We start from the raw sequence: 115,343 nt of genomic DNA, 5'->3' as shown, positions 1-115,343 counted from the left end.
CGTGCGCACCAGGGCGTCGACGGCGTGCGCGGTCAGCGCCTCCTGCGGCCGGTGCATGGGCACCAGCGCGCTCATCCGCGGATCGGCCTCGAAGCGGTGGAAGAACTCGAAGCGGGCCGGCGAGCAGACGTCGGCCAGCTGCAGGTCGGTGACGTGCGCCAGGCAGGCCACCACCTGCGTCCCCCGCCGCGGCGGCTCCCAGGTGGGCCCGACCAGCTCGCGGCGCACCCGGTGCGGCTCCCCGCCCGCCCAGGCCAGCGCCCGGTAGTCGCCGTCCCGGCCGGCCTGCAGCACCGGGCCGGCCGCGAGCACGCGGTCGAGGGTCGTGCGGCTCACGCGGGTCAGGCGGCGACGGCGTCGAGCGCGGCGGTGAGGTCGGCGACGACGTCGCCGGTGTCCTCGATGCCGCACGAGAAGCGCAGGAACCCGGCCGGGACCGCGTCCCCGCCCCACTGCGCCCGCCGGTCCACGGTGCTGTGCACGCCGCCGAAGCTCGTGGCCGCGGTCCACAGCCGGCTCGCGGCCAGGAACCGTGACACCGCCGTCTCGTCGGCGAGCTCGGCGGAGACGATGCCGAGCGGCCGCAGCATCTGCCGGGCGGCCAGGGCGTGCGAGGGGTCCGAGGGCAGCCACGGCCAGCGCACGCCGGTCACCGCGGGGTGCCCGGCCAGCGCCGCCGCCACCGCCGCGGCCGTCTCGCCCTGGCGGGCCAGCCGCAGGTCCAGCGTGCTCATCGAGCGGTGCCCGAGCCACGCGTCGAAGGCGCCGGGCGTGCTGCCGGTGTGGTCCCGCCAGCCCTTCACCCGGTCGAAGACCTCGTCGGAGGAGGTGCTGACGTGGCCGAGCAGGAGGTCGCTGTGGCCGGTCAGCGCCTTGGTGTCGGCGCCCACGGTGAGGTCCGCACCGAGCGCCAGCGGCCGCTGGCCCAGCGGGGTGGCGGTGGTGTTGTCCACGGCCAGCAGCGCACCGGCCGCGCGCGCGGCGCGGGCCACCTCCGCGACGTCGCAGACGTCGAGCAGCGGGTTGCTCGGCGTCTCGAGGAAGACCATCCGGGCACCCTCGAGGTCCCCGCGGGCGGCGACGTCGGCGATCTCGACGGTCGGCACGTACTCGACCCGCACGCCCAGGCGCTCGAGCTCGTCACGGGCGAGCAGCCGGGTCGTGTAGTAGCCGTCGGCCGGCAGCACCAGGCGGTCGCCGGCCGACACCAGCGCCATCACCGCCGCGGTGATCGCGGCCATGCCGGTGGCGAAGGACAGGCACCGGCCGCCGTCGAGCTCACCGACCGCCGTCTCGAAGGCGCGGGAGGTGGGGTGCTCGGTGCGGGCGTAGGCGTCGGCGCCGCCGGCGCGCGGCGGCAGGTCGCCGAGGTGGAAGGGCGCGGCGAAGACCGGCGAGGGGCGCAGCGGGGTGCCCGGCACCGGCGGGGCGTCGCCGGCGTGGACCGACCGGGTGCCGTCGCCCCACCCAGCAGGCAGCGTCACTCCGGCTTGGCCTCTCGGGACATGATCTCCTTCACCATCTGGGCGGCCGGGACGTCCTCGTGGCAGACCCGCACGACCGCCTCGGTCACCGGCACGTCCACCCCGTGGGCGCGGGCCAGGTCCAGCACCGGGCGGCAGCTCTTGACCCCCTCGGCGGTCTGCCGGGTGGTGGCCTGCACCTCCTCCAGCGACATCCCGCGGCCCAGCTTCTCCCCGAAGGTCCGGTTCCGAGACAGCGGCGAGCTGCAGGTGGCCACGAGGTCGCCGAGGCCGGCCAGCCCGGCGAACGTCGCGGGCTCGGCGCCCAGCGCCACGCCGAGGCGGGTGATCTCGGCCAGGCCGCGGGTGATCAGCGAGGCGCGGGTGTTGTCGCCGAAGCCCATGCCCTCGGCGATGCCGCAGGCCAGCGCGATGACGTTCTTCACCGCGCCGCCGAGCTCGCAGCCCACCAGGTCCTGGTTGGTGTACGGCCGGAAGTAGGGCGTCAGGCAGGCGGCCTGCAGCGCCGCGGCGCGGTCGGCGTCCGGGCAGGCGATGACCGTGGCGGCCGGCTGCTCCTCGGCGATCTCGCGGGCCAGGTTCGGCCCCGACAGCGCGGCCACCCGGTCGGGCCCGGCGCCGGTGACCTCGCAGATGACCTCGCTCATCCGCTTGGTCGTGCCGAGCTCGACGCCCTTCATCAGCGACAGCAGGGTCGCGTCCGCGGGCAGCAGCGGCGTCCACTCGAGCAGGTTGGCGCGCAGCGACTGCGAGGGGACGGCGAGCACGACGACGTCGGCGCCGTCGAGGGCCTGCGCGGCGTCGGTCGTGGCGCTCAGCGCGCCGGGCAGCGCCACCCCGGGCAGGTACTCGGCGTTCTCCCCCGACTCGGTGATCGCCCGGGCGAGCTCGGGCCGGCGGGCGTGCAGGGACACCGTGCAGCCGGCGTCGGCGAGGACCTTGGCGAAGGTGGTGCCCCAGGAGCCGGCCCCGAGGACGGCGGCGCGGGTACGCCGGCCGGAGAGGTCGGAGCCGCTCACGCGGCGTCCCCCGGCAGCGTGCGCCGCGGTCGGGGGGCGAAGACCGCCGGGGCCGGCTCGCCGCGCACCCCGGACAGCAGGTCGCGCACGCGGCCCATGATCACGTCGGTGGTCTCCCGCAGCAGCTCGGGGGTCAGCGCCCGGCCGGCGCGCACCTCGGCCCGCAGCGCGGAGAGGTCGACCGGCTCACCGAGGGCGTACTCGGTGGGCGTGCGGAACCGCAGGTGCAGCTTCTTGGCGTGGTAGTCGTGCACCCGCTGCGGGCCCCACTGGGCCACCGGGAGGACGACGGCGTCGGTGGTCAGCGCCAGCCGCGCGACGCCGGTGCGGGCCTGCATGGGCCACCAGTCGGGATCGCGGGTCACCGAGCCCTCGGGGTAGATCACGACGACGTTGCCCGCCTCCAGGTCGGCCGCCGCGGCGGCCAGGGAACCGCGGGCGTCGGCGGACCCGCGGGCGACCGGGATCTGCCCGGCGTGCCGGAGGATCTTCCCGGCCAGGCCCTTGAACACCGCCTCCTTGGCGAGGAAGTGCGGGATCCGCCCGTTGTCGTACACCAGGCGCGCGCAGGCCAGCGGGTCGAGCACCGAGACGTGGTTGGCCACGAGCAGCACCGGGCCGGTGCGCGGCAGCCGGTCGCCGTCGCGGTAGCGCAGGCGGAACAGCAGCGAGGCGGTCGGGTGGATGACCACGACCGCCAGCTTCAGCGACCACGGCAGCCGCCCGCGCACGTGCAGCGCGCGCCGCTCCGGCGCCGCGGTCCCGGAGGACTGCTCCTCGGTCACCGGCACCCCTCCCCTCGGTCGGACGACCGGCACATGATCGACCCTCCCCCGGGTCGGCGTGCGCACCGGGGGTCGCCGGCCTCCGCGCGGACGCCGCCGTGTGCTCACATGGACGCCGTGCGGTGGTCCCTGGTCGTCCCGGCGAAGCGGCTCGGCGCGGCCAAGACCCGCCTCGTCCCGCTCACCGGCGGCGGTCCCGGGCTGCACGCCGACCTGGTGCTCGCGCTGCTGGCCGACACCGTCGCCGCGGCCCGCGCCTGCGCCGCGGTGGCCGACGTCGTCGTCGTGACCGACGACGCGCGCGCGGCCGCCACCGTCCGGGCGCTGGGGGCGCGCACCGTTCCCGACGAGCCCGACCGCGGCCTGAACCCGGCGCTGGCCCACGGCGCCCGGGTCAGCGGCGGGGACGCCGTCGCGGCCCTGTCCTCGGACCTGCCGGCGCTGCGCCCGGAGGAGCTGGCCGCCGCCCTGGCCGCGGCCGCCACCACCGCGCGCTGCTTCGTCGCCGACGCCGCCGGCACGGGGACCACGCTGCTGACCGCGGCGGGGGTGCCGCTGGACCCACGGTTCGGGCGCGACTCGGCCGCCGCGCACGCCGCCGCGGGCGCGGTGGCCCTCGACGGCGGCTGGCCGGGACTGCGCCGCGACGTCGACACCCCGGCCGACCTCGCCGCGGCCGTGCGCCTCGGGGTCGGGACCGCGACGGCGGCGCTGCTGCCGCGGGTGCCCCGCCCCGCCGCCTGAGCGGCGGAGCACGGTCCTCGCCGTTCACCCCGGTGGGGCACGATGAGCCCGTGGCAGCCGAGACGACGACGCCCGAGGTCCCCGCACGACCCCCGGAGGAGCCGCCCGCGCTGCCGGCGGACCGCTTCCTCAACCGGGAGCTGTCGTGGCTGGACTTCAACGCGCGGGTGCTGGAGCTGGCCGAGGACGCGTCGCTGCCGCTGCTGGAGCGGGCCAAGTTCCTGGCGATCTTCGCCGGCAACCTCGACGAGTTCTACATGGTGCGCATCGCCGGGCTGAAGCGGCGGCAGAGCACCGGGCTGACCATCCGCTCCCCCGACGGGCTGACCATCCGCGAGCAGCTGGCCCGGGTCACCGAGCGCACCCAGGAGCTGGTGCACCGGCACGCGGTCTGCTTCCAGCAGGACCTCACGCCGCGCCTGGAGACCGAGGGCATCCGGATCGTGCACTGGGAGTCTCTCGCCGAGACCCAGACCCGGCGGCTGCGCGAGTACTTCCGCGACCAGGTCTTCCCGGTGCTCACGCCGCTGGCGGTGGACCCGGCGCACCCGTTCCCCTACATCAGCGGCCTGTCGCTCAACCTCGCCGTCGTGGTGCGCGACCCCGACACCGGCGGGCCGCGCTTCGCCCGGCTCAAGGTGCCCAACAACGTGCCGCGGTTCGTGCCCGTGGGGCCGGTCGACTCGACGGCGACGTTCCTGCCGCTCGAGGACCTCATCGCCGCGCACCTGCCGCAGCTGTTCCCGGGCCTCGACGTCCTCGACCACCACCTGTTCCGGGTGACCCGCAACGCCGACCTCGAGGTCGAGGAGGACCGCGACGAGGACCTGCTGCAGGCCCTCGAGCGGGAGCTGGCGCGGCGGCGCTTCGGCCCGGCGGTGCGGCTCGAGGTCACCGAGACCATGGACCCGCAGATCCTCGACGTGCTCGTCTCCGAGCTCGAGATGAGCCCGCAGGACGTCGTCACGGTGCCCGGGCTGCTCGACCTCTCCTCGCTGTGGGCGCTCTACGACCTCGACCGTCCGGAGCTCAAGGACGAGCCGTTCGTGCCGGCCACGCACCCGCGCCTGAGCGAGGGCGAGACGCCCAAGAGCGTCTTCGCGACGCTGCGGGAGGGCGACGTGCTCGTCCACCACCCGTACCACTCGTTCGCCACGAGCGTGCAGCGCTTCATCGAGCAGGCCGCCGCCGACCCGCACGTCCTGGCGATCAAGCAGACGCTCTACCGGACCTCGGGTGACTCCCCGATCGTCACCGCCCTGATCAGCGCGGCCGAGGCGGGCAAGCAGGTCGTCGTCCTCGTCGAGATCAAGGCGCGCTTCGACGAGCAGGCCAACATCACCTGGGCGCGGTCGCTGGAGCGGGCCGGCTGCCACGTCGTCTACGGCCTGGTGGGGCTCAAGACGCACTGCAAGACGGCGCTGGTGGTGCGGCGGGAGAACGGCGTGCTCCGCCGCTACGTGCACATCGGCACCGGCAACTACAACCCGAAGACGGCGCGGCTGTACGAGGACCTCGGCATCCTCACCGCCGACCCGCGGGTGGGCGCCGACCTCACCGACCTGTTCAACGTGCTCACCGGCTACTCGCGGCAGACGGCCTACCGGCAGCTGATGGTGGCGCCGCACGGCATCCGCAGCGGGCTCGTGGAGAAGATCCGCCGGGAGGCGCGGCACGCGGCCGAGGGCAGGCCCGCGGGCATCCGGTTCAAGGTGAACTCGCTGGTCGACGAGCGCATCATCGACGCCCTCTACGAGGCCTCCCGGGACGGCGTGCCGGTGGAGCTGCTCATCCGCGGCATCTGCGCGCTGCGCCCCGGCGTCCCGGGTCTGTCGGAGACGATCCGGGTGCGCTCGATCGTCGGCCGCTTCCTCGAGCACTCGCGGGTGATGTCCTTCGCCAACGACGGCGAGCCGGAGTTCTGGCTGGGCAGCGCCGACCTCATGCACCGCAACCTCGACCGCCGGGTCGAGGTGCTGCTGCGGGTGTGCGACGAGACCGCGCGCCGGCAGCTGCAGGCCGTGTTCGACGACGCGATGGCCCCCGGCGTGAGCTGCTGGGAACTCGGCCCCGAGGGGCGCTGGACCCGCACCGGGACCCAGGACCACCAGGCACGGCTCATGCGGCTGGTGACCGAGCATGCCGACTGAGCGGGCGCCGGTCGTCGCGGCCGCCGGCGGGGTGGTGTGGCGGCCGGCCGCCGGCGGCGGGATCGAGACCGTGGTCGTGCACCGCCCGCGCTACGACGACTGGTCGCTGCCCAAGGGCAAGCTCGACGCCGGCGAGAACGCCCTGACCGCCGCGGTGCGGGAGGTCCTCGAGGAGACCGGCCTGCGGGTCGTGGCCGGCCGGCGCAGCCTGCGCACCCGCTACGAGGTCGCCGCCGGGCGCAAGCAGGTGGACTACTGGCTCATGCGGGCGGTGGGCACCGAGGAGCCGTTCGAGCCCAACGACGAGGTCGACGAGCTGCGCTGGCTGCCGGTGGACGAGGCCGCGGCGCTCATGACCCACGAGCACGACCGGCGGGTGGTCACCGACCTCGTCCGCGACGACGTCCCGCGGGCGCCGTCGCTGTTGCTGGTGCGCCACGCCAAGGCCGGCAGCCGCAGCGACTGGGACGGCCCCGACGAGGAGCGGCCGCTGGAGGCCAGGGGATGGCGGCAGGCGCGGCAGCTCGCCGACGTCCTGCCGGTGTTCGGCCCGTGCGAGCTCCTGAGCGCCGAGCGGGTGCGCTGCCGGCAGACCCTCGAGCCGCTGACCGAGCGGACCGGTCTGCCGGTGCGCCCGGTGCCGGAGCTCGGCGAGGAGGAGTTCGCCGCCGACCCGCAGGCCGGCCTCGCGGTGGTCGAGCGGCTGCTGCAGCGGGCGGGGGACGACGGTGCGGAGCCCGGCGTCACCGTGGTCTGCAGCCAGGGCGGGGCGATCCCGTCGGTGCTGATGAGCCTCGGCGTCCGCTGGGAGGGGGTCGCCGGACGGCTGTACCCGCCGGCGGCGAAGGGCAGCGTGTGGGCGCTGGGCGGCCGCCCCGGGGCACTGGCCGCCGACTACTACCGCGACCTGGGCCCCGACCCCGACGCGCCCTGACCGGGCGCGCCGGGGGGCGTCGGCTCAGGCCGGCAGCGCGGGCAGCGCCTTCGGCAGCCAGGACGGGCGCTGCGTCTCGAAGGCCTCGACGTCGGCCAGGTGCCGCTCGGTGAGGCCGACGTCGTCGAGGCCCTCGAGCAGCCGCCAGCGGGTGTACTCGTCGACCTCGAACGGCACGGTGGTCTCCCCGCCCGCGCCGTCGCCGTAGGTGACCGTGCGGGCCTGCAGGTCGACCGTCACCGGCGTCGCGGGGTCGGCCTCGACCGCCTGCCACAGCGCCTCGACGTCGGCCTGCGGGAGGACGACGGTGAGCAGGCCGGACTTGGTGGAGTTGTTCTTGAAGATGTCGGCGAACCGCGAGCTGATCACCACGCGGAACCCGCCGTCCAGCAGCGCCCAGCAGGCGTGCTCGCGCGAGGAGCCGGTGCCGAAGTCCGGACCGGCGACGAGGACCGTGGCGTCGGCGTACTGCGGCTGGTTGAGCACGAAGTCCGGCTCGTTGGTGCGCCAGGCGACGAACAGGCCGTCCTCGAACCCGGTGCGGGTGATCCGCTTGAGGTACTCGGCCGGGATGATCTGGTCGGTGTCGACGGCGCTGCGGCGCAGCGGGGCCGCGGTGCCGGTGTGCGTGGTGAAGGCGTCCATCGGGCTCAGACTCCAGCGGTCTCGGCGAGGTCGGCGGGGGCGGTCAGCCGGCCGGTGAGCGCGGTGGCCGCGGCCACCGACGGCGACACCAGGTGGGTGCGCCCGCCCTTGCCCTGCCGGCCCTGGAAGTTGCGGTTGCTGGTCGAGGCCGACCGCTCCCCCGGCTTCAGCTGGTCGGGGTTCATGCCCAGGCACATCGAGCAGCCGGCACCGCGCCACTCGGCCCCGGCCTCGGTGAACACCCGGTCCAGGCCCTCGGCCTCGGCCTGCAGCTTGACGCCGATCGACCCGGGGACGACGAGCATCCGGGTGCCGGGGTCGATCCGCTTGCCGCGCAGCAGCTCGGCGGCGGTGCGCAGGTCCTCGATGCGCCCGTTGGTGCACGAGCCGAGGAAGACGGTGTCCACCTCGATCTCGCGCAGCGGGGTGCCCGGCGTCAGGCCCATGTAGGCCAGCGCCTGCTCGGCGGCGCGGCGCTCGTTGTCGTCGGCGAGCTCGGCCGGGTCGGGCACCCGCTCGGTCAGCGGCAGCCCCTGGCCGGGGTTGGTGCCCCAGGTGACGAACGGCGCCAGCTCGGCGGCGTCGAGGACCACCTCGCTGTCGAAGACCGCGCCCTCGTCGGTGCGCAGCGTCCGCCAGTGCTCGACGGCGGCGTCCCAGTCGGCGCCCTGCGGGGCGTGCGGGCGGCCCTGCAGGTAGGCGAAGGTCGTCTCGTCCGGGGCGATCATCCCCGCGCGGGCACCGGCCTCGATCGACATGTTGCAGATCGTCATCCGGGCCTCCATCGACAGCGCCTCGATGGCGCTGCCGCGGTACTCGATGACGTGGCCCGCGGCGCCGTTGGTCCCGATCTCGGCGATCACGGCCAGGATGACGTCCTTCGCCGAGACGCCCTCGGGCAGGTCGCCGTCCACGGTGACCGCCATCTGCTTCGGCCGGTACTGCGGCAGCGTCTGGGTGGCCAGCACGTGCTCGACCTCGCTGGTGCCGATGCCGAACGCCAGCGCGCCGAAGGCGCCGTGGGTGGAGGTGTGGCTGTCGCCGCAGACGATCGTCAGACCCGGCTGGGTGAGCCCGAGCTGCGGGCCGATGACGTGGACGATGCCCTGGTCGCGGTCACCCATGGGGGCCAGCCGGATGCCGAACTCCGCGGCGTTGCGCCGCAGCGCCTCGACCTGCGCGCGGCTGACCGGGTCGGCGATCGGCCGCAGGACGTCGAGCGTCGGGACGTTGTGGTCCTCGGTGGCCATCGTCAGCTCGGGGCGGCGGACCCGGCGGCCGGCGGCGCGGAGCCCGTCGAAGGCCTGCGGGCTGGTGACCTCGTGCACGAGGTGCAGGTCGATGTAGAGCAGGTCCGGCTCGCCCTCGGCGCTGCGCACGACGTGGGCGTCGTAGACCTTCTCCGCCAGGGTCTTCGGCACGGGGTCCCTCCCGGTTCGGGTCATCCCCCGCTGGATTCTCACCAGGTGGGATGGGAGTATCGCTGTGTGGGACAGCCTAACCCCGTCGCCGTTCTGGACAAAGCCGTGGCCATCCTGCGCGCCGTCGCGCAGGAGCCGGCGTCGCTCGCCGACCTCGTCGCCCGCACCGACCTGCCGCGCGCGACGGCGCACCGGCTGGCGGTCGCGCTCGAGGGCCACCGGCTGCTGCGGCGCACCCCGGCGGGGACGTGGGCGCCCGGGCCGGCGCTGACCGAGCTCAGCCACGGCAGCGCCGACCTCGCCCGGGTGGCCGGGCGTCACCTGGGCGTCCTGCGCGACGCCAGCGGCGAGAGCGCGCAGTTCTACGTGCGCGAGGGCGGCTCCCGCGTCTGCGTCGCGGCGGCCGAGCGGGCGCACGGGCTGCGCGACACCGTGCCCGTCGGCGCGCGGCTGCCCATGACGGCGGGCTCGGCGGCGCACGCGCTGCTGGCCTTCGCCCCGCCCGAGGACGTCACGCCACTGCTGCCGCAGGCCAGCTTCACCGCCCGCACGCTGCTCGACGTCCGCCGTCGCGGCTGGGCGCACAGCGTCGCCGAGCGCGAGCCCGGGGTGGCCTCGCTGTCGGCCCCGGTGCGCGACCCGGCCGGCGCGGTGCTCGGCGCGGTGTCGATCTCCGGGCCGGTCGAGCGGCTGGGCCGCCGGCCGAGTCCCGAGGTGGTCGGGTCGGTGCTGGAGACGGCGGCCGCCATCGCCCGCGCGGCCGGCTGAGCGCCCTCACCGGCCGGCGGTGGCCGTCGGCGGTGGGCCGCTCCTGCGCCTCGCGGGGATCGACGGGCCCTGGCGTCCGGCGGGGTTCACCGGACCCGCGCCGGGGCGGACACTGCCCCGCATGACGACGACGCAGCCGACGTCCCGCGGGCGCGCCCGGATCGCCGCGCCCGGGGAGGGCATCGGCCTCGACGAGCTCGCGCTGGCCACCCGCAACCACGGCCTGCCGCTGGAGGCGCTGCGCTACGACGTCACGCCGCCCGGCCTGCACTACGTGCTGACGCACTACGACATCCCCGCCGTCGACCCGGCCGGCTGGCGGCTGGAGGTCGGCGGCGCGGTCGGTCGGCCGCTGCGGCTCGACCTCGACGACCTGCGCCGGCGCCCCCAGGTCACCGCACGGGTGCTGCTGGAGTGCGCCGGCAACGGCCGGGCCCGCCTGGAGCCGCGCCCGGTCAGCCAGCCGTGGCTGCTCGAGGCGGTGGGCAACGCCGAGTGGACCGGGACGCCGCTGGCACCGCTGCTGGAGGAGGCCGGGCTCGCCACCGACGCGGTCGACGTCGTCTTCACCGGCGCCGACCACGGGATCGAGCGGGGCGTCGAGCAGGACTACGCCCGCGGACTGCCGCTGGCCGAGGCGACGCGACCCGAGGTGCTGCTGGTCTGGGCGATGGACGGCGCTCCCCTGCCGCCGCAGCACGGGGCCCCGCTGCGGCTGCTGGTGCCCGGCTGGTACGGCATGGCGCACGTGAAGTGGCTGACCCGCATCGAGGTGCTCGACCGCCCCTTCGACGGCTTCCAGAACGCCACGGCCTACCGGCTGAGGACCGAGGCGCACGGGGCCGGCGTGCCGGTCACCCGCATCGCGCCGCGGGCCCTGCTGGTCCCACCCGGCTTTCCTGACTTCATGACCCGCGAGCGCTTCCTGCACCCCGGCCCCGTGACCCTCTCCGGGCGCGCGTGGTCGGGACGTGCCCCGCTGACCGGCGTCGAGGTGAGCACCGACGGCGGGACCGCCTGGACCCCGGCCGACCTCGCGCCGGCCGACCCGGCGCACCCGTACGCCTGGCGGGCGTGGACCTGCGCCTGGGACGCCCGGCCCGGGAGCAGCGACCTCGTCGTCCGCGCCGCCGACGCCGAGGGTCCCCAGCCGGTCGAGCAGCCGTGGAACCGGCAGGGCATGGCCAACAACCTCGTGCAGCGCGTGCCGGTCACCGTCCTGGAGCGCTGAGCCCCTGCCGCCGCGGAGAACGCCCCGGTCCTCGGCCTCAGCCCTCGTGCAGGGACGGGCCGGCCGTCGTGCCGCTGCCGTCGTCCTCGGGGTCCTGCCGGTCCGGCGGGCTCTCGACGACGATCGGGCGCAGCCGCACCCACAGCACGAAGGCCGCCGCGAAGACGAGCATCGCCAGGCCGGCCCACAGGTTGGCGTTGACGTCGCCGGTCCGTTCCCGGTCGGCCGCGGTGTCGCTGAACAGCCCCAGGAGGACGAGGACGATCCCGTAGAAACCGATCAGCGCGGCGATGACGTTGCGGACGTCGAAGGCGCCGGCCGCCTGCTTCTTCCCGGCGGAACCGGAGGTGCTGCTGCTCATGGGCGTGCTCCTGACGTCAGCGGACGATCCCTCATCGGAAGATGACGTTGAGGACGATGACCATGACCAGCGCGATGCCGGCCAGCTTGGTCGGCGACTGGTACCAGGGCAGCCGGTGGGCGTCGGGGTCGGTGCGCTGCTCCTTGGGCGTCTCGGAGTAGACGAGCCCGGCGAGCTGGGCGACCGGCTTGGGCGCGGTGACCTGGCTGACGGCGATGCTGACGACGATGTCGACGACGAAGGCGGCGCTCGCGGCGACGAAGCTCGCGCCCTGGCCGCCGATGGGCAGCACCCCCAGCGACGCCGTCCCGAACGCGTCCTCGCTGAGGAAGGCGACGGCGACCGCCGCCAGCGTCCCGGACACCAGGCCCATCCAGCCCGCGGTCGGCGTCATCCGCTTCCAGAACATGCCGAGGATGAAGGTGGCGAACAGCGGGGCGTTGAAGAAGCCGAACAGCGTCTGCAGGTAGTCCATCAGGTTCGTGTAGCCCGACGCGATGATCGCCGTCCCGATGGCGGCCACGGTCGCGCCGACGGTCGCCCACCGGCCGACGGCGAGGTAGTAGCCGTCGGGCCGGTCCTTCTTCACGTACTGCTGCCACAGGTCGTAGCTGAAGACGGTGTTGAAGGCGGAGATGTTGGCCGCCATGCCGGCCATGAAGGCGGCCAGCAGGCCGGCGAGGGCGATCCCGAGCAGGCCGTTGGGCAGGGTGTCGCGGATCAGCAGCAGGATCGAGTTGTTGTAGTCGAAGTCCGTGGCCGACTCGGCCCGGGCCTGGACGACCTCCGGGACCAGGACCGTGGCGATGATGCCCGGGATCACGACGATGAACGGGACGAACATCTTCGGGAAGGCGCCGATGATCGGCGTGCTCCGCGCGGCCGACATCGACTTGGTGGCCATGGCCCGCTGGACCTCGACGAAGTTCGTCGTCCAGTAGCCGAAGGAGAGCACGAAGCCGAGGCCGAAGACGATGCCGATCACCGACAGGACGGGGCTGCCGATGCCGGACAGCTCCGTGGCCGGCCACGAGGTGAGCTCCTCGCCCCGGCCGGCGTCGGTCACCCGGTCGACCAGCCCGCCGACGCCGCCGACGCGGTGCAGGCCGATGAGCGTCAGCGGCAGCAGCGCGGCGACGATGACGAAGAACTGCAGCACCTCGTTGTAGATGGCCGCCGACAGCCCGCCGAGGGTGATGTAGCTGAGCACCACGGCCGCCGCGACGATCAGGGACAGCCACAGCGGCCAGCCCAGCAGCGCCTCGACGATGGTGGCCAGCAGGTAGAGGTTGATGCCGGCGATGAGGATCTGCGCCACGGCGAAGCTGAGCGCGTTGACCAGGTGGGCACCGGTGCCGAACCGGCGGCGCATGAACTCCGGGACGCTGCGGACCTTCGACCCGTAGTAGAAGGGCATCATCACCACGCCCAGGAACAGCATGGCCGGGACCGCGCCGATCCAGAAGTAGTGCATGGTGCTCATGCCGTACTGCGCGCCGTTGGCCGACATGCCGACGATCTCGACGGCCCCGAGGTTGGCCGAGATGAACGCCAGGCCGGTGACCCACGCGGGCAGTGAGCGGCCCGACAGGAAGAAGTCCAGGCTGTCGGACACCCGCCGGCGCGCGGCGGCGCCGATCAGCAGCACGACGAGGAAGTAGGCGGCCACCAGGAGGTAGTCGACGAACGTCGCGTCCAGTCTCAGATCGCCCACTCAGGCCTCCACTCGGGTCGGGTCACGACAGGCGCCGGGCCCCCGCGGCGGGGACCACGACGTAGGAACGGGGCGCGCCGGCGCGCTCCGTGACGGCGGCGGCGACGTCGTCCACGGCGGCGGCGTCGACGAGGGCGACCGCGCTGCCGCCGAAGCCGCCGCCGACCATGCGGGCGCCGTGCGCGCCGGCTGCCAGCGCCACCTCGACGACGGTGTCGAGCTCGGGCACCGACACCTCGAAGTCGTCGCGCAGCGAGGCGTGCCCGGCGGTGAGCACCGGGCCGACCTCCCGCGGGTCGCCGCCGGCGCGCAGCAGGCCGACGACCTGCGCGACGCGGGCGTCCTCGCCCACCACGTGGCGGGCCCGGCGCAGCAGCAGCGCCCCCCGCGCGGTGCCGTCGCCGAGCGGCGCGAGCGCGTCGACGCCGGCCACGTCGCAGAGCAGCGCGACGCCGAGCCGGCGGGCGGCCTCCTCGCACTCGCGGCGCCGCTCGCCGTAGCCGCTGGCGGCGTGGTCGTGGGTGGTGCCCGAGTCGACCACCAGCAGCGCCAGTCCGGCCGCCTCGAGGTCGAGGGGCACCTGCTCGCTGCTGCGGTCGCGGGTGTCGAGGTGCAGCGCGTGCCCGGCGGTGCAGAGCACCGACGCGGACTGGTCGAGGATCCCGGTGGGTGCGCCGACGAAGTCGTTCTCGGCCCGCCGTGCGACGTCGACCAGGTCGGCGGGGCCGAGGTCCAGGCCGAGGAGGTCGCGCAGGGCCAGCGCGACGGCGCACTCCAGCGCCGCCGAGGAGGAGAGCCCGGCACCGGCCGGGACGTCGCCGTCGACGAGCAGGCTCAGCCCGCCGGGGACGTGCTCGCGCAGCTGGTGGACCACGCCCGCCGGGTAGCCGGCCCAGCCGCCCGGGGTCCCCGGCTGCAGCTCGGCGACGGCGACGTCGGCGTCGGCGTCCGGGTGCTGCGCGGAGACGAGGACGAGGCGGCCGTCGTCCCGGCGGGCGGCCGCGGCGCGGGTGGTGTGCGGCAGCGCGACCGGCAGCACGTGGCCGCCGTTGTAGTCGGTGTGCTCGCCGATCACGTTGACCCGGCCGGGGGCGGCCCACACGCCCTCCGGCGCGCCGCCGAACCGGGCCGTGAAGGCGTCGGCGGCGCGCGCCGCCGCCTCCTCGTCGGTGGGCACCTTCGCGTCCGGAGCGCCGCTCACGGGAGTTCCACGCTCCGCAGCTGCTCGGCGACGTCCTCGGGGTTCGTGTCCGTGATGAACGCCCCCATCCCCGACTCCGAGCCGGCCAGGTACTTGAGCTTGCCCGGTGCGCGGCGCAGCGAGAAGAGCTGCAGGTGCAGCCACCAGTCCTCGCGGCCGGTGCGGACCGGCGCCTGGTTCCACGCCGCGATGTAGGGCAGCGGGGTGTCCATGCGGTGCGCGAAGCGGCCCAGGACGTCGAGGTAGACCTCGGCCAGCGCGTCGCGCTCGGCGTCGTCGAGGGCCGGCAGGTCGGGCACCCGGCGGGTGGGGAAGAGCTGCACCTCGTAGGGCCAGCGCGCCGCGGCCGGGACGAAGGCCGCCCAGTGCCCGTTCGACGCCACCACCCGCGGGCCGGTGCGCTCGGACTCCACGAGCTCGGCGAACAGGTCGCCGCCGGTGGCGTCGCGGTGCCGGTGCACAGAGGCCAGCACCTTCTCCACCCGCGGCGTCACGAACGGATAGGCGTAGACCTGCCCGTGCGGGTGCGACAGCGTCACCCCGATCTCCTCGCCGGAGTTCTCGAAGCAGAAGACCTGCTCGACGCCGTCGAGGGCGCCCAGCTCGGCGGTGCGGTCGGCCCAGACGTCGACGACCAGGCGGGCGCGCTCGCGGCCGAGCCCGGCGAAGTGCTGGTCGTGGTCGCTGGTGAACAGCACCACCTCGCACCGGCCGAACCCGGGGCGCAGCTCGGCGAGCGGGGCACCGGGCGCGGTGGGCGGCACGTCGCGGTCGACGGCGGTGGCCAGCGACGGGAAGCGGTTCTCGAAGACGGCGACCTGGTAGTCAGCCTCGGGCACCTCGCTGGGCCGGCCGGGCTTCGACGGGCACAGCGGGCACTGGTCGGCCGGGGGGAGGAAGGTGCGCGTCTGCCGGTGGGCGGCGATCACCACCCACTCACCGAGCAGGGCGTCCCAGCGCAGCTGGGAGTGGGTCCCCACCGGCGGGAGGTCGCGGGTGTCCTCGGCCGTGCGGGCGGGGGTCCCGTCGGCGTCGAAGTAGAGGATCTCGCGACCGTCCGCCAGCCGGCGACTCGTCCGGATCACCTGTCTCGCCTCCGTTCCCGGCCCGGGGAGGGGCCCTGGGAACGCTATGCCCGCCCGCGATCATGGGCCAGTCGGGACCCGGGGAGGCAGCAGGGCCCCCGGCCGGGGAGCCGGGGGCCCTGCTGCGTGCCGCTGTAGCCCCGAAGGGATTCGAACCCTCGCTACCGCCGTGAGAGGGCGGCGTCCTGGACCGCTAGACGACGGGGCCGGACGTCCCCATCCTGCCAGGACCGCCACCGGTGGCCGTTCCGGGGTCCCCCGGAACGGCGAGAGCCCCCGGTCGGTGACCGGGGGCTCTCGCTGCGCTGTAGCCCCGAAGGGATTCGAACCCTCGCTACCGCCGTGAGAGGGCGGCGTCCTGGGCCGCTAGACGACGGGGCCGTGCGGTGGTGCGGTACTGCAGGTGGTGCGGTGGTGCTGAGGAGGTGGTGCTTCCTCGCTGGGGTACCAGGACTCGAACCTAGACTAACGGAGCCAGAATCCGTCGGGCTGCCAATTACCCCATACCCCAAGGATTGGCCGGCACCTCGCGGCGCCGGGGAGAACGATACCCGACGCCCGCCGGCGACGTGTCACCACCCCCGGGTCCGCGGGTCACCCGCCGGGACCCGCAGGTCCCGGGCCTCCGTCAGCAGCTCGGGCCGCAGCCGCCGGCGCGACGCCGCCACGACCGCGACGTAGGCGCCCATCGACAGCAGCGTGAGCAGCAGGTACAGCGACCCGACGCCGGCCGGAACCTCCTCGGTGGCGACCTCGTCGCCGAGGAAGCCGGCCAGGAGGAACACCAGCACGTTGTTCACCGCGTGCAGGACGATCGCCGCCTCCAGGCCGCCGGTGAGCCACACCACGGCGGAGGCGGCCAGGCCGAAGGCGAACCGGTCGAGGAACGTGACGACGTCGCCGGGCGCGTGGGCCAGCGAGAACAGCGCGGCGGTGACCACCGCGGCCACGACGGCGCCGGCCCGCGGGCTGCGGATCCAGCCGGCGATCGTCTGGCTGAGGTAGCCGCGGAACACGTACTCCTCGGCGGCCGACTGCAGCGGCGTGGTGAGGACCACGACCAGCAGCAGCCAGCCCACGTCGTCGACCGGGCCGGTGACCCCCGCCTCGCCGAGCAGGTAGCCCAGGACCACCGACACGACGATGCCGACGCCGAGCGTGGCCAGCGCCCGCAGGGTGAACGGCGCGAACAGCCGCCAGCGCAGCCGGGCCAGCACCGACGACGACCAGCCCGGCCGCATGCCGTGCGCGGCCACCCAGACCAGCCACACGATCGGGATCGCCACGATCAGCGACAGGTTGGTCAGCAGCAGCACGCCCGGGTCGACCAGGTCGAGCAGCTGCAGGTCCGGGGAGACCCCGGTCACCACCACCAGCAGGACCACGACGAAGGCCGCGACGCCGTAGGCGACGGTGAACAGCAGCAGACCCAGCAGCGGTCGCCACCAGGCCCAGTCCCGCGCCCGCATGGCGCGCAGGAAGGGCACCGGCTCGTCGTGCGGGGGCGTGCCGGGCGGCGGCGCCATCCGCACCCCCGGCGGGAAGGGGCCGGGGCCGGCCGGGCCGTGCGGACCGGGCGGCAGCGGCACCGGGCCCAGCGGCCACGGCACCGGGCCGGGCCCTCCTCCCCCGGCCGGCGCCCACGGCCCTCCCCCGGGCCCGTACGGCGTTCCCGGCACGAGCGGCGGCGCCCCGTAGGGACCGGTGGGGGGCGGGCCCGTGTAGGGCTCCCCGTCCCAGCCGGCGGGTCCGGCCGGGGCAGGGGGTCCCCAGGGCGGGACGGTCACCCCGCCGTGCCCTTCGCCGCCGCGAGCCGCGCGAGGGTGCGCTCGCGCCCGAGCAGCTCGATCGACTCGTACAGCGGCGGCGACACCGTCCGGCCGCTCACCGCCACGCGCACCGGCCCGAACGCCTGCCGCGGCTTGCGGCCCAGCCCGTCGACCAGCGCGCTCTTGAGGGCCTGCTCGATGCCGGCGGCGCTCCAGTCGGCCAGGTCGCGCAGCGCGTCCGCGGCGGCGTCGAGCACCTCGCCGTCCTCGGGGCGCAGGTTCTTCGCGGCCGCGGCGGGGTCGATCGCGACCTCCTCGGTGAAGAGGAAGCCCAGCAGGCCGACGGCGTCGGAGAGGACCACCGTGCGCTCCTGCGCCAGCGGCGCGATCGTCCGCAGCACCCGGTCCTGCTCCGGCGTCGGCGGGTCGGCCACCAGCCCGGCGCCGGCGAGGAACGGCACCACGCGGGCGACGAACTCCTCCACCGGCAGCTCGCGCAGGTGGGTGGCGTTGATCGCCTCGGCCTTCTTCACGTCGAAGCGGGCGGGGTTGGCGCTGACCCTCGTGACGTCGAAGGCCTCGACCATCTCGGCCATGGAGAACACGTCGCGGTCCTCGGCGATCGACCAGCCCAACAGCGCCAGGTAGTTGGCGAAGCCCTCGGGGAGGAAGCCGCGGTCGCGGTAGACGTCGACGTTGGACTGCGGATCGCGCTTGGACAGCTTCTTGCTGCCCTCGCCGGTGACGTAGGGCAGGTGCCCGAAGCGGGGCGTCCCGCTCGCGACGCCGACGTCCTGCAGCGCCGCGTACAGCGCGAGCTGGCGGGGCGTCGACGGCAGCAGGTCCTCGCCGCGCAGCACGTCGGTGATCCCCATCAGGGCGTCGTCGACCGGGTTGACGAAGGGGTACAGCGGCGCGCCGTTGCCGCGCACCAGGACGAAGTCGGGCACGGAGCCGGCGGCGAAGCGCACCTCGCCGCGGACCAGGTCGGTCCAGGCGAGGTCCTCGTCGGGCATCCGCAGCCGCAGCACCGGGTCGCGGCCCTCGGCGCGGAAGGCGGACTCCTGCGCGTCGGTGAGGAAGCGGTCGGCGTTGTCGTAGCCGAGCTTGGGGTCCTGCCCGGCGGCCAGGCGCCGTGCCTCGACCTCCTCGTTGGTCGAGAAGGACTCGTAGGCGTGGCCGGCCTCGAGCAGCCTCGCGGCGACGTCGCGGTAGACCTCGGCGCGCTCGGACTGCCGGTAGGGCCCGTGCGGGCCGCCGACCTCGGGGCCCTCGTCCCAGTCCAGTCCCAGCCAGCGCAGGCAGTCCAGCAGGTGGCGGTAGGAGTCCTCGGAGTCGCGGGCGGCGTCGGTGTCCTCGATCCGGAACACGAACGCGCCGCCGGTGTGCCGCGCGTGCGCCCAGTTGAACAGCGCGGTGCGCAGCAGGCCGACGTGGACCGTGCCGGTCGGCGAGGGGCAGAAGCGGGTGCGGACGGTGCTCGCCGGGGTGCTCATCGGACGCCGCCCGCGGTGGAGGCGGTGTCGGCGCCGCTCACCGAGTTGGTGAGCGAGCCGAGCCCCTCGACGGCGCACTCGACCCGCTGGCCGGGCCGGATCGGCCCGACGCCGGCCGGGGTGCCGGTGAGGACGACGTCGCCCGGCAGCAGCGTCATGACCCGCGAGATGTAGCTGATCAGCGTGGGGACGTCGAACAGCAGCTGGCTGGTGCGCCCGGCCTGCCGCGGCTCGCCGTCGACGGTGCAGGTGATCTCCAGGTCGGCCGGGTCCTTGCCCACACCGGCCAGGTCGGTCTCGATCCACGGGCCGAGCGGGCAGAACGAGTCGAAGCCCTTGGCGCGGGTCCACTGCCCGTCGGCCTTCTGCATGTCCCGCTCGGTGACGTCGTTGCCGATCGTGTAGCCGAAGACGCTGCCCGGGACCTGCTCGGGCGTCAGGTTGCGCGCGCCGCGGGCGCCGATGACGACGGCGAGCTCGACCTCGTGGTGGACGTTGGTGCTGCCGGCCGGGATGCGGATGGCGTCGCCCGGGCCGATGACCGACGTCGACGGCTTGAGGAACAGCAGCGGGCGCTCGGGGGCGTCACCGGTGTTCATCTCCTTGACGTGGTCGGCGTAGTTCTTGCCGACGCAGACCACCTTGCTCGGCAGGATCGGCGAGAGCAGCCGCACGTCGGCCTGCGCGAAGCGCTGGCCGGTGAAGGAGATGGTCCCGAACGGGTGGCCCTCGATCTGGGCGACCTGGCCGTCGCCGTCGAGGACTCCGAAGGACATGCCCGAGGGCGAGGCGAAGCGGACGATGCGCACGCCGTCGAGGCTACTGACCCCGCGCGCACCCGCCGCCCGCCCTACGGTGGCCGGGTGGCCGCCCGGTTCAGTGAGCTCGTCATCGACAGCCGCGACCCCGAGTCGCTGGCCGCCTGGTGGGCGGAGGTGCTCGGCTACCGGGTCCTCGGGCGCGACGACGACGGCGCGGTCGAGATCGGCCCGGAGGCCGGCTTCGGTGGCGCCGCCCCGACGCTGGTGTTCGCGCCGGTCGCCGATCCCGACCCGGGCACGTCGCGGCTGCACGTCGACCTCAACGCCACCGACCGGGACCAGGACGCCGAGCTGCAGCGGCTGCTGGACCTCGGCGCCACCCGGGCCGACGTCGGGCAGACCGGGGAGGAGAGCTGGCACGTGCTCGCCGACCCGGAGGGCAACCCCTTCTGCCTGCTGCGCCGCCGCCTCGACCCCCTGTGACCGGTCCCTGAGACCCCGACGAGCCACCGACCGAGCCCCCGAGGAGTTGCCGTGATCCTGATCGTCATCAAGTTCCCCGTCCGGCCCGACGCGATCGACGAGTTCCGCGCCAAGGCCGACGAGTACGCCGCGGCGGTGAACGCCGAGGAGGGCAGCCTGTTCTTCGAGTGGTCCCGCAGCGTCCTGGACCCGAACACGTTCGTCTGCATCGAGGGCTTCCGGGACTCCGACGCCGGCGCCTCGCACGTGGCCACCCCGCACGCGAAGGCCGCCTTCGACTGGATGTCGGACCTGGTCGCCGAGCAGCCGCAGATCGTCTACGTCGACACCCCCGACGTCAGCGGCTTCGGCCCGATGGGCGAGGTGCGGCCGCGGCGCTGAGCCGCGGGCCGTTGACCGGCCGACCGGCCCGGCGGGACAGTGAGCCGGTGACCCGCGTCCTGGCGGTGATGACCGGCCTCGCGCTGCTCACCGTGGCCGCCGAGGCCACCGACGACCCGCACCCGCTGCTCGCGATCGCCCTCGGGACGACGTACGCGGCACACGCCCTGGCCGCGCTGTGGTGGCTGCCCCGGCAGCCGGTCCCGCGCCGGTACTGGCTCACGGCCGCGCACGTGTGCCTGCAGCTCCCCCTCGGCGTGCTGCTGTTCGGGGCGGCGCACGCCGGTGTCGGCGCCACCCTGCTGCTGCTGGTGCTGGTCAGCCAGTGCGTGCTGCTGCTCCCGCTGCCGGCCGCCGCGGGCGTGACGGCGGTCGTGCCGCTGGTGCACCTGGGCATGGGGTGGGCCGACTTCGCCCGCAACGCGCTGGGCCTGCTCGGCGCCGCGGTGTTCACCGCCGTCGTCACCGCCCTGCTGCAGCAGGCGCAGCGCGCGCGGGCCGAGCTCGCCGAGGCCAACGAGCTGCTGCGCGGGTACGCCGCGCAGGCCGCGGAGCTGGCGACCACGCGTGAGCGCAACCGGCTGGCGCGCGACATCCACGACGGCCTGGGCCACCACCTCACCGTCGTCCAGATGCAGGTGCAGGCCGCCCGCGCGGTGCTGCCCACCGACCCCGCCCGCGCCGACGCCGTCCTGGCCAAGGCACAGCACCAGGCGAGCGAGGCGCTGGCCGAGGTCCGCCGGTCGGTGGCCACGCTGCGCGCCCCGGTCGCCCGACCGCCGCTGCGGGCCGCCCTGCAGACGCTGACCGGCGAGGCGGCGGCCGCGGGCCTGGACGCGACGCTCGAGGTGACCGGCCCCGAGCGCCCGCTGCCGCAGGAGGCCGAGGAGTCGCTGTTCCGGTCGGCGCAGGAGGGGCTGACCAACGTCCGCAAGCACGCCGGTGCCACGTGCGCGCGGGTGACGCTGGCCTACGGCGGGGACGGCACCGTGCGGCTGGCCGTCCGCGACGACGGCCGCGGCCTCTCCCCCGACGGCGACGACCTCCGCGGTCCCCTCGACGGCGACCGGCGGTCCTTCGGTCTGCTCGGCCTGCGCGAGCGGGCGGCGCGCGTGGGCGGGCGCGTGACCGTGGGGCCGGCGCCGGGTTCGGGCACCGAGCTGCTCGTCGAGGTGCCCGGGTGAGCGCCGTGCGGGTGCTCGTCGTCGACGACCAGGCGCTGTTCCGGGAGGCGCTGGTCACGCTGCTGGGCGCACGGCCCGAGGTCGAGGTGGTCGGCGAGGCGGCCGACGGGCACCAGGCGCTGGACCGGTCGGCGGCGCTGCGTCCCGACGTCGTGCTCATGGACCTGCACATGCCGGTCCTCGACGGGATCGGTGCCACCCGGCGGCTGCGCGTGGAGCAGCCCGGCGTCCGCGTGCTGGCCCTGACCACCTTCGACGACGACGAGGACGTCTTCGCCGCGCTGCGCGCCGGGGCGCTGGGCTACCTGCTCAAGGACGTCTCCTCCGACCGCCTGGTCGAGGCGGTGCTCTCGGCGGCCCGCGACGAGTCGGTGCTGCAGCCCTCGGTGGCGGCGAAGGTGGTGGCCCGCTTCGCCCAGCTCGACGACGGTCCGCGCGAGCGGCCGCAGCCCCTGGTCGTGCCGCTGTCCGAGCGCGAGCTCGACGTCCTCCGGTTGCTCGCCGACGGCCGCAGCAACCGGGAGATCGCGGCCGCGCTGTTCCTCGCCGAGGGCACGGTCAAGAACCACGTGACCAGCGTGCTGGGCAAGCTCGGCGCCCGGGACCGCACGCAGGCGGCGCTGCGCGCCCGCGCGCTCGACCTGGTCTGAGGGTGGTCACCCCCGGTCCGTGACCGGCGACCGTGACCTCCGGCACCTGGCGGGGACGCCGCCGCCCCCGACGCTCTGCGCCATGACGACGACGCAGGACACCCGGACCCGGCGCACGTGGCACCTGGTGCGCCACTACCTGGAGATGGTGGTCGCGATGCTCGCCGGGATGATGGTGCTCGGCCCGGTGCACGGGTACCTCTGGCCCGGGCTCGACGACCGCACCGACGTCGCCGCGCTGGTGATGGCCACCGACATGGCGATCGGGATGGCCGCCTGGATGCGGTTCCGCCGCCACTCGTGGCCGGCGATCGCGGAGATGTCGGCGGCGATGTACGTGCCGTTCGCCGTCCTGCTCGTGCCGTTCTGGCTGGGCGCGGTGTCCGGGGACCTGCTCATGACGGCGGGCCACGTCCTGATGCTCCCGGCCATGGCCCTGGCCATGTGGTGGCGCCTCGACGAGTACGCGAACCACTGACATCGTCGGCCTACCGGCCGACACCGCGGCCAGGTGCCGTCCCGAGCTGCGTCGAGCCGCTGCCCGTGTCCCGGTCGGGGACCCTCCGGGCCCCGCGACCGGTCCACCCGTCGGCGGAGCCGACGGTCGTCTCAGCGGTGGCGGACGGCGTAGGTGAGGGCGTCGACCAGCGCGTGCCAGGAGGCCTCGACGATGTTGTCGTGGACGCCGACCGTGGTCCACTCCCCCACCCCGTCGGTGGTGTCGATGAGCACCCGCGTGGTGGCGCTGGTGCCGCCCTTCCAGCCGAGGATCCGGACCTTGTAGTCGGCCAGCGAGACGTCGGCGAGCTCCGGGTGCCGGCTGACCAGCGCCTGGCGCAGCGCGTTGTCCAGGGCGTTGACCGGGCCGTTGCCCTCGCCGGTGCTGATGATCCGCTCGACCGTCCCGTCGTCGTTGCGCACGTGGATCTTGACCGTCGCCTCGCTGACGACGACGCCGTTGCCCCAGTGCTCGACCGTCGTCCGGTAGCTCTCCAGCTCGAACAGCGGGGCGGGGGCGCCGGGCAGCTGCGCGCGCAGCAGCAGCTCGAAGGAGGCGTCGGCGGCCTCGAACGACCAGCCGTCGGCCTCGAGGACCTTGACCCGGTCGACGACGGTGCCGACGACGTCGGCGTGCCCGTCGAGGTCGACGCCGAGCTCGCGGCCCTTGAGCTCGACCGAGGCGCGGCCGGCCATCTCGGTGACCAGGATGCGCATGTCGTTGCCGACGACGGCCGGGTCGAGGTGGTTGTAGAGCTCCGGGCTGACCTTGATCGCGCTGGCGTGCAGGCCGGCCTTGTGCGCGAACGCGGACGTCCCGACGTAGGGCTGGTGGTCGTCGGGGGCGATGTTGGCCAGCTCGGCGATCGCGTGGCTGACCCGCTGCAGCTCGGCCAGGCACCCGGGCGGCACGACGGGCAGGCCCATCTTGGTGACCAGGTTGGCCACCAGCGCGAAGGTGTCGGCGTTGCCGGCCCGCTCGCCGTAGCCGTTGGCGGTGCCCTGCACGTGGGTGACGCCGGCCTCCACGGCGGCCAGCGAGTTGGCGACGGCGCACCCGGTGTCGTCCTGGCAGTGGATGCCGAGGCGGCCCTCGACCCGCGAGCGGACGTCGGCGACCACCCGGGCCACGCCCATCGGCAGCATGCCGCCGTTGGTGTCGCACAGGACGCCGACCTCCGCGCCGGCCCCGAAGGCGGCGCGCAGCACCTGCACGCCGTAGTCGGGGTCGGCGGCGTACCCGTCGAAGAAGTGCTCGCAGTCGACGAACACCCGCCGGCCCTGGGCCACGAGGAAGGCGACGGTGTCGGCGACCATCGCGAGGTTCTCCTCGAGCGTGGTGCGCAGCGCGTCCCGCACGTGGCGGACGTCGGACTTCGCGACCAGGCAGACCACCGGCGTCTCGGCGTCGAGCAGCGCGCGCACCTGCGGGTCGTCCTCGACGCGGACGCCGGCCTTGCGGGTGGCGCCGAAGGCGACGAGCACGGCGTGCCGCAGCTTGAGCTCGGTGCGGGCGCGGGCGAAGAACTCGGTGTCCTTGGGCAGCGCCCCGGGCCAGCCGCCCTCGATGTAGCCGACGCCGATCTCGTCGAGCAGCCTCGCCGTGGCCAGCTTGTCGGCGACGGAGAAGCTGATCCCCTCGCGCTGGGCGCCGTCGCGCAGCGTGGTGTCGAAGACGTGGAAGTCCACGGCGGGGGTGGCGGTGCTGTCGGTGGCCACGGGTGCTCCCGGGGGTTCGACGGCGATCAGGCCCTGACACGAAGAAGACCCCCCGGGAACGGGAGGTCTGCGCGCGGTCGGGGGTGCTGACCGCGCGCTAGGCGATGATGATCGTGCCGGACAGGTGCATCGCGGCGAGTGTAGCCCCGGGCCCGGCCGAGCCTCCGCCGCGCCGCCGAGGAGGGGAGTCCGCCGGTTCAGCCGCCGGCGAGGGCGGCGAGGCGGTCGCCGACCTCGGCGGTGCGGACCTGCGCCTGCGGCTCGCGGGTCGACAGGTCGAAGGCGACGGCGGCGTTGACCTTGCGCGCGAGGTCGGCGGAGCCGAGGTGCTCGAGCAGCAGGCCCACCGAGAGGACGGTCGCCGTCGGGTCGGCGACGCCCTGGCCGGCGATGTCGGGCGCCGAGCCGTGCACCGGCTCGAACATGCTCGGGTTGGTCCCCGAGACGTCGAGGTTGCCGCTGGCGGCCAGCCCGATGCCGCCGGTCACCGCGGCGGCGACGTCGGTGACGATGTCGCCGAAGAGGTTGTCGGTGACGATGACGTCGTAGCGGCCCGGGTCGGTGATGAAGAACATCGACGCGGCGTCCACGTGCTGGTAGGCCACGGTGACCTCGGGGAACTCGGCGCCCACCTCCTCCACCGTCCGCGACCACAGCGAGCCGGCGTGGGTGAGCACGTTCGTCTTGTGGATCAGCGTCAGGTGCCGGCGCGGCCGCGTCTGGGCCCGCTCGAAGGCGTAACGGACGACCCGCTCCACGCCGAAGGCGGTGTTGAGGCTGACCTCGGTGGCGATCTCGTGCGGCGTGTCGCGGCGCAGCACGCCGCCGTTGCCCACGTAGGGGCCCTCGGTGCCCTCGCGGACGCAGAGCATGTCGATGCCGCCGGGCTCGGCCAGCGGGCTGCGGACGCCGTCGTAGAGCTTGGCCGGCCGCAGGTTGACGTGGTGGTCGAGCTCGAAGCGCAGCCGCAGCAGCAGCCCGCGCTCGAGGATCCCCGGCGGCACGCCCGGGTCGCCGATCGCGCCGAGCAGGATCGCGTCGTGCCCGCGCAGCTCGTCGAGCACCGAGTCGGGCAGCAGCTCGCCGGTCCGCTGCCACCGGGTCGCGCCCAGGTCGTAGTCCGTCGTCTCCAGGTCGGGGGCGACGGACCGGAGGACCTTCAGGCCCTCGGCGACCACCTCGGGGCCGATGCCGTCTCCCGCGATCACAGCCAGGCGCATGGCGAGGACCCTAGGTCAGCGCGGGTCGAGGTCGGCCGAGCGGGCCTCGCGCGCGCCGATCCGGCCGGCGATGTCGGCCAGCAGGTCGGCGCCGACGGGGCTGTCGACGGTCACCGCCATGAGCGCCTCGCCGCCGCGGGTGGTGCGGCTGACCTGCGCCCCGGCGATGTTGACGTCGGCCTCCCCCAGGGCCGCGCCGACCGTGCCGACCACGCCCGGGCGGTCGGTGTAGACGAAGAACAGCAGGTGGCCCGACAGGTCGAGGTCCATGTCGAAGCCGTCGACCTCGACCAGCTTGGGCACCTGGTTCTTGCCGAACAGCGTCCCGGAGACGGCGACCTCGCGGCCGTCGGCCATGACGCCGTGCACCCGGACCAGGTTGCGGTAGTCGGGGCTCTCGACGTCGCTGGTGAGCGCCACCTCCAGCCCGCGCTGCGCGGCCAGCAGCGGCGCGTTGACGTAGGTGACCTGCTCCTCGACGACGTCGGAGAACACGCCCTTGAGCACCGCCAGCTGCAGGACCGAGGCGTCGAACTCGGCGAGCTTGCCGCGCACGTCGACGGTGACCGACTGGGCCAGTCCCCCGGCGACGGCGGTGAACACCGTGCCCAGCTCCTCGGCCAGCGGCAGCCCGGGCCGCACGTCCTCGGCGACGATGCCGCCGGCCTGGACGTTGACCGCGTCGGGCACGAACTCCCCCTGCAGCGCGAGCCGGACCGAGTGGGCGACGGCGGTGCCCGCCTTGTCCTGCGCCTCCGTCGTCGAGGCGCCCAGGTGCGGGGTGACGACGGTGTTGGGCAGCCCGAACAGCGGGCTGTCGGTGGTGGGCTCCGTGGCGAAGACGTCGATGCCGGCGGCGCCGACCTGCCCCGACCGCAGCGCGTCGGCCAGGGCGGCCTCGTCGACCAGCCCGCCGCGGGCGGCGTTGACGACGATCACGCCGCGCTTGGTGGTCGCCAGCTCGTCGGCGCCGATCAGCCCCAGCGTCTCGGGCGTCTTCGGCAGGTGGACGGTGATGAAGTCCGCCTCGCGGAGCAGTTCCTCGAGCGACACCATCCGCACCCCGAGCTGCGCGGCGCGGCCGGGCTGGATGTAGGGGTCGTGGGCGATCAGCGTGGTGCCGAACGCGGCCAGGCGCTGGGCCACCAGCTGGCCGATGCGGCCGAGGCCGACCACGCCGACCACCTTGTCGGTGACCTCGACGCCCATGAACTGCGACCGCTTCCAGGCGCCCTCGCGCAGCGACGCGTCGGCGGCGGGGATCTGGCGCGCGGCGGCCAGCAGCAGGGCGACGGCGTGCTCGGCGGCGCTGACGACGTTCGACGTCGGGGCGTTGACCACCATGACGCCGCGCTCGGTGGCGGCGGCGACGTCGACGTTGTCCAGGCCGATGCCGGCGCGGGCGACCACCGTCAGGTTGGGCGCCGCGGCGAGGGCCTCGGCGTCGATCCGGGTGGCGCTGCGGATCATGACCGCGGCCGCGTCGGCCAGGGCGGGCAGCAGCGCGGACCGGTCGGCGCCGTCGACGGTGCGGATCTCGACGTCGGTGCCCAGGACCTCCAGGACGCTGGGGGCGAGTTCCTCGGCGATCAGGACGACGGGCGCGGTCTCGGTCACGGGGTCCACAGCGCAGCGACGCGGCGGGCTGTTCCCGCCCCCGCGCCGCTCGGGGCCCGGTCACGGCGGGAGAACGGCGTGCACCAGAGGTCACAGTCCCGCCCCGGCGGGGGTGGGCTGCTTGCCCGTGCCGGACCGCGCCCGCATCCTGGCGCGCGACGCGCCGCACCAGGGGGCGCCCGCTAGGGAGAACCATGACTGACTTCGGCAAGGACCAGGGCGGGGCCTCGGCCTCCGGCCAGGGTCAGCCCTCGGACCCGCAGTACGGCCAGCAGGAGCAGGGGCAGGGGCAGCAGTACGGCCAGCAGGGCTACGGCCAGACCGAGCCCTACGGCCAGCAGCCCTACGGCCAGCAGGGCTCCGGCCAGCAGGGCTCCGGCCAGCAGGGCTCCGGCCAGCAGGGGTACGGCCAGCAGGGGTACGCCCAGCCCTACGGCCAGCAGCAGTACGGCCAGCAGGGCTACGGCCAGACCGAGCCCTACGGCCAGCAGCCCTACGGCCAGCAGGGCTACGGCCAGCAGGGGTACGGCCAGCCCCAGCCCTACGGCCAGTACGGGCAGTACGGGCAGGGCGGTGTCCCGGCCAAGCCCGGCGGCGTCGTGACGGCGGCCGTGCTCGGCTTCGTCTTCGGCGCGATCGGCGTCCTGGTCAGCCTGCTGCTGATCTTCGCCGGCGCGGTGGCCAGCGGAGCCGGCAGCGACATCGACGACGAGATCCCCGGGTTCGGCGCCGTCGCCGGTGCCGTGGGCGGCGTGATCCTCGTGGTCGGCCTGCTCGTGCTCGTCTGGACCGTCGTCATGATCTGGGGCTCGGTGTGGGCGCTCAGCGGGCGCAGCCGGGTGATGCTGCTGGTCGGCGGCTCGATCGCCCTGGCGTTCACCCTGATCGGCCTGATCGGCAACCTGTCCGACGCCGACACCGCCGGTGCGGGCGGGATCATCACCAGCCTGCTGTTCTTCCTGGCCGCGCTGGCGATCGTCGTCCTGCTGGCGATGAAGCCGGCCGCCGCGTTCTTCGCCGCGCACCGCGCACGCCGCGGCCGCTGACGTGTCCGGCGGTCCCGGACCCGGTGCGGAGCCTCCGGTGCCGCCCGGGCCCGGAGGCCGGCGGGCGCCGCGGCCGCTCCCGTTGCTCGCCGCGGCGATGTGCGGCCTCCTGCTCGGCCTCTACGCCCTCATGTACGCGGTGGCCCTGCTGGCGGCGGCCCGGCTCGACCTGGTCCTCGGGATCATCGGGATCGTCTACCTGGGCATCGCCGTCCTGTGCGTCTGGGGTGCCGTGCAGGCCCTGGCCGGCAGGAGCGGCCGGATGCTGGTGGCCGGCGGGGCGGTGATCGCCGTCCTCGCCGCGCTGGGGATCGTCGCGGCGCTCGGACAGGGCCAGCTGAGCCTCTGGTCGGTCGTGCTGCTCCTGACCGGGGCGGGCATCGTCGTGCTGGTCAACCGGCCGGCGGCCAGGACGTTCCTCGCCACGCACCGGGCACCCCGCGGCGGATGACCGCGTTCACCCGTGGGGGTCCGCCGACTCCGGCAGACCCCCACGGGCGTCTGCGTGCACGTAGGGTCCGCCGACCGGGCGCCCGCCAGTCCAGGAGGAAACCAGAGCATGACCAGCCCCAGCTTCGACAAGGACACCCCGCAGGGCGGTCAGCCCCACGGTCAGCAGCAGCCCTACGGCCAGCCGTACGGACAGCCCCATGGACTGCCCCATGGACAGCAGGGCCCCGGACCGGCGCCCTACGGCGGCGGCTTCGGCGGCCCGTCCCCCTACGGCGGTGGCGCCCCGGCCGGGCGGCGACCGGGCACCGTGACCGCAGCGGCGGTCATCGGCATCGTCTGGGGCGGCCTGGGCACCCTCTTCGGGCTGCTCGCGCTGGGCGTGGCCTTCGCCATCTCCGGGCTGCTCGGTCTGGTCCTCCTGCTGAGCACGGCGCTGTCGGTCGGCCTGCTCGTGGGCGGCATCTCCGTGCTGAACGGACGGCCGCCGAAGCTGCTGCTCGTCATCTCCTACGTGGCGATCGCCATCAACGTCATCTCGCTGGTCGTCTCCCTCGCCTCGAGCGGCGGGTCGGCGTTCAACGGCGTCCTCGGCTTCATCCTCCCGGGCATCGTGATCGCCCTGCTGGTGCAGCCGGCGTCCAAGCAGTACTTCGCGGCCCGGGGTCAGTCCTACTGACCTCCCGCACCGACGCAGGACGGCCCCCGCTGCGAGCAGGCAGCGGGGGCCGTTCGCGTGGGTGGACTAGGAGCGGGCGGCGGTGCCGGTGTAGTCGTCGGAGGCCGACACCCAGCTCATCAGGCCGCGCAGCCGGCGGCCGGTCTCCTCGATCGGGTGCGCCTCGGCCTCGGCGCGGCGGCGCCTGAAGTCGGGGGCGCCGGCGTCCTGGTCGGCGATGAAGGCCGCGGCCCACGAGCCGTCCTTGATCGCGGCGAGGACCTCCTGCATCGACTGCTTGACGCGGGCGTCGATGATCTTCGGGCCGGAGGTGTAGTCGCCGTACTCGGCGGTGTCGGACACCGACCAGCGCTGCTTGGCGATGCCGCCCTCGTACATGAGGTCGACGATCAGCTTGAGCTCGTGCAGGCACTCGAAGTAGGCGACCTCGGGCTGGTACCCGGCCTCGGTCAGCGTCTCGAACCCGGCGGTGATCAGCGCGCTCGCGCCGCCGCAGAGGACGGCCTGCTCGCCGAACAGGTCGGTCTCGGTCTCCTCGGCGAACGTCGTCCTGATGACGCCGGCACGCGAGCCGCCGATGGCCTTGGCGTAGGACAGGGCCAGCTGCAGCGCGGAGCCGCTGGCGTCCTGCTCGACGGCGACCAGGCAGGGCACGCCCTTGCCGTTCTCGAACTCGCGGCGCACGAGGTGGCCGGGACCCTTCGGGGCGACCATCGCCACGTCGACGCCGGCCGGGGGCTTGACGTACCCGAACCGGATGTTGAAGCCGTGGCCGAAGAACAGCGCGTCGCCGTCCTGCAGGTTGGGCTCGATCGACTCGGTGTAGAGCGTCCGCTGCACGTGGTCGGGCGCCAGGACCATGACCAGGTCGGCCTCGGCGGCGGCCTCCGACGGCGTCACCACCCGCAGGCCCTCGGCCTCGGCCTTCGCCCGGCTCTTGCTGCCCTCGGGCAGGCCGACGCGGACGTCGACCCCCGAGTCGCGCAGCGAGAGGGCGTGCGCGTGCCCCTGGCTGCCGTAGCCGATGACGGCGACGGTGCGCCCCTGGATGATCGACAGGTCGGCGTCGTCGTCGTAGAAGATCTCGGCGGCCATGCGGTGGTGCTCCTTCGGTGTGGTGCCTTTATCGCGATAAAGGTCGGAGGGGTGGGGGTTCGGGCCTCTCAGGCGCTGCGGTCGACCGGGCGCAAGGTACCGGCGCCGCTCATCGAGCGCGGACCCCGGCCGAGGGCGACGGTGCCCGACTGCGCCATCTCCTTGATCCCCAGCGGGGCGAGGACGGCGAGCAGGGCCTGCAGCTTGTCGGGGGTGCCGGTGGCCTCGAGGGTCACGGTGTCGGTGTTGACGTCGACCACGCGGGCGCGGAACAGCTCGGCGGTCTGCAGCACGGTGGTGCGCTCGGTCATCGACGCGCGCACCTTGACCAGCAGCAGCTCGCGCTGGACCGCGGCGCCGCCGTCCAGCTCGACGATCTTGATGACCTCGACCAGCTTGTTCAGCTGCTTGGTCACCTGCTCCAGCGGTGCGGACTCCGCGTCGACGACGATCGTCATGCGCGAGAGGTCGGGGTTCTCGGTCGGCCCGACGGCCAGCGACTCGATGTTGAAGGCGCGCCGGCTGAACAGCGCCGAGACGCGGGCGAGGACACCCGACTTGTTCTCGACCAGGACCGACAGGGTGTGGCGGGTCATCTGGGAGGAACCTGCTTCCGATTCGTCGTCCGGCCCCGTTCCAGGGGCCCGCCGCGTGCGAGCGGCGAGGAGGAACGGGGTCCTTACACCTGGTTGTCGCCGAAGACCGGGCGCAGGTCGCGCGCGGCCAGGATGTCGTCGTTGCTCGAGCCGGCGGCGACCATCGGCCACACCTGGGCGTCGGCGCCGACGACGAAGTCGATGACCACCGGGGCGTCGGTGATCGCCATCGCCTTCTGGATGACGGCGTCGACGTCGTCCCCGGCCTCGCAGCGCAGCCCCACGCAGCCGAGGGCCTCGGCCAGGGCGACGAAGTCGGGGATGCGCACCGGCTTCGGCGCCCCGTCGGGTTGCTGGGCGTGCAGGCGGGTGTTGGAGTACCGGCCCCCGTAGAAGAGGGTCTGCCACTGCCGGACCATGCCGAGGTTGCCGTTGTTGATGACGGCGACCTTGATCGGGATGCCCTCGATGGCGCAGGTGGCCAGCTCCTGGTTGGTCATCTGGAAGCAGCCGTCGCCGTCGATGGCCCAGACGGTGGCGTCCGGGCGGCCGTACTTGGCGCCCATGGCCGCCGGGACGGCGTAGCCCATCGTCCCGGCGCCGCCGCTGTTGAGCCAGGTGCCCGGCTTCTCGTACGCGATGAACTGCGCGGCCCACATCTGGTGCTGGCCGACGCCGGAGGTGTAGATCGCGTCCGGGCCGGCGATCGCGCCGATCCGCTCGATGACGTACTGCGGCGACAGCGCGCCGTCCTCCGGCTGGTCGTAACCCAGCGGGTAGCGCGTGCGCCAGTCGTCGAGCTGGGCCCACCAGGCGGTGAGGTCCGGCGTGCGGCCGGCGGCGTGCTCGGCCCGCAGCGCGGTCACCAGCTCGGCGATCGTCTCCTTGGCGTCACCGACGATCGGCACGTCGGCCCGGCGGTTCTTGCCGATCTCGGCGGGGTCGATGTCGGCGTGCACCACCTGCGCGCCGGGAGCGAAGGTCGACAGCTCGCCGGTGACCCGGTCGTCGAAGCGGGCGCCGAGCGCGACGAGGACGTCGGACTTCTGCAGCGCGGTGACCGCGGCGACGGTGCCGTGCATCCCGGGCATGCCCAGGTGCTGCGGCGAGCTGTCGGGGAACGCACCGCGGGCCATCAGGGTGGTGACGACGGGCGCGCCGGTGAGCGCGGCCAGCTCGGCGAGCTCCTCGGTGGCGCCGGCCTTGAGCACGCCGCCGCCCACGTAGAGGACCGGACGGCGCGCGCCGGCGATCATCGACGCGGCCTCGCGCACCTGCTTGCCGTGCGGGCGGGTGGTCGGCTTGTAGCCGGGCAGGTCCATGCGCGGCGGCCAGGAGAAGTCGGTGGTGGCCTGCAGGACGTCCTTGGGGATGTCGACCAGGACCGGGCCGGGACGGCCGGTGGCGGCCAGGTGGAACGCCTCGGCGATCCGCTGCGGGATCTCCGCGGCGTCGGTGACCAGGAAGTTGTGCTTGGTGATCGGCATCGTGATGCCGCGGATGTCGGCCTCCTGGAACGCGTCGGTGCCGATCGCCCTGCTGGGCACCTGCCCGGTGATGGCGACGATCGGGACCGAGTCCATGTACGCGTCGGCGATCGGGGTGACCAGGTTGGTCGCGCCCGGGCCGGAGGTGGCCATGCAGACGCCGACCCGGCCGGTGGCCTGCGCGTACCCGGTGGCCGCGTGCCCGGCGCCCTGCTCGTGCCGGACGAGGACGTGCCGGACGTGCGAGTCGAACAGCGGGTCGTAGGCCGGGAGGATCGCCCCGCCGGGGATGCCGAAGACCACCTCGACACCCACGGCCTCGAGCGAGCGGACCAGGCTCTGCGCGCCGGTGATGCCGGTCGCGGGCTGGGCGGCGGACTCGGCGATGGAGCGGGCCGTCGTCTCGACGCCGGTGAGGGCGGCTGCGGCCTCTCGGGTGGCGGACTCGCTCGGGGTGGTGGTCATGCGGGGCGTCTCCTGGGCCGGACGAGCGGGCGGACGTGCGGTTCGGGTGTCTGCTGCGGGCGCGGGGGTGTCCCGGCGATCCGCCGGGCCGGCCCCGCCCCGGGCCTCGTGCCAACAAAAAACCCCTCGTGCCGAGGGCACAGAGGGGCGTAGCGCGTCGGTCGGGCGACCGGCGCGCTAGGCGACTACGAGGAGCAGGCAGGCGGAGGGCACGAGCACACTGTGCGCCCCACCCGGCTGGACGTCAACCTGGCCGTCTCATCCCGTGGGACCGTGTCGAGCGGTTCATGGGACGGCGACCGGCACCGGCACCTCGAGCCGCGCGGGGTCGAAGCCGTCGACGACCGCGGCCAGCTCGCCGGCGGGCACCGGGCGGCCGATGAGCCAGCCCTGCAGGAACGAGCAGCCCAGCGCGGTGAGCACGGCCATCTGCCCCGGCGTCTCCACGCCCTCGGCGACGACGTCCATGCCGAGCGTGCGGCCGAGGTCGACGACGCTGCCGACCAGCGCGGCACCCCGGGGGTCGGTGTCGATGCCGGAGACGAAGCCGCGGTCCATCTTCAGCACCTGCACCGGCAGCCGGGCGAGGTAGGCCAGCGACGAGTAGCCCTTGCCGAAGTCGTCGAGGGAGACGACGCAGCCCAGGGCGGAGAGCTCGGCGAGCTCGGCCAGCAGCCGCTCGTCGTCGTCCATGAGGACGCTCTCGGTCACCTCGACCATGAGCATCCGGGCGGGCAGGCCGGAGCGCTCGAGCGCGCGGGTGACGTCCTCGACCAGGCAGCGGGCCTGCAGGTGGCGCACCGAGATGTTGACGCCGAGCTTGAGGTCGCGGCCGCCGGCCACGAGCCGGGCGTGCTCGGCGGTCGCCGTCTCGAGCACCCACCGCTGCAGCGGCACGATGAGCCCGTCGTCCTCGGCGAGGCCGATGAACTCCTCCGGGGACACCGGGCCGTGGACCGGGTGGTCCCAGCGCACCAGGGCCTCGACGCCGAGGATGCGGCGCTCGGCGGTGCCCGCCACCGGCTGGAAGACCAGCCGCAGCCGGCCCCGGGCGATGGCTCCGGGCAGGTCGCGGGCCAGCCGGCTGCGCCGGGCGGACTCCTCGACGAGGGCCTCCCCCGACGCGCGCACGCCGTTCTTGCCCTGGGCCTTGACCGTGCGCAGCGCCAGGTCGGCCTCGCGGACGGTGGCCGACGCGTCGGCGCCGGCCACCACGTCGGCGACGCCGACGCTCGCCGACGTGCGCAGGACGGGACCGGCGCCCTCGGGGTCGCCGGGGGCGGCGTACCGGTGGGTGCGGTCCAGCCGCGTGACCAGCCGCTCGGCCAGTGCCAGCGCCTCGTCGGGCCCGGCGTCGACGACGAGGGCGAACTCGTCACCGCCGAGGCGGGCGACCAGGTCGCCGGAGCGGGCCTCGGCGCGCAGCGAGTCGGCCACCTCGCACAGGAGCCGGTCCCCCGCGTCGTGGCCGGCGACGTCGTTGACCGCCTTGAATCCGTCGAGGTCGACGAGCAGCACGCAGGAGCGGCGGCCACGGGCGGCCCCGGCCAGGGCGTCGTCGAGCGCGGACATGAAGCGCGCGCGGTTGGGCAGGCCGGTGAGCGAGTCGGTGTAGGCCAGCCGCTCGAGCTCGCGGTGGCCGGCCCGGCGCTCGGTGACGTCGCGCAGGTGCAGCACCAGCCCGTCGTCGGCGCGGCGGCCGGCGGCGGGTGCGGCACCGGAGACCTCGACGTCGCGCCACGTGCCCTCGGTGGTGCCCAGCCGGCCGGTGGCGGGCAGGCCGTCGGGCGTGCCGTCCCGGAGGGCGGCGGAGACGCGGTCGAGCAGGTCGCGGTCCTCGGGGTGCAGCAGGCCGACCAGCAGGCACCCGAGGAGGTCCTCCTCCGCGCGGCCCAGCCGGTCGGCCACGGGACCGGACGCGGAGGTGACCCGGCCGGCGGCGTCGAGGACCACCGTGACGGCGTCCCCGCTGTGCACCAGCGCCCGGAACCAGCCCTCGGTGCGCTCCAGCCGGCGGGTGAGCGCGGCGGCGTCCACGGCCCAGGACAGGGTCCGCGCCGAGGTGAGCACGACCAGGACGGCGGCCGCGACGGCCTCGCCCGTGGTCACCGGCCGGCCGGCGACCGCGCCCCCGATGACCGCGAGCAGGGCCGCGGCGGCCGCGCCGTGGGCGAGGACACCGCCGCGCAGGGGCAGCGCGCGGCGGTCGGGCACCTCGTGGGCGCCGACGTCGGCCAGGGCGCCGCGCAGCCCGGCGCCGAGCATGGCCAGCCACGCGAGCACGGTGACCACGCCCCAGACCGGGGACGCCGCGCCGGAGGACGCGGTGCCGGTGGACGCGCGGCCCAGCGCGCCGGCGAGGGCCACGAGGGCCATCGCGACGAAGCAGACGAGCAGCCAGCCGGCGGCGCGGCGGCGGGCCTCGGGGACGGCGGTCAGGGTCACCAGGCCGATGCCGCAGAGCACCGCGCCGACCAGCGGGTAGCCGGCGGAGACGAGGCCCGGCGTGCGGACGACGAGGTCGCCGATCAGCACGCAGCCCGCCAGCGCGACGGCGACGGTGACCACCAGGCCGTCGAACAGCACCCGGGTGCCGATGCGCCGGGCGGTCCGCGGCGGGAGCAGCAGCACCGCCGCGGAGACGGCCACGGGGACCGCGAGCAGCACGGGGAGGTCCTCGACGCCCCCGGAGGACAGGTCGCGGCCGGGCCGGGCGAGGGCGATCGCCTGGCCGAGCGCCAGCAGCGCGCCGGCACCGGCCAGCGCCCGCCAGGGCCGGCCGGACCGCCCGGGCAGCCGGGTGGCGCAGCGGAGCAGCACCACGGCGGCGGTCGCGGAGGCGAGGCCGAGAGCGGCGGGCACGAGCCAGGCCGACGCCGGCGCCGCGGTCAGCTGCGCGACGGTGGAGACGACGGCGAGGACGGCGAGGACGGCGAGGACGGCGAGCAGCACCTGCGCGCCCGCGGCCGCGCGCCGCGTGCGGCGCTCAGCCACGGCGGCCGGCCCGGACCGCGGGGAGGTCGGCAGCGGGCACGGGGTCGGCCGAGGAGCCGACCAGGCCGGGCCACAGCCGCCCGGCGCCGTCGTGCAGCAGCCGCACGAGGTCGGCCAGCGACAGGGGGCGGGAGAGCAGGAACCCCTGCGCGTGGTCGAGGCCCAGGCCGCGCAGCACCCCGAGCTGCGCCGGCGTCTCGACGCCCTCGGCGACGACCTGCAGCCCGAGCGAGCGCCCGACGGTGAGCACCGCCTCGCACAGCGCACGGCTCTGCCGGTCGCGGTCGACGCGGGAGACGAAGGAGCGGTCGAGCTTGAGCACGTCGACCGGCAGCCGGGTGAGGTGGGCCAGCGAGGAGGAGCCGGTGCCGAAGTCGTCGAGGGCGACGTGCACGCCCATGAGCCGCAGCGCCTCGACGTCGACGGCCACGGAGTCGCCCTCGGCGAGCACGGTGGCCTCGGTGATCTCCAGGACCAGCCGCTCCGGGGGCAGGCCCGAGGTGCGCAGCGCCGTGGCGACGTCCTCGACGAGCGTCCGGTCGGCCACGTGCGCGGCCGCGATGTTCACGCTCAGCCGGATCGGCTCGCCGTCGGTCGCGGGCAGCGCCAGGACGGCCGCGGTCGCCTCGCGCAGCGCCCAGCGCTGCAGGGCGCCCATGACCCCGGCGCGCTCGGCGATCGGGACGAACTCGCCCGGCGGGACCTCCCCGAGCTCCGGGTGCCGCCAGCGCAGCAGCGCCTCCACCCCGGCGACCTGCTTGTCGGCCATCCGCACGATCGGCTGGAAGGCCAGCCACAGCTCGCCGCGCCCGGCCGCACCGGGCAGGTCGTCGCGCAGCCGGGCCCGGCGGGCGGCGGCCGCGCCGAGTGCCGGCGTCCAGCAGGTGGCCCGGGCCGACCCGGACGCGCGGGCGGCCGCGACCGCCAGCTCGGCGCGGGCGCCGACCTCGGCGACGTCGGCCCCCGGTTCCACGACGACCACGCCGATCGCCGCGCCGAGGTCGAAGACGCCGGCGACCGTGGTCACCGGCTGCTCCAGCACCGCCAGGCAGCGGTCGCCGAGCAGGGCTGCGGTGTCGGCGTCGCCCTCGGCGAGGACGGCGAACGTGCCGCCGACCAGCCGGGCGACCACCTCGTCGGCGCGCACGGCGGAGCGCAGCCGCCGGCCCAGCTCGACCAGGACGGCGGCGACGGCGTCGCGGCCGGCGTGCTCGCGGACCTCGTCGAGCCCGGAGACCTCGACCAGCAGGACGGCGGACCCCGCCCGGGCGGTCGCCGGCGCCAGGGCGGCGTCCCAGCCGGCCTGGTTGGGCAGGCCGGTGAGCGCGTCGGTGAACGCGACCTCCTCGAGGGCCCGCTCACGGGCTACGCGCTCGGTCACGTCGCGGCAGTGCAGCACCACCGAGCCGACGGCGGGGTCGGCGCGCAGGTCGGAGACGCTGACCTCCAGGCAGCGCTGGCTGCCGCCGGCGTCGCGGGCGTGCAGGGTGACGAGGCCGTCGGTGCCGGAGTCGAGGACGCGGCGCAGCGCGGCGGCGTCCCCGGGGTCGAGGGTGCCCGGGCGGCCGGCGGCACCGGAGAGCACGTCCCGGCCGGTCAGGTCGGCCGGGGTCGTGCCCAGCAGCGCGGCCATCGCGGGCGAGGCGAAACCCACCCGCAGCCGCGCGTCCAGCACGAGGACGGCGTCGCGGCTGGCGTGCAGCAGGTTGCGGAAGTACGCCTCGTCGCGGCGCAGCCGGTCCCCGCGCAGGTGCTCCTCGCGCGTGGTGACCCAGCGGTGCGCCGCGGACAGCGCCACGCAGAGGAGGGCACCGGCGAGGGTCACCCGGGTCGGCACGGTGTCCAGGACCAGCGGCACGACGACCAGCGCGACGACGACCACGAGCGCCAGGTGCGGCAGCACCGAGCGCAGCTGGTCGGCGCGACCGCCGTTCGCGCAGCGGCGGACGTCGGCGGCGGTGCCCGGGTCGAGCAGGCGCGCCAGCACCATCAGCGTGAGGCCGAGGACGACGGCCACCCGGGTGAGGGGGACGGCGTCGGCGGCGCCGAGCAGCGCGGCGGAGGTGCCGGTGCCGCGGGCGACGCAGAGCACGACGAGCGCGCCGAGCAGCACCGTGGCCATGCGCTGGCGGTGCGCCTCGACCGACCCGAGGACGGTCAGGCCGGCGGCCATGGTGGCGGAGGCGGCCACCACCGCGGCGCCGAGCACGAGCTGCGCGCCGAGGGACAGCGCGGTCCAGCTGTTGCCGGGCCCGACCAGCAGCAGCTGCATGACGACCAGGGCGGCGGCGCCGAAGAGGGCGAGCTCGAGCAGCGTGCGCCGGCAGGTGCGCCGCAGGCTGGAGCGCTCGACCATCCCCAGGAGGGCCACCACCACGAGCACGTAGCCGGGCACGGTGGGCACCCAGCGCAGCACCACGGCGGGCAGGACCGGGTCCGGCCCCGCCGCGGTGCTGAGCACCAGGCCGAGCACGGGGAACAGCGCCGCGGCCGCCATCAGCCGCCACGGCGGGGCGGAGGGGTCGCCGGGCCGGCTCAACGCGAGCAGCGCGAGGCCGGTGAGCAGCCCGGCCAGGCCCGTGACCGCGTCGCCCAGCGGGTCCAGCGCCGGCTCGAGCGCGGCCAGGGCGCACGCCGCCGCGGCCGGCACGGCGCACGCCAGCAGCCACCCGATCCGCCTGTCCACACCCGTGGTGTCGGCAGCGGCGCTCCCCGGGGACAGCCCCCGGGGAGCGCGTTCACCCCTTGGGGGTGGGCCGGGTCATCCGCAGATCGCGCCCTGGGCCGCCGAGCCGACCAGCTTCGCGTACTTGCCGAGGACCCCGGTGGTGTAGCGCGGGGGCAGCGGCACCCAGTCCTGGCGGCGCCGGGCCAGCTCGTCGTCGTCGACCAGGAGGTCCAGCGTCCGGGCGGCGAGGTCGAGCCGGATGCGGTCGCCGTTCCGCACCAACGCGATCGGGCCGCCGTCGGTGGCCTCGGGCGCGACGTGGCCGACGCACAGCCCCGTCGTCCCGCCGGAGAACCGGCCGTCGGTGAGCAGGAGGACGTCCTTGCCCAGGCCCGCGCCCTTGATCGCACCGGTGACGGCGAGCATCTCCCGCATGCCCGGGCCGCCCCGGGGGCCCTCGTACCGGATGACGACGACGTCGCCGGCCTGCAGCGTGCCCTCGGTGACGGCGTCCATGGCGCCCTGCTCGCCGTCGAAGACGCGCGCGGTGCCCTCGAAGACGTCGGCGTCGAAGCCGGCCGACTTCACGACCGCCCCCTCCGGGGACAGCGAGCCGCGCAGGATCGTCAGGCCGCCGGTCTTGTGGATGGGGTCGGCCATCGCGTGCACGATCGTGCCGTCGAGGTCCGGCGGGGCGATCTCGGCCAGGTTCTCCGCCATCGTCTTCCCGGTGACGGTGAGCGTGTCGCCGTGCAGCAGGCCGGCGTCCAGCAGCGCCCGCAGGACCACCGGGACGCCGCCGACGCGGTCGATGTCGGTCATCACGAACCGGCCGAAGGGCTTGACGTCGGCGAGGTGCGGCGTGCGGTCGCCGATCCGGTTGAAGTCGTCGAGCGTGAGGTCGACCTGCGCCTCGTGCGCGATCGCCAGCAGGTGCAGGACGGCGTTGGTGGAGCCGCCGAGCGCCATGACCACGGTGATGGCGTTCTCGAACGCCTGCCTGGTCATGATCTGGCGGGCGGTGATGCCCTTCCGCAGCAGGTTGACCACGGCCTCGCCCGAGGCGACGGCGAACGCGTCGCGGCGGCTGTCGGGGGCCGGCGGGGCGGCGCTGCCGGGCAGGGCCATGCCGAGCGCCTCGGCGACGCTGGCCATGGTGTTGGCGGTGTACATGCCGCCGCAGGAGCCCATGCCCGGGCAGGCGGCCCGCTCGACGGCGGCCAGCTCGTCCTGGGTGATCAGCCCGCGGGCGCAGGCGCCGACGGCCTCGAAGACGTCGATGATCGTGAGGTCGTCGCGGTCGCCGAGCTTCCCGGGCAGCGTGGAGCCGGAGTAGAGGAAGACGCTGGCGAGGTCGAGGCGCGCGGCGGCCATGAGCATGCCGGGCAGCGACTTGTCGCAGCCGGCCAGCAGCACCGAGCCGTCGAGCCGCTCGGCGAACATGACCGTCTCCACGGAGTCGGCGATGACCTCGCGGCTGACCAGCGAGGCGCGCATGCCCTCGTGGCCCATGGAGATGCCGTCGGACACCGAGATGGTGCCGAACTCCAGCGGGAAGCCGCCGGCGGCGTGCACGCCCTCCTTGGCCCGCTTGGCCAGCCGGTCGAGGGAGAGGTTGCAGGGGGTGATCTCGTTCCAGGACGAGGCCACCCCGATCTGCGGCTTGTCCCAGTCGTCGTCGCCCATGCCGACGGCGCGCAGCATGGCCCGCGCCGGGGCCTTGGTGATGCCGTCGGTCACCTCACGGCTGCGCGGCTTGACGTCGGCGGTGGTGCGGGGGTCGTCCACGGTCGTCACGAGCGCCGAGGGTAGGCGCGGTCCGGCCGCCGCCCCAGGGGCGGTCCATACTGGTACCGACACCACCACCCCGGGAGCCGCCGTGTCCGCCACCGCCGGGCGCGCGGGTCCCCCGGCCGCCCGCCGTGAGCTCGCCGAGTTCCTGCGCTCCCGCCGCGAGCAGGTCGACCCGCGCGACTCCGGCCTGCCCCCGGGCGGCCGGCGGCGGACGCCGGGGCTGCGCCGCGAGGAGGTGGCGCTGCTCTCCGGGGTGAGCTCCACCTGGTACACCTGGCTGGAGCAGGGCCGCGACATCCGCCCGTCCCGCCAGGTCGTCGAGGCGCTGGCCCGGACCCTGCGGATGACGCCGGCGGAGTCGGAGTACGTGCTGCGGCTGACGGGGCACGGGGGCGCGGCACCGGCCGGCGCGGCCGCCGGGATGCCCGGGCACGTGCAGCGCCTGCTCGACGCGCTGGGCCCCTCCCCCGCGTACGCCATCACCGCGGACTGGTCGATCGCCGGCTGGAACCGCGCCTACGAGCGCTTCTACCCCGGCGTGGCCGCCGTCCCCGCCGAGCGGCGGAACCTGCTGGAGCTGGTCTTCACCGACCCCGCCGTCCGGGCGCTGCTCGCCGACTGGCCGGCGGACAGCCGGCGGTTCCTCACCCAGTTCCGCGCCGAGGTGGGCCACCGGCTGGCCGACCCGGCCGTCGTCGACCTCGTCTCCCGGCTCGAGGCGGCCAGCCCGCACTTCCGCGCGGGCTGGGCCCGCCACGACGTCGACCGGTTCAGCTCCGCCGAGCGCCGCTTCGCACACCCCGAGGTGGGCAGCCTGCTGCTCGAGCACCACCAGCTCACGCCCGCCGACGCCCCCGGGCTGCAGGTCGTCGTCTACACGGCGGCGGCCGGCAGCGAGAGCGCGCAGCGGCTGCTCGGGCTGGCCGGCCCCCCCGTCTGAGGTCAGCGCCCGGGCGGCGCCGGGACGTCGAACCGGCCGCCGGACCACCCGGCCAGCCGGGGCAGGTCGCGGGCGCGCAGCACCGGCAGGGGCACCTCTGCCCCACCGGTGGTGACCAGCCGCAGCCGGGCGTTGCGGACGATGCGGATGCCGGCCAGGTCGTCCCAGGCCACCCGGCGCCGACCGAGCAGCCCGCGGGTGGTGATGGCGTCGTCGTCGACGTCCACCCCCACGCGCAGCACCCAGACCGCCGCCAGCACGGGCAGCAGCAGGACCAGGGCGGCCCACGGGGAGGCCGAGGCGAACGGGAGCACGCAGACGGCGAGGAAGACGACGGGGACCAGCGTGACCCGGCTCAGGCGCATGCGGGCGAGGGTTGCCACGTCCCCATGATCCGTCAGTAGTCGTCGACGACGTCGGCCAGCGGCTCCCCCGCCAGGACCCGGCGCAGCTGCGCGAGGACGGTGGCCTGCGCGCGGGCCCCGGTCTCGGGCACCGTCCCGGCGACGTGCGGGGTGAGCAGCAGCCCGGGCGCCGACCACAGCGGGTGCCCCTCGGGCAGCGGCTCGGGGTCGGTCACGTCGAGCGCGGCTCGCAGCCGGCCGGCGGTCAGCTCCGCGAGCAGCGCGTCGGTGTCGACGACGACCCCGCGGGCGGCGTTCACGAGCAGCGCGCCGTCGGGCATCGCGGCGAGGAAGGTGGCGTCGACCAGGCCGGTGGTCTCGTCGGTGACCGGCACGATCAGGACCACGACGTCGGCGTGCGGCAGCAGCGCCGGCAACTCGTCGGTTCCGTGCACGCCGTCGCGGGCGGTCCGCCCCACGAAGGTGAGCTCGACGTCGAAGCCGGAGAGCATCGCGCCGATCCGGCGGCCGATGTCACCGGCGCCGACCACCAGCACCCGCGCCCCGATCAGCGAGCGGTGGGTGGACGGCGTCCAGCGGCCGGCGTCCTGCTCGCGCACGAAGTCCGGCAGCCCCCGCTGCACGGCGAGGGTCGCGGCGACCACCCACTCCGCCGTCGAGGGCGTGTGCGCGCCGCGGGCGTTGCAGAGCACGACGCCGTCGGGCAGCCGGCCGGAGAACCGCTCGGCGCCGGCACTGAGCAGCTGCACCAGGCGCAGCCGCGGCAGGGTGGCGAGGAACTCCGGCGACGGGCTCCCCGCGCCGAAGCGGGGCACCCACACCTGCGCCTGGGCGGCCTCGTCCGGCGGCGGGCCGTCGTCGGGGTCGGCGCGCACGGCGCGCACCCGAGGGGACAGCGCCTCCGCCGCCTCGGCCATGGACCGGGAGGGCACGAGGACGGTCAGCGTCTCGTCGGGCCCGGCGATGTCGGTGCCGCGGATCTCGGGAGCCACGGCACCCGAGACTAGGGCGCGCCCTGGAGGGCTCCCGGGGCGATGCCCTGGGCGGTGGCGGTGCGGGCGTCCTCCGGGCGCACCACGGACAGCTGGGTGGACTCCGGCGGCAGCAGCGTCTGGAACAGCCAGTCGGCGGCCACCCGCACCCGGTTGGCCATCGCCGGCAGCGCGTAGAGGTGGTAGCCGCGGGTGACCACCTTGGCCACCGGCCCGGTGAGCGGGATCCCGAGCGGGCGCGCGACGGCGTCCCACCCGCCGAGGTCCGCGACCAGGCCGAGGTCGCGGTGCCGGTAGCGGCGGGGCCGGCCCACCCCCAGGCTGGCCGCCACGTTGCGGCCGAGGACGACTCCCTGGCGCTGCGCGTGCTGGGCCGTCGGCGGGGTGTCCGGGAACGCGTCCCCGTCGTGGGGGGCGGCGAGGTCGGGGACCGCGGCCGCGTCGCCGGCCGCCCAGACGCCGGGCACGCCCGGCACCGCGAGGTCGGCATCCACGACGAGCCGACCGCGGCGCAGCGGCAGCCCCAGCCGCCCGACCAGCGGGGAGGCGACGACGCCGGCGCCCCAGACGAGGGTGCGGGTCGGGATGGTGTCGCCGTCGGTCAGGACGACGGCCTCGTCGTCGGCCGACACCACCGACGTCTCCAGGCGGACGTCGACACCGCGGCGGGCGAGCAGGGCCAGCGCGCGCCGGCCCAGCGCCGGGCCGAGCTCGGGCAGCACCGCCGGTGCGAGGTCGACGAGCACCCACCGGACGTCGCCGGCCCGGGTGCGGTCCCACCGGCCCTCGATGCGGCGCAGCCACCGCTGCGTCTGGGCCACCACCTCGGTGCCCGTGTACCCGGCGCCGACCGCCACGACGGTGAGCCGCGCGGCCCGCTCGGCGCGGCCGGCCGGGGTGTCGGGGAGCGCGTCGGCGAGGTCGAGCTGCTCGAGCAGGTGGTCGCGGAGGAACACCGCCTCCACGAGCGTCTTGAGCGCCCGGCCGTGCTCGGGCACGCCCGGCACCGGCACCTGGCGGGTCACCGCGCCGGGCGTGAGGACCAGCCGGTCCCACGGCAGCGTCGCGGTCCCCCCGTGCACCGGCCGGAGGGTGGCCGTCCGGCCGTCGAGGTCGACGTCCTCGACGCGGCCGAGCACCAGCCGCACCCGCGGGAGCAGCCGCCGCAGGGACACCGCCACGTGCCGGGCCTCGACCACACCGGTGGCCACCTCGGGCAGCAGCGGGCTGTAGAGCAGGTAGTCGGTGGGGGTCACGAGGACGAGGTCGGCGGCCTCGGGCGGGAGGCTGCGCTGCAGGCGCCGGAGGGCGGCCAGGCCGGCGAACCCGCCGCCGACCACCACCACCTGCGGCCGCGCCGCCGGTCCCGTCCCGCCTGCTGCGCTGCCGTCGACCGTCACGTCACGCATCCCGACCTCCACGGACCTCGGACCGGTGAGGTCCGGGAACCTACTCGCCACCGGGTGCCCGGAGGGCCGGCGTCGCGCTCGGCGGGCACCGCCCGCCCGTACTGTGGAGCGGGTGAGGCGGGAGCGGGGACGGCGGGGCGCCGCCACCGGGTGCGTGGTCGCCCTGGCGCTGCTGCTGACCGCCTGCGGCGAGGACGGCTACGAGCCGGCCGGCCCGTTCCGGCCGCTGCCCGAGGGCGCGCCGCCGGAGGTCGGCCCGCCCACCGAGTCCACCCCCGCGCCGTCGCCGGGCGACCCCGCCGACCCCGGTTCCGGCACGGCCGGCGGGGACCCCAACGTCGTCGCCACCGGCCTGACGGTGCCCACCGGGCTGGTCGTGCTCCCCGACGGCACGGCGGTCGTGGGCGAGCGCGAGACCGGCCGGCTGCTGCAGGTCTTCCCCGACCGCTCGCCGGCGCAGGAGCTCATGGTCGTCCCCGGCATCGACACCGCCGGCGACGGCGGCCTGCTCGGGCTGGCGCTGTCGCCGACGTTCGACGAGGACGGGCTGTTCTACGCCTACGTCTCCACGGCCACCGACAACCGCGTCGTCCGCTTCCCGCTCGGCGGCACGCCGAACCCGGTGCTCACCGGCATCCCCCGCGGCGAGGTGCACAACGGCGGCGGGCTGCAGTTCGCACCCGACGGCACGCTGTTCGTCGGCACCGGCGACACCGGCAACCCGGTGCTGGCCCAGGACCCGGCCTCGCTGGGCGGCAAGGTGCTGCACGTCGACGTCTTCGGCCAGCCCGTCAGCGGTGCCGGACCGGTGTACAGCAGCGGCTTCTCCGACGTCACCGCCATCTGCCCGTCCGGTGACGAGGCGGGCACGGTCTACGCCGTGGACGAGTCCAGCGCCGGGCCCGACGAGCTCGACGAACTGGTCCAGGGCAGTGACCACGGCTGGCCCGCCGGGGGCGCCGGGACGATCCCCCCGGTGCTGGAGGTCGACAACGCCCAGGGCGGGCTGGGCGGCTGCGCCGCAGCCGGCACCACCGTGTTCCTCGGCGCGCTGGACGGCCAGCAGGTGACCGTCGTCCAGGTCGACGGCAACGGCGGGGTGACCGAGGACCCCACCCAGCTGCTGGCGGGGCGTTACGGCCGACTGCGCACCGTGGTCCTCGACGGCGAGGGCGGGCTGTGGATCACCACGTCGAACAAGGACGGCATCGGCACGCCCGCCGAGGACGACGACAAGGTGCTGCGGATCCTGCCGCCGTCGTCGACCGGCTCCTCCCCGCTGTGACGGTGCACTCCCGCGGATCTGCCCCGGGCAGACCCGCGGGAGTGCACGGCCTCAGCTGCTGAGGACGCGCTCCTCCAGCATCCGGCGGACGGTGGCCGCGTCGGCCTTGCCGCGGGTGGTCTTCATGACCGCCCCGACCAGTGCGCCGAGCGCCTGCACCTTGCCGCCGCGCACCTTCTCGACGACGTCGGGCGCGCCGGTGATCGCGGCGTCGACGGCGGCGACGAGCTCGTCGGACTCCCCCATCACCGCCAGCCCGCGCGCCGCGACGACGGCGCGCGGGTCGCCCTCGCCGGCCAGCACGCCGTCGAGCACCTGCCGGGCCAGCTTGTCGTTGACGGTGCCCTCGCCGACCAGCGCGGTCAGCTCGGCCACCTGCGCCGGGGTGACGGCGAGGTCGGTCAGCTCGACGCCGGCGTCGTTGGCGCGGCGGGCCAGCTCGCCCAGCCACCACTTGCGCGCCTCGGCCGGCGAGGCGCCGGCGGCCACGGTCTGCTCGACCAGCCCGAGCGCCCCGGCGTTGACCAGCCAGGTCATCTCGGTGCCCGACAGGCCCCACTCGCCCTGCAGGCGGCTGCGCCGGGCGGCCGGCAGCTCGGGCAGTGCGGCGGCGAGCTCCGCCACCCACTCCGCGTCCGGGGCGAGCGGCACGAGGTCGGGCTCGGGGAAGTACCGGTAGTCGGTCGCCTCCTCCTTGCTGCGGCCCGGCGACGTGCTGCCGGTGTCCTCGTGGAAGTGCCGCGTCTCCTGCACCACGCGTCCGCCGGCGTCGAGGACGGCGGCCTGCCGGCGCATCTCGTAGCGGACCGCCCGCTCGACCGAGCGCAGTGAGTTGACGTTCTTGGTCTCGGTGCGGGTGCCCCACGCGGAGCTGCCGACCGGCGCGAGCGAGGTGTTGACGTCGCAGCGCAGGCTGCCCTGCTCCATCCGCACGTCGGAGGCGCCGAGCGTCTGGACGATCTCGCGCAGCTCGGTGACGTAGGCGCGGGCCACCTCGGGGGCCTTGTCGCCGGTGCCGGGCACGGGGCGGGTGACGATCTCGACCAGCGGGATGCCGGCGCGGTTGAAGTCGACCAGAGAGTGGTCGGCGCCGTGGATGCGCCCGGTGGCCCCGCCCACGTGCAGGTTCTTGCCGGTGTCCTCCTCGAGGTGCACCCGCTCGATCTCCACGCGGTACGTCCGGCCGTCGACCTCGACGTCGAGGTGCCCGTCGACGCACAGCGGCTCGTCGTACTGGCTGGTCTGGAAGCCCTTCGGGATGTCCGGGTAGAAGTAGTTCTTCCTCGCGAAGCGCGACCAGTCCGCGATGCGGCAGCCCAGGGCCAGGCCGATCCGGATGGTGGACTCGATGGCCGCCGCGTTGGCCACCGGGAGCGACCCGGGCAGGCCCAGGCAGACCGGGCAGGTCTGGGTGTTGGGCTCGGCGCCGAACGTCGTCGAGCAGCCGCAGAACATCTTCGACCCGGTGCCCAGCTCGACGTGGGTCTCCAGGCCGATGAGCGGCGTGTAACGGGTGAGGACGTCGTCGAAGTCGACGAGGGTCTCGCTCACGGGGTGGGCCCTCCCTTCGGGGTGGTGCTGCGGCCGGTGACCCAGGCACCGATGCCGGTCAGCACGCCCAGGACGATGAAGACGGCGAAGACCGCCCGGCCGGTGGTCAGCCACAGCACCAGGCCGGCCAGCACGACGAAGGCGACCAGGCCCCAGGCGGCCTTGAGCGCGCCGTTCACGCGGCCCGCTCCAGCAGCCGGTCGGTCAGCGGGGCGCCGAGGGCGGCCTCGACCGCGGCGGCGACCCGGTAGCAGCGGTCGTCGGCCAGCGCCGGGGCCATCACCTGCAGGCCGACCGGCAGCCCCTCCGACAGCCCGCACGGCACCGAGATGGCCGGGACGCCGGCGAGGCTGGCCGGCAGCGTGCACAGGTCGGCGGCGTACATGGCCAGCGGGTCGTCGACGCGGGCGCCGATCGGCCAGGCCACCGTGGGGCTGGTCGGGCTGACCAGCACGTCGACGCCGTCGAAGGCGGCGGAGAAGTCGCGGGAGACGAGCGTGCGGACCTTCTGCGCCTGGCCGTAGTAGGCGTCGTAGTAGCCCGCCGACAGCGCGTACGTGCCGAGGATGATCCGCCGCTTCACCTCGGGGCCGAAGCCCTGCTCGCGGGTGAGCGCCATGACCTCGTCGATGTCGCGGCTGCCGTCGTCGCCGACCCGGATGCCGAACCGCATGCCCTCGAAGCGGGCCAGGTTCGACGACGCCTCGCTGGGGGCGATCAGGTAGTACGCCGGCAGGGCGAGGTCGAACGCGGGGCAGGAGACCTCGCGGACCTCGGCGCCGGCCGCCTCCAGCAGCGCCACCGCCTCGGCGACGCGCTCGATCACGCCGGCGTCGTAACCCTCGCGGGCGCCCTCGCCGCCGAGCTCCCGGACGACGCCGACCCGCAGGCCGGACAGGTCGCCGCCGGCTCCACGGCGGGCGGCCTCGACCACGGCGGGCACCGGCGCGTCGATGGACGTCGAGTCGCACGGGTCGTGGCCGCCGATCGCCTCGTGCAGCAGGGCGGCGTCCATGACCGTGCGGGCCATCGGGCCGGCCTGGTCCAGGCTGGAGGAGAAGGCGATCAGGCCGTAGCGCGACACCGAGCCGTAGGTGGGCTTGTGCCCGACCAGGCCGGTGACGGCGGCGGGCTGGCGGATCGACCCGCCGGTGTCGGTGCCCAGCGCGAAGGGCGCGAGCCGGCCGGCGACCGCGGCGCTCGAGCCACCCGAGGACCCGCCGGGGATGCGGTCGCGGGCCCACGGGTTGCGGGTGACCTGGTACGCGGAGTTCTCGGTGGACGAGCCCATCGCGAACTCGTCCATGTTGGTCTTGCCGAGCAGCACGGTGCCGGCGTCGCGCAGCCTCCTCGCGACGGTGGCCGAGTACGGCGGGCGCCAGCCCTCGAGGATCCGCGAGCCGCTGGTGGTGGGCACGCCCTCGGTGACGAAGACGTCCTTGAGCGCGACGGGTATGCCCGCGAGGCCGGTGCCGGCGGTGCCCGCGGCGTCGATCTCGCCGGCCCGCTGCAGGGCGGCGTCGGCGTCGACGTGCAGGTAGGCGCCGAGGTCGCCGTCCTCGGTGGCGATCCGGTCGAGGTGGGCGCGGGTGACCTCGACGGCCGAGGCCTCGCCGGAGGCCAGCGCGGCCTGCAGCGCGGTGACCGGCAGGGCGGTGAGGTCGCTCACTCCTCCTCCCCCAGGATGCGCGGGACGCGGAAGCGGTCCTCGTCGGCGGCGGGGGCGCCGGCCAGGACGACGTCGCGGGGCAGGCTCGGGGTGACGACGTCGGGGCGCAGCACGTTGGTCAGCGGGACGGCGTGCGTCGTCGGGACGACGTCGCCGGCGTCGGCGCGCTGCACCCGGGCCACCGCGTCGAGCACCGCGCCCAACTGGCCTGCGAAGCGGTCGAGCTCCTCGTCGGTGACGGCCAGCCGGGCCAGTCGCGCGAGGTGCGCGATGTCCTGGCGGTCGAGGGCCGGGTGCGCGCCGGGTTCGGGCGTCGGCTCGGTGCTCATGAAGAGGGAGGACTCCTGTCGTCGGCGCCGGCCGGCGCCAGGGACGCAACCTGTTCACTGTACGTGGGCCCGCTCCGGGCCCGTCCGGTGCTCGACCCCCGGCCGCCCGTGGGGGAAGCTGCTCGGGACCACGATCGACGGAGATCGGCTCGCACCTCGTCGCCCTGCGGAGGCAACCGTGTCCTATCTCCTGCGCCTGGTCGTGCCCGACCGCCCCGGTCAGCTCGGCGCGGTGGCCACCGCGCTGGGCACCGTGGGCGTCGACATCGTCTCGGTCGACGTGCTCGAGCGCGGCAGTGGTGTCGCCGTCGACGACATCGTGGTGGACCTGCCGCCCGACCGGCTGCCCGACAGCCTCATCACCGCTGCGCAGGCGGTCCCGGGCGTGCAGGTGGAGGCGCTGCGGCCCTTCGCCGGCCCCCTCGACACCCACCGCGAGCTCGACCTGCTCGAGGAGCTGGCGCGCGCTGCCGAGGGCACCGCCGTGAAACTGCTGGCCGTCGAGCTGCCGCGGGTCTTCCACAGCGGCTGGGCGGCGGTGCTGCAGGCCTCCGACGGCGGGTGCCAGGTCCTGGCCGCGTCCGACGCCGCCCCGGCCTTCGACGGCATGGCGCTGCCCTGGCTGCCGTTGCCCTCGCCGCTGCTGCTGCCCAGCGAGGACGACTGGCTGCCCGAGCGCTGGCGCGAGATGGCCGTGGAGATGATGGCGGCACCCTTCGGCGACCCGCGCACCGCCGTCGTCACCGGCCGCTCGGGCGGGCCGGTCTACCGCCGCTCGGAGCTGCTGCGGCTGACCCACCTCACCGGCATCGCCGCCGGCGTCGCCCACCTGCCACCCGTCTGATCCGCCGCCGGAGCTCCGCCACGCCGACTGCAGTCGGGATCGGCGGCACCACCCCGACGGCCCGCATCACCGCCCCCCTGCCCGCGCCGCTGGAGCGAACCGTCAAAGGCTCTGCGTCGCTGACCTGCACCTTCTCCGTCCACAGGTCCTACTGAGGGATCCTTCCGAACATGTGATCGAAGCCGTGACGGGAACCTCGACCGCGGTACTCGACGCACCGGCCGTGACGCCTCCGGGTGTCGGCTGGGCGTCGGGACCGCTGGGTGGGGTGCAGGCCGCCGACCGGGAGGTCGCCCGGCAGACCGCGCGGCGGTACCGGGCGATCACCGCGTTCGCCGCCACCCTTCACCGGAGACAGTCGCTCACACGTCTCCGTGGGGCGGAGGCCGGCGTAGCGGCTCACTCCCCCGCCGGCCCGGCCTCCACCGGCTGGGACTCCACCGGCTCGGTGTCCGCGCCCGTCGCCTTGGCCCGCCTGCCCCTCGTCCTCGCCTTGGGCTCCGGCTGCGGCTCCGGCTCCGGCTCGGCAGGTCCTGCACCCGCCGGCTCGGACGACGCCGCGGCCACGTCCTCGGGCTCGCTCCCGTCGCCGATCGTCGCGACGGCGCGGGCAGCGTCGGGACCCTCCTCCAGGAGCACGCGCAGGCCGTCGTCGTCCAGGACGGGCGCCTTCACCTGCACGGCCTTGTCGTACTTGCTGCCGGGGTCGGCGCCGACCACCACGAAACCGGTCTTCTTCGACACCGAGCCGGTCACCTTGCCGCCGCGCTCCTGGATCGCCGCGATCGCCTGGTCGCGGCTGTGGTCGCGCAGCGACCCGGTGACGACGACGGTGACGCCGGTGAGCGGCCCGGGCGGGGCGTCCTCGCCGGCGTCGGCCAGCGACACACCGGCCCGGCGCCACTTCTCCACGACCTCGCGGTGCCAGTCGACGGCGAACCAGTCGCGCACCGAGCGGGCGATGGTCGGACCGACGCCGTCGGCGGCGGCGAGCTCCTCCTCCGACGCCGCGGCGATCCGGTCCAGCGAGCGGAAGTCGCGGGCCAGCGCCTGCGCGGCGGTCGGGCCGACGTGCCGGATCGACAGCGCGACCAGCACCCGCCACAGCGGCACGTCCTTGCGCGCCTGCAGGTTGGCCAGCAGCCGCTGCCCGTTGGCCGAGAGGCCGCCGTCCTTCCTGGTGAAGAAGGCCGTGCGGCGCAGCGCGTCCTCGGTGAGGTCGAAGACGTCGCCCTCGTCCTCGAGCAGGTGCTCGGCCAGCAGCGCGATCGCCGCCTCGTAGCCCAGCACCTCGATGTCGAAGGCGCCGCGGCCGGCGACGTGGAAGACGCGCTCCCGCAGCTGCGCGGGACACGACTGCGCGTTCGGGCAGCGGATGTCGGCGTCACCCTCCTTCTCGTGCCGCAGCTCGGTGCCGCACTCCGGGCAGTGCGTCGGCATCTCGAACTCGTGCTCGGCGCCGGTCCGCGCGGCCACCACCGGCCCGAGGATCTCGGGGATGACGTCGCCCGCCTTGCGGATGACGACCGTGTCGCCGATGAGGACGCCCTTGCGCCGGACCTCGCTGGCGTTGTGCAGCGTGGCCAGCTGCACGGTGGAGCCCGCGACCTTGACCGGCTCCATGTAGCCGAACGGCGTCACCCGGCCGGTGCGCCCGACGTTGACCCGGATGTCGAGGAGCTTGGTGGTGGCCTCCTCGGGCGGGTACTTGAACGCGATCGCCCAGCGCGGCGCCCGCGAGGTCGAGCCCAGCCGCCGCTGCAGCGGCACCTGGTCGACCTTCACCACGACGCCGTCGATCTCGTGCTCCACCGAGTGCCGCTGCTCGCGGTACCGCTCGATGAAGGCCCACACCGCCTCGAGGTCGTCGACCACCGCGAAGCGCTCGCTGACCGGCAGGCCGAGGGCGCGCAGCCGCTCGTAGGCCCCCGACTGGCGGTCGGTCTCGAAGCCCCGGCGCGCGCCGAGGCCGTGCACGACCAGCCGCAGCGGCCGGGAGGCGGTGATCCGCGGGTCCTTCTGCCGCAGGGAGCCGGCGGCGGCGTTGCGCGGGTTGGCGAAGGGCGCCTTGCCCTGCTCGACCATGCCGGCGTTGACGTCGGCGAAGCCCTCGATCGGGAAGTAGATCTCGCCCCGGACCTCGAGCAGCTCGGGCACGTCGTCACCGGCGAGGTGCTGCGGGACGTCCTGCATGGTGCGGACGTTGGCGGTGACGTCCTCCCCCGTCGTCCCGTCGCCCCGGGTGGCCGCGCGGACCAGCCGACCGCGCTCGTAGACGAGGGCGACCGCCACGCCGTCGACCTTCAGCTCGCACAGCCAGGCGACGCCCGCACCGGCGTCCCGGACGACCCGGTTGGCCCACGCCGAGAGCTCGTCGCCGTCGAAGACGTTGTCCAGGCTCTGCATGCGCTCGAGGTGCTGCACGGGCGCGAACGTGGCGGTGAAGCCGCCGTTGACCTTCTGGCTCGGCGACTCCGGCGTGAGCAGCGCGGGGTGCTCGGCCTCGAGGACCTCCAGCTCGGCCATGAGCGCGTCGTACTGCCCGTCGCTGACCAGCGGCTCGTCGCGCACGTAGTACGCGAAGGCGTAGCGGTCGAGCTCCTCGGACAGGTCGCGGTGGCGGGTGCGCGCCTCGTCGGGGACCTCGGTGAGGTCCTGCCGGTCGGCGACCGCGGCGACCTGCGGGGCATCGACTTCCGCGTCCGTGCTCACGGCGAGGACGGTATCCGGCGCGTACGACGCCGAACCCGCCCTTCCCCGATGGGGTGTCACTCCGGCAGGAGGTACCTCGCGGCCTCGCTCACGTGGGTCATGGCGGCCCGCGCGTGGGCCGGGCTCGCGCCGGCCAGCCCGCAGGCCGGGGTGAGCGTCACCGCCTCGTGCAGCTCGTCGGCCGGGAACCCGAGCTCGCGCCACCACGCCCGCAGCCGCGAGGCCGTCGCCTTGGGCGCCGGCAGCACGGCGTCGGTGCCGGGGACGACGCCGGGGAACAGGTGCACGCCGGCGTCGACGGCGGTGCCGAGCGCGTCGAGGTCCTGCACCAGCCCCAGGTCGAACGACAGCCCGTCGGCGCCCGCGGCGCGCAGCAGGTCCAGCGGCGCCCGGTCGGCGCAGCAGTGCACGACCACGGGTGCCGGCACGGCGGCGACGACCGCAGCCAGCTCCGCCTCGACGTCGGGGGCGGCGACGGCCGGCAGCCGGCCGAACCCGCTCACCGTCGGCAGGCCGCCCTGCAGGACCGCGGGCAGGGACGGCTCGTCGAGCTGGACGACGACCTGCGCCCCGGGCACGCGGGCGGCGACGGCGGCGACGTGCTGGGCGATGCCCTCGGCGAGCGACTGCGCGAGGTCGCGGCGGGCGCCGGGGTCGACGACGGCGCGCTCCCCGCGTTGCCGCTCCAGGCCGGCCGCCAGCGTCCACGGTCCGGCGGCCTGGACCTTGAACGGGCCGTAGTGGCGCCCGGCGACGTCGTGCAGGGCGTCGAGGTCGCGGGCGAGGAACTCCTGCGCGCGGCGCAGGTCCCGGCCGGCGCGTGGCACGAGGCGCCAGCCGGCCGGGGTGAGGTCGACGGCGAGGTCGACGAGGAGGGCGGCGCTGCGCCCGATCAGGTCGGCGCCGGCCCCGCGCGCGGGCAGCTCGGGCAGGTGCGGGAGGCCGGGCAGCTCGCCCAGCACGACCCGCAGCGCCTCGGCCGGGTCGGTGCCGGGCACCGACCCGACGCCCGAGGCCGGCCCCCACGCTGCGGGGGCCGGCCTCGGGTCGGTGTCGGGTCGGTCGATCGGAGAGGCCACGGCGGCGACGGTAGTACCGCCGCCGTGACTCACGACGGTCCGGACCTCAGCAGGCGCCCGTGCCGGTGCCGTCGTCGTCGAACCGCTGCGCCGGGTCCAGTGAGACCGCCCGGTCCAGCGGCGGCGGGGCGACGGCTCCGGTCTGCGCGGCCAGGTAGGCGTTGAACGCGTCGACGTCGTTCGGCCCGGTGGTGACGGTGGCACCCGCGGGACGTCCGCTCACGAACGCCCCGAAGGAGTCGCCACCGGCGATGAGGAAGGAGTTGGCCACGACCGTGTAGGTCGCCGTCAGGTCCAGCGGCGCCTCCCCGATGCGGACGGAGGCGGGGTCGATGCGGTCCCCCACCGCGGCGTTCGGGTCGAACTCGTAGGTCAGTCCCGCCACCGACAACTGGAGGAAGCTCGCGGATCCACTCCGCGTGCCCCACTGCTGCTCCAGGACCTGCTCGATGCCCGCACCGGTCAGCTCCACCGTGTTGACCGTGTTGCTGAACGGCTGCACGGCGAAGGTCTCGGCGAAGGTGACGGTCCCCGAGGGGTCGGCCGGGCCGGAGGAGGCACAGTTGATGTCCGCCCGCAGGCCACCGGGGTTCATGAACGCCACGTCGGCGTCCGGGAAGGCCGCCAGCTGCGCGTCGGCCACCAGGTTGCCGAGGGCCGACTCGGCGTCCCGGACGGTGCTACCGGCCCGGTAGGCACGGTCGAGGTCGGCGGTCTGGGTGCCGACGGGGACGTTGCCGGCCTCGGCAGCCCGAGCCTCCCAGTAGCTGACGATGCTCTGGACCGCCGGGTCGGGCGAGGTGCGGAGCACCGGGACGTTGGTCGCGGTCGCCGTGGAGCGGACGACGTCGCCGTCACTGCCCAGGCGGAACTGGATGTCGGTCAGCGCCTTGCCGTAGAAGCCGGCCTGGGTGACCAGCCGCGGCTCGCCGGCGGGGTCGGGCAGCACACAGTCGTAGGGCACGTGGGTGTGCGCGCTGATGATGACGTCCACCGACGCGTCGACGGCGGCGTTGATGTCGCCGATCGGGGTGCCGGCCATGTCACCGACGCAGCGGTCGAGGCCGCCGCCGGTGCCCTGGGTGCCGCCCTCGTGGACCATCACGACGATCGCCTCGACGCCCTGCTCCTGCAGCTCGGCGGCGTAGTGGTTGACCGCCTCCGCCTCGTCGCCGAAGGACAGACCCTCGATGCCCTCCGCGGCGACGATGTTCGGGGTGTCGTCGGTGACGACGCCGATCAGGCCGACCTGCTTGTTGCCGGTGGTCCGCACGACCTCGTACGGCGGGAGGATCGGCTCCCCGGTCGCCTCGTCGGTCACGTTCGCGGCCAGGTACGGGAACTGCGCGCCCTCGAACGCGTGCTCACCTTCGCCGAAGCACCCGTCGACCCCCACCGTGACGCCCTCGCACGCGGCGACGTCGTCGGAGAACTGACCGTCGGTGGCACCGGAGATCCGGTAGAGCTCCTCCTGACCACGGTCGAACTCGTGGTTGCCCACCGCGGAGAAGTCCAGCCCCAGGGCGTTGAGCACCTCGATGGTCGGCTCGTCCTTGAAGACGCTGGAGTTGAACGGCGAGGCGCTCACCAGGTCACCGGCACCGACGAAGAAGGTGTTCTTCTGCGGACCGCCCCAGCCGCGGCGGAGCTCGGCCAGGGTGGTGGCGATGTCGGCTGCGCCGCCGACGGTCTCGGTGACGTTGTCCGCTGTCGTGGAGTAGTCGCCGTCCGGACCGGGCGAGGTCACCAGCTGGCCGTCGCCGCCCGACTGGGGGCTGATCCGGCCGTGGAAGTCGTTCATCGCGATGAGCTGGACCGGCAAGCCGCCGTTGCCGTTGCCCGGTGCCGCCTGGGCGGCGACCGGGACGGCCAGCAGGCCGGCCGAGGTGGCCACCGCGACGGCGGCGGCCAGGGTGAGGCGCGTTCTGCGCAAGGAGTCCTCCGGGGACGTGCGGCCGGGTCACCGGGACGGTGGCCGGGAGCGAGATCGTGAGCCGGGATACCTAGCCGTGCTCAGGGAGTGGCTCGCCGGACACGTTAGGTGACGAACCAGTCCGACACCAGAGCCGTCAGGTGACGTCTGGGTGACACGCCGTCAGCCGGCGACGGTCCCCTGTCCGAGCACCAGGTCACCGCGGACCGGGTCGGGCGCGTACAGGACGGCCGACTGCCCCGGGGCGACGCCGCGCTGCGCCTCGTCGAGGGCGATGACCAGTCCCCCGCCGTCCCCGGCGGTCACCGTGCACGCGACGGCGGCCGAGTGCGCCCGCAGCTGCACCTCGGCGCGCAGCGGGAGCTCCGGTGCCGGCCCCGTCCAGGTGGGTGGGGCCGTAGGGACCTCGGCGACGCCCGCCAGGTCGGCGGTCCCCACGGTCACCGTGCGGGTCAGCGGCTCGATGGCCAGGACGTAGCGCGGCCGCTGGTCGCCGACGGCGATGCCCAATCCGCGCCGCTGGCCCACCGTGAAGCCGTGCGTGCCCTCGTGGGTGCCGACCGTGGCGCCGGTGGCGGCGTCGACGACCGGTCCCGGGTGCACGCCGAGGCGGCGGGTCAGGAACCCGCGGGTGTCGCCGTCGGGGATGAAGCAGATGTCGTGCGAGTCGGGCTTGGTGGCGACGGCGAAGCCGCGCTCGGCGGCGATCGCGCGCACCCGCTCCTTGGTCATCGACCCGAGCGGGAACCGCGCGCCGGCCAGCTGCTCGGCGGTGAGCACGCCCAGCACGTAGGACTGGTCCTTGGCCGCGTCCACCGACCGCCGCAGCCGACCGTCGGCCAGCCGCGCGTGGTGGCCGGTGACGACGGCGTCGAAGCCGAGCGCCAGCGCCCGGTCGAGCACCGCGGTGAACTTGATGCGCTCGTTGCACCGCAGGCACGGGTTGGGGGTGCGGCCGGCCGCGTACTCGGCCACGAAGTCGTCGACGACGTCCTCGGTGAACCGCTCGGCGAGGTCCCACACGTAGAACGGGATGCCCAGCTCGTCGGCGACCCGGCGCGCGTCGTGGGCGTCCTCGACGCTGCAGCAGCCGCGGGCGCCGCTGCGCAGGGTCTGCCGGTCGGGCGAGAGCGCGAGGTGGACACCGGTGACGTCGTGCCCGGCGTCGACGGCGAGGGCGGCGGCGACCGCGGAGTCCACTCCCCCGCTCATGGCGGCGAGGACGCGCACTAGCGCCCCCTCCCGGCCCGGCGGGCGCGCTCGACCACGGGGGCGATGACGGCCAGCAGGGCGTCGACGTCGTCGTCGGTGCTCGTCGACCCCAGGCTGAACCGCAGCGAGCTGCGCGCCCGGTCGGCCGCGGCGCCGACCGCGGTGAGCACGTGGCTGGGCCGCGCGACGCCGGCGCTGCAGGCCGAGCCGGTGGAGCACTCGATGCCGCGGGCGTCGAGCAGCATGAGCAGCGCGTCGCCCTCGGCGCCCGGGAAGGACAGGTGCGCGTTGCCCGGCAGCCGTCCGGGTCCGCCGGCAGCCGTCCCGTCGAGCAGGCCGTCGAGCGGTGCGCCGTTGAGCTGCGCGTCGGGCACCTGCTCGAGCACTCCCGCCACCAGCCGGTCGCGCAGCGCCGACAGCCGGGCGGCGCGCTCCGCGCGGGAGGTGACGGCCGTGGTCGCCGCGACGGCGAGGCCGACGATGGCCGGCACGTCGAGGGTGCCGGAGCGGACGTCGCGCTCCTGCCCGCCGCCGTGCAGCAGCGGCGTGCACTCGAGGTCGCGGCGCAGCAGCAGCGCCCCGGCGCCCATCGGGCCGCCGAGCTTGTGCCCGGTCATGGTGAGCGCGTCCACGCCGCTGGCGGTGAAGTCGACCGGCACCTGGCCGACGGCCTGCACCGCGTCGGTGTGCAGCGGCACCCCGACCGCGTGCGCGACGGCGGCCAGCGCTGCCACGTCGCTGACCGTGCCGATCTCGTTGTTGGCCCACATCACGCTGGCCACCGCGACGTCGGACCCGTCGCCGAGGGCGTCGGCGAGGGCGTCGGGCGTCACGCGGCCGGTGGACTCCAGGCTCAGCCAGGTGATCTCGGCGCCCTCGTGCTTGGCCAGCCACTCGGCGCTGTCGAGGACGGCGTGGTGCTCGGCCGGGCTCACCACCAGCCGCCGCCGGCGGGAGTCGGCCTCCCGCCGCGCCCAGAACAGGCCCTTGACCGCCAGGTTGTCGCTCTCGGTTCCGCCGCCGGTGAACAGCACCTCCGACGGGCGGGCACCCAGCGCCTCGGCCAGCCGCTCGCGGGACTGCTCGGCGGCCCGGCGCGCGGCGCGGCCGCCGGCGTGCAGCGACGAGGCGTTGCCCACCCGGCCCCACTGCTCGGTCATGGCGGCCAGGACCTCGGGGAGCACCGGCGTGGTGGCCGCGTGGTCGAGGTAGGTCACCGGCCCAGGTTAGTCGTGCACGACGGACCCGACCGGGGGACGCCGGGGACCCCCTCCCACGCCGACGGGCGCCGACCCCCGGGGGGATCGGCGCCCGTCAGGCGGTGCAGGTGGGTGCGCCTACTTCCGCGCGGCGATCTGCTCGGTGGCGGCGGGCACGACCTGGAAGAGGTCGCCGACGACGCCGAAGTCGGCCAGCTCGAAGATCGGGGCCTCGGGGTCCTTGTTGACGGCCACGATGGTCTTCGAGGTCTGCATGCCGGCACGGTGCTGGATGGCACCGGAGATGCCGACGGCGATGTAGAGCTGCGGCGAGACGGTCTTGCCGGTCTGCCCGACCTGGAAGCTGTGCGGGTAGAAGCCGGAGTCGACCGCGGCGCGCGAGGCACCCACGGCGGCGCCGAGGGAGTCGGCCAGGCCCTCGATGATCGAGAAGTTCTCGGCGCTGGCCACACCGCGGCCGCCGGAGACGACGATCGAGGCCTCGGTCAGCTCCGGGCGGTTGCTCTTCATCTCGACGACCTTGTCGACGACGCGGGTCTGCTTGGCCTGCTCGGACAGGCTGACCTGCACCGGGACCTCCTCGCCGGCGGCGGGAGCCGGCTCGGGGGTCACGGAGTTGCCGCGCAGCGTGTAGATCGGCGTCCCGACCGTGACCTTGGAGTGCACGATCTGCGCGCCGGCGAAGACCACCTGGGTGGCGGTGCCGTCGGCGGCGATCTCGGTGACGTCGGTGAGGAAGCCGCTGCCGGTCTTGAGCGCCAGCCGGCCGGCGACCTCGCGGCCCTCCGGGGAGGACGGGATGACGACGGCGGCCGGCGACGCCTGCTGCACGAGCTGGGCCAGCACCTCGGCCTTGGGGGCGACGAGGTACTCGTCGATCTCCGGGGACTCGGCGACGTAGACCTTCGCCGCGCCGTACTCGGCCAGCTGCTCGCGGGTGCCGGTGGCGACGCCGGGGCCGCCGGCGACGACCGCCGAGACCTCACCCAGCGCACGGGCGGCGGTGAGCGCCTCGAGGGTGCCCTTGCGGACGGTGCCGTCGGCCGGGTTCAGCTCGACGAGGACCAGGACCTCTGCCATGACTGTTCGCCTCTCCTGTTCGCTTCGGATCCGGGCCGGGTCAGACGAGCTTCTGGGCGGCGAGGAAGCCCACGAGCTCCTGCGCGCCGTTGCCCTCGTCGGTGACCTTGACGCCCTCGCCCTTCGGCGGGCGGCCGGTGAAGTCCACGACCGCGCTGGTGGCCGTGGCCAGGCCCACGGTGGAGGGGTCGATCCCGAGGTCGGCCAGCGACTTGGTCTCCACCGGCTTCTTCTTGGCGGCCATGATCCCCTTGAAGGAGGGGTAGCGCGGCTCGTTGATCGTGTCCCAGGTGGACACGATCGCCGGGAGCGGGGCCTCCAGGGCCCAGAAGCCGCCGTCGGTCTGCCGCTCGACCTTCACCGTCGAGCCCTCCACGGTCATCTTCTGCGCCCCCGACAGCTGCGGGATGCCCAGTCGCTCGCTCAGCAGCGCCGGCATGACCGCGACCTGGCCGTCGGTCGACGTGGCGCCGGTGAGGACGAGGTCGTACTCCATCTGCTGCAGCGCCGCGGCGAGGACCGCCGAGGTCTGGATCGCGCAGGAGCCGTGGATGGCGTCGTCCTGCACGTGCACCGCCCTGTCCGCGCCCATGGACAGGGCCTTGCGGATGGCGTCGGTGGCGCTGCCGGGACCGACGGTGAGGATGGTGACCTCGCCGCCCTCGCGGTCGCGGACCTGCAGTGCCTCCTCGATCGCGTACTCGTCGATCTCGTTGATGACGTTGTCCGCGGTTGCGCGGGCGACGGTGTTGTCCGACGGGTCCAGCGAACGCTGGGTGCCGGAGTCGGGGACCTGCTTGACCAGAACGACGATGTTCATCGCCAGACCTACCTCCGCGATCGGTCATGGGGGACGCGGGCCGCGGCCCGCCTGGCTCCGATAGTGGAGGTTACTGCGGGGTAACGGCGCACCGCGCCGGGGTGCCGGTGAACCCGGTCACGCCGTCCAGCGTCCGGTGGCGGCGAACTCCTCCAGGACCGCGGTGGGGGGCGCCAGGTCCAGGCCGCACCCGGCCACCCACTCGTCGGAGTGGTAGGTGTGCGCGTACCGCTCGCCGCCGTCGCAGAGCAGGGTGACGACGCTTCCGGTGCGGCCGGCCGCGACCATCTCGGCGACCAGCCGGAACGCGCCCCACAGGTTGGTGCCCGTCGAGCCGCCGGCCCGCCGGCCCGTGGCCCGCTGCAGGTGCCGCACCGCCGCCAGGGAGGCGGCGTCGGGCACGCGGATCATCCGGTCCACCACCGACGGCAGGAAGGACGGCTCCACCCGCGGCCGGCCGATGCCCTCGATCCGCGAGGGCATGCCGGTGGTCCAGGCCGGCTCGTCCTCCACCCAGCCGGGGAAGAAGGCCGAGTTCTCCGGGTCGACGACGGCCAGCCGGGTCGGGTGCCGGCGGTAGCGCAGGTAGCGGCCGAAGGTCGCGCTCGTGCCGCCGGTGCCCGCGCCGACGACGACCCACTCGGGCACCGGGTGGCGCTCCAGCGCCATCTGCTCGAACACCGACTCGGCGATGGTGTTGTTGCCGCGCCAGTCGGTGGCCCGCTCGGCGTGGGTGAACTGGTCGAGGTAGTGCCCGCCGGTCTCGGCGGCCAGCCGGCGCGCCTCGTCGTACATCTCCGGCGCCTTGTCCACGAAGGCACAGCGCCCGCCGTGGAACTCGATGAGCGCGACCTTCTCCGGGCTGGTCGAGGCCGGCATCACCGCCACGAAGGGCAGGCCGAGCATCCGGGCGAAGTAGGCCTCGCTGACCGCCGTCGACCCGCTGGAGGCCTCGACGACGGTGCTGCCCTCGGTGATCCAGCCCGAGCACAGCGCGTGCAGGAACAGCGAGCGGGCCAGCCGGTGCTTGAGGCTGCCGGTCGGGTGCGTCGACTCGTCCTTGAGGTAGAGGTCGACGCCCCACTCCGGCGGCAGCGGGTACACGAGCAGGTGCGTGTCGGCGCTGCGCACGCCGTCGGCCTCGACGGCGGCGATCGCCCGCTCCACCCACGCCCGCCCGGCACGGTCGGACCGGTCGACGTCGGTGACCTCGTCGGGGACCCGGGACTCGCTCACCGGGCCATCCTGGTGCACGCCCCGGGCGGCCGCGCACGCTGCGTCGCCGTGAGACTGCGTCGCGGCGGGACGCGGCGGCGGGACGCGCGGCCGGGCAGCCGTGCGGCCGGCGGCCGGGCCACGCGGACACCGCGCTGCCTACCCTCCCGGCGCCATCCACGTCTGTCCGGCCGGCTCGCGATCCGCAGGCCGGCCGAGGAGCTGCCATGTGTCCGCGAGAGTTCGGCCCCTACCTCCTCGAGGAGGTCCTCGGCGTCGGCGGGATGGGCGAGGTCTGGCGGGCGCGGGACACCCGCCGCGAGCGCCTGGTCGCCCTCAAGCTCCTGCCGGAGAACCTCAACGGCGACCCGGAGTTCGCCAGCCGTTTCCGGCGGGAGTCGCACGTCGCCGCGCGGCTGCGCGAGCCGCACGTCATCCCGATCCACGACTACGGCGAGATCGACGGCCGCCTGTTCATCGACATGCGGCTGGTCGACGGCCGCGACCTCGGCGCCCTGCTCGCGGAGGGGCCCCTGGCGCCGGCACGGACGGTGGCGCTGCTCTCGCAGGTCGCCGACGCGCTCGAGGCGGCGCACGCCGACCACCTGGTGCACCGGGACGTCAAGCCGAGCAACGTCCTGGTGACGCCGGCCGACTTCGTCTACGTCGTCGACTTCGGCATCGCCCGGTCCGTCGGCAGCACCCGGACGTCGCTGACGATCACCGGCGCGACGGTCGGGACCCTGGACTACATGGCGCCCGAGCGCTTCACCGACCAGCCGATCGACGGTCGGGTGGACGTCTACTCCCTCGCCTGCGTCCTCGCCCAGTGCCTGACCGGACGCCGCCCGTTCCGGGGCGAGGACCTGCCGGCGCTGCTCTACGCCCACCTGTACGTGGACCCGCCCCGGCCCAGCGAACTGGTCGCGGCGGTGCCCCCGGCCCTGGACGCGGTGATCGCCCGGGGCATGGCCAAGCGCCCCGAGGACCGCTACCCGACACCGCGCGCGCTGATCGACGCCGCCCGCCAGGCCCTGGAGCCGGCGGTTCCACCGGGCGGGACGTCCGGGACCGCCGCGACCCCGCCGGACCGGACCACCGAGCCGGCGAGGACCCCCGCGGCCCCGCCGACCGTGCTGGGCGTGCGCTCCGGCGACGGCGCGCACAGCTCCGTGCAGCAGCTGCCCACGGTCCCGCCCCCGCCCGGCGTCCCGGGACGGTCCCCGCGCCCCCGCCGCCGGCGGATCGCGCTGGCCACCGCGCTCGTGCTCGTCCTGGTCGCCGCCGGGCTCGGGGTCCTCCTGTGGTCCCGCGACGACGACGGGGGCGCGGACGCGGCCGGCACGCCGTCCAGCTCGCCGGAGAGCACCCTCGCGCCCGAGGGGACCGCCCCACCGCCCGCGTCGGAGACACCCCCGCCGGTCAGCCTCGCGGTGCCGACGCAGCTCGGCGACCCCATCCCCGTGCCGCCGACGCCGGGCTTCATGGCCATCGCACCCGACGGCCGCTACGCCTACATCGCCCACCGGGCGCAGGGGTTCGTCAGCGTCCTCGACCTGACCTCGCAGAGCAGTTCGTCGCAGATCCCGATCCCGGCGGGTCCCCCGCAGTTCATCACGTTCTCGCCGGACGGCAGCCGGGCCTACGTGACGGTGTACGACGACCCGAACAGCGTGCACGCCGTCGTCGTCGTCGACACGACGACCAACGAGGTGCTGCAGACCATCGAGGTGGGGCTGCGCCCGTACGCACCGGCGACCTCCCCGGACGGCCGGTGGCTCTACGTCCCCCTCCACAACGAGGGCCGCGTCCAGGTGGTGGACACCACCACCGGCGAGGCAGTGGACTCGTACACCGTGCCGGAGAACCCGCACTGGATCGCCGTCTCCGCCGACGGCGGGCGCGCCTACACCGCCAACCACGAGTCCGGCGTGCTCTCCGTGCTGGACCTGACCGACCGCGGCCGGGTGGTGCAGGAGATCCCCGCGGGGGTCGCGCCCCACAGCGTCGCCATCTCACCGGACGGCAGCCGGGTCGCGGTGGTGGCCTTCGACAGCAGCGAGGCGTTCCTCGTCGACACCGCCACGAACACGACGGTGGGCAGCGGTGGCGTGGGCGCGCGGCCCCAGGACGTCACGTGGGCGCCGGACGGCCGGCGGTTCTACACCGCCGACGTGGACGGGGACACGATGTCGGTGGTCGACGCCCAGACCCTCCGGGTGACCGCGGCCCCGGTCACCGGCGACGGCCCCACCAGCGTCGCGGTGTCCCCCGACGGACGGCGGGCCTACGTGACGAACCTGTACAGCGCGACGGTCGTCGTCTACCAGCTCACGGCGTGACGTCGGCCGGCTCGACGAGAGCGGGGCGCTCGGCGGGGGTGACGGTGACCGGCGTCCCGGGCGTGAGGCCCTGGCTGCCGGCGCTGGGGACGTCGGCCCGCACCTCGACGCCGTCGGGCAGCGCGACGGTCAGCCGCGTGACGGCGCCGGAGAACGTCCGGGTCACCACCCGGCCGTGACCGCGCGGGTCGGCCTCGACCTCCAGGGCCTCCGGCCGCACCAGCGCGAACGCCGGCCCAGCCGTGGGCGCCGAGCCGAGCACCTCGCGCCGGACGCCGAGGAACTCGACGTCGCCGTCGCCGAGCACCGCGGGGATGCGGTTCATCGTGCCGACGAAGCCGGCCACGAACGCCGTCGCCGGGCGCTCGTAGAGGTCGTCGGGCGAGGCCACCTGCTCCAGCCGGCCGGCCCGCATGACGCCGACCCGGTCGGCCACCGACAGCGCCTCGGCCTGGTCGTGCGTGACGAAGACCGTGGTGATGCCCAGCTCGAGCTGGATGCGGCGGATCTCGTCGCGCAGCTGCACCCGCACCTGCGCGTCGAGCGCCGACAGCGGCTCGTCGAGCAGCAGCACCTGCGGCGCCACGGCCAGCGCGCGGGCCAGTGCGACCCGCTGCTGCTGGCCGCCGGAGAGCTGGTGCGGATAGCGCTGTCCGCGGTCGGCGAGCCCGACCAGCTCGAGCAGCTCCGCGGCCCGCCCGGCCCGCTCGGCCTTGTCCCGGCGGCGCACCCGCAGCCCGAAGGCGACGTTCTCGGCGACGGTCATGTTCGGGAACAGGCTGTAGGCCTGGAACACCATGCCGACGTCGCGCCTGCTCGGCGGCACCGACGTGACGTCGCGGCGGTCGAACCACACCCGGCCGGCGTCGGGGACCTCGAAGCCGGCGATGGCGCGCAGCGCCGTCGTCTTGCCGCAGCCCGACGGTCCGAGCAGCGCGAGGAACTCCCCGCCGGCGACGTCGAGGTCGAGCCCGTCGAGGGCGAGCACCCCGCCGTAGCGGCGGGTCAGCCCCTCCAGGCGGACGGCGACCGGCGGCTGCTCGCGCAGGTCGGCGGGCGCGGCGGCGCGGCCCGGGGCCGGGCCGGGCACCCCGGCGGCCACGGTCCCCGGCTCGGGAGCGGCGGTCATGCGGGGTCCTCCTCGCGGCGCCGGCGGTCCAGCGCGGAGATCAGCAGCAGCAGTGCCCAGGTCAGGAGCAGGGACAGCACCGAGACGGCGACCGACAGCCGGGGCTGCGAGCCGGCGATGCGCACGATCCAGGTGGGGAAGGTCTCGAAGCCGAGGATGTTCGCCACGGTGAACTCCCCCAGCACCAGGGCGACGGTGAGGAAGGCGGCGTTGAGCACCGACGTCCGCAGCACCGGCAGCACCACCGAGAGCATCACCCGTGGCCAGGAGGCGCCGAGCACCCGCGCGGCCTCGGTCAGCGTGCGCAGCTGCGCCCCGCGGACGCCGGCGTCCAGCGCGCGGTAGACGAACGGCAGCGCCAGGACGACGTAGACGAGCACCAGGATCCACGGCAGCGCCGGCTCCTGGAGGGCGAAGAACGCCTCGGCCAGCGGGGTCCCGAGGAAGTACTCGGGCGCCCAGGCGAGCACGCTGCGCACGCCCACCACCAGCGCGATCGGCGGGAGCAGCAGCGGGACGAGCGTGAGCAGCTCCACCAGGGGGCGCAGCCGGGGCAGCCGCAGCTCCACCAGCACCACGGTGGGCACCATGAGCAGCAGCGCGATGAGCACGGTCAGCAGGCCCATGGCCAGCGAGCGGCCGAAGTTCTCGGCGAACCCCTCGGCGGTCGGGATGCTCGTGTACGCGTCGGTGGTGACGCCGTCGCGGCTGCGGACGGTGAACCACACCGAGGCCGCCAGCGGCACCAGGAAGTACAGGCCGAGGACGGCGAACACCGCCCACCGCCACACCCCGCGACCGCGGCGGGCCGGCCGCACCGGCGTCTCCGGCGCGACGCCGCCGGCCCCGGCGACGCCGGCGGTGGACAGGCCGGCCGTCGTCGCGCTCACGACAGCCACCGCGACGTGCGCCGCTGGACCCACGTGTAGAACACCATGACCAGGCCCACGAGGACGACCATCCCGAGCGCCAGCGCCTTGCCCAGGTTCTCGGCGCCGACGACGACGTTGCTCGACAGCGAGTCGGCGATCTGCAGCGTCACCAGCGGCACGCTGCTGCCCACCAGCGCCCGGGCCGTGGCGTAGGCGGCGAAGGCGGAGGCGAACAGCAGCATCGTGGCGCCGAGGACCGGCGGGGCGAGCACCGGCCCGCCGACGTACCGCCAGTACTGCCAGCCGCTGGCGCCGAGGACGTCGGAGGCCTCCCGCCACTGCGGCCGCAGCGCCTCGACCGCCGGGACGATGGTCAGCACCATGAGCGGGACCAGGAAGTACAGGTAGACCACCGCCAGGCCGGCCATCGAGGCCAGCCGGAAGCCGTCGAGACCCAGCGTGCCGGTGAGCACGGGGGTGACCACGCCGGCGGTGCCGATGGTCGCCAGGAAGGCGAAGGCCAGCGGCACGCCGCCGAAGTTGGCCAGGACACCGGAGGCGGTGAGCACCAGCCGGCGCAGCAGCCGGCCGCGCCGGGTGGTGACGACGGCGAAGGCCAGGGCCAGGCCGAGGACCGCGCTGAGCACCGCGGTGATGGCCGAGAGCTGCAGGCTGCCGAGGTAGGCGCGGGCGTAGGCGCCGCCGGTGACCGTGCCGATGTTCCCCGTCGACCAGGTCTCGTCGAAGGTGACCGGGTCGGTGGCGCGGAAGGCCTCCACCGCCAGCACGCCGACCGGCAGCAGGAGGAAGACCGCGACGTAGAGCAGGAACGGGACGATCCCCAGGACCGGCCCCAGCGCGGACAGCGGACCGCCGCGCCGGCGTCCCGTGCGGGACGCCGGCGCGGCGGGGGCAGACGTGGTGCTCAGCCGGAGATCTCCTGGTTCCACCGGGTGGCGACCACCTGCTGGGCGGCGCTCTCCTGCTCCTGCGTCGGGAAGTCCGCGGTCCCCTCGACCGGCGGCAGGGCGGCCAGCGCGTCGGCGTCGGCGGTCCCGGCCTCCTGCATGGCGGGCAGCCGGACCGGGCGGGCGCCGCCGGCCAGGTACAGGTTCTGGCCGCGGTCGCTGTAGAGGAACTCCTGCCACAGCCGCGCGGCGGCCGGGTGCGGGGCGTAGGCGCTGATCGCCTGGCTGTAGTAGCCGCCGAACAGGCCGTCGGAGGGGACGTTGACCTGCCAGTCGACGCCCTGCTCGGCCAGCGTCGGGGTCAGCCCGGCGTTGAGGTAGTCCCAGTCGATGGCCAGCGGGGTCTCGCCGCTCTGGATGGTCGCCGGGGTGATCTCGACCGGGTTGAAGTTCCCGACCTCCTTGACCTGGGCGAAGAAGTCGATGCCCGGGCCGATGTCGTCGAGGCTGCCGCCGTTGGCCAGCGAGGCGGCCCAGACGCCGGAGAACGCGGCCGCGGCCTGCGTCGGGTTGCCGTTGAGCGCGACCTGGCCGGCGTACTGCGGGTCGAGCAGGGCCTCGAAGCTGGTCGGGCACTCGGCGATCACCGTGGCGTTGCAGCCGATGGAGATGTAGCCGCCGTAGTCGTTGTACCAGTGGCCCTCGGGGTCCTTCTGGCCCTCGGGGATCTCGTCCCAGGTCTCCACCTGGTAGGGCGCCAGGAAGTCCTGGGCCTGGGCCTGGCGGGCGAAGGCGGTGCCGAGGTCGAGGACGTCGGGAGCGCGGTCCTGGCCGCGCTGGCTCTCGACGGCGTTGAGCTCGTCCTGGCTGGACCCGTCGGGCGAGGCGCTGTTGACGGTGATCCCGTACTCCTCCTCGAAGGTGGAGATGATCTCGCCGTAGTTCGCCCAGTCCGGCGGCAGCGCGATGACGTTGAGCTCACCCTCGGCCTGCGCGGCCTCGACGAGGGCGTCCATGCCGCCGAGGTCCTCGGCCGAGCGGGCGCTCGCCGCCTCGGAGCCTCCTCCCCCTCCTGCCGAGCCGCCGTCGTCGCTGCCGCCGCCACAGGCGGTCAGCACGAGGGTCGCGGCCGCCAGCACGGTCGCGGTCCTCAGGGTGGGGGTGGATCGCACGGGTCCTCCAGGGGGGCGGGGCAGTTCGGCCGACAGGCCCTGCGGATGGTGACAGAACCGGACCGTCCCGAGGGCCGGATCCGGTGACGGTCGCGGGAACAGGAGGCGACGTCGAGGTCCCGGGGAGGCGGTCAGCGCCCGGTGAAGGTCGCCTTGCCGGGGCCGCTCTCGAGGAACGACCGCATGCCGGTGGCCTGGTCCTCGGTGTCGAACAGCCCGGCGAACAGCCGGCTCTCCAGCGCCAGGCCCTGCTCCATCGACCCGTCGAGGCCCTCGTCGATCGCCTGCTTGGCCGCGGCGAGCGCCAGCGGCGGGCCGGCGGCGAACTTCCCCGCCATGGCGACCGCGGTGTCGTACACCTCGGCGTCGGGGACGACGGCGTCGGCCAGGCCCATCTCGAGGGCCTCCTCGGCGCCGACGTGCCGGCCGGTGAAGACGAGGTCCTTGGCCTTGGCCGGGCCGACCAGCCGGGCCAGCCGCTGGGTTCCGCCGGCACCGGGGATGACGCCGAGCAGGATCTCGGGCTGCCCGACCTTCGCCCCGGCGCCCATGATCCGGAAGTCGGCGCACAGCGCGAGCTCGTAGCCGCCGCCGAGGGCGTAGCCGGTGATGGCGGCGATGACCGGCTTGGGGATGCGGGCCACGGTGGTGAAGCTGTTCGTCAGCTCCCGGCCCCACGCGACCATCGAGCTGCCGGTCAGCCGGGACATCGCCTTGATGTCGGCGCCGGCGGCGAACACCCGCTCCCCGCCGTAGATCACGACGGCGCGCACGTCCTCGCGCCGGGTGGCCTCGAGCGCCGCGGCCCGCACCTCGGTGTGCAACTGCTCGTCGATGGCGTTCATCTTGGGCCGGTCGAGGCGGATCGTGCCCACCCCGCCCGCCACCGACAGGGTCACGAACTCCGGCGCTGCTGGCATGGGGGGCACCCTAGCCAGCCGGAGACGCTCAGCTCCGGCCGCGGGCGGTGTAGCGGCCGTCGGAGCGCTCGAGGGCCAGCGGCAGGCCGAACGTCTCCGACAGCGCCTCGGCGGTGACCACCTGGGACAGCGGCCCGGCGGCCACCACCACGCCCTCCCGCAGCAGCAGCGCGTGGGAGTAGCCCGGCGGGATCTCCTCGACGTGGTGGGTCACCAGCACCTGCGCCGGGGCGTGGAGGTGGGTGGCGAGGTCCGACAGCCGGCTGACCAGGTCCTCGCGGCCGCCGAGGTCGAGCCCGGCGCCGGGCTCGTCGAGCAGCAGCAGCTCGGGGTCGGGCATGAGCGCGCGGGCGATCTGCACCCGCTTGCGCTCACCCTCGCTCAGGGTCCCGAACGGGCGGTGCGCGATCGCCTGCACGCCCCACTGCCGCAGGAGCGTGGCCGCGCGGGAGAGGTCGTGGATGTCGTAGCGCTCCCGCCCGCGGCCGACGATCGCGTACCCGGCGGACAGGACGACGTCGCCGGTGCGCTCCCCCGGCTCGATCCGCTGCGCCAGCGCCGCGCTGGTCAGGCCGATCCGCGGGCGCAGCTCGAAGACGTCGACCGCGCCCATCGTCTCGCCGAGCAGTTGCACCTCGCCGCGGGTCGGGTGCACGAGCGCCCCGGCCAGCTGCAGCAGCGTCGTCTTCCCCGCCCCGTTCGGCCCCAGCACCACCCAGCGCTGCTCGGGGGTGATGGTCCAGTCGACCCCCCGGAGCAGGTGCGACTGCCCGCGGACGACGTCCACGCCGCGCATCCGGACGACGGGCTCTGCTCCGCTCAGCGCGGGACTGCTCGACACGGCCCCATCCAACCAACCCGCCTGTCTGCAGGCCGACAGGAGCACGAGTTGACAGGATCGCGGCGTGAGGACCAGCAGCGAGGACGTCGAGGTCTGGCCGGGCTCCCCCGCTCCCCTGGGGGCGCACTGGGACGGCACGGGCACCAACTTCGCGCTGTGGTCGGCCGGTGCCACCGCCGTCGACCTGTGCCTGTTCGACCCCGACGGGACCGAGCACCGGCACCGGCTGCAGGAGACCACCCACCAGGTCTGGCACGGCCGGCTGCCCGGCGTCGGGCCCGGCCAGCGGTACGGCTACCGCGTGCACGGCCCCTGGGACCCCGGCGCCGGCCACCGGTGGAACCCGGCCAAGCTGCTGCTGGACCCCTACACCCGCGCCGTCGACGGCGACCTGGCGCTGCACCCCGCGCTGTTCGGGTACCGCGCCGACGGCCCCGACACCGGCCCGGCCGACCCGCGCGACTCCGCTCCGTTCGTGCCCCGCGGCGTCGTCGTCCACGACTCCTTCCCCTGGGACGGCGACCGGCGGCCGGCCACCTCGTGGTCGGACACCGTCGTCTACGAGGTGCACGTCAGGGGCGCGACCATGCGGCACCCCGGCGTCCCGCCGGCGCTGCGCGGCACCTACGCGGGGCTGGCCCACCCGGCGTTCGTCGAGCACCTGGTGTCCCTGGGCGTCACCGCGGTGGAGCTGCTGCCGGTGCACCACTTCGTCAGCGAGCCGCACCTGCTGCGCCGCGGGCTGAGCAACTACTGGGGCTACAACACCCTCGGCTACTTCGCCCCGCACGCCGCCTACAGCTCGGCCGGCTCCGGCGGGGCGCAGGTCACCGAGTTCAAGGCGATGGTGAAGGCGCTGCACGCCGCGGGCATCGAAGTGGTCCTCGACGTCGTCTACAACCACACCGCGGAGGGCGACCACACCGGGCCGACGCTGTCGCTCAAGGGCGTCGACAACCCCGGCTACTACCGGCTGCACGGGGAGAACCGGGCCCGCTACACCGACTACACCGGCTGCGGGAACACCCTCGACGTCCGGCGTCCGCAGGTGCTGGCGATGCTCATGGACTCGCTGCGCTACTGGGTCACCGAGATGCACGTCGACGGCTTCCGGTTCGACCTCGCCGCCGCACTGGCCCGGTCCTTCCACGACGTCGACCGCCTCTCGGCCTTCTTCGACGTCGTCCACCAGGACCCCGTGGTCAGCCAGGTGAAGCTGATCGCCGAGCCGTGGGACATCGGCGAGGGCGGCTACCAGGTGGGCAACTTCCCGCCGCTGTGGACCGAGTGGAACGGCCGCTACCGCGACACCGTGCGCGACGTGTGGTCCGGCGCGCGCGTCGGCGTGCGCGACCTGGCCTACCGGCTCACCGGCTCCTCCGACCTCTACCGCTCCGACGGCCGGCGCCCCTTCGCCAGCGTCAACTTCGTCACCGCCCACGACGGCTTCACCATGGCCGACCTGGTCACCTACGAGCACAAGCGCAACGAGGCCAACGGCGAGGACAACCGCGACGGCGAGGGCCACAACCGCAACTGGAACTGCGGCGTCGAGGGCCCGACCGACGACCCGGGGGTCCTCGCCGTGCGCGCCCGGCAGCAGCGCAACCTGCTGGCCACGCTGCTGCTGTCCACCGGCGTGCCGATGCTCACCGCGGGCGACGAGCTGGGCCGCACCCAGGGCGGCAACAACAACGCCTACTGCCAGGACAACGAGGTGTCCTGGATCGACTGGGACGCCGCCGACGGGGACCTGCTGGCCTTCGTCCGCCGGCTGCTGCGGCTGCGCCGCGACGCGCCGGTGCTGCGCCAGGAGGCCTTCTTCGAGGGCCACGAGATCCCGGGGACCGGCGGCACCCGCGACGTCGCGTGGTTCGCACCCGGCGGCGGGCAGCTGACCACCGGGGACTGGTTCGACACCGGCCTGGAGACCGTCGGCATGTACCTCGACGGCCGGGGCATCCGGCACCGCGACGAGCGCGGCCGCCCGGTGGTCGACGACTCCTACCTCGTGCAGCTGCACGCCGGGTCCGAGCCGGTCGACGTCGTGCTGCCGGGGCCGCCGTGGGCCGACGGCTACGAGTTCGCGCTCAGCACCGAGTACCCGACGGGGGCACCGCCGCGACCGGCCGTCGTCGCGCCCGGGCCGGTCGAGGTCCCCCCGCGCACCGTCTGGCTCCTGCGCGTCCTGCGCCGGCCGTGAACGAGACGGCGCGGGCCCGGTCCCCCGAGGGGAACCGGGCCCGCGGCCGCTGCGCTCAGGTCACTCCGGCTGCTCGTAGGTGATGACCGTCCAGCCGAGCAGGAGGCGGTCGCCGTCGGAGAGCGGGTGGGCGACACCGGGCTCGAGCTGCGTCCACTCGGTGGCCTCCGGCCCGGCGACGTGCGTGCCGTTGAGGGAGCCGAGGTCGGTGAGCGTGACCTCGCGGCCCTGGCGCTGGATGGCCGCGTGCGCCGAGGACAGCACGTTCTGCGTGTCGGCGATCGGCACCGGGCGGGCGTTGCCGGCGGTCACCAGCTCGTGGCTGTCGGGACGGCGGCCGAGCACCAGGTCCTCGTCGACGGTGACGACCAGGCCGTCGTCGAACCGCAGCACCGGCGCGGACGCGGCGGCGTCGGGCTTCCAGAACGCCGTCTCCTCGCCGCCGTCGTCGGTGCGGGCGGCCTGGCTCGACGCCGAGGAGCCGGACGGCGCGCTGTAGGACGGCGCCGCGGCGAAGCCGGCGTCCGAGCCGGCGCCGAACGACGACGGCGGCGTGTGGGTGGCCGGCGGGACGGCGGCCGGGGCGGAGGAGACGGCGGCCAGCTGCAGCAGCGCGCCGGAGCCGGGGACCGCGCCCTCGACGAGGTCGTGGGCGACACCCGGCGGCATCTGCGGCGTGGCCTGGCCGGGGCCGACGTAGAGGCTGGACCCGAGGGTGAACCCGGCGGCCAGGCTGCACCCGTCGACCGGCTGGCCGGAGACCGGGACGCCGTCGACGGCGGGCTGGCCCTTGCCGGACCACAGCGCGACGCCGGTGCCGGACCCGCCGCTGGTGTCGGTGAGGACGAGGGCGAAGGAGGCCGAGCCGCCCCCGAGCGCGGCGGCCTGGGCGGCGACGGCGCCCAGGACGCGGTCGGCGCCGGGGCCGGACACCCCCAGGCAGGCGTGCAGGGCGGCGACCAGGGCCGGCGAACCGGGAGCGTCGACCCACAGCAGTCCCCCGCCGCGACGGGCCACGAGGGCGTCTCCGGGCAGGACTTCACAGCGGTCGGGCATGCGCGCCAGCCTAATGACAGCCGGGGGCGGTGTGCGGTCCCACCGCACCGCCACGCCGTTCCCCGCGCCCCCTGGGGACGCTGCGACCGGCGTGACGGGTGGGGTCACCCCCTCCCCGGGCGCCCGCTCAGGCGCTCGTCACCAACCCCAGCTCCGCGGGGTCGGCCAGGTGCTCGGAGTGCGGCAGCACGCGGACGGTGTAGCCGAACGCGCCGGTGCGCTCGAGCGGCAGCGTCGCGGTGAACCAGTGCCGCGAGCCCTCGGTGTGCTCGTGGCGCATCGGGACCGTGGTCACCTCGTGCAGGCCGTCGGCGTCGTCGACCCGGCCGTAGGCCGCCTGCACCTCGACGTCGGCCGGGGTGAGGTGCGGCAGCTCCACCTCCGCGCGCAGCGCCAGGGTGGAGCCGATCTCCGGGGTGTCGCCGGCGCCGGTGGCCTCCACGTGCGCGACCCGCACGCCCGACCAGTTCTCCAGCAGGTGCGCCCGCCAGTGCGCCTCGTCGCGCGCCGGCCCGTACCCGCCGTCGGCCATCGACCGCGCCGAGCCGACCGCCGGCACGTACAGCTGCTCGACGTAGTCGCGCACCATCCGGGTGGCCAGCACCTTCGGGCCGGTCTCGCGCAGCGTGTGCCGCACCATCTCGACCCAGCGGGTCGGGATGCCGTCCCGGTCGGTCTCGTAGAACCGCGGCAGCACCTGGGTGGAGAGCAGGTCGTAGATCGCGTGTGCCTCGACGTCGTCGCGGCGGTCGGGGTCGCTGACGCCGTCGGCGGTCGGGATCGCCCAGCCGTTCTGGCCGTCGAACCACTCGTCCCACCAGCCGTCGCGGATGGAGAGGTTGAGCCCGCCGTTGAGCGCGGCCTTCATGCCCGAGGTGCCGCAGGCCTCCAGCGGCCGCAGCGGGTTGTTCAGCCAGACGTCGCAGCCCCAGTAGAGGTAGCGCGCCATCCCGATGTCGTAGCCGGGGAGGAAGGCGATGCGGTGCCGGATCGCGGGGTCGTCGGCGAACTTCACCATCTGCTGGATCAGCTGCTTGCCGCCGTCGTCGGCCGGGTGGCTCTTGCCGGCGATGACCAGCTGGACCGGCCGGTCGGGGTCGAGCAGCAGCGCCCGCAGCCGCTCGGGGTCGCGCAGCATGAGGGTCAGCCGCTTGTAGGACGGCACCCGGCGGGCGAAGCCGATGGTGAGGACGTCGGGGTCGAAGGCGGTGTCGGTCCAGCCGACCTCGGCCTCGGCCGCGCCGCGCGAGCGCGCCGTCTCGCGCAGCCGGCGGCGCACCTCCTCGACCAGGCGGCCGCGCAGCATCCGGCGGGTGTTCCACAGCTCCAGCGCCGGGATGCGGTCGACGCCGTCGAAGGACGCCGGGCCGGTGCCCTCGAACGGGTCGCCGTCGCTGGAGGTCTGGGTGCCCAGCTCCACCAGCTCGCGGGCGGTCCAGGTGGGCGCGTGCACGCCGTTGGTGATCGAGCTGATCGGGACGTCGCCCTGGTCGAAGCCGGGCCACAGGTCGCTGAACATCGACCGGCTGACGTGCCCGTGCAGCTGGCTCACGCCGTTGGCGCGCTGGCCCAGCCGCAGGCCCATGTGCGCCATGTTGAACTTGGTCTGGTCGTCCTCGGCACCCAGCGGGATGAGGTGCTCGAGCGGGACGCCGAACCCGGCGAAGTAGCGCTCGATGAGCGCCCGCGGGAAGCGGTCGATGCCGGCCGGGACCGGCGTGTGCGTGGTGAACACCGTGCCGGCGCGGACCGCCTGCAGCGCCTCGGCGAAGGTCAGCCCGTGCGACTCGGTGAGTTCGCGGATCCGCTCGACGCCCTGGAAGCCGGCGTGGCCCTCGTTGGCGTGGAACACCTCCGGCTGCGGGGTGCCGGTGAGCTGGCAGTACGCCCGCAGCGCCCGGACGCCGCCGATGCCGAGCAGCATCTCCTGGCGCAGCCGGTGGTCCTCGTCGCCGCCGTAGAGCCGGTCGGTGACCCCGCGCTCGGCGGGGGCGTTCTCCTCGATGTCGCTGTCGAGCAGCAGCAGCGACACCCGGCCCACCTGCGCCCGCCACACGTGCGCGTACAGGGTGCGGCCCTCGGGCAGCGGCACGCTGATGACCACGGCCGACCCGTCGGCCTGGCGCAGCAGCTTGACCGGCAGCCCGTGCGGGTCCAGCGCCGGGTAGTGCTCGAGCTGCCAGCCGTCGCCGGACAGCCCCTGCTCGAAGTAGCCGGCCCGGTAGAGCAGCCCGACGCCGATCAGCGGGACGCCGAGGTCGGAGGCGGCCTTGAGGTGGTCGCCGGCGAGGATGCCCAGGCCGCCGGAGTACTGCGGCAGCACCTCGGTGATGCCGAACTCGGCGGAGAAGTAGGCGATGCTGCGCGGCGCGTCGGGCCCCAGCGACTGGTACCAGTGCGGCGAGGACAGGTAGTCCTCGAGGTCGTCGACGACGTCCTGCAGCCGGCGCAGGAACCGGCGGTCGTTCGACAGGGTGGCCAGCCGGGCGGCCGACACCTCGCCGAGGACCGTCACCGGGTCGTTGCCGCAGGTGCGCCACAGCTCCGGGTCCAGGGCCTCGAAGAGGTCCCTGGTCTCGGCGTGCCACGACCAGCGGAGGTTCATCACCAGCTGGGACAGCGGGGTGAGGGCCTCGGGGAGGGCCGCCCGGACGGTGAACCGACGCAGTGCTCGCACGCGGAGAGACTAGTCAGCGGGAGGACCTCGCCGCGCCCCGCGACGCGCACGCCCGCCGCGGGCCCCGCGCCGCGGCCGGCGATCGGCAGCCGAGGTGTGGCCGGTCCGGGACCTGGATAGCGTTGACGGGATGACTCGCCGCGCTGACCTCCGCCTCGGCATCACCGATGTCGCCCCCGTCGTGTCCTGCGGGTCGTTCTCGGCTCGCGCCGTGGTCGGCGAGCACCTGCCGGTCACCGCCACCGTGTTCCGCGAGGGCCACGACGCCGTCGCGGCCGACGTCGTCTGGACCGCTCCCGACGGCACCCGCGGGCCGTTCACCCGGATGCGCCGCTTCGGCGAGGAGCCCGACCGCTGGCTGAGCACCGTCGTGCCCGACCGCGAGGGGCGCTGGACCTTCCGCGTCGAGGCGTGGAGCGATCCCCTGGCCACCTGGCACCACGCCGTCGAGGTGAAGATCGAGGCCGGTCAGGGCGCCGGGGAGCTGGCCAACGACCTCGAGGAGGGCGCCCGGCTGCTCGACCGGGTGGCCGCGGACGCCGACGCGGAGTGGCGCGACCGGCTGACCGCGGCCGCCGAGGCGCTGCGCGACGGGTCCCGCACGCTGCACGACCGGGTGGCGCCCGCGCTGTCCACGGCCCTGCAGCGGTACCTCGACGAGCACCCGGTGCGCGAGCTGGTCACGCCGACGCCGGAGTACGAGGTCTGGGTCGACCGCCCCCGCGCGCTCTACGGCTCCTGGTACGAGTTCTTCCCTCGCTCCGAGGGCCCGGTCGTCGGCGGCGTCCCGACGCACGGGACGTTCCAGACCGCGGCCGACCGGCTGCCGGCGGTGGCCGACATGGGCTTCGACGTCGTCTACCTGCCGCCGGTGCACCCGATCGGCACCGTCAACCGCAAGGGCCCGAACACCGCCCAGTACCCGGGCGGCAACCCGAACGAGATCGGGCCCGACGACGTCGGCTCGCCGTGGGCGATCGGCAGCGCCGAGGGCGGCCACGACGCCGTCCACCCGCAGCTCGGGACGATGGAGGACTTCCGCGCCTTCGTGGCGCGCACCCGGGAGCTGGGCATGGAGGTGGCGCTGGACCTCGCGCTGCAGGCGGCCCCCGACCACCCGTGGGTCGAGGAGCACCCCGAGTGGTTCACCACCAAGCCCGACGGGACGATCGCCTACGCGGAGAACCCGCCGAAGAAGTACCAGGACATCTACCCGATCAACTTCGACAACGACCCCGAGGGCCTCTACGCCGAGGTGCTGCGGGTGGTGCGCGTCTGGATGGACGCCGGGGTCCGGGTCTTCCGCGTCGACAACCCGCACACCAAGCCGCTGGACTTCTGGCACTGGCTCATCTGGACGGTGAAGGAGACCGACCCCGACGTGCTCTTCCTCGCCGAGGCCTTCACGCGGCCGGCGATGATGCACCAGCTCGCGCGGATCGGGTTCACCCAGTCCTACACGTACTTCACCTGGCGGACCGCGCGCGAGGAGATCGAGGAGTACGGCCGCGAGCTGGCCACCAGCGCGCACTACATGCGGCCGAACTTCTTCGTGAACACCCCGGACATCCTGCACGCGAGCCTGCAGTACGGCGGGCCGCCGATGTTCAAGATCCGCGCGGTGCTCGCCGCGATGATGAGCCCGACCTGGGGCGTCTACTCCGGGTACGAGCTGTACGAGCACGTGGCGGTGAAGCCGGGCAGCGAGGAGTACCTCGACAGCGAGAAGTACCGGCTGCGCCCGCGCGACTGGGCCGCTGCCGAGGCGGCCGGCCGCAGCCTCGCGCCCTACCTGCGCCGGCTCAACGAGGTCCGCCGGCAGCACCCGGCGCTGCAGCAGCTGCGGACGCTGCGCTTCCACCGGGTCGACAACCCGGAGCTGATCTGCTTCTCCAAGACCGACCCCGGCTCGCAGGACGCCGTCCTCGTCGTCTGCTCACTGGACGGCCAGAACCGGCAGATCGGGACGACCGCGCTGGACCTGCCCACGCTCGGGCTGGACTGGCACGAGCGGTTCGCCGTCACCGACGAGATCACCGGCGCCCGCTACGACTGGGGCCAGTTCAACTACGTCGAGCTCGACCCCTACTGGGAGCCCGCGCACGTGTTCTCGGTCCACCTGCCCCGGCCGGTGACCTGGCCGCCGTCGGTGCGCTAGTCCCCCTTCCCCACGTACCGACGACTCCCGAGGGCTCCCCGCACCGATGACGCTCCCCGTGCCCGACCCCCACGACAGGGGCTCCGCGCTCCCGGCGCGGGGCACCGACCCCCTGTGGTTCAAGCGCGCCGTCTTCTACGAGGTCCTGGTCCGCGGCTTCGCCGACAGCAACGCCGACGGCGTCGGTGACCTGCGCGGGATGATGGACAAGCTCGACTACCTGCAGTGGCTCGGCGTCGACTGCCTCTGGCTGCCGCCGTTCTTCGCCTCGCCGCTGCGCGACGGCGGCTACGACGTCAGCGACTACACCGCCGTCCTGCCGGAGTTCGGTGACATCCAGGACTTCAAGGAGTTCCTGGCCGCGGCCCACGACCGGGGCATCCGCGTGATCATCGACTTCGTCATGAACCACACCTCGGACCAGCACCCCTGGTTCCAGGCCAGCCGCAGCGACCCCGAGGGCCCCTACGGCGACTTCTACGTGTGGGCCGACGACGACACCGGCTACGCCGACGCGCGGATCATCTTCGTCGACACCGAGAGCTCGAACTGGACGTTCGACCCGGTGCGCAAGCAGTACTTCTGGCACCGCTTCTTCTCCCACCAGCCCGACCTCAACTTCGAGAACCCCCGGGTGCAGGAGGCGGTGGTCGACGCCCTGCGCTACTGGCTGGACCTGGGCGTCGACGGCTTCCGGCTCGACGCGGTGCCCTACCTGTTCGAGGAGGAGGGCACCAACGGCGAGAACCTCCCGCGCACCCACGAGTTCCTCAAGCACGTGCGCAAGGTGGTCGACGCCGACTACCCCGACCGCGTGCTGCTGTGCGAGGCCAACCAGTGGCCGGCCGACGTCGTCGAGTACTTCGGCGAGAACGGCGACGAGTGCCAGATGGCCTTCCACTTCCCGGTGATGCCACGCCTGTTCATGGCCGTCCGGCGGGAACAGCGGTTCCCCATCTCGGAGATCATGGCCCAGACGCCGGCGATCCCCGACACCTGCCAGTGGGGCATCTTCCTGCGCAACCACGACGAGCTGACCCTGGAGATGGTCACCGACGAGGAGCGCGACTACATGTGGGCGGAGTACGCCAAGGACCCCCGCATGAAGGCCAACATCGGCATCCGCCGGCGCCTGGCACCACTGCTGGAGAACGACCTCAACACCCTCGAGCTGTTCAACGCGCTGCTGCTGAGCCTGCCCGGCTCGCCGGTCCTCTACTACGGCGACGAGATCGGCATGGGCGACAACATCTGGCTGGGTGACCGCGACGGCGTCCGCACCCCGATGCAGTGGACGCCCGACCGCAACGGCGGCTTCTCCACCGCCGACCCGCAGCGGATGTACCTGCCGCTCAACCAGGACCCGGTCTACGGCTACCAGACCACCAACGTCGAGGCGCAGCTGCGCAACACCAACTCGATGCTGCAGTGGATCCGCCGGATGATCGCCGTCCGCAAGGAGCACCCGACCTTCGGCCTGGGCACCTACGAGGAGATCGGCTCGCGCAACCCCACCGTGCTGTCGTTCGTCCGCGAGTTCGGCGACGACGTCGTGCTGTGCGTCAACAACCTCTCCCGGTTCCCGCAGCCGGTGGAGCTGGACCTGCGCCGCTTCGAGGGCTACACGCCCGTCGAGCTGACCGGCCGGGTCGAGTTCCCGCAGATCGGCGTGCTGCCCTACATGCTCACCCTCGCCGGGCACGGCTTCTACTGGTTCGAGCTGTCCCGCCCGGTCGAGCCGGTCGAGGAGCCGGCCGGTCCGGACATCGCCGCCACCAGCCCGGTCGCCGACTCGCTGCTGGCCGCCGGCCTGGTCAGCGAGGCCGAGGAGATCCCCGGGGGCAGCGACACCAGGACGGGCGACGACGTCCCGCCGAGCACCGGAGGACCCGCATGAGCAAGGCCCTGAGCGACGTCCTGCGCGAGTGGATGCCGCAGCAACGCTGGTTCGGGGGCAAGGGCCGCGAGTGGGCCGACGTCTCCGAGGACGGCTTCTTCCTCTCCCGGTCCGAGCCGGTCGTGTCGGTGCACCGGGTCCGGGTGACCTACACCGACGGCGGCGGCGACACCTACCTCGTGCCGCTGTCGTGGCGGGCGCACCCCGACGAGGACCTCTCCTCGGCGTTCGTGGGCGCCGTCCCGGCCAAGGGCGCCGACGGCGAGGACCGGGAGAACTACTGCTACGACGCCCTGCGCGACCGCGACGCCACGCCGCCGTGGCTGGTGCACCTGGTGGCCGCCTCCACGGTGGGGCCGATGCACTTCCACCCGTCGGGGGTCGCGACCATCCCCGAGGGCGTGCCCGGCGACGTCGTCTCCACGGAGCAGAGCAACACCTCGCTGGTCTACGGCCAGGACGCCATCTTCAAGCTGTTCCGCCGGCTCGAGCCCGGGCTCAACCCCGACGTCGAGATCGGTGAGGCGCTGCGCCGCACCGAGAACCCGCACATCGCCCCGCTGCTCGGCTACGTCGAGATCGACGACGCCGACGGCGCGGAGCCGGCCACGGCGGCGATGCTGCAGACCTTCGTGCGGGGCGCCAGCGACGGCTGGCGGCTGGCCACGGCCAGCGTCCGCGACCTCTACGCCGAGGGCGACCTGCACGCCGACGAGGTGGGCGGCGACTTCGCCGCCGACAGCGAGCGGCTGGGCTCGGCGACCGCCTCGGTGCACGCCGACCTCGCGCGGGTGCTGGACACCGAGCCGGCCGACCGGGAGTGGTTCGCCGCGACCGCACGGGCCATGACCGGCCGGCTCGAGTCCGCGCTGGCCGTGGTCCCGCAGCTGGAGGAGCACCTCGCCGGCCTGCGCGCGGTCTACGCCGCGGTGGCCGACAGCCCCGAGGAGGTGGTGCGCCAGCGCGTGCACGGCGACTTCCACCTCGGTCAGGTGCTGCGCACGGCGACCGGCTGGGTGGTGCTCGACTTCGAGGGCGAGCCGGCCCGGCCGCTGGCCGAGCGGCGGCAGCTCGACAGCCCGCTGCGTGACGTCGCCGGGATGCTGCGCAGCTTCGACTACGCCGCACGGCACATGCTCGTGGAGCAGCCCGACGACTCCCAGCGCGCGTACCGGGCGCAGGAGTGGGCAGTGCGCAACCGCGGCGCCTTCTGCGCCGGCTACTCGGCGGCCAGCGGGATCGACCCGTGCGGGGGCTCCCCCCTCCTGCGGGCCTTCGAGGCGGACAAGGCGGTCTACGAGTGCGTCTACGAGGCGCGCAACCGGCCGAACTGGCTGATGATCCCGCTGCAGTCGCTCTCCCGGCTGGCCGCCGGGCCGGCTGAGCCCCGGTAGACGACGCAGCAGACGACGACGCAGACGACGACAGAGGACGGCAACGCGACCATGACGACGAGCGACCCGACAGCCGGCCCTGCCACGACCGCCTCCGAGACCCCCGACGCGCCGGCCTCCAAGGAGGAGCTGCAGCGGGTGGTCGAGGAGCGGGCCGCCCAGGCCGAGGCGGCCGAGGCCGAGCCGGTCGTGAACCCCACCCCGGCGAAGAAGCGCGCCCCGGCCAAGAAGGCCACCGCGACGAAGGCACCGGCGAAGAAGGCACCGGCGAAGAAGGCACCGGCGAAGAAGGCCGCCGGGGCGGCCGACGACGGCACCGCGGCTCCGGTCAAGGCCACCCGCAAGCGCACCCCGGCGAAACGGACCGTCGCCGACACGATCGCCGAGCCGACCGAGCAGGTGATCGCCGAGCAGGGCGGCGGCACGGCGACACCGGTCGTCGCGCCCGCGCCGATCGCGGAGCCGGGCTCCCCCTCGGGGGCGCCCGCGCCGCAGCCCGAGCCGCCGGACCCCGACCCGTCCGAGCCCTCGACCCCGCAGGCGCCCGGTGAGGACACGCAGACGCCGGCGGACGGTGCGGCCGGCACCCCCGCCCCGGTGCCCGGGACCGACGTCACTCCCCCGGAGGCGCCGTCGGCGTCGGCCGGCGAGGGCGGCCTGACCTCCGGTGCCGGTGGCGAGGGCGAGCACGACGGCACCGAGGAGGTCACCGAGGAGGACCTGCGCGCGATCGTCGACGGCTGGTCCCGCGATCCGCACCGCGTGCTCGGTGCGCACGCCTCCGGCGAGGGCTGGGTGGTGCGCACGCTGCGGCCCGACGCGACCGCCGTCGCCGTCGTCGACCAGGACGACGCCCGCTACGAGGCCCGGCAGCTGCACCCCGGCGGGATCTTCGAGGCCGCCCTGCCGACGCAGCCCGGTGACTACCGGATCGAGGTCACCTACGGGGAGGACACCTTCCTCGTCGACGACCCCTACCGGTGGATGCCGACGCTCGGCGAGCTCGACCAGTACCTCATCGGCGAGGGCCGGCACGAGCGGCTGTGGGAGGTGCTCGGCGCACACGTGCGGCGCTACGAGACCCCGCGCGGCACCGTCGAGGGCACCTCCTTCGCCGTCTGGGCGCCCAACGCCCAGGGCGTGAAGGTCACCGGCGACTTCGACTACTGGGAGGCCCGCGCCCACCCGCTGCGCCAGCTCGGCGCGATCGGCGTCTGGGAGATCTACGTCCCGGGGGTGCAGGCCGGCACCCACTACCGCTTCCACGTGCTCGGCGCCGACGGCGTCTGGCGGCAGAAGGCCGACCCGATGGCCTTCGCCACCGAGGTGCCGCCGGCCAACGCCTCCGTCGTCGTCGAGACCACCCACGAGTGGGGCGACGACGCCTGGCTGGCCGAGCGCGAGCGCGGCGCCTGGCACGAGCGGCCGATGAGCGTCTACGAGGTGCACCTCGGCTCGTGGCGACAGGGCCTGTCCTACCGCGAGCTCGCCGAGCAGCTCGTCGACTACGCCGTCGGAGCCGGGTTCACCCACCTGGAGCTGCTGCCGGTCGCCGAGCACCCGTTCGGCGGCTCGTGGGGGTACCAGGTCACCAGCTACTACGCGCCGACGTCGCGCTTCGGCAGCCCCGACGACTTCCGCTACCTGGTCGACCGCGCCCACCAGGCCGGCCTGGGCATCATCGTCGACTGGGTGCCGGCGCACTTCCCCAAGGACGACTGGGCGCTGGGCCGCTTCGACGGCACCGCGCTCTACGAGCACGCCGACCCCCGCCGGGGCGAGCAGCCGGACTGGGGCACGTTCGTCTTCAACTTCGGCCGCACCGAGGTGCGCAACTTCCTGGTGGCCAACGCCCTGTTCTGGGCCGAGGAGTTCCACGTCGACGGGCTGCGGGTCGACGCCGTCGCCTCGATGCTCTACCTCGACTACTCGCGCGAGGACGGCGAGTGGGTCCCCAACGTGCACGGCGGCCGGGAGAACCTCGAGGCGGTGGCCTTCCTCCAGGAGGTCAACGCGACCGTCTACCGCGAGGTGCCGGGCGTGGTGACCATCGCCGAGGAGTCGACCGCCTGGCCCGGCGTCACCCGGCCCACCTACCTCGGCGGCCTGGGCTTCGGCTTCAAGTGGAACATGGGCTGGATGCACGACTCGCTGGCCTACGTGGGCCGCTCGCCGGTGCACCGCAGCTACCACCACAACCAGCTGACGTTCTCGATGATGTACGCCTACTCCGAGAACTACGTGCTGCCGATCAGCCACGACGAGGTCGTCTACGGCAAGGGCTCGCTGCTGCGGAAGATGCCCGGTGACCGCTGGCAGCAGCTGGCCGGCGTCCGCGGCTACCTGGCCTACATGTGGGCGCACCCGGGCAAGCAGCTGCTGTTCATGGGCTCGGAGTTCGCCCAGGACGCCGAGTGGGCCGAGAGCCGCTCGCTGGACTGGTGGCACCTCGACGACCCCGCGCACCGCGGCGTGCTGGAGCTGGTCACCGACCTCAACGCGCGCTACCGGGAGACCGAGGCGCTGTGGTCGCTCGACGTCGACCCGGCCGGCTTCCAGTGGATCGACGCCAACGACGCCTCCGGGAACGTCGTCACCTTCCTGCGCTACGGCCGGCCGAAGGTCGCCGACGTCCCGACGCCGACCCAGGCCGCCGAGTCCGGCGCCGACACGGTGGTGGCCGAGGACGGCGGGCAGACGCCCGGGCAGGCGCTCGCCGTCGTCTGCAACTTCTCCGGCGCGCCGCACCACGGGTACCGGATCGGTCTGCCGCGCGGCGGCCGCTGGCGCGAGGTGCTCAACACCGACGCCGAGGGCTACGGCGGCTCCGGGGTCGGCAACTACGGCGGTGTCGACGCCGTCGAGGAGCCCTGGCACGGCCAGCCGTTCTCGGCCACCGTCTCCGCGCCTCCGCTGGGCACCCTCTGGCTGCTGCACGAGGGGTGACCGCCCGGGCCTGACGCCCCCGCGGCCGGGCCGCTCCCCACCGGGGGGTGGTCCGGCCGCTGCCGTGCGCGGACCTGTTCCGCACCCCCCTCTGCCCGTGCATCATGGCCCGGCTCCGCGCCGCCCCCGGCGCGCGGACCGGTCCCCGGCACCCCGGCAGAGAAGGAACCCCAGCTCCGATGAGGCATGGTCTGCGCCGCGCGATCGTCGCGGCAGCGGTGGGCAGCGTGCTGCTCACCGGTTGCTCGAGCACCGTCGTCGGCGCCGCCTCCCGCGGGGCGGGCGTGCCGGTCGACGTGGGCGCCGGCGAGTTCCCCGTCACCGGAGCCGCGGACACCGAGGCCGACCGGCTGGCGCGCAACGCCCTGGCCGACCTCGACACCTTCTGGAGCCAGGCCTACCCGGAGTACTTCGGCGAGCCGTACGAGCCGATCAGCGGCGGCTACTTCTCCGTCGACTCCACGGACGTCGACGAGTCCGCCTACCCGAGCACCGGCATCGGCTGCGCCCGGGCACCCGAGTCCCCCGACGGCGTGGCCAACAACGCGCACTACGACCCCAACTGCGACGTCGTCGCCTACGACCGGGCGCTGCTCGAGCAGCTCAGCGCGGAGAACGGGCCCTACCTCGGCCCGGCGGTCATGGCGCACGAGATCGGCCACGCGATGCAGGGCCGGTTCGGCTTCGCCGACTCGACGATCGTCGTCGAGACCCAGGCCGACTGCCTGGCCGGCGCCTTCACCCGCTGGGTCGTCGACGGCAACGCCGAGCACGTCGCCCTGCGCGTCTCCGAGCTCGACCAGGTGGTCCTCGGCTTCATCGGCCTGCGCGACCCCGTCGGCCTCGCGCCTGACGACGACCGCGCCCACGGCTCCGGCTTCGACCGGCTGTCGGGGTTCTACGCCGGCTTCGAGGGCGGCGTGGGCACCTGCCGCGACGACTTCGACGAGCAGCGGCTGTTCACCGCCACCGAGTTCACGACCCAGGCCGACTTCGACAACGAGGGCAACGCCCCGTACGGGGACATCTCCGGGCTGACCTCGCAGACGCTGCCGCTGTTCTACGACCAGGTCTTCCCGGGTCTGGGCGCGGAGTTCACCGAGCCGGCCGTCGAGGTCTTCGACGGGACCGCGCCCGACTGCGGCGACATGGGCGCCGAGGACCGCGACCTCGGCTACTGCGAGGCCGACGGCACCGTCTACGTCGACGAGGCCGATCTGCTCGCCCCCGCGTACGAGGGGATCGGCGACTTCGCCGTCGCCACCGCCGTCTCCCTGGCCTACGCCCAGGCGGCACGGGCGCAGCTCGGCCTGTCGATCGACGACGCGCCCGCCGTCAGCTCCGCGGTCTGCCTGACCGGCTGGTACGCGGGCCGGTTCTGGACCGGTGACTTCGCCGACGTCGGCACCCTGTCCCCCGGCGACGTCGACGAGGCGGCCGTCTTCCTGCTGACCTACGGCCAGGAGGAGGGCGTCTTCCCGAACACCGAGCTGTCCGGCTTCGAGATGGTCGACGCGTTCCGCGACGGCTTCCTGAACGGCGGCGCGGGCTGCGAGATCGGCCTCTGACCCCGGACGGCGCCCGCCCGCCGCGGGGCGGGCGCCGTCGGCGTTCACGCAGGCCGGTGACGGGTACGCAGCCTGCGATGGACACCCCTCCGCGCTCCCGGGGAGCACTCGCCGCGCTCTCGGCACTCGGCGTCCTGCTGACGTCGGCGTGCTCGTACGTCGTCATCGGGCAGCCCAGCTCGCAGGGCGCGCCGCCGTCGTCGGTCGACGACGGGACGCTGACCGTCGTGGGCGCGACCGACGGGCCGATCGACACCCTCGCGCGCAACGCGCTGGCCGACCTGGAGACGTTCTGGTCGGCCTCCTTCCCCGACGTCTTCGGGCAGGAGTTCCGGCCGCTGGCCGGCGGGTTCTTCAGCGTCGACCCGGACGACGTCGACCCGTCCGCCTACCCCGACGGCATCGGCTGCGGCACCGACCCCCGCGACCTGGAGAACAACGCCTTCTACTGCTCGCAGGCGGGCGTCCCGAACTCCGACTCGATCAGCTACGACCGCGCCTTCCTCGGCGAGCTGGCCGCCCGGTACGGCGAGGTGCTGCCCCAGCTGGTGATGGCGCACGAGTTCGGCCACGCGGTGCAGGGCCGCATCGGCTATCCGGAGACCTCGATCGCCACCGAGACCCAGGCCGACTGCCTGGCCGGCTCGTGGACGGCGTGGGCGGCCGACGGCAACGCCGAGTTCTCCTCCGTCGACCCCGCCGACCTCGACCAGCTGCTGCGCGGCTACTTCCTGCTGCGCGACCCGGTGGGTACCGGCTCCGGCGAGCAGCAGGCGCACGGCTCCTACTTCGACCGCGTCTCCGCCTTCCAGGAGGGCTTCGACGACGGCGCCGAGGCCTGCCGCGACCGCTACGGCCCCGACCGCGTCTTCACCCAGGGCGAGTTCACCTCCGACGCCGACTTCGCCAGCGGCGGCAACGCCCCCTTCGACGACACCCGGACGATCCTCGAGAACTCGCTCGAGGAGTTCTGGACCCGCGCCTTCGAGCAGGTGCTCGGCGGCACGTTCACCCCGCCGCAGCTCGAGGACACCAGCAGCCCGCCGGACTGCGCCCCGTCCGACGTCGCCCTGGTCTACTGCCCCGACGGCGGGGACGGCGGCGACGGGCTGGTCGCCTACGACGCCCGCTTCGCCCAGCAGGTCTACGACCTCGGCGACTACGCCGTCGTCACCGGCGTCGCCATCCCCTACGCGCTGTCGGCCCGCGACCAGCTCGAGCTGTCCACCGACGACACCGACGCGCTGCAGTCGGCGGTGTGCCTGACCGGCTGGTACTCCGCGCAGGTCTACAACGGCCAGCTGGAGTCGGTGACGATCTCCCCCGGCGACATCGACGAGAGCGTGCAGTTCCTGCTCGAGTACGGCAACGACCCCGACGTGCTGGCCGACACCGAGCTGACCGGCTTCCGCCTGGTGGACCTGTTCCGCGCCGGGTTCCTCAACGGCGCGGCCAGCTGCGACGTCGGGGTCTGAGGCCGCCCCGCCTCAGTAGAGCGCGAGCATGAGCTGGCGGCGGGCGGCGACGACGCGGGGGTCCGCGTCGCCGACGACGCCGAACAGCTCGACCAGGTGCCTGCGGGCCTGCTCGCGGTCCTCGCCGGCGGTGCGGCGGACGACGTCGACCAGTCGCGTGAAGGCGCCCTCGACGTCGCCGGTGCCGAGCAGGAAGTCGGCGGCGCGGGTCTGGGCGGCCACGTCGCCGGGAGCGGCGTCGGCAGCGGCCAGCGCGTCGGGGCCGGCAGCGTCGGCGCGGCGGAACAGCTGGACCTGGCGCAGCGCCAGGCCGGCGACCGGGTGGTCGGGCTCGGTCTCGAGGATCGTGGCGTAGGCGGCCTCGGCGGCCTCCAGGTCGCCGCGCTCCAGCGCCGCCTCGGCGGCGTCCAGGCGCGGGTCCTCGAGCCCGTCGTCCTCGCCCTCCTCGGCGCCGGGCACCGCGCCGCCGGTGGTGGCGCGGACCAGCTCGGTGACGAACTGGCGGGCCTGCTCCTCGGGGATGGCGCCGGTGAACTCGGCCACCAGCTGGCCCTGCCAGACGGCCTTGACCGCCGGGATGCCCTGCACCCGCAGCCCCTGGGCCAGCGCCGGGTTGGCGTCGACGTCGACCTTGGCCAGCACCCACGAGCCGCCGCCCTCCGCCGCCAGCCGCTCGAGCACCGGGGACAGCTGCTTGCACGGCCCGCACCACTCGGCCCACAGGTCGAGGACGACCGGCACCTGGAACGAGCGGTCGAGGACCTCGGTCTGGAAGGTGGCCTCGGTGACGTCGACGACGGCCGAGCCGGGCGCGCCCGCGGGGGTCGCGGCGCCCGCGCTCGGCGGCGGGGCGGCCTGGGCCCGCGCGGCGGCCTCGGAGCGCGCCTTGACGGCGGCGAGGTCGACCGCACCGGCCAGGGAGGCGGCCAGCTGCGCCTGCTGGGCCTGCGCGCGCGGGTCGGGGCGTCCGGGACGGGTGGGCTGCATGCCCCCATGATCCCACCGGCCGGCGGGAGCGGTGTCAGCCCTCGGCGGACGGGGCCGGGTCGATGCCGACGGTGCCGTCCGCGACGTCGCCGGCGCCGACGCGGACGCGCTTGAGGAGCTCGAACAGCGTCGCCCGCTCGGCCTCCGGCAGGTCGGCGAGACCGAACTCCAGCGCCATGAGCTGCTCGGTGGCGACGTCGACCACCGCGCGCCCGCGGTCGGTGATGCCGGCCAGGACACCGCGGCCGTCGGCGGGGTTGGGCCGGCGGTCGACGAACCCGGCCGCCACGAGCCGGTCGATGGCGTTGGTGACGCTGGTCGGGTGCACCATCAGCCGGCTGCCGATGACCTTGAGCGGCAGCTGCCCGGTGCGGCTGAAGGTCAGCAGCACGAGGACCTCGTAGCGGGCGAAGGTCAGCCCGTGCGGGCGCAGCACCTCGTCGAAGCGGGCGAGCAGGATCTGCTGCACGCGGAAGACCGACGTCGCCGCGCGCATCGCCGACGCGGGACCGAAGCGGTGCTCCCAGGTCTCCCCCGCGCGCTCGATCGGGTCGAACGGCAGCCCCAGCGCCCGGACCATGCGCCCGACGCTACCTGCCACCCACCCTGCGCCGGGTCCACGCACCGAGGGATCACCCGGTCGCGCCCTGTCGACCTGGTGTCGTCTCAGGTGCGCCGAGGCGACCGCAGGTCGACACCGGGCACGCCTGTGGACGGCGTCGGCGGGGCACGGCACCCCTCGGCCATCCTCCGGCGGTGCCCGTCCGACCCGTCCGTCCCGTCCGGCCGCGTGGGCGGGTGGTCCGCGGCTCGTCCCAGGTCGCCGCCGGCCGCCTCACCCGGGGACAGCTGCGCAGCGCTGCCTGGCAGCGCCTGTTCCGCGACGTCCACGCGTGCTCCTCGGTCGTGGTCACCCACGAGGTGTGCCGGGGCTGCGGCCCTGCTGCTCCTGCCGGGGGCAGTGGTCTCCGGCCGCAGCGCCGCCGTCCTCTGGGGCGTGGAAACGGCCGGACCGACCGGCGACGTCGGACTCACCCTGGCGGCAGGATCGTCGACGTCGACCGCACCCGGGGTCCGTGACCGCCGGTGGGCGCTGTCGCCGGACGAGGTCACCACCCGCCACGGCATCCCGGTGACCACCGCCGAGACGACCGCCGAGACGACCGCCGTCGACCTGGGCCGCACGCCCGGACCGGTCACGGAGTCGGTCGCCCTCGTCGATGCGCTGGTCGTGTGCGGCGCGGCTCGACCGGAGGACGTGCGGGCCGCCGCAGCAGGTCGCCGCGTACCCGCGCGCGGCTCAACCGCCTGACCGGGGCGGGCCGGCGGGTGGTCGTCGTGACCGCCGAGGACCTGCGGGAGTCCGACCGACTCCTCGCTCGCCTGGCCGCCGTCCTGGCCGCGGACGTGCCCGGTGTCGACCTGCGGTCGCCTCGGGGGCACCGAGACGACCGCAGGTCGACAACGGGCGACTCGAGCAGTCGGCAGCCTCAGGCGGCGGGGCGGAGGCGGGGCAGCTCGCGGACGCCGAACACGTCGCGCAGCGCCACGCGGGCGGCGTTGTCCCCGCAGGCGCCGTGCACGGCCGGCCCGGGCGGGGTGGCCGACGAGGCCAGGTAGACGCCCGGCACCGGGGTCCGGTAGGTGTTCCAGCGCGGCACCGGGCGGAAGAGCATCTGCCGCAGGGTCGCCTGGCCGTTGGAGATGTCCCCGCCGATGTAGGCCGGGTTCCAGGCCTCCATCTGGACGGCGTTCTTCGTGACCCGGTCGACGATCGTGTCCTGGAAGCCCGGGGCGAAGCGCTCGACCTGGTCCTCGATGGCCGCGGTCATGTCGACGTCGGAGCCGTGCGGCACGTGCACGTAGGCCCAGAAGACGTGCCCGCCGTCGGGCGCGCGGGTCGGGTCGGGCACGGTCGGCTGGACGGCGAGCACGTACGGGCGGTCGGTGATCCGGTTCTCGTTGGGCGCCCGCTCGCCGGCGAGGGTCTCCTCGAGCGTGCCGGCGATGTGCAGGGTCCCGGCCCGGCGGACCTCGGGGTTGGTCCACGGCACCGGCTCGGACAGGATCCAGTCGACCTTGAAGACGCCGGCGCCGTGCTCGTAGCGCCGCACCCACCGGCGGTAGCCCTCGTTGAGCCGGTCGCCGGCCATCGTCACGAACGCCTCGGGCGCCGTGTCCAGCAGGACCGCCGGCACGCCGTCGAACTCCCGCAGGTCGGTGACGTGGTGCCCGGTGACCACCTCGCCGCCCTGCTGCTCCAGGGCGGTGACCATCGCGTCGGCGAGGTTCTGCGACCCGCCCTCGATCAGCGGCCAGCCGACGTGGTGGCCGAGCATGGTGAGGAGCATCCCGAGCGCGGAGGTGAGCGGCCGGCTCAGGTCGAGCATGCCGTGCGCGGCGGCTCCGGCCAGCATCGCCTGGGCACCCTCGGTCTCGAAGTAGCGGTGTGCCAGCCAGCGCACGTTGGGCAGCCCGTTGAGCCCGAACTGCACGACCTGCGGCACGCTGCGGGTCGGCGGCCGGCGCAGCGCGGACATGAGGAAGAAGTCGATGACGTCCTGCCCGTGCTCGACCAGCGGCTCGAACAGGCGGCGGTAGGCGGCCCCGTCCGGGCCGAGGGCGGCCGCCGTCTCCTCCAGCGAGAGGTACTGCACGGCGGCGCGCCCGCCGTCGAGCGGGTGCGCGAAGTTGACCTCCGGCTGCACCAGGCGCACGCCACGGCTGGCCAGGTCGAACTCGCGGAAGAACGGCGACGCCGCGGCCATCGGCTGCACGATCGAGCAGACGTCGTGGCGGTACCCCGGCCGCATGAGCTCCTCGGTGCGCATGCCGCCGCCCGGCTTCCCGGCCGACTCGACCACCTGCACGCGCAGCCCGGCGGCCGACAGCCGGAGAGCGGCCGCCAGACCGTTCGGTCCGGCTCCGACGACGACGGCGTCCGGCTTGCCGTTCACTGCCCTGACCCGTTCACGCCGCCAGTCTCCCCGCAGGAGGTCGGAGGTGCGCGGTCACAGGGAGGCGAGGAGACGGTCCGCCGCGCGGTAGGGGTCGGTCTCCCCCGCCACCACCTCGTCGGCCAGCGCCGCCAGCGCGGCCGACCCGCGCACCTCGCCCATGCGCGCGCGCAGCCCGGCCAGCGCGATCGCCTCGATCTCGCGCGCGGCCCGCTCGGCGCGGCGGCGGGTGCCCTCGCCCGACTCCGCGAGCCAGTGGCGGTGCTCCTCGATCCGCTGCAGCACGCGGTCGACGCCCTCGCCGCGGGACGCCACCGTCCGGCAGATGGGCGGCTGCCACACGCCGGACCCGGTGTGCCGCCCGCCCAGCGACTGCATGTAGCGCAGGTCGCGCACGGTGGAGTCGGCGCCGTCGCGGTCGGCCTTGTTGACGACGAAGACGTCGGCGACCTCGAGGATCCCGGCCTTCGCGGCCTGGATGCCGTCGCCCATCCCCGGCGCCACGAGCACCAGCGTGGTGTCGGCCAGCGAGGCGACCTCCAGCTCCGACTGCCCGACGCCGACGGTCTCCACCAGCACGACGTCGCAGCCGGCCGCGTCGAGCACGCGCAGCGCCTGCGGGGTCGCCCAGGCCAGACCGCCGAGGTGCCCGCGGGAGGCCATGGAGCGGATGTAGACCCCCGGGTCCCCGGCGTGGTCCTGCATCCGCACCCGGTCGCCGAGCAGCGCCCCGCCGGAGAACGGCGAGGACGGGTCCACGGCGAGCACGCCGACGCGCTTCCCGGCGGCCCGCAGCGCGCGCACCAGCGCCGTCGTCGTCGTGGACTTGCCCACGCCCGGCGACCCGGTCAACCCCAGCACCTGGGCGTGCCCGGTGTGCGGGGCCAGTGCCGCGGCCACCTCGCGCAGCACCGGGCTGGCGTCCTCCACCAGCGAGATCAGCCGGGCCACGGCGCGGGCCTCGCCGTCGCGGGCCCGGGCGACCAGGTCGGGGACGTCGACAGCACGCCGGCCCCGCCGCCCGCGGGGGGCGACGGGGCCGGGCGTCGGTACCGCCGTCCCCTGGGGGGACGGCGTCACGCGGGAGCGGGGACGTGCAGGATCAGCGCGTCGCCCTGGCCGCCGCCGCCGCACAGCGCGGCGGCACCGACCCCGCCGCCGCGGCGGCGCAGCTCCAGCGCGACGTCCAGCACGACGCGGGCGCCGCTCATGCCGATCGGGTGGCCCAGCGCGATCGCGCCGCCGTTGGGGTTGACCTTCTCCGGGTCGATGCCGAGCTCGCGCGTCGAGACGAGGGCGACGGCGGCGAAGGCCTCGTTGAACTCGACGAGGTCGAGCTCCTTCGGGTCGATGCCCTCCCGCTCGCACGCCCGCTGGACCGCGCGCGACGGCTGGCTCTGCAGGGTCGCGTCCGGTCCGGCCACGACGCCGTGCGCGCCGATCTCGGCGATCGGGGTGATGCCCAGCTCGGCGGCCTTCTCGGCACTCATCACCACGACCGCGCACGCGCCGTCGGAGATCTGCGAGGCGGTACCGGCGGTGATGGTGCCGTCCTTGGCGAAGGCCGGCTTCAGCCTCGCCAGCGTCTCGACCGTGGTGTCGGCGCGCACGCCCTCGTCCTCGCGGAACTCGATCGGGTCGCCCTTGCGCTGCGGGATGAGCACCGGGGTGATCGCCTCCTCGAAGATGCCGTTCTTCCCGGCGCGGGCGGCCTTCTGGTGGCTCTCCGCGGCGAAGGCGTCCTGCTCCTCACGGGTGAGGTCGTAGCGGCTGTTCGCGCGCTCGGTCAGCTCCCCCATGGCGACCTGGTCGAAGGTGTCCGACAGCCCGTCGTGCGCCATGGCGTCGACGAGCCTCGCGTCGCCGTACTTCGTGCCGGTGCGGGAGCTGGGCAGCAGGTGCGGGGCCTGGGTCATCGACTCCTGACCGCCGGCGACGACGACGTCGAACTCACCGGCGCGGATGAGCTGGTCGGCCATGGCGATGGCGCTCAGGCCGGAGAGGCAGACCTTGTTCACGGTGATCGCCGGCACCGTCATCGGGATGCCGGCGGCCACGGCCGCGGGGCGGGCGGGGTTCTGGCCGGCGCCCGCCTGGAGCACCTGCCCCATGATCACGTACTCGACCTGGTCGCCGGAGATGCCCGCGCGCTCGAGCGCCGCCTTGATCGCGACGCCGCCGAGGTCGGCGGCGGAGAAGTCCTTGAGCGAGCCGAGGAGCCGGCCCATGGGGGTCCGGGCGCCGCCGACGATGACCGAGCGGGACATGCTGCCTCCAGGAGCGCGTCGCCGACGCCGGCGACCCGCGGGTCGGGCCGCACCCGCTGCGGTGCACGGGCCACGGCGACAGGGCTTCGGGTCAGGATAGATCGGTTCTCCAACCGGGTCGACGTCGACGGGTTCGGTTGCGCACCACCGGGTAGGGCGCCAATGACATCGTCTCCGAGCCCTTGGAGGACCCGTGCCCCGCCTGACCGTCGGTTCCGAGAACGGACAGCCCGTCGAGCTCCACTACGAGGACCACGGCGCCGGCCGGCCGGTCGTCCTCATCCACGGCTGGCCGCTGTCCGGCCGCAGCTGGGAGGCCCAGGTCGGCCCGCTGGTGCAGGCCGGCTTCCGCGTGGTCACCTACGACCGCCGCGGCTTCGGGGACTCCTCCCAGCCGTGGAGCGGCTACGACTACGACACCCTCGCCGCCGACCTCGACGCGCTGCTCACCGGCCTGGACCTGACCGACGTCGCGCTCGTCGGCTTCTCCATGGGGGGCGGCGAGGTCGTCCGCCACCTCGCCCGCCACGGCACCGCCCGGGTCAGCCGCGCGGTGCTCGCCGCCGCCGTCCCGCCGTACCTCTACAAGAGCGACGACAACCCCGACGGCGGCCTCGACGACGCCACGATCGAGCAGTTCCGGACCGGCGTGCTCACCGACCGGCTGGCCTTCCTCGACGGCTTCACCAAGGACTTCTTCACCCCCGGCGGCTCGAGCCTGCTGAGGAGCCCGGCGGTGAGCGAGCCGCAGCGGCAGTACGCGCTGCAGATCGCCGCCTCCGCCTCGCCCAAGGGCACGCTGGACTGCATTCCCGCCTTCGGCCGCACCGACTTCCGGGCCGACGTCGCCGCGGTGACCGTGCCGACCCTCGTCATCCACGGCGACAGCGACGCGATCGTCCCGTTCGAGGTCAGCGGCAGGCGCTCGCACGAGGCCATCGCCGGCAGCGAGCTGGTCGTCATCGAGGGCGGCCCGCACGGCGTCAACGCCTCGCACGCCGAGGAGTTCAACCGCGCGCTGATCGGCTTCCTCGGCCGCTGAGCGCACGTCCCGGAGGGCCCGCCGCGCACCTGCGGCGGGCCCTCCGTCGTGTGAGAACCACCACCTGCAGGAGTCGTCTCAGACGTCTTGCGTCACCATGGTCCGATGACCGCCGACGCCACGGGTCTGCCCGCCGAGCTGTTCACGACGATCGACCACGTGGGCATCGCCGTCCCCGACCTGGACGAGGCGATCGCCTTCTACGCCCGGGCCTTCGGCGTGCGGTCGGTGCACGAGGAGACGAACGAGGAGCAGGGCGTCCGGGAGGCGATGCTCGCCGTCGGCTCCGGGGACACCCGCATCCAGCTGCTCGCGCCGCTGACGCCGGAGTCCACGATCGCCAAGTTCATCGGCCGCTCGGGCCCGGGCCTGCAGCAGCTGGCCTTCCGCGTCGACGACGTCGAGGCCGTGAGCGCCACCCTCCGCGAGCGCGGCCTGCGGCTGCTCTACGACACCCCGAAGCGCGGGACCTCCGGCAGCCGGGTCAACTTCGTGCACCCCAAGGACGCCGGCGGCGTCCTCGTCGAGCTCGTCGAGCCCGCCCGCGCCGCGCACTGACCGGCCGGGGCCGCGCACCCGGACCACTGCGACACCCGCCGGTTACCGCTCGGTAACCTGCGCCCGCACCGCCCTCCGCCCTCCGAGCCGACGAAGACCCGGGAGTGACACGTGGACGAGATCAGGGACGCCATCCTCGCCGACCAGCTGGCCGACATCGGCGGGCTGCCGGTACCGGAGTCCTACCGGGCCGTCCTCGTCCGCAAGGACGAGCAGGACATGTTCGCCGGCATGCCGGCCAAGGAGAAGGACCCGCGCAAGTCCCTCCACGTGGAGGAGGTGCCCACCCCCGAGCTCGGTCCGGGCGAGGCGATCGTGGCCGTGATGGCGTCGTCGGTGAACTACAACACCGTCTGGACGTCGATCTTCGAGCCGGTGAGCACCTTCGGGTTCCTCGAGCGCTACGGCCGCCAGAACGACCTCACCAAGCGGCACGACCTGCCCTACCACGTGGTGGGCTCCGACCTGGCCGGCGTCGTGCTGACGGTCGGCCCGGGCGTGAACCGGTGGAAGCCCGGCGACGAGGTCGTGGCGCACTGCCTGTCGGTGGAGCTGGAGGACCCGGCCGGCCACGACGACACGATGATGGACCCGCAGCAGCGGATCTGGGGCTTCGAGACCAACTTCGGCGGCCTGGCCGAGCTCGCACTGGTCAAGAGCAACCAGCTCATGCCCAAGCCCGCCCACCTGTCCTGGGAGGAGGCCGCTTGCCCGGGGCTGGTCAACTCCACCGCCTACCGGCAGCTGGTGTCCCGCAACGGCGCGGGCATGAAGCAGGGCGACGTCGTGCTGATCTGGGGCGCCTCGGGCGGCCTGGGCTCCTACGCCACCCAGATGGCGCTCAACGGCGGCGCCATCCCCGTCTGCGTGGTCTCCAGCCCGGAGAAGGCCGCGATCGTCCGCTCGATGGGTGCGGAGCTGGTCATCGACCGCTCCGCCGAGGGCTACCGGTTCTGGAAGGACGAGGACACCCAGGACCCCAGGGAGTGGCAGCGGCTGGGCAAGAAGATCCGCGAGCTCACCGGCGGCGACGACGTCGACATCGTCTTCGAGCACCCCGGCCGGGAGACCTTCGGCGCGAGCGTCTACGTCGCCAAGAAGGGCGGGGTGATCGTCACCTGCGCCTCCACCAGCGGCTACATGCACTCCTACGACAACCGCTACCTGTGGATGAACCTCAAGCGGATCGTCGGGTCGCACTTCGCCAACTACAAGGAGGCGTGGGAGGCCAACCGGCTCATCGACAAGGGCCTGATCCACCCCACCCTGTCCAAGACCTACGCGATGGACGAGGTGGGGCAGGCCGCCTACGACGTCCACCACAACCTGCACCAGGGCAAGGTCGGCGTGCTGACCCTCTCCCCGCAGGAGGGCCTCGGCGTCAAGGACACCGAGAAGCGCGAGAAGCACCTCTCCGCGATCAACCGGTTCCGCGGCGTGTAGTGCGCGACCCCGGCCCGGGCGGACCGGGCCGGGGCCGTGCCATGCTCCCTGCTCGGGCGCCCCCCGCGGGGCGTCCGGGCACCCCGGGGGGGACCGCCTCGTCGCACGGACGGGGCGCGGTCCGGGGACCCGTCCGACACGCTGACGACCCTCCCCCGACTCTGCGAGGATGACCGCATGACCGATCCCCGCCGCGACCTGCTGCCGATGCGCGAGGCCCAGCACTCGTTCGACGTGGTGCTGCGGGGTTACGACCGCCACCAGGTGGCCGAGACCATCGAGCGGCTCGAGGCCGACATCCGGGTCGCCCTCGCCGACCGCGACGCCGCCGCCGGCCGCGTCAGCGACCTCGCCGGCCAGCTCTCGGCCATGCACGCGGAGATCGACCAGTTGCGCCGCAAGGCCGCCAACCAGGGCCCGGCCACGTTCGAGAACATGAGCGAGCGCATCTCGCACATGCTGCGGCTGGCCGAGGAGGAGGCCGCCGAGATCCGCGCGACCGCCGAGCAGGAGGCCCGGGCGCTGCGCGAGCAGACCGCCGCCGAGGAGCGCTCGATGCTCGAGCGGCACGCGGCCGGCCAGGCCGAGGTGGAGCGGATGCTCGCCGAGGCCCGCCAGAACGCCGAGCAGATCGCCAGCAAGGCGCAGATCCGCGCCGACGAGCTGGTGTCCAAGGCGCAGGAGAAGGTCGCCCGGCTCGACGCCGAGTCGCAGGCCCGCCGCGCCAAGATCGAGGAGGACTTCGAGATCGCGCAGCGCGCCCGCCGCGCCGAGGCCGCCCGCATCGAGGAGGAGCGCGACCAGCAGTCGGTGCGGGCCGCACAGGAGCGCGTCGCCGCGGCCCAGGCGCACGCGGCCGCCGTCGTCGGTGAGGCCGAGGCCTCCGCCGCCGCCGTCCGCCGGGTGCGCGACGAGCTCACCGCCCGCCTCACCGAGGCCCGTCGCGTGCTGTCCGCACTGCCCGAGCTGGCCGACCGCCCGCAGCCGCCGTCCCAGCAGCCGCAGCAGGGCACGCGCCCGGCCGCCGCGCCGCAGCAGCCGGCCGCTCCCGCTCCGAGCCCCCAGGACCAGCCCGCGGCCCGACGCGAGGCCCAGGGCCCGCAGACGGTGGTGCAGCCGGCGGTCGGCCGCCCCGCCGGGGAGCCGCCGACGCTGGTGCAGCCCGCCGTCGGGCCGCAGACGGGGATGCAGCGCGCGGTCGGTCCGCAGACCGGCGGGCAGGCGCTGCCGCCGCGGCCGACCCCGCACGGCCGTCCCGCCGGGACCCCCGCGGGTGGGGCCGCCGCCGGTGAGGCCGCGGCCGCCCGGCAGCCCACCCGGCCGCAGTCGCCGCCGACCCAGCCTGCGGTGCCGCAGCAGGCGGCGCAGGGCTCCGCGCCGTCGCGGCCCGCGGATCCCTCCCCCACCGAGACGCAGCAGATCCGGCCGGTGCACGACGCGGGCCAGGAGCAGGGCCGGCACGCCGGTGGGTCCTCGCGCCTGCCGCAGCCGTCGGAGGGCGCTCCGGAGGCCGACGGCCCGCCGACCGCCGTGCAGCGCGCCGTCGGGGCCGGACACCCCACCGACACCGGCGGCCAGGCCGCCGTCCCCGGGCACCGCTGACCTCCTGCTCCCCCGTCCTGCCCGCGCGCCGCGCACCACGGCGCGGTAGGTAGGACACGTGCCAGACGCCGCCGGACCGGACGCCGCCGGTCCGGCCGCGCGGGTCGTCCCTGGGCGGCGCCGGGACCGCCGACGTGACCGGCACCGCCACCGCGCCGGGCCCTCGGGCCTGCGCCGTCCGGCCGTGCGCGGGTCCCTGCTCGCCCTGGGGCTGGCCGTCCTGGTGGGCGGCGCCGGGCTGCTGCCGGCCACCCTCGGCGAGGACGAGCCCCGCGCCGCGGACCCGTCGCCGCCCGCGACGTCCCCGGCCCCCACTCCGGACAGCGGCCCCGCCGCCGGTCCGGTGGCCGCGTGGCTCGACGCGGCGCTGCCGGAGGCGACCGACGTGACCGCCTCGGCCGCCGTGCGGGGTGAGCTCGCGGACGCGGGCGTCCCGGCCGACCGGCTCCTCCCCGCCGAGGGAGGCGTCCCCGTGGGCGCGCTGCTGGCCGTCGTCGGCACCGCCCCGGAGGGGTCCCGGGTCGTGGCCGCCTTCGACCGGACCGGCGACGGCAGCAGGCTGCTCGTGGTCGACCCCGCACCGGGCGAGCCGACCGCCGGGGAGCTCGCCCGCCGGCAGTCACTCGCCCGGGCGCTGCTCGCCAACCCGACCACCCGTGCCGACGGCGCGGCCGGGGCCGTGCTGCGGGACGCCGCCGTCGACGAGCGGCTGCTGAGCCTGCTGGCCGCCGTCACCGCCTCCGACGGCGTCGGCATCGCCGCGTTCCCCCCGCTGCCCGGGGAGGAGGGCACGGCGCTGCTGGCCCGCCGGGTCCTCGTCGACGCCGTCGGGGACGCCCCGGTGCCCGGCGACCCGGCGGCCACCGACCGGCTGCTGACCTGGCTGGCGGCCCAGCTGCCGCCCTTCGCGCCCGACGACGTCGAGGTGACCGGCGCCGGGGTGCTGGTGTCCTTCCGCTACGTCTCGGCCCCCGGCGCGACGGTGAGCGCCGCCACCGGCTGACGGCGCGCCCGGCGGCACCTCCCGGATGCGGGTCCGGCCAGGACGAGGTAGACGTTGGGTGATCCCCCGACGACCCTGCGGCACCGGCCGCGGGATCCGACCTGCACCGGAGGCGCGCGTGACCAGGACGAGCCGGGTCCTCACGGTGGTGGCCGTGACGGCGGCCCTCGCCGGGCTGCCGATGACGACGGCCACCGCCGACGAGGGCGGGCTGCTCCGGCTGGCGCACCTGTCCCCCGACACCCCCGCCGTCGACGTCTACGTCGACTCGGTCGCCGACCCCGCCGCCGGGCAGGTGTTCCCCGCGGTCGGCTACGGCACGGTCTCGGAGTACCAGTCCGTGCCGCCCGGCACCTACGCGATCAGCATGCGCGGAGCCGGCGCCGACCCGGCCAGCCCGCCGGTGCTGTCCACGACGGTGGAGGTCGGCGCGGACAGCGCGCGCACGGTCGCCGGCGTCGGTCCCTTCGCCGACCTCGGCCTCGAGGTGCTCGAGGACGACCTGACCCCGCCACCGGCGGGCAGCGCACGGCTGCGGGTCGTCGCCGCGGCGGCCGGTGCGCAGAGCCTCGACGTCGCGGTCCCGGGCGGGCCGGCCGTCGCCACCGACCTCGCCTTCGCCGACACGACCGGATACGTCGACGTCCCCGCGGGGGCCACGTCGGTCACCGTGACGCCGGAGGGCGGCGAGGCCACCGAGCTGCCCGTGCAGGTCGCCGCGGGCTCGGTCTACAGCGTGCTGGTGCTGGACCGCCCCGGCGGGGGGCTGACCGTCCGGGCCGCGCTGGACGCCGCGAGCCCCGGCGTGGTGCCCTCCGGGGGCGTCGAGGCCGGCGCGGGCGGCACGGCGGGCGGCACGGCGGGCTCCCCGGCGCTGCCTCTCGCAGCCACGGCCGCGGGCGTGGTGCTCGCGGGGGGCGCCGGGCTGTTCCTGCTCACCACGCGGACCCACGCGGCCCGGGTGCCGGGGCGGCACGCCGCCGGGCGCCGGCGCCGGTGACCCGGGCGCCCCGCCACCGCGCCATGGGGAGCCGGTCGCGGCACCGCGCTCCCCGCCGGACCCGGCTGGGCGTCCTGCGACTGGTCCTCGCCGTCCTCGTGCTGGCGGCCGGGGCGGTCGCCCTGACCTGGCCGGCTCCCGACCCCCGGGCCGCCGCCGGCACGGCCGCGGCCTCGGCTCCCGTCGCGGCTCCCGTCCCGGGGCCCGTCGTGCTGGCCGAGCAGCCCGCCCCGACGGCCGTGCCGCCCACCCGGGTCCGGGTGCCGGCCATCGGGCTCGACAGCGGCCTGGTCGACCTCGGGCTCGACGCCACCGGGGCGCTCCAGGCACCCACGGACGACGCCACGGCCGGCTGGTACGCCGGTGGCCCGGCCCCGGGCGACGTCGGCCCCGCGGTCCTCGCCGGGCACGTGGACTCCGTCCGGGGGCCGGCCGTCTTCTCCCGCCTGGGCGAGCTCACCGACGGGGACCGGGTGCTGGTCGACCGCGCCGACGGCAGCACCGCGACCTTCACCGTCACGCGGGTCGAGCGGCACCCGAAGGACGCCTTCCCCACCGACGCCGTCTACGGGCCGACGGCGGACGCACAGCTGCGCCTGGTCACCTGCGGCGGCGACTTCGACCGCTCGGCGCGCAGCTACGAGGACAACGTCGTCGTGTTCGCCCGGATGACGTAGGCCTCCTCCGGTCGGGCGGCCTCCCTGCAGGGGCCCGCCGCGAGCCTGCGAGTGGTGGGGGCAGGGAGGTCCTTCGTCTAGCGGCGGCGGTCCCTCGCCCGCCAGCAGGCGGCGTGCCAGTGGCGGCGCCAGTCGGCGGCGGAGCCGGTGTCCCACGGCTCGAGGTCGGAGTCGCGGGCGTAGGCCGGCCAGCTGACCACGTGCGGCGTCCCGGGGTGGATCTCCTGGTCACAGCCCGGGCAGCGGTAGGTCTTGCCGGTCGCCGCCCCGGTCACCCGCCGCACGACCCAGTCGCCGTCGGCGGCCTCCTCCACCGCGTCGGGACGCGACAGCGGGGGGCGACCACCCGGCCGCCCCCCGCTGCTCCGTCGTCCCCTACGAGACACGCAGCGGCACCTCAGCGCCGCGAGTAGTCCCGGAACCCGCGGCCGGTCTTGCGCCCCAGGTAGCCGGCGGTGACCAGGTGCTCGAGCAGCGGCGCCGGCGCGAAGCCCGGCTCCCGGAACTCGGTGTACAGCTCCCGCTCGATCGCCAGCGACACGTCCAGGCCCACGACGTCGAGCAGCTCGAACGGGCCCATCGGGTAGCCGCAGCCGACCTTCATGGCGGCGTCGATGTCGTCGGCGGTCGCGTAGTGCGCCTCGAGCATCTTCACCGCGTCGTTGAGGTAGGGGAACAGCAGCGCGTTGACGATGAACCCGGCGCGGTCGGTGCAGGAGACCGCGTGCTTGCCCAGCTGCGCGCAGACGGCGTGCGCGGTGGCGGCCACGTCGGGGGCGGTGGCGATGGTGCTGACCACCTCGACCAGCTTCATCACCGGCGCGGGGTTGAAGAAGTGCAGGCCGACGACGTCCGCAGGGCGCTCGCTGGCCTTGGCGCACTCGATGACCGGCAGGCTCGACGTCGTCGTGGCGAGCACGGCGCCGGGCTTGGCGATCTCCCCGAGGGCGGCGAACAGCGCCTGCTTGACCGGCAGTGACTCGACCACGGCCTCGATGACCAGGTCGCGGTCGGCGAAGTCGTCCAGCGACGTGGTACCGCGCACCCGGCCGAGGACGTCGTCGCGGCCGGCCTCGTCGAGACGCCCGCGGGCGACCTGCTTGTCCAGCGACTTGCGCAGCGCCGCGGTGACCGCCTCCACCTTCTCCGGGGAGCGGGCCTGGAACAGCACGTCGTAGCCGCCCTTGGCGACGACCTCGATGATGCCGGTGGCCATCGTCCCGGAGCCGACGACGCCGACCAGCGAGACCGGGCGGGCGCCCTCGGCGGCGCCGCCGGCCGAGGGGGTGTGCTCGTCGGCGACGACCTCGGCCGAGCCCGGGGTGGCGTAGGTGTAGAAGCCGCGGCCGGACTTCCGGCCCAGCAGGCCCGCGGTCATCATCTGCTTGATGACCGGGCTGGGCGCGTGCAGCCGGTTGCGCGACTGCTTGTACATCGTGTCGAGGATCTCGTAGGCGGTGTCGATGCCGATGAGGTCCATGAGGGCCAGCGGGCCCATGGGCAGGCCACAGCCCAGCCGCATGGCCGCGTCGATGTCCTCGCGGCTGGCGTAGCGGTTCTCGTACATCGAGACGGCGTGGTTGAGGTAGCCGAACAGCAGCGCGTTGGCGATGAAGCCGGCCTTGTCGCCGATGGTCACGTCGACCTTGCCCAGCCGCTCGGCCAGCGCCTCGACGTCCTCGATGACCGAGGGCTCGGTGACGACCGTGCGCACGACCTCGACCAGCTTCATGACCGGCGCCGGGTTGAAGAAGTGCATCCCGATGACCTTGCTCGGGCGGCCGGTGGCCACCGACAGCTCCGTCACCGACAGGCTCGAGGTGTTGGTGGCGAGGATCGTGTCCGGCGGGCAGATCGTGTCCAGCTTCGCGAAGAGCTCGGTCTTGAGCTCCATCCGCTCGGGCACGGCCTCGATGACCAGCTCGGCCGCGGACAGGTCCTCCAGCGACGTGCTGAAGCGGATCCGCCCGAGGATGGCGTCGCGCTCGGCCGGCTCCAGCTTGCCGCGCGAGACGGCCTTGTCCGTCGACTGGTCCACGTGGCCGCGACCGCGGGCCAGGGCGTCCTCGCTGATCTCGACGGCGGTCACCGACAGGCCCGCGCGGGCCAGCACCTCGGCGATGCCCGCACCCATGGTGCCGAGCCCCACCACGCCGACCTCGGTCAGTTCTCTGGCCACGCTGCCATCTCCTCCCGTCCGTTGGACGTCCGGAGTCTCCCACTCCGCGCGGGGCGGGCTACCGGTGGGTAGCGCTCAGAAGAGGCGCTGCGAGGGGTCGTCGGTGCCCTTGAGGACGGCGTAGTCGACGGTCACGCAGTCGATGCCGCGGTCGGTGGCCAGCACCCGCGCCTGGGGCTTGATCTCCTGCGCGGCGAACACGCCCTTCACCGGCGCGAGCAGCGGGTCGCGGTTGAGCAGCTCGAGGTAGCGGGTCAGCTGCTCGACGCCGTCGATCTCCCCGCGCCGCTTGATCTCCACGGCCACGGTCCGCCCGTCGGCGTCCCGGCAGAGCAGGTCGACCGGGCCGATGGCCGTCGGGTACTCGCGGCGGACGAGCTGCCACCCCTGCCCGAAGGTCTCCACGTGCATCGCGAGCAGCCGCTGCAGCTCGGCCTCGACGCCGTCCTTCTGCAGGCCGGGGTCCACGCCGAGCTCGTGCGCGGAGTCGTGCTCGACCGACTCGATGGTGATCACCAGCTGCTCACCGGCCTTGTTGGTGACCGTCCAGGTCCCCGCGCCGTCGACGAGCTCGTCCTTCAGCGTGCACGGCGGGCTCATCCAGTTCAGCGGCTTGTAGGCCCGGTCGTCGGCGTGCACCGACACCGAGCCGTCGGCCTTGACCAGCAGCAGCCGCGGGGCCATGGGCAGGTGGGCGGTCAGCCGCCCGATGTAGTCGACCGAGCAACGGGCGATGACCAGGCGCACGGGCGCCGACGGTACCGGTCGGGTCACGACGGGAACCGCCGAGCCCGGTTCCGCGTGGCAGGACCGTGACGACGACGTCGACGGCGCGCGCGGCCGCACTCCTGGCGTGCGCCCTGACCCTGGCCGGGTGCGCGCAGGACGGCGCCGACGCGGGCTCGCCGTCGTCCCCGGCGGGCCCGCTCCCCTCGGGGCTGGTCCTCCAGATCGCGTACACCGGCGGGTTCACCTCGCCGGAGGAGCTGGCCACCCGGCTGCCGCTGGTCACCGTCTACGGCGACGGGCGGGTGGTGACCCAGGGCGCGCAGATCGAGATCTGGCCCTCGCCCGCGCTGCCCAGCGTGCAGGTGCAGCGGGTCGACGAGGCCACCGTGCGCGACCTCGTCGACCGCGCGGTCGAGGCCGGCGTGACCGAGGAGGGCGACCTCGGCGAGCCGCCGGTGGCCGACGCCCCCACCACCCGGTTCACGCTGAGCACGGGCGAGGGCACGACGGTGCGCGAGGTGTACGCCCTCGGCGAGACCCCCGACGACACGCTGACTCCCGCGCAGGTCGAGGCGCGGGGTCGGCTGCGTGACCTGCAGGACGAGCTGACCGGCCTGATGGCGGGCCCGGCCGAGGCCTACGTGCCGCAGACGGTCGCCGCCGTCGTGCAGCCGCACAGCGGCGGCGACCCGGAACTGCCGCAGCCCGACGTCGCCTGGCCGGGGCCGGAGCTTCCCGGCACGCCGCTGGGCGCGGGGATCACCTGCGTGAGCGCCACCGGGCAGCAGGCGGCCGACGTCCTCGCGGCGGCGGCCTCGGCCAACGTCCAGACGCCGTGGGTCACGCCCGACGGTGCCCGCTGGTCGGTCGCCTTCCGGCCGGTCCTCCCCCACGAGTCCGGCTGCGCCGACCTCGGCGGCTAGTCGGCTACCGCGACCCGAGCGCGAGGGAGGCGTCGAGCGCGACGGCCGGCCGCACCCCGATCCGGGACCGGTCGACCCGGCCGTAGCTCTTGACGTCGCCCCGGGCGCCGACGAACGCGGCTCGCGAGGCGGTTCCGCCCCGCGCCTGCGGCTGGCTCCGCAGCCACCACCACGAGCACCCGCGCCGCTCCCCGTCGACGAGGAGGTGGTCCTCCTCCACGCCCTTGTCGTAGACGTACAGGCGGCAGCCGTCGCCCTTCTCCTGCACCGCGAACGGGGTGGCCACGGCCCGGCGGTCCACACCGTCCCCACGTCCGGGGTGGGTCAGCGACCGGACCTCCCGCACGCCGAGCAGGAACACGCGGTCGACGGTGTCGGGCGTCCCGTCCCCGTCGTCGTCGCACCGGTGCGGGACGAGGAGCTCCCGCTCGGCGTCGGAGAAGGCCCGCGGGAGGAAGGTCCCGTCCAGCCACCGCCGCATCGACGAGTCGCGCCACGTCGTCTCGGCCGGCTCGTCGTGCCAGCGGCGGCAGTCCAGGACGCGGGCACTGACGAGGAGCACCTCGTCGCCCCTGCGCGCCAGCACCAGCCACGAGACCGGCGTCCTGTCGGCGCCGTCGGCCCGCTGGGGGTACCGGCCGAACTCGACGAGGTCCCCGGGCCGGGCGTCCCGGAGGGCGTGCGCGACCGGCACGCCCTAGTCGGTCCAGACCGGCCGGCGCTTCTCCAGGAACGACCGCATGCCCTCGCGGGCGCCGTCGAGCTGGCTGGCGCCGGCCATCACCTCGACGGCGACGGCGTAGGCGTCCCGCTCGGGCCGGTCGAGCTGGGCGTACATCGTCTGCTTGCCCCACGCCTTGCTCGCCCGCGACCCGCGCGTGGCCCGGGCCATCAGCTCGTCCACGGCGGCGTCGAGCCCGTCGTCGGGCACCACGCGGTTGACCAGTCCCCAGTCCAGCGCCGTCCGTGCGTCGATGACGTCGCCGGTCAGCGCGAGCTCCATGGCGCGCTTGCGGCCGACGTTGCGGGCGATGGCGACCATCGGCGTGTGGCAGAACCAGCCGCCCTTGCCGCCCGGGGCGGCGAAGCCGGCCGACTCCGCGGCCACCGCGAGGTCGCACGAGGCGACCAGCTGGCAGCCGGCCGCGGTGGCCAGGGCGTGCACCCGGGCGACGACGACCTGCGGCACCTCCTGCAGTGTCGCCATCAGCTCGGTGCACAGCGCCAGGAGGCTGCGCACGTCGGCCACCGGCGCGTCGAGGACGTCGGCGAAGTCGTGCCCGGCGCTGAACACCGGCCCCTCCGCGCCGAGGACGATGCCGGTGGCGTCGCTCCGCCCGGCGTCGGTGACGGCGGCCAGCAGCTGCCCCAGGTGCTCGCGGGACAGCGCGTTGCGCCGCTGCGGGCGGCACATGGTGATGCGGACGACGTCGCCGTCCCGCTCGACGCGGGGCGCACCCTCTGCGGTCATGTGGCCGACCTCACCACGCCCGGCGGTCCGGCGGCAACGGCACTGGGACGCTGGGGTGGTGGACGCCGAGGAGGTCACCGACACCGCGCCGCGTCCCGCCGGCCGGACGCTGTTCAGCCAGGGCTGGCGCGACGTCGCGTTCGTGCACTGGGCGCTCGACCCCGCCGTGGTCGCGCCGCTGCTGCCCCCGGGCACCCGGCCGGACACGACGCCGGACGGGCGCACCTGGGCCGGGCTGGTGCCCTTCCGCATGCGCCGCATCGGCGTCCTCGGCTTGCCGGGGCTGCCCTGGGTCGGCTCCTTCCTCGAGACCAACGTGCGGCTGTACTCCGTGGACGCCCGGGGCCGCCGCGGCGTCGTCTTCCGGTCCCTGGACGCCGACCGGCTGCTGCCGGTGCTCGTCGCCCGGGCCGCGGGACTGCCGTACCTGTGGTCGCGGATGCGGTTCGACCGGGACGGCGACGTGCTGACCTACACCTCCCGCCGGCGCTGGCCGGGGCCGCGGGGCGCCGGCGGCCGCATGGAGCTGCGCGTGGGCCCGCGGCTGACCGATCCGGGCCCGGTCGAGCGGTTCCTCACCGGCCGCTGGGGACTGCACCAGACCGCCTTCGGCCGCACCCGCTACTGGCCCAACGAGCACCCGGCCTGGCCGCTACACCGCGCGGAGCTGCTGACCTGGGACGGCGACCTGCTGGCCGCGGCCGGCCTGCCCGGCGTCGAGGGCCCGCCCGACAGCGTGCTCTTCTCCCCCGGCGTCGACGTCCGCTTCGGCCCCCGGCTCTGACGTACGGGGCCGTTCCGCACCATCTGGGCAAGCGCGCCCCCAGCCGCGAGGATGTGCCCCGTGGCAGCACCACGGTCCGCCGCGACCGCCGCCGTGCCGACCGCCGACCGCGCCGACGACTGGGTGCACCGCCTGCTGGACCTCGCGCGCGCCCGGCTCGGGATGGACGTCGCGTGGTTGTCGGTGTTCACCGAGAGCCGCCAGGAGATCGCCTCGGCCACCGGCGAGCTGGACGCGATGCACGTCTCCGAGGGCATGTCGGTGCCGCTGGAGGAGTCGTTCTGCGTGCGGGTGCTCTCCGGCCAGCTGCCACCGGTGGTCACCGCGGCCGGCCGCAACCCGCTCACCCGCGACCTCCCCGTCACCGGGCAGCTGGGCATCGGCTCCTACGTCGGGGCGCCGGTGCGGACGGGGGACCGACCGCCGGTCGGGATGCTGTGCTGCATCAGCCGGGACGCCGGGGAGCAGCTCGACGGCTCCGCGGCGCGCACCGTGGAGATGCTGGCCGAGCTGATCGGGGACCGGCTGGCCGCGGAGGGGATCGCCGAGGCCGAGCTCGCCGCCCGCCGGACCCGGGTCCGTCAGGTCCTGGAACGGGGCGCGGTCACCGTGCACGTGCAGCCGGTCGTGGACATGCGCACCGGCACGGTCGTGGGCCACGAGGCGCTGTCCCGCTTCCCCGGGCACGAGGACGGCCCGGCGACGCTGTTCGCCGACGCGGCGGCGGTGGGCCTGGGGGTGGAGCTGGAGCTGCTGGCGGTGCGGTCGGCGCTCGGGGTCGCGGACCGGCTGCCCCGGGGGCTGCGCCTGGCGGTCAACCTGTCCCCCACCGCGCTGGTGTCCCCGGCGGTGGCCGCGGTGCTGCTGGACGCGACGGACACGGACGCGCTCACCGTGGAGATCACCGAGCACTCGCCGATCGAGGACTACGCGCCGGTCCTGGCCGCGCTCGGGCCCCTGCGCGCGGCGGGCATCCGGCTGAGCATCGACGACGCCGGCGCCGGCTACGCCAGCCTCCGGCACATCCTGCGGCTGCGCCCGGACACCATCAAGCTCGACATCGCGCTGGTCAGCGGGGTCGACGTCGACCCGGCGCGGCAGGCGATGACCGCCGCGATGGTGGCCTTCGCCGCCGAGACCGGGGCCCGGCTGGTGGCCGAGGGCGTCGAGACCCCGGCCGAGCGCGACGCCCTCCTCACCCGCGGCGTCCGCTACGGCCAGGGTCACCTGTTCGGCCGCCCCGTGGCAGTGGATTGACCTCCCCGGCCGCTCTCGGCCCCCTGCCGGGCACCGCCCCGAGCCTGCGAGGGGTGGGGAGCAGGGGTCCTTCGACTAAGCCGGGACCTTCTCGTCCAGGCCGTTGGCCTCGCGGACGACGTCGACGACCCGGCCCATGATGTCGTTGAGCCCGAAGTCCTTGGGCGTGAAGACCCGGGCCACGCCCTGCTCGCGCAGCCGGCGGGCGTCGCTGTCGGGGATGATCCCGCCGACGACCACCGGGACGTCGTCCAGGCCGGCCTCGCGCAGCCCCTGCAGCACCGCGGGGACCACCTGCAGGTGCGACCCGGACAGCACCGACAGCCCGACGACGTGCACGTCCTCCTCGACGGCGGCCGACACGATCTGCGCCGGCGTGAGCCGGATGCCCTGGTAGACCACCTCGAACCCGGCGTCGCGCGCGCGGACGGCGATCTGCTCGGCGCCGTTGGAGTGCCCGTCGAGGCCGGGCTTGCCGACCAGGAACCGCAGCCGGCCGCCGAGCTCCTCCCCGGTGGCGCGCACCCGCTCGCGCACCCGCACCAGCGACTCGTCGGCCTCGCCGCTGCCGGCGGCCGCGCCCACGCCCGTGGGGGCCCGGTACTCGCCGAACACCTCGCGCAGCACGCCGGCCCACTCCCCCGTCGTCACGCCCGCGCGGGCGCACTGCAGGGTGGCCTCCATCAGGTTGACGTCGCTGCCCGCGGCCTCGCGGAGCGCGGCCAGGGCCCGCTCGACCGGCTCGGGGTCGCGCCCGGCGCGCCACTCCCGGACGGCCTCCTGCGCGGTGGCCTCCACGGCCGGGTCGACCACCATGATCGCGGTGTCGAGGTCGGCGGTGAGCGGGTTGGGCTCGGTGGTGTCGAACCGGTTCACGCCGACGACGACGTCGTCGCCGCTCTCCATCCGGCGGCGCCGCTCGGCGAGCGAGCCGACGAGCTGGCCCTTCATGTAGCCGGACTCGACGGCGGCCACGGCCCCGCCCGTCTCCTGCACCCGGGCGATCTCGGCCCGGGCACCCTCGACGAGCTCGGCGACCTTGCGCTCCACCACGACCGACCCGGTGAACAGGTCCTCGTACTCGAGCAGGTCGGTCTCGTAGGCCAGCACCTGCTGCAGCCGCAGCGACCACTGCTGGTCCCACGGGCGGGGCAGGCCCAGCGCCTCGTTCCACGCCGGCAGCTGCACCGCGCGGGCGCGGGCGTCCCTGGACAGCGTGACCGCGAGCATCTCCAGCACGATCCGCTGCACGTTGTTCTCCGGCTGCGCCTCGGTCAGGCCCAGGGAGTTGACCTGGACGCCGTAGCGGAACCGCCGGTGCCGGGCGTCCTGGACGCCGTAGCGCTCCTGGGTCAGCTCGTCCCAGAGCTGCGTGAAGGCGCGCATCTTGCACATCTCCTCGACGAAGCGGACGCCCGCGTTCACGAAGAAGGAGATGCGCGCGACGACCTCGCCGAAGCGCTCCTGCGGCACCTGGCCGGAGTCGCGCACGGAGTCGAGGACGGCGATCGCGGTGCTCATCGCGTAGGCGATCTCCTGCACCGGCGTCGCCCCGGCCTCCTGCAGGTGGTAGCTGCAGATGTTGATCGGGTTCCACTTCGGCATCGCCGTCACGGTGTAGGCCACCATGTCGGTGATCAGCCGCATCGAGGGCCCCGGCGGGAACACGTAGGTCCCCCGCGACAGGTACTCCTTGATGATGTCGTTCTGCGTCGTCCCCGCGAGCTTCGCGACGTCGTGGCCCTGCTCCTCGGCGACCGCCTGGTAGAGCGCGAGCAGCCACATCGCCGTGGCGTTGATCGTCATCGACGTGTTCATCTCGTCGAGCGGGATGCCGTCGAAGAGCGCCCGCATGTCGCCGATGTGCGTGACCGGGACGCCGACCTTGCCCACCTCACCGACGGCGAGCTCGTCGTCGGGGTCGTAGCCGGTCTGCGTCGGCAGGTCGAACGCGACCGACAGGCCCGTCTGCCCCTTGGCGAGGTTCCGGCGGTAGAGCGCGTTGGACTCGGCCGGCGAGGAGTGGCCGGCGTAGGTGCGCATGACCCAGGGGCGGTCGCGCTCCTTCGGCGATGAAGGGAACGGCATGCCAGCGGAGTGTAGGGGCCGTTACCGGCGAGTAGCGGCACCGGTCCGGGACCCCGGGCGGTGGCACACTCGATCGCGTGCGACCGGCCGCGAGGGCCCGGGCGCCCCACGTCGAGGAGGGCCGGGATGCTGCAGCCGGGCGGTCTGAGCTACATCGCCGGGCCGGTCATCGCGATCGTCGTGATGGTGCTGCTGGTGCTGTTCATGCGCTGGGCCTTCGGCGGGGACTCCACCGGCGGCATGCGCCGCGGCCGTCCCTCACCCGTCGACGACGGCCTGCTCACCCGCGTGGCCACCCTGTCCCGGCGGGAGTCGGCACTGGCGCTGCGCGCGGTGCTCTCCGACGCCGGGATCCGCTCGACGATCCGGTTCCCCGCGGCGCACCGCGCCGACGTCCTGGTCTTCCCGGAGGACGCCGCCCGCGCCCGCGAGCTGGCCGCCTCCTTCCCCGCGGCCTGAATCCGACGCTTCAGTCGGGGCGCTCGATGCGCCGGATCTCGGCGCCCAGGCCCTGCAGCAGCTGGACGAAGTCGGGATAGCCGCGGTCGACGTGGTGCACGTCCTGCACCTCGGTCACGCCGTCGGTGAGCAGCCCGGCCAGCACGAGCCCGGCTCCGGCGCGGATGTCGGTGGCCAGCACCGGGGCCGACGACAGCCGCTCCCGCCCGCGGACGACGGCGTGGTGGCCGTCGATGCGCACGTCGGCGCCGAGGCGGACGAGCTCGTTGACGAACATGAACCGGCCCTCGAACACGTTCTCGGTGATCAGGGCCGTGCCGGTGGACACCGCGGCCAGCGCGACCGCCATCGGCTGCAGGTCGGTGGGGAACCCCGGGAAGGGCAGCGTGACGACGTCGACCCCGCGCGGGCGCTCGTCCATCGCGACCCGGATGCCGTCCTCGACCACCTCGACGGTGGCGCCGGCGCTGACCAGCTTGTCCAGCGGGACGGCGAGGTGCCCGGGCACGGCCCGCTCGACGACGACGTCGCCGCGGGTCATCACCGCCCCGATCGCCCACGTCCCGGCCACGATCCGGTCGGGCACCGTCGAGCAGGCCACCGGGGCGAGGGAGTCGACGCCCTCGATCGTCAGCGTGGACGTGCCGGCGCCGTCGATGCGCGCGCCCATCGCGGTGAGCATCGAGCAGAGGTCGACGATCTCCGGCTCGCGCGCGGCGTTGTCGATGACCGTCGTCCCCTCGGCGAGGACCGCGGCCATCAGCAGGTTCTCGGTGGCACCGACCGACGGGAAGTCCAGCCAGATCGACGTGCCCGTGAGACGGGGGGCGCTGGCGACGAGGAAGCCGTGCTCGCTGTGGATCGAGGCGCCGAGCCGCTCGAGACCGGAGATGTGCATGTCCAGGCCGCGCGAGCCGATGGCGTCACCGCCCGGCAGGGCGACCCGGGCGCTGCCGCGCCGGGCGACCAGGGGGCCGAGCACGCTGATCGAGGCGCGCATCTTGCGCACGAGGTCGTAGTCGGTCTCGGTGTCGGGGTCCTCCGGGACGTCGACGACCACCCGTCCCCCGCCGCCGGGCCTCCCGGAGCGCTCGTAGGTGACGCCACACCCGAGGCGGCGCAGCACCTCGCTCATGATCGCGACGTCGAGGATGTCGGGGACCTCGTCGATCGTCGTCCGCCCGGCGGCCAGCAGCGCGGCCGCCATGAGCTTGAGGGCGCTGTTCTTCGCCCCCGTGACCCGCACGCGTCCGGTCAGGGCCGTGCCGCCGGTCACCTCGAAGCACTGCACCGGGCCACCCTACGGCGGCCGTGCGGCCGGCTCCGGTCAGCGTCCTAGGCTGCGGGCATGACGGTCCGGCTCACCCGCATCTACACGAAGACCGGTGACGCCGGGCAGACGCACCTCGGCGACATGAGCCGGGTGTCCAAGACCGATCCGCGGCTGATCGCCTACGCCGACGTCGACGAGGCCAACAGCGTCCTCGGCCTGGCGCTGGCGCTCGGGTCGCCGTCCCCCGACACGGTCGAGCTCGTGCGCGGCGTGCAGAACGACCTCTTCGACGTCGGTGCCGACCTGTGCACGCCCGTGGTGCCCGACCCGGAGCACCCGCCGCTGCGGGTGACCGCCGCCTACACCGAGCGGCTCGAGGCGGCCTGCGACGAGCACAACGAGGCGCTGCCGAAGCTGACCAGCTTCGTGCTGCCCGGCGGGACGGCGCTGGCGGCACTGCTGCACCAGGCGCGCGTGGTCGTGCGGCGCGCCGAGCGCAGCGTGTGGGCGCTGCTGGAGGCCGACGGCGAGCGCACCAACGCCGAGACCGCGCGCTACCTCAACCGGCTCTCGGACCTGCTGTTCATCCTCGCCCGCGAGGCCAACCCGGACGGCGACGTGCTCTGGGAGCCCGGGGCGCACAGCGGCGTGCACGCCCAGCGGGCCGCGCGCCGCTGAGCCACCTAGTGGACGGGTGGGGCGCTCTCCACCCAGGACAGGAACCCGGTCACGGTCGAGACGTCCATGGCCAGCTCGGTGGGCCCGCGGTTGGTGTCGCAACGGAGGACGACGGCGTCGTCGGGCAGGGCGACGTCGTCGCGGCCGGGCCCCCGCCGGCTCTCCACGTGCACCTCGGTGCGGCACAGCCGCTGCTGGGGACGCACCGACAGCGAGACCGCGCGGTACCAGAGCAGCGCGTCACCGCCGTACCAGGCCACGCCCACCGACCACCGGGAGCTCCCGGCCGGGCGCAGCCACATGGTCACCGCGCCGAGCCCGGAGAGCAGGAACCGGCGGCGGATCAGGAAGGCGACCACCAGGACGACGACCAGTACCCCGGCGAGGACGAGGAGGGCGGTGGTCACCGGCGGGTCGGGCGGTCGCGGTCCGGTGGGGTCAGTCGCCCTGTCCGGCGGCCCGCAGGCGGGACTGCGCGCGGCGGGCGGCGGCGAGGGCCTCGGGGTCGTCGCCGCCCTGCTCGGCGCGGCGCAGCGCCTCGCGGGCCCGCTCGACGTCGATCTCGGAGGCGATCTCCGCCGTCTCGGCGAGGATGGACACGCCCTGCGGGGTCACGGAGAGGAAACCCCCGTGCGCGGTCGCGACGACGTCCTGGCCCTCGGTCGTGCGGATGGTGACCACGCCGCCGGCCGCGAGCTCGCCGAGCAGCGGGGCGTGGTTGGGCAGGACGCCGATCTCGCCCTCGGTCGTGCGGGCGATGACCATGCTGGCCTCGCCGGACCAGATGGTCCGCTCGACGGCCACCAACTCGACCTGCAGGGTCGCCACGACACTCCTCCGGGTCCACCGACGGGCGGTGCTGGGCGCCGGCCGGGATCGGGCACGGCGACGGTCGTCCCCACTCTAGCCGCGGGTCCGCGCGCGTCCGGCGCGGGCCGCCCGGAGGTCACCCACCCGGGCTGCGGGCCTAGGCCGCGCGGCGGTAGAGCAGCGTCCAGCGCCCGACGCGCACCCACGGGTGGCGCACGGTGGAGGCCGGCGCCCAGTCCTCGGTGTCGTAGGCGATGTCCTGGACGGAGGACACCACCGCCGACGGCGGCCAGGTCCACCCGGGGTCGGCGGTCCCCGCCGGCAGGCGGGTCACCGTGCCGTCGGTGCTGGTCGCATCCAGCCAGTCCATCGTCGTCTCCTGCGCCGCACGCCCGGTCCCTCCGGGCGCCACCTGCTCGATCGGCAGGGACGCTCCCGCTCTTGAGGGTGCGCCGGGAAGGGCACTGCCCATCCCGGCGGGGAGATCAACCCCTCCGGATGACACTCCCGGGCAGGTCCCGACACTGCGTCACGGGTCGGGCACGCACGCGCAGCCCGGACGCACGACGGCCGGGCACCCCCGAGGGGGCACCCGGCCGTCGTCGCGCGGCGGTGGAGCCTCAGCCGCGCTTGAGCTTCTCCGCGTTGCGCTCGAGGTCCTCGAGACCACCGCACATGAAGAACGCCTGCTCCGGCACGTGGTCGTAGCGGCCCTCGGTGAGCGCCTTGAACGCCTCGAGGGTCTCCGAGAGCGGCACGTAGGAGCCGGGCTGACCGGTGAACGCCTCGGCCACGAACATGTTCTGCGAGAGGAACCGCTCGATCCGCCGCGCGCGCTGCACGGTGACCTTGTCCTCCTCGGAGAGCTCGTCGATGCCGAGGATCGCGATGATGTCCTGCAGCTCCTGGTACCGCTGGAGGATCTGCTTGACGGTCTGCGCGACCTGGTAGTGCTCCTGTCCCACGTACTGCGGGTCGAGGATCCGGCTGGTGGAGTCCAGCGGGTCGACGGCCGGGTAGATGCCCTTCTCCGAGATCGGCCGCGAGAGCACGGTCGTCGCGTCGAGGTGGGCGAACGTGGTGTGCGGCGCCGGGTCGGTGATGTCGTCGGCGGGCACGTAGATCGCCTGCAGCGAGGTGATCGAGTGGCCGCGCGTCGAGGTGATCCGCTCCTGCAGCTCGCCCATCTCGTCGGCGAGGGTCGGCTGGTACCCCACGGCCGACGGCATCCGGCCCAGCAGCGTGGAGACCTCGGACCCGGCCTGGGTGAACCGGAAGATGTTGTCGATGAAGAGCAGCACGTCCTGGTTCTGCTCGTCGCGGAAGTACTCCGCCATCGTCAGCGCCGAGAGCGCGACCCGCAGCCGGGTGCCCGGCGGCTCGTCCATCTGGCCGAACACCAGCGCGGTCGAGTCGATGACGCCGGACTCGGTCATCTCGGTGATGAGGTCGTTGCCCTCACGGGTGCGCTCGCCGACGCCGGCGAACACCGACACGCCACCGAACTCCTGGGCGACGCGGCGGATCATCTCCTGGATGAGCACCGTCTTGCCGACACCGGCGCCACCGAACAGGCCGATCTTCCCGCCGGCCACGTAGGGGGTCAGCAGGTCGATGACCTTGATGCCGGTCTCGAGCAGCTCGGTGCGACCCTCGAGCTGGTCGAACCGCGGCGCGTGCCGGTGGATCGACCAGCGCGGCAGGTCCGCGCCGTAGCCGGGGGTGTCCAGGCACTCGCCGAGCGCGTTGAACACGTGGCCGGTGACGCCCGGGCCGACCGGGACGTTGATCGGCGTGCCCAGGTCGGTGACCTCCGCGCCGCGGACGAGGCCGTCGGTCGGGGCCATCGAGATGGTGCGGACCACGTTGTCACCCAGGTGCTGGGCGACCTCGAGGGTCAGGGTCTTGCCCAGGTCGGCGAGGGTCACGTCGACGTGCAGGGCGTTGAACAGGTCGGGCATCGCGTCGCGCGGGAACTCGACGTCGACGACCGGCCCGGTGACCCGGACGACGCGGCCGGTCGTCTGGGTGGTCGGACGGTCCTCGGTGACGGTCACGGTTGCTCCTCAGGTGGATCTCAGGTCCGTTGTCCCCGCCGGAGAGGCGGGGTGGAGGGTCAGTCGTCGGCGCCGGCGGACACCAGCGCGTCGGCGCCGCCGACGATCTCGCTGATCTCCTGGGTGATCTCGGCCTGCCGGGCCTGGTTGGCCTGGCGGGAGAGGTTCTTGGCCAGTTCCTCGGCGTTGTCGGACGCCGACTTCATCGCCCGCCGCCGCGAGGCCGACTCGGAGGCCGCGGCCTCGAGCAGCGCCGCGTAGATGCGGGTGGTGACGTACTTGGGCAGCAGTG

Annotated in this window: 99 protein-coding genes and 3 tRNA genes (2 of these 102 cut by a window edge); 37 read left to right on the top strand and 65 right to left on the bottom strand. The window is 74.8% G+C overall.

Annotation, left to right across the window (positions count from 1 at the left end):
* The 4 genes in view from HLV61_RS07175 to HLV61_RS07160 are tightly spaced (at most 5 nt apart) and all read right to left on the bottom strand, a layout consistent with a single transcriptional unit that may run on beyond the window.
* On the bottom strand, positions 1–336 hold the start of the coding sequence (locus HLV61_RS07175) for a TIGR03767 family metallophosphoesterase (protein WP_369253747.1). Its footprint begins 1,305 nt before the window's first position; 336 of the gene's 1,641 nt are visible here — the first part of the coding sequence; it begins with the start codon at positions 334–336; its stop codon lies off the left edge, out of view.
* 5 nt (positions 337–341) lie between these two features.
* On the bottom strand, positions 342–1,484 hold the full coding sequence (locus tag HLV61_RS07170) for a cystathionine gamma-lyase (RefSeq protein WP_369253744.1): 1,143 nt from the start codon (positions 1,482–1,484) through the stop codon (positions 342–344).
* The gene (locus tag HLV61_RS07165; protein ID WP_369253742.1) at positions 1,481–2,503 is read right to left on the bottom strand and encodes an NAD(P)H-dependent glycerol-3-phosphate dehydrogenase; all 1,023 of its coding nucleotides are present in this window, start codon (positions 2,501–2,503) and stop codon (positions 1,481–1,483) included. The genes HLV61_RS07170 and HLV61_RS07165 overlap by 4 nt, the downstream gene beginning before the upstream one ends.
* Positions 2,500–3,288, bottom strand: coding sequence for a lysophospholipid acyltransferase family protein (locus HLV61_RS07160; RefSeq protein ID WP_369253739.1), 789 nt, complete (start codon positions 3,286–3,288; stop codon positions 2,500–2,502). The genes HLV61_RS07165 and HLV61_RS07160 overlap by 4 nt, the downstream gene beginning before the upstream one ends.
* Before the next feature lie 108 nt (positions 3,289–3,396).
* On the opposite strand from HLV61_RS07160, the gene cofC reads away from it, so the two are divergent.
* The 3 genes from cofC to HLV61_RS07145 are packed head-to-tail and all read left to right on the top strand — an operon-like array spanning position 3,397 to position 7,116.
* Positions 3,397–4,032, top strand: a complete 636-nt coding sequence (gene cofC, locus HLV61_RS07155) for a 2-phospho-L-lactate guanylyltransferase (RefSeq protein ID WP_369253737.1) — start codon at positions 3,397–3,399, stop codon at positions 4,030–4,032.
* A 50-nt stretch (positions 4,033–4,082) separates the two neighbouring features.
* A complete protein-coding gene (locus HLV61_RS07150) occupies positions 4,083–6,182 on the top strand; it encodes an RNA degradosome polyphosphate kinase (RefSeq protein ID WP_369253735.1) in 2,100 nt (699 codons plus the stop codon).
* On the top strand, positions 6,172–7,116 hold the full coding sequence (locus HLV61_RS07145) for an NUDIX hydrolase (protein WP_369253733.1): 945 nt from the start codon (positions 6,172–6,174) through the stop codon (positions 7,114–7,116). Before HLV61_RS07150 ends, HLV61_RS07145 begins: the two co-directional genes overlap by 11 nt.
* Before the next feature lie 24 nt (positions 7,117–7,140).
* On the opposite strand, the gene leuD is transcribed toward HLV61_RS07145, so the two are convergent.
* Both leuD and leuC read right to left on the bottom strand, forming a co-directional pair.
* Positions 7,141–7,761: a 3-isopropylmalate dehydratase small subunit gene (leuD, locus tag HLV61_RS07140; protein WP_369253731.1), complete on the bottom strand. Its 621-nt coding sequence runs from the start codon at positions 7,759–7,761 to the stop codon at positions 7,141–7,143.
* 5 nt (positions 7,762–7,766) lie between these two features.
* Entirely contained in the window at positions 7,767–9,182 is a 1,416-nt protein-coding gene (leuC, locus tag HLV61_RS07135; RefSeq protein ID WP_369253728.1) for a 3-isopropylmalate dehydratase large subunit, read from the bottom strand.
* Between the two features lie 105 nt (positions 9,183–9,287).
* On the opposite strand from leuC, the gene HLV61_RS07130 reads away from it, so the two are divergent.
* Entirely contained in the window at positions 9,288–9,950 is a 663-nt protein-coding gene (locus tag HLV61_RS07130) for an IclR family transcriptional regulator (RefSeq protein WP_440284474.1), read from the top strand.
* 121 nt (positions 9,951–10,071) lie between these two features.
* Positions 10,072–11,181 (top strand): molybdopterin-dependent oxidoreductase, encoded by a 1,110-nt coding sequence (locus HLV61_RS07125; protein ID WP_369253724.1) that lies wholly within the window; start codon positions 10,072–10,074, stop codon positions 11,179–11,181.
* A gap of 37 nt (positions 11,182–11,218) precedes the next feature.
* Here HLV61_RS07125 and HLV61_RS07120 read toward each other — a convergent pair whose 3' ends face one another.
* From HLV61_RS07120 to HLV61_RS07075, 10 genes are all read right to left on the bottom strand, one after another.
* Positions 11,219–11,542 (bottom strand): hypothetical protein, encoded by a 324-nt coding sequence (locus HLV61_RS07120; protein WP_369253722.1) that lies wholly within the window; start codon positions 11,540–11,542, stop codon positions 11,219–11,221.
* 31 nt (positions 11,543–11,573) lie between these two features.
* Positions 11,574–13,256, bottom strand: a complete 1,683-nt coding sequence (locus tag HLV61_RS07115; protein ID WP_369253720.1) for a sodium:solute symporter family protein — start codon at positions 13,254–13,256, stop codon at positions 11,574–11,576.
* Between the two features lie 22 nt (positions 13,257–13,278).
* Positions 13,279–14,457, bottom strand: a complete 1,179-nt coding sequence (gene galK, locus HLV61_RS07110) for a galactokinase (protein ID WP_369253718.1) — start codon at positions 14,455–14,457, stop codon at positions 13,279–13,281.
* Positions 14,454–15,542 carry a galactose-1-phosphate uridylyltransferase gene (gene galT / locus HLV61_RS07105; RefSeq protein WP_369253716.1) on the bottom strand — a complete coding sequence of 363 codons (1,089 nt, stop codon included), beginning with the start codon at positions 15,540–15,542 and terminating at the stop codon, positions 14,454–14,456. The genes galK and galT overlap by 4 nt, the downstream gene beginning before the upstream one ends.
* Positions 15,543–15,677: 135 nt before the next feature.
* Positions 15,678–15,750 (bottom strand) — tRNA-Glu (locus HLV61_RS07100).
* 100 nt (positions 15,751–15,850) lie between these two features.
* Positions 15,851–15,923 (bottom strand) — tRNA-Glu (locus HLV61_RS07095).
* Positions 15,924–15,981: 58 nt separating this feature from the next.
* A tRNA-Gln gene (locus HLV61_RS07090) sits at positions 15,982–16,053 on the bottom strand.
* A gap of 61 nt (positions 16,054–16,114) precedes the next feature.
* On the bottom strand, positions 16,115–17,152 hold the full coding sequence (locus tag HLV61_RS07085; protein ID WP_369253714.1) for a CPBP family intramembrane glutamic endopeptidase: 1,038 nt from the start codon (positions 17,150–17,152) through the stop codon (positions 16,115–16,117).
* Between the two features lie 173 nt (positions 17,153–17,325).
* Positions 17,326–18,807, bottom strand: coding sequence for a glutamate--tRNA ligase (gene gltX, locus HLV61_RS07080; RefSeq protein ID WP_369253712.1), 1,482 nt, complete (start codon positions 18,805–18,807; stop codon positions 17,326–17,328).
* Positions 18,804–19,616 carry a fumarylacetoacetate hydrolase family protein gene (locus HLV61_RS07075; RefSeq protein WP_369253710.1) on the bottom strand — a complete coding sequence of 271 codons (813 nt, stop codon included), beginning with the start codon at positions 19,614–19,616 and terminating at the stop codon, positions 18,804–18,806. Before HLV61_RS07075 ends, gltX begins: the two co-directional genes overlap by 4 nt.
* 54 nt (positions 19,617–19,670) lie before the next feature.
* Here HLV61_RS07075 and HLV61_RS07070 point away from each other — a divergent pair, with 54 nt between their 5' ends.
* The 5 genes from HLV61_RS07070 to HLV61_RS07050 all read left to right on the top strand — a co-directional run bounded on the left by HLV61_RS07070 (position 19,671) and on the right by HLV61_RS07050 (position 22,744).
* Positions 19,671–20,051: a VOC family protein gene (locus HLV61_RS07070; RefSeq protein ID WP_369253708.1), complete on the top strand. Its 381-nt coding sequence runs from the start codon at positions 19,671–19,673 to the stop codon at positions 20,049–20,051.
* Positions 20,052–20,102: 51 nt separating this feature from the next.
* The gene (locus HLV61_RS07065) at positions 20,103–20,432 is read left to right on the top strand and encodes a putative quinol monooxygenase (protein ID WP_369253706.1); all 330 of its coding nucleotides are present in this window, start codon (positions 20,103–20,105) and stop codon (positions 20,430–20,432) included.
* A 47-nt stretch (positions 20,433–20,479) separates the two neighbouring features.
* Positions 20,480–21,616 carry a sensor histidine kinase gene (locus HLV61_RS07060; protein WP_369253704.1) on the top strand — a complete coding sequence of 379 codons (1,137 nt, stop codon included), beginning with the start codon at positions 20,480–20,482 and terminating at the stop codon, positions 21,614–21,616.
* Positions 21,613–22,266 carry a response regulator gene (locus tag HLV61_RS07055; RefSeq protein WP_369253702.1) on the top strand — a complete coding sequence of 218 codons (654 nt, stop codon included), beginning with the start codon at positions 21,613–21,615 and terminating at the stop codon, positions 22,264–22,266. The genes HLV61_RS07060 and HLV61_RS07055 overlap by 4 nt, the downstream gene beginning before the upstream one ends.
* A gap of 82 nt (positions 22,267–22,348) precedes the next feature.
* A complete protein-coding gene (locus tag HLV61_RS07050; RefSeq protein WP_369253700.1) occupies positions 22,349–22,744 on the top strand; it encodes a hypothetical protein in 396 nt (131 codons plus the stop codon).
* A gap of 131 nt (positions 22,745–22,875) precedes the next feature.
* On the opposite strand, the gene cimA is transcribed toward HLV61_RS07050, so the two are convergent.
* The 3 genes from cimA to serA form a co-directional block, all read right to left on the bottom strand.
* A complete protein-coding gene (cimA, locus tag HLV61_RS07045; protein WP_369253698.1) occupies positions 22,876–24,483 on the bottom strand; it encodes a citramalate synthase in 1,608 nt (535 codons plus the stop codon).
* A 197-nt stretch (positions 24,484–24,680) separates the two neighbouring features.
* Entirely contained in the window at positions 24,681–25,703 is a 1,023-nt protein-coding gene (locus HLV61_RS07040) for a 3-isopropylmalate dehydrogenase (RefSeq protein ID WP_369253696.1), read from the bottom strand.
* 15 nt (positions 25,704–25,718) lie between these two features.
* The gene (gene serA, locus HLV61_RS07035) at positions 25,719–27,320 is read right to left on the bottom strand and encodes a phosphoglycerate dehydrogenase (RefSeq protein ID WP_369253694.1); all 1,602 of its coding nucleotides are present in this window, start codon (positions 27,318–27,320) and stop codon (positions 25,719–25,721) included.
* 194 nt (positions 27,321–27,514) lie between these two features.
* Here serA and HLV61_RS07030 point away from each other — a divergent pair, with 194 nt between their 5' ends.
* The 3 genes from HLV61_RS07030 to HLV61_RS07020 all read left to right on the top strand — a co-directional run bounded on the left by HLV61_RS07030 (position 27,515) and on the right by HLV61_RS07020 (position 29,495).
* Positions 27,515–28,366 carry a hypothetical protein gene (locus tag HLV61_RS07030; protein WP_369253692.1) on the top strand — a complete coding sequence of 284 codons (852 nt, stop codon included), beginning with the start codon at positions 27,515–27,517 and terminating at the stop codon, positions 28,364–28,366.
* 37 nt (positions 28,367–28,403) lie between these two features.
* Positions 28,404–28,817, top strand: coding sequence for a hypothetical protein (locus HLV61_RS07025; protein WP_369253690.1), 414 nt, complete (start codon positions 28,404–28,406; stop codon positions 28,815–28,817).
* Positions 28,818–28,925: 108 nt separating this feature from the next.
* Complete coding sequence (locus tag HLV61_RS07020) at positions 28,926–29,495, top strand: hypothetical protein (RefSeq protein WP_369253688.1); 570 nt, start codon at positions 28,926–28,928, stop codon at positions 29,493–29,495.
* Between the two features lie 66 nt (positions 29,496–29,561).
* Here HLV61_RS07020 and ilvC read toward each other — a convergent pair whose 3' ends face one another.
* The 6 genes from ilvC to ilvD all read right to left on the bottom strand — a co-directional run bounded on the left by ilvC (position 29,562) and on the right by ilvD (position 40,597).
* A complete protein-coding gene (gene ilvC / locus HLV61_RS07015; protein WP_369253686.1) occupies positions 29,562–30,590 on the bottom strand; it encodes a ketol-acid reductoisomerase in 1,029 nt (342 codons plus the stop codon).
* Positions 30,591–30,658: 68 nt separating this feature from the next.
* Positions 30,659–31,186 carry an acetolactate synthase small subunit gene (gene ilvN / locus HLV61_RS07010; protein WP_369253684.1) on the bottom strand — a complete coding sequence of 176 codons (528 nt, stop codon included), beginning with the start codon at positions 31,184–31,186 and terminating at the stop codon, positions 30,659–30,661.
* 83 nt (positions 31,187–31,269) lie between these two features.
* A complete protein-coding gene (locus HLV61_RS07005; RefSeq protein WP_369253682.1) occupies positions 31,270–33,138 on the bottom strand; it encodes an acetolactate synthase large subunit in 1,869 nt (622 codons plus the stop codon).
* A 285-nt stretch (positions 33,139–33,423) separates the two neighbouring features.
* Positions 33,424–36,132 (bottom strand): putative bifunctional diguanylate cyclase/phosphodiesterase, encoded by a 2,709-nt coding sequence (locus tag HLV61_RS07000; protein WP_369253680.1) that lies wholly within the window; start codon positions 36,130–36,132, stop codon positions 33,424–33,426.
* Positions 36,125–38,818, bottom strand: coding sequence for an EAL domain-containing protein (locus HLV61_RS06995; RefSeq protein WP_369253678.1), 2,694 nt, complete (start codon positions 38,816–38,818; stop codon positions 36,125–36,127). The genes HLV61_RS07000 and HLV61_RS06995 overlap by 8 nt, the downstream gene beginning before the upstream one ends.
* 75 nt (positions 38,819–38,893) lie before the next feature.
* Positions 38,894–40,597, bottom strand: coding sequence for a dihydroxy-acid dehydratase (gene ilvD, locus HLV61_RS06990; protein WP_369253676.1), 1,704 nt, complete (start codon positions 40,595–40,597; stop codon positions 38,894–38,896).
* An 82-nt stretch (positions 40,598–40,679) separates the two neighbouring features.
* On the opposite strand from ilvD, the gene HLV61_RS06985 reads away from it, so the two are divergent.
* Complete coding sequence (locus HLV61_RS06985; RefSeq protein ID WP_369253674.1) at positions 40,680–41,534, top strand: helix-turn-helix transcriptional regulator; 855 nt, start codon at positions 40,680–40,682, stop codon at positions 41,532–41,534.
* A 2-nt stretch (positions 41,535–41,536) separates the two neighbouring features.
* On the opposite strand, the gene HLV61_RS06980 is transcribed toward HLV61_RS06985, so the two are convergent.
* From HLV61_RS06980 to HLV61_RS06970, 3 genes are read right to left on the bottom strand one after another with little or no spacing between them, the layout of a single operon-like run.
* On the bottom strand, positions 41,537–41,917 hold the full coding sequence (locus HLV61_RS06980) for a PH domain-containing protein (RefSeq protein ID WP_369253672.1): 381 nt from the start codon (positions 41,915–41,917) through the stop codon (positions 41,537–41,539).
* Between the two features lie 14 nt (positions 41,918–41,931).
* Positions 41,932–42,891 carry a 2-hydroxyacid dehydrogenase gene (locus tag HLV61_RS06975; RefSeq protein WP_369253670.1) on the bottom strand — a complete coding sequence of 320 codons (960 nt, stop codon included), beginning with the start codon at positions 42,889–42,891 and terminating at the stop codon, positions 41,932–41,934.
* Positions 42,892–42,902: 11 nt separating this feature from the next.
* Positions 42,903–44,300, bottom strand: coding sequence for an NAD(P)/FAD-dependent oxidoreductase (locus HLV61_RS06970; protein ID WP_369253668.1), 1,398 nt, complete (start codon positions 44,298–44,300; stop codon positions 42,903–42,905).
* A 112-nt stretch (positions 44,301–44,412) separates the two neighbouring features.
* Between HLV61_RS06970 and HLV61_RS06965 the strand changes: the two genes are divergently transcribed.
* A complete protein-coding gene (locus HLV61_RS06965; protein ID WP_369253666.1) occupies positions 44,413–45,585 on the top strand; it encodes a PQQ-dependent sugar dehydrogenase in 1,173 nt (390 codons plus the stop codon).
* Positions 45,586–45,636: 51 nt separating this feature from the next.
* On the opposite strand, the gene gatB is transcribed toward HLV61_RS06965, so the two are convergent.
* The 4 genes from gatB to gatC are packed head-to-tail and all read right to left on the bottom strand — an operon-like array spanning position 45,637 to position 49,134.
* Positions 45,637–47,136, bottom strand: coding sequence for an Asp-tRNA(Asn)/Glu-tRNA(Gln) amidotransferase subunit GatB (gene gatB / locus HLV61_RS06960; protein ID WP_369253664.1), 1,500 nt, complete (start codon positions 47,134–47,136; stop codon positions 45,637–45,639).
* Positions 47,133–47,315 carry a hypothetical protein gene (locus tag HLV61_RS06955; RefSeq protein WP_369253662.1) on the bottom strand — a complete coding sequence of 61 codons (183 nt, stop codon included), beginning with the start codon at positions 47,313–47,315 and terminating at the stop codon, positions 47,133–47,135. The genes gatB and HLV61_RS06955 overlap by 4 nt, the downstream gene beginning before the upstream one ends.
* Positions 47,312–48,805, bottom strand: a complete 1,494-nt coding sequence (gene gatA, locus HLV61_RS06950; RefSeq protein ID WP_369253661.1) for an Asp-tRNA(Asn)/Glu-tRNA(Gln) amidotransferase subunit GatA — start codon at positions 48,803–48,805, stop codon at positions 47,312–47,314. Before gatA ends, HLV61_RS06955 begins: the two co-directional genes overlap by 4 nt.
* On the bottom strand, positions 48,802–49,134 hold the full coding sequence (gatC, locus tag HLV61_RS06945) for an Asp-tRNA(Asn)/Glu-tRNA(Gln) amidotransferase subunit GatC (RefSeq protein WP_369253660.1): 333 nt from the start codon (positions 49,132–49,134) through the stop codon (positions 48,802–48,804). Before gatC ends, gatA begins: the two co-directional genes overlap by 4 nt.
* Positions 49,135–49,312: 178 nt before the next feature.
* Between gatC and HLV61_RS06940 the strand changes: the two genes are divergently transcribed.
* Complete coding sequence (locus HLV61_RS06940) at positions 49,313–49,978, top strand: ACT domain-containing protein (protein WP_369253659.1); 666 nt, start codon at positions 49,313–49,315, stop codon at positions 49,976–49,978.
* Positions 49,979–50,377: 399 nt separating this feature from the next.
* Here HLV61_RS06940 and ligA read toward each other — a convergent pair whose 3' ends face one another.
* The 8 genes from ligA to HLV61_RS06900 form a co-directional block, all read right to left on the bottom strand.
* Positions 50,378–52,690 carry an NAD-dependent DNA ligase LigA gene (gene ligA / locus HLV61_RS06935; RefSeq protein WP_369253658.1) on the bottom strand — a complete coding sequence of 771 codons (2,313 nt, stop codon included), beginning with the start codon at positions 52,688–52,690 and terminating at the stop codon, positions 50,378–50,380.
* A gap of 56 nt (positions 52,691–52,746) precedes the next feature.
* The gene (locus HLV61_RS06930; protein WP_369253657.1) at positions 52,747–53,769 is read right to left on the bottom strand and encodes a methionine synthase; all 1,023 of its coding nucleotides are present in this window, start codon (positions 53,767–53,769) and stop codon (positions 52,747–52,749) included.
* A gap of 46 nt (positions 53,770–53,815) precedes the next feature.
* The gene (locus HLV61_RS06925; RefSeq protein ID WP_369253656.1) at positions 53,816–55,702 is read right to left on the bottom strand and encodes a bifunctional metallophosphatase/5'-nucleotidase; all 1,887 of its coding nucleotides are present in this window, start codon (positions 55,700–55,702) and stop codon (positions 53,816–53,818) included.
* A 162-nt stretch (positions 55,703–55,864) separates the two neighbouring features.
* Positions 55,865–56,932 carry a tRNA 2-thiouridine(34) synthase MnmA gene (gene mnmA, locus HLV61_RS06920; protein ID WP_369253655.1) on the bottom strand — a complete coding sequence of 356 codons (1,068 nt, stop codon included), beginning with the start codon at positions 56,930–56,932 and terminating at the stop codon, positions 55,865–55,867.
* A complete protein-coding gene (locus HLV61_RS06915; RefSeq protein ID WP_369253654.1) occupies positions 56,932–58,131 on the bottom strand; it encodes a cysteine desulfurase family protein in 1,200 nt (399 codons plus the stop codon). Before HLV61_RS06915 ends, mnmA begins: the two co-directional genes overlap by 1 nt.
* A gap of 120 nt (positions 58,132–58,251) precedes the next feature.
* Positions 58,252–59,214: an electron transfer flavoprotein subunit alpha/FixB family protein gene (locus HLV61_RS06910; protein WP_369253653.1), complete on the bottom strand. Its 963-nt coding sequence runs from the start codon at positions 59,212–59,214 to the stop codon at positions 58,252–58,254.
* 40 nt (positions 59,215–59,254) lie between these two features.
* Positions 59,255–60,034 (bottom strand): electron transfer flavoprotein subunit beta/FixA family protein, encoded by a 780-nt coding sequence (locus tag HLV61_RS06905; protein WP_369253652.1) that lies wholly within the window; start codon positions 60,032–60,034, stop codon positions 59,255–59,257.
* 117 nt (positions 60,035–60,151) lie between these two features.
* Positions 60,152–61,270 carry a PLP-dependent cysteine synthase family protein gene (locus tag HLV61_RS06900; RefSeq protein WP_369253651.1) on the bottom strand — a complete coding sequence of 373 codons (1,119 nt, stop codon included), beginning with the start codon at positions 61,268–61,270 and terminating at the stop codon, positions 60,152–60,154.
* 206 nt (positions 61,271–61,476) lie between these two features.
* Here HLV61_RS06900 and HLV61_RS06895 point away from each other — a divergent pair, with 206 nt between their 5' ends.
* Positions 61,477–63,591: a protein kinase domain-containing protein gene (locus HLV61_RS06895; protein ID WP_369253650.1), complete on the top strand. Its 2,115-nt coding sequence runs from the start codon at positions 61,477–61,479 to the stop codon at positions 63,589–63,591.
* Here HLV61_RS06895 and HLV61_RS06890 read toward each other — a convergent pair.
* The 6 genes from HLV61_RS06890 to HLV61_RS06865 form a co-directional block, all read right to left on the bottom strand.
* On the bottom strand, positions 63,581–64,720 hold the full coding sequence (locus tag HLV61_RS06890; protein ID WP_369253649.1) for an ABC transporter ATP-binding protein: 1,140 nt from the start codon (positions 64,718–64,720) through the stop codon (positions 63,581–63,583). The two genes, HLV61_RS06895 and HLV61_RS06890, sit on opposite strands and share 11 nt — an antisense overlap.
* On the bottom strand, positions 64,717–65,610 hold the full coding sequence (locus tag HLV61_RS06885) for an ABC transporter permease (protein ID WP_369253648.1): 894 nt from the start codon (positions 65,608–65,610) through the stop codon (positions 64,717–64,719). The genes HLV61_RS06890 and HLV61_RS06885 overlap by 4 nt, the downstream gene beginning before the upstream one ends.
* A complete protein-coding gene (locus tag HLV61_RS06880) occupies positions 65,607–66,542 on the bottom strand; it encodes an ABC transporter permease (RefSeq protein WP_369253647.1) in 936 nt (311 codons plus the stop codon). The genes HLV61_RS06885 and HLV61_RS06880 overlap by 4 nt, the downstream gene beginning before the upstream one ends.
* The gene (locus HLV61_RS06875; protein WP_369253646.1) at positions 66,518–67,672 is read right to left on the bottom strand and encodes an ABC transporter substrate-binding protein; all 1,155 of its coding nucleotides are present in this window, start codon (positions 67,670–67,672) and stop codon (positions 66,518–66,520) included. The genes HLV61_RS06880 and HLV61_RS06875 overlap by 25 nt, the downstream gene beginning before the upstream one ends.
* 131 nt (positions 67,673–67,803) lie before the next feature.
* Positions 67,804–68,592 (bottom strand): enoyl-CoA hydratase/isomerase family protein, encoded by a 789-nt coding sequence (locus HLV61_RS06870; protein ID WP_369253645.1) that lies wholly within the window; start codon positions 68,590–68,592, stop codon positions 67,804–67,806.
* Positions 68,593–68,620: 28 nt separating this feature from the next.
* Entirely contained in the window at positions 68,621–69,433 is an 813-nt protein-coding gene (locus tag HLV61_RS06865) for an ABC transporter ATP-binding protein (protein ID WP_369253644.1), read from the bottom strand.
* Between the two features lie 64 nt (positions 69,434–69,497).
* Between HLV61_RS06865 and glgX the strand changes: the two genes are divergently transcribed.
* Entirely contained in the window at positions 69,498–71,636 is a 2,139-nt protein-coding gene (gene glgX / locus HLV61_RS06860; protein WP_369253643.1) for a glycogen debranching protein GlgX, read from the top strand.
* A 60-nt stretch (positions 71,637–71,696) separates the two neighbouring features.
* Here the strand turns inward: glgX and HLV61_RS06855 are convergent, their stop codons facing one another.
* Together HLV61_RS06855 and glgP are read right to left on the bottom strand one after the other, a co-directional pair.
* Complete coding sequence (locus HLV61_RS06855; protein WP_369253642.1) at positions 71,697–72,692, bottom strand: FHA domain-containing protein; 996 nt, start codon at positions 72,690–72,692, stop codon at positions 71,697–71,699.
* Between the two features lie 127 nt (positions 72,693–72,819).
* Positions 72,820–75,369, bottom strand: a complete 2,550-nt coding sequence (gene glgP, locus HLV61_RS06850; RefSeq protein WP_369253641.1) for an alpha-glucan family phosphorylase — start codon at positions 75,367–75,369, stop codon at positions 72,820–72,822.
* 130 nt (positions 75,370–75,499) lie between these two features.
* Here glgP and HLV61_RS06845 point away from each other — a divergent pair, with 130 nt between their 5' ends.
* The 6 genes from HLV61_RS06845 (at position 75,500) to HLV61_RS06820 (ending at position 86,807) form a co-directional block, all read left to right on the top strand.
* Positions 75,500–77,527 carry an alpha-1,4-glucan--maltose-1-phosphate maltosyltransferase gene (locus tag HLV61_RS06845; protein ID WP_369253640.1) on the top strand — a complete coding sequence of 676 codons (2,028 nt, stop codon included), beginning with the start codon at positions 75,500–75,502 and terminating at the stop codon, positions 77,525–77,527.
* Between the two features lie 58 nt (positions 77,528–77,585).
* A complete protein-coding gene (gene treS / locus HLV61_RS06840; RefSeq protein ID WP_369253639.1) occupies positions 77,586–79,424 on the top strand; it encodes a maltose alpha-D-glucosyltransferase in 1,839 nt (612 codons plus the stop codon).
* Positions 79,421–80,818 carry a maltokinase N-terminal cap-like domain-containing protein gene (locus HLV61_RS06835; RefSeq protein WP_369253638.1) on the top strand — a complete coding sequence of 466 codons (1,398 nt, stop codon included), beginning with the start codon at positions 79,421–79,423 and terminating at the stop codon, positions 80,816–80,818. Before treS ends, HLV61_RS06835 begins: the two co-directional genes overlap by 4 nt.
* 51 nt (positions 80,819–80,869) lie before the next feature.
* On the top strand, positions 80,870–83,764 hold the full coding sequence (gene glgB, locus HLV61_RS06830; protein ID WP_369253637.1) for a 1,4-alpha-glucan branching protein GlgB: 2,895 nt from the start codon (positions 80,870–80,872) through the stop codon (positions 83,762–83,764).
* 179 nt (positions 83,765–83,943) lie between these two features.
* On the top strand, positions 83,944–85,332 hold the full coding sequence (locus HLV61_RS06825) for a hypothetical protein (RefSeq protein WP_369253636.1): 1,389 nt from the start codon (positions 83,944–83,946) through the stop codon (positions 85,330–85,332).
* Between the two features lie 77 nt (positions 85,333–85,409).
* Positions 85,410–86,807 (top strand): hypothetical protein, encoded by a 1,398-nt coding sequence (locus HLV61_RS06820; RefSeq protein WP_369253635.1) that lies wholly within the window; start codon positions 85,410–85,412, stop codon positions 86,805–86,807.
* Between the two features lie 12 nt (positions 86,808–86,819).
* Here HLV61_RS06820 and HLV61_RS06815 read toward each other — a convergent pair whose 3' ends face one another.
* Entirely contained in the window at positions 86,820–87,794 is a 975-nt protein-coding gene (locus tag HLV61_RS06815; RefSeq protein ID WP_369253634.1) for a tetratricopeptide repeat protein, read from the bottom strand.
* A gap of 34 nt (positions 87,795–87,828) precedes the next feature.
* Entirely contained in the window at positions 87,829–88,374 is a 546-nt protein-coding gene (locus HLV61_RS06810) for a MarR family winged helix-turn-helix transcriptional regulator (protein WP_369253633.1), read from the bottom strand.
* Between the two features lie 417 nt (positions 88,375–88,791).
* On the opposite strand from HLV61_RS06810, the gene HLV61_RS06805 reads away from it, so the two are divergent.
* Entirely contained in the window at positions 88,792–89,106 is a 315-nt protein-coding gene (locus HLV61_RS06805; protein ID WP_369253632.1) for a hypothetical protein, read from the top strand.
* A 178-nt stretch (positions 89,107–89,284) separates the two neighbouring features.
* Here the strand turns inward: HLV61_RS06805 and HLV61_RS06800 are convergent, their stop codons facing one another.
* Genes HLV61_RS06800 through HLV61_RS06790 form a run of 3 tightly spaced genes read right to left on the bottom strand, consistent with a single transcriptional unit; the run spans position 89,285 to position 93,018 of the window.
* Positions 89,285–90,751, bottom strand: coding sequence for a phytoene desaturase family protein (locus tag HLV61_RS06800; protein WP_369253631.1), 1,467 nt, complete (start codon positions 90,749–90,751; stop codon positions 89,285–89,287).
* Between the two features lie 54 nt (positions 90,752–90,805).
* Positions 90,806–91,831 carry a methylmalonyl Co-A mutase-associated GTPase MeaB gene (gene meaB, locus HLV61_RS06795; RefSeq protein ID WP_369253630.1) on the bottom strand — a complete coding sequence of 342 codons (1,026 nt, stop codon included), beginning with the start codon at positions 91,829–91,831 and terminating at the stop codon, positions 90,806–90,808.
* Positions 91,828–93,018 carry an acetyl-CoA C-acetyltransferase gene (locus HLV61_RS06790; RefSeq protein ID WP_369253629.1) on the bottom strand — a complete coding sequence of 397 codons (1,191 nt, stop codon included), beginning with the start codon at positions 93,016–93,018 and terminating at the stop codon, positions 91,828–91,830. Before HLV61_RS06790 ends, meaB begins: the two co-directional genes overlap by 4 nt.
* Before the next feature lie 193 nt (positions 93,019–93,211).
* Here HLV61_RS06790 and HLV61_RS06785 point away from each other — a divergent pair, with 193 nt between their 5' ends.
* The 7 genes from HLV61_RS06785 (at position 93,212) to HLV61_RS06755 (ending at position 100,343) form a co-directional block, all read left to right on the top strand.
* Positions 93,212–94,060, top strand: coding sequence for an alpha/beta fold hydrolase (locus HLV61_RS06785; protein WP_369253628.1), 849 nt, complete (start codon positions 93,212–93,214; stop codon positions 94,058–94,060).
* A 105-nt stretch (positions 94,061–94,165) separates the two neighbouring features.
* Entirely contained in the window at positions 94,166–94,618 is a 453-nt protein-coding gene (gene mce / locus HLV61_RS06780) for a methylmalonyl-CoA epimerase (RefSeq protein WP_369253627.1), read from the top strand.
* 111 nt (positions 94,619–94,729) lie between these two features.
* Positions 94,730–96,061, top strand: coding sequence for a crotonyl-CoA carboxylase/reductase (gene ccrA / locus HLV61_RS06775; protein WP_369253626.1), 1,332 nt, complete (start codon positions 94,730–94,732; stop codon positions 96,059–96,061).
* Between the two features lie 177 nt (positions 96,062–96,238).
* On the top strand, positions 96,239–97,663 hold the full coding sequence (locus tag HLV61_RS06770; protein ID WP_369253625.1) for a hypothetical protein: 1,425 nt from the start codon (positions 96,239–96,241) through the stop codon (positions 97,661–97,663).
* A 184-nt stretch (positions 97,664–97,847) separates the two neighbouring features.
* Complete coding sequence (locus HLV61_RS06765) at positions 97,848–98,666, top strand: hypothetical protein (protein WP_369253624.1); 819 nt, start codon at positions 97,848–97,850, stop codon at positions 98,664–98,666.
* A gap of 118 nt (positions 98,667–98,784) precedes the next feature.
* Positions 98,785–99,666 carry a DUF4397 domain-containing protein gene (locus HLV61_RS06760; RefSeq protein ID WP_369253623.1) on the top strand — a complete coding sequence of 294 codons (882 nt, stop codon included), beginning with the start codon at positions 98,785–98,787 and terminating at the stop codon, positions 99,664–99,666.
* Positions 99,663–100,343, top strand: coding sequence for a class F sortase (locus HLV61_RS06755; protein WP_369253622.1), 681 nt, complete (start codon positions 99,663–99,665; stop codon positions 100,341–100,343). Before HLV61_RS06760 ends, HLV61_RS06755 begins: the two co-directional genes overlap by 4 nt.
* A gap of 77 nt (positions 100,344–100,420) precedes the next feature.
* Here the strand turns inward: HLV61_RS06755 and HLV61_RS06750 are convergent, their stop codons facing one another.
* The 3 genes from HLV61_RS06750 to nucS form a co-directional block, all read right to left on the bottom strand.
* On the bottom strand, positions 100,421–100,657 hold the full coding sequence (locus tag HLV61_RS06750; RefSeq protein ID WP_369253621.1) for a hypothetical protein: 237 nt from the start codon (positions 100,655–100,657) through the stop codon (positions 100,421–100,423).
* Between the two features lie 83 nt (positions 100,658–100,740).
* Entirely contained in the window at positions 100,741–102,522 is a 1,782-nt protein-coding gene (locus HLV61_RS06745) for a 3-hydroxyacyl-CoA dehydrogenase family protein (RefSeq protein WP_369253620.1), read from the bottom strand.
* Between the two features lie 75 nt (positions 102,523–102,597).
* Positions 102,598–103,269, bottom strand: a complete 672-nt coding sequence (nucS, locus tag HLV61_RS06740) for an endonuclease NucS (protein WP_369253619.1) — start codon at positions 103,267–103,269, stop codon at positions 102,598–102,600.
* Positions 103,270–103,334: 65 nt separating this feature from the next.
* On the opposite strand from nucS, the gene HLV61_RS06735 reads away from it, so the two are divergent.
* On the top strand, positions 103,335–104,174 hold the full coding sequence (locus HLV61_RS06735) for a hypothetical protein (RefSeq protein ID WP_369253618.1): 840 nt from the start codon (positions 103,335–103,337) through the stop codon (positions 104,172–104,174).
* Positions 104,175–104,178: 4 nt separating this feature from the next.
* Here the strand turns inward: HLV61_RS06735 and HLV61_RS06730 are convergent, their stop codons facing one another.
* Positions 104,179–104,868 carry a DUF6273 domain-containing protein gene (locus tag HLV61_RS06730; RefSeq protein WP_369253617.1) on the bottom strand — a complete coding sequence of 230 codons (690 nt, stop codon included), beginning with the start codon at positions 104,866–104,868 and terminating at the stop codon, positions 104,179–104,181.
* A gap of 3 nt (positions 104,869–104,871) precedes the next feature.
* The gene (locus HLV61_RS06725) at positions 104,872–105,645 is read right to left on the bottom strand and encodes an enoyl-CoA hydratase-related protein (protein WP_369253616.1); all 774 of its coding nucleotides are present in this window, start codon (positions 105,643–105,645) and stop codon (positions 104,872–104,874) included.
* A gap of 58 nt (positions 105,646–105,703) precedes the next feature.
* Between HLV61_RS06725 and HLV61_RS06720 the strand changes: the two genes are divergently transcribed.
* The gene (locus tag HLV61_RS06720; protein WP_369253615.1) at positions 105,704–106,429 is read left to right on the top strand and encodes a YqjF family protein; all 726 of its coding nucleotides are present in this window, start codon (positions 105,704–105,706) and stop codon (positions 106,427–106,429) included.
* Between the two features lie 60 nt (positions 106,430–106,489).
* The gene (locus HLV61_RS06715; RefSeq protein WP_369253614.1) at positions 106,490–107,686 is read left to right on the top strand and encodes a sensor domain-containing phosphodiesterase; all 1,197 of its coding nucleotides are present in this window, start codon (positions 106,490–106,492) and stop codon (positions 107,684–107,686) included.
* A 75-nt stretch (positions 107,687–107,761) separates the two neighbouring features.
* On the opposite strand, the gene HLV61_RS06710 is transcribed toward HLV61_RS06715, so the two are convergent.
* Positions 107,762–109,774, bottom strand: coding sequence for a protein meaA (locus tag HLV61_RS06710; RefSeq protein WP_369253613.1), 2,013 nt, complete (start codon positions 109,772–109,774; stop codon positions 107,762–107,764).
* Between the two features lie 126 nt (positions 109,775–109,900).
* On the opposite strand from HLV61_RS06710, the gene HLV61_RS06705 reads away from it, so the two are divergent.
* A complete protein-coding gene (locus HLV61_RS06705) occupies positions 109,901–110,233 on the top strand; it encodes a hypothetical protein (protein WP_369253612.1) in 333 nt (110 codons plus the stop codon).
* 10 nt (positions 110,234–110,243) lie between these two features.
* On the opposite strand, the gene murA is transcribed toward HLV61_RS06705, so the two are convergent.
* Positions 110,244–111,524: a UDP-N-acetylglucosamine 1-carboxyvinyltransferase gene (gene murA, locus HLV61_RS06700; RefSeq protein ID WP_369253611.1), complete on the bottom strand. Its 1,281-nt coding sequence runs from the start codon at positions 111,522–111,524 to the stop codon at positions 110,244–110,246.
* A 57-nt stretch (positions 111,525–111,581) separates the two neighbouring features.
* Here murA and HLV61_RS06695 point away from each other — a divergent pair, with 57 nt between their 5' ends.
* Positions 111,582–112,184, top strand: coding sequence for a cob(I)yrinic acid a,c-diamide adenosyltransferase (locus tag HLV61_RS06695; RefSeq protein WP_369253610.1), 603 nt, complete (start codon positions 111,582–111,584; stop codon positions 112,182–112,184).
* Positions 112,185–112,189: 5 nt separating this feature from the next.
* Here the strand turns inward: HLV61_RS06695 and HLV61_RS06690 are convergent, their stop codons facing one another.
* From HLV61_RS06690 to HLV61_RS06670, 5 genes are all read right to left on the bottom strand, one after another.
* The gene (locus tag HLV61_RS06690) at positions 112,190–112,591 is read right to left on the bottom strand and encodes a DUF2550 domain-containing protein (protein ID WP_369253609.1); all 402 of its coding nucleotides are present in this window, start codon (positions 112,589–112,591) and stop codon (positions 112,190–112,192) included.
* A 31-nt stretch (positions 112,592–112,622) separates the two neighbouring features.
* On the bottom strand, positions 112,623–113,012 hold the full coding sequence (locus HLV61_RS06685) for a F0F1 ATP synthase subunit epsilon (RefSeq protein ID WP_369253608.1): 390 nt from the start codon (positions 113,010–113,012) through the stop codon (positions 112,623–112,625).
* 139 nt (positions 113,013–113,151) lie between these two features.
* Positions 113,152–113,364, bottom strand: a complete 213-nt coding sequence (locus tag HLV61_RS06680) for a hypothetical protein (RefSeq protein ID WP_369253607.1) — start codon at positions 113,362–113,364, stop codon at positions 113,152–113,154.
* 250 nt (positions 113,365–113,614) lie between these two features.
* Entirely contained in the window at positions 113,615–115,051 is a 1,437-nt protein-coding gene (atpD, locus tag HLV61_RS06675) for a F0F1 ATP synthase subunit beta (protein ID WP_369253606.1), read from the bottom strand.
* Between the two features lie 59 nt (positions 115,052–115,110).
* Positions 115,111–115,343, bottom strand: the final stretch of a protein-coding gene (locus HLV61_RS06670; RefSeq protein WP_369253605.1) for a F0F1 ATP synthase subunit gamma. Its footprint extends 739 nt past the window's final position; only the last 233 of its 972 coding nucleotides appear in the window; its start codon lies off the right edge, out of view; it ends in the stop codon at positions 115,111–115,113.

The organism is Geodermatophilus amargosae (genome assembly GCF_041028265.1).
GTDB lineage: Bacteria > Actinomycetota > Actinomycetes > Mycobacteriales > Geodermatophilaceae > Geodermatophilus > Geodermatophilus amargosae_A.
Note: the sequence above shows the minus strand (reverse complement) of the source record. Positions and strands in the feature narration are given on the sequence as shown.

What these genes read in the sequence shown, in the direction of transcription:
- cofC (WP_369253737.1), top strand. Translation starts at nt 3,397, where the DNA reads ATGGACGCCGTGCGGTGGTCCCTGGTCGTCCCGGCGAAGCGGCTCGGC.
- HLV61_RS07145 (WP_369253733.1), top strand. Translation starts at nt 6,172, where the DNA reads ATGCCGACTGAGCGGGCGCCGGTCGTCGCGGCCGCCGGCGGGGTGGTG.
- leuD (WP_369253731.1), bottom strand. Translation starts at nt 7,761, where the DNA reads ATGGACGCCTTCACCACGCACACCGGCACCGCGGCCCCGCTGCGCCGC.
- HLV61_RS07125 (WP_369253724.1), top strand. Translation starts at nt 10,072, where the DNA reads ATGACGACGACGCAGCCGACGTCCCGCGGGCGCGCCCGGATCGCCGCG.
- HLV61_RS07120 (WP_369253722.1), bottom strand. Translation starts at nt 11,542, where the DNA reads ATGAGCAGCAGCACCTCCGGTTCCGCCGGGAAGAAGCAGGCGGCCGGC.
- gltX (WP_369253712.1), bottom strand. Translation starts at nt 18,807, where the DNA reads ATGAGCACCCCGGCGAGCACCGTCCGCACCCGCTTCTGCCCCTCGCCG.
- HLV61_RS07050 (WP_369253700.1), top strand. Translation starts at nt 22,349, where the DNA reads ATGACGACGACGCAGGACACCCGGACCCGGCGCACGTGGCACCTGGTG.
- HLV61_RS07040 (WP_369253696.1), bottom strand. Translation starts at nt 25,703, where the DNA reads ATGCGCCTGGCTGTGATCGCGGGAGACGGCATCGGCCCCGAGGTGGTC.
- HLV61_RS07030 (WP_369253692.1), top strand. Translation starts at nt 27,515, where the DNA reads ATGACTGACTTCGGCAAGGACCAGGGCGGGGCCTCGGCCTCCGGCCAG.
- HLV61_RS07020 (WP_369253688.1), top strand. Translation starts at nt 28,926, where the DNA reads ATGACCAGCCCCAGCTTCGACAAGGACACCCCGCAGGGCGGTCAGCCC.
- ilvC (WP_369253686.1), bottom strand. Translation starts at nt 30,590, where the DNA reads ATGGCCGCCGAGATCTTCTACGACGACGACGCCGACCTGTCGATCATC.
- ilvN (WP_369253684.1), bottom strand. Translation starts at nt 31,186, where the DNA reads ATGACCCGCCACACCCTGTCGGTCCTGGTCGAGAACAAGTCGGGTGTC.
- HLV61_RS07005 (WP_369253682.1), bottom strand. Translation starts at nt 33,138, where the DNA reads ATGACCACCACCCCGAGCGAGTCCGCCACCCGAGAGGCCGCAGCCGCC.
- HLV61_RS06970 (WP_369253668.1), bottom strand. Translation starts at nt 44,300, where the DNA reads ATGCGTGACGTGACGGTCGACGGCAGCGCAGCAGGCGGGACGGGACCG.
- gatC (WP_369253660.1), bottom strand. Translation starts at nt 49,134, where the DNA reads ATGAGCACCGAGCCGACGCCCGAACCCGGCGCGCACCCGGCCCTCGAC.
- HLV61_RS06910 (WP_369253653.1), bottom strand. Translation starts at nt 59,214, where the DNA reads ATGGCAGAGGTCCTGGTCCTCGTCGAGCTGAACCCGGCCGACGGCACC.
- HLV61_RS06905 (WP_369253652.1), bottom strand. Translation starts at nt 60,034, where the DNA reads ATGAACATCGTCGTTCTGGTCAAGCAGGTCCCCGACTCCGGCACCCAG.
- HLV61_RS06895 (WP_369253650.1), top strand. Translation starts at nt 61,477, where the DNA reads ATGTGTCCGCGAGAGTTCGGCCCCTACCTCCTCGAGGAGGTCCTCGGC.
- HLV61_RS06890 (WP_369253649.1), bottom strand. Translation starts at nt 64,720, where the DNA reads ATGACCGCCGCTCCCGAGCCGGGGACCGTGGCCGCCGGGGTGCCCGGC.
- HLV61_RS06870 (WP_369253645.1), bottom strand. Translation starts at nt 68,592, where the DNA reads ATGCCAGCAGCGCCGGAGTTCGTGACCCTGTCGGTGGCGGGCGGGGTG.
- HLV61_RS06855 (WP_369253642.1), bottom strand. Translation starts at nt 72,692, where the DNA reads ATGCCCGACCGCTGTGAAGTCCTGCCCGGAGACGCCCTCGTGGCCCGT.
- HLV61_RS06845 (WP_369253640.1), top strand. Translation starts at nt 75,500, where the DNA reads ATGACTCGCCGCGCTGACCTCCGCCTCGGCATCACCGATGTCGCCCCC.
- HLV61_RS06835 (WP_369253638.1), top strand. Translation starts at nt 79,421, where the DNA reads ATGAGCAAGGCCCTGAGCGACGTCCTGCGCGAGTGGATGCCGCAGCAA.
- glgB (WP_369253637.1), top strand. Translation starts at nt 80,870, where the DNA reads ATGACGACGAGCGACCCGACAGCCGGCCCTGCCACGACCGCCTCCGAG.
- HLV61_RS06825 (WP_369253636.1), top strand. Translation starts at nt 83,944, where the DNA reads ATGAGGCATGGTCTGCGCCGCGCGATCGTCGCGGCAGCGGTGGGCAGC.
- HLV61_RS06820 (WP_369253635.1), top strand. Translation starts at nt 85,410, where the DNA reads ATGGACACCCCTCCGCGCTCCCGGGGAGCACTCGCCGCGCTCTCGGCA.
- HLV61_RS06815 (WP_369253634.1), bottom strand. Translation starts at nt 87,794, where the DNA reads ATGCAGCCCACCCGTCCCGGACGCCCCGACCCGCGCGCGCAGGCCCAG.
- HLV61_RS06810 (WP_369253633.1), bottom strand. Translation starts at nt 88,374, where the DNA reads ATGGTCCGGGCGCTGGGGCTGCCGTTCGACCCGATCGAGCGCGCGGGG.
- HLV61_RS06790 (WP_369253629.1), bottom strand. Translation starts at nt 93,018, where the DNA reads ATGTCCCGCTCGGTCATCGTCGGCGGCGCCCGGACCCCCATGGGCCGG.
- mce (WP_369253627.1), top strand. Translation starts at nt 94,166, where the DNA reads ATGACCGCCGACGCCACGGGTCTGCCCGCCGAGCTGTTCACGACGATC.
- HLV61_RS06770 (WP_369253625.1), top strand. Translation starts at nt 96,239, where the DNA reads ATGACCGATCCCCGCCGCGACCTGCTGCCGATGCGCGAGGCCCAGCAC.
- HLV61_RS06725 (WP_369253616.1), bottom strand. Translation starts at nt 105,645, where the DNA reads ATGACCGCAGAGGGTGCGCCCCGCGTCGAGCGGGACGGCGACGTCGTC.
- HLV61_RS06710 (WP_369253613.1), bottom strand. Translation starts at nt 109,774, where the DNA reads ATGCCGTTCCCTTCATCGCCGAAGGAGCGCGACCGCCCCTGGGTCATG.
- HLV61_RS06705 (WP_369253612.1), top strand. Translation starts at nt 109,901, where the DNA reads ATGCTGCAGCCGGGCGGTCTGAGCTACATCGCCGGGCCGGTCATCGCG.
- HLV61_RS06695 (WP_369253610.1), top strand. Translation starts at nt 111,582, where the DNA reads ATGACGGTCCGGCTCACCCGCATCTACACGAAGACCGGTGACGCCGGG.
- HLV61_RS06680 (WP_369253607.1), bottom strand. Translation starts at nt 113,364, where the DNA reads ATGGACTGGCTGGATGCGACCAGCACCGACGGCACGGTGACCCGCCTG.